The sequence below is a fragment of the Hymenobacter sp. UYCo722 genome (genome assembly GCF_040547115.1).
Lineage (GTDB): Bacteria > Bacteroidota > Bacteroidia > Cytophagales > Hymenobacteraceae > Hymenobacter.
Genome location: NZ_JBEPPC010000002.1, coordinates 171950 through 285741, shown reverse-complemented (window position 1 = coordinate 285741; position 113792 = coordinate 171950). Strand labels below are relative to the sequence as shown.

102 protein-coding genes and 2 tRNA genes (2 of these 104 running past the window's edge) are annotated in these 113792 nt (G+C 61.6%); 45 read left to right on the top strand and 59 right to left on the bottom strand.

Features of this window, described 5'->3' with window-relative positions; all coding sequences use genetic code 11:
* A protein-coding gene (locus ABIB44_RS07065) for a PorP/SprF family type IX secretion system membrane protein (RefSeq protein WP_354583930.1) crosses the window boundary here: on the bottom strand, window positions 1–709 show its 5' portion. It extends 299 nt beyond the left edge of the window; the window shows 709 of its 1008 coding nt (coding positions 1–709); the start codon lies at window positions 707–709; its stop codon lies off the left edge, out of view.
* A gap of 143 nt (window positions 710–852) precedes the next feature.
* Complete coding sequence (locus ABIB44_RS07060) at window positions 853–2034, bottom strand: OmpA family protein (RefSeq protein WP_354583929.1); 1182 nt, start codon at window positions 2032–2034, stop codon at window positions 853–855.
* A 373-nt stretch (window positions 2035–2407) separates the two neighbouring features.
* On the opposite strand from ABIB44_RS07060, the gene ABIB44_RS07055 reads away from it, so the two are divergent.
* The gene (locus ABIB44_RS07055) at window positions 2408–5440 is read left to right on the top strand and encodes an AsmA family protein (RefSeq protein ID WP_354583928.1); all 3033 of its coding nucleotides are present in this window, start codon (window positions 2408–2410) and stop codon (window positions 5438–5440) included.
* Window positions 5441–5541: 101 nt separating this feature from the next.
* Window positions 5542–6381: a DUF4382 domain-containing protein gene (locus ABIB44_RS07050; protein ID WP_354583927.1), complete on the top strand. Its 840-nt coding sequence runs from the start codon at window positions 5542–5544 to the stop codon at window positions 6379–6381.
* Window positions 6382–6631: 250 nt separating this feature from the next.
* On the opposite strand, the gene ABIB44_RS07045 is transcribed toward ABIB44_RS07050, so the two are convergent.
* The 6 genes from ABIB44_RS07045 to fumC form a co-directional block, all read right to left on the bottom strand.
* Window positions 6632–7159, bottom strand: coding sequence for a gluconokinase (locus ABIB44_RS07045; protein ID WP_354583926.1), 528 nt, complete (start codon window positions 7157–7159; stop codon window positions 6632–6634).
* Between the two features lie 35 nt (window positions 7160–7194).
* Entirely contained in the window at window positions 7195–7686 is a 492-nt protein-coding gene (locus ABIB44_RS07040) for a DinB family protein (RefSeq protein WP_354583925.1), read from the bottom strand.
* 93 nt (window positions 7687–7779) lie between these two features.
* Window positions 7780–8238, bottom strand: coding sequence for a DUF6970 domain-containing protein (locus ABIB44_RS07035; RefSeq protein ID WP_354583924.1), 459 nt, complete (start codon window positions 8236–8238; stop codon window positions 7780–7782).
* 87 nt (window positions 8239–8325) lie between these two features.
* The gene (locus ABIB44_RS07030) at window positions 8326–8733 is read right to left on the bottom strand and encodes a diacylglycerol kinase family protein (RefSeq protein ID WP_354583923.1); all 408 of its coding nucleotides are present in this window, start codon (window positions 8731–8733) and stop codon (window positions 8326–8328) included.
* Entirely contained in the window at window positions 8726–9319 is a 594-nt protein-coding gene (locus ABIB44_RS07025; RefSeq protein WP_354583922.1) for a GNAT family N-acetyltransferase, read from the bottom strand. Before ABIB44_RS07025 ends, ABIB44_RS07030 begins: the two co-directional genes overlap by 8 nt.
* A gap of 209 nt (window positions 9320–9528) precedes the next feature.
* Window positions 9529–10929, bottom strand: coding sequence for a class II fumarate hydratase (fumC, locus tag ABIB44_RS07020; RefSeq protein WP_354583921.1), 1401 nt, complete (start codon window positions 10927–10929; stop codon window positions 9529–9531).
* A 194-nt stretch (window positions 10930–11123) separates the two neighbouring features.
* Here fumC and ABIB44_RS07015 point away from each other — a divergent pair, with 194 nt between their 5' ends.
* The 6 genes from ABIB44_RS07015 (at window position 11124) to ABIB44_RS06990 (ending at window position 22726) form a co-directional block, all read left to right on the top strand.
* A complete protein-coding gene (locus ABIB44_RS07015) occupies window positions 11124–11498 on the top strand; it encodes a dodecin family protein (protein WP_354583920.1) in 375 nt (124 codons plus the stop codon).
* A gap of 182 nt (window positions 11499–11680) precedes the next feature.
* Entirely contained in the window at window positions 11681–13951 is a 2271-nt protein-coding gene (locus ABIB44_RS07010; protein WP_354583919.1) for a transferrin receptor-like dimerization domain-containing protein, read from the top strand.
* 146 nt (window positions 13952–14097) lie between these two features.
* Complete coding sequence (locus tag ABIB44_RS07005) at window positions 14098–16272, top strand: S9 family peptidase (RefSeq protein WP_354583918.1); 2175 nt, start codon at window positions 14098–14100, stop codon at window positions 16270–16272.
* A 174-nt stretch (window positions 16273–16446) separates the two neighbouring features.
* Window positions 16447–17529 carry a proline iminopeptidase-family hydrolase gene (locus ABIB44_RS07000; RefSeq protein ID WP_354583917.1) on the top strand — a complete coding sequence of 361 codons (1083 nt, stop codon included), beginning with the start codon at window positions 16447–16449 and terminating at the stop codon, window positions 17527–17529.
* 506 nt (window positions 17530–18035) lie between these two features.
* Window positions 18036–22448, top strand: a complete 4413-nt coding sequence (locus ABIB44_RS06995; RefSeq protein ID WP_354583916.1) for a DUF4394 domain-containing protein — start codon at window positions 18036–18038, stop codon at window positions 22446–22448.
* 89 nt (window positions 22449–22537) lie between these two features.
* A complete protein-coding gene (locus tag ABIB44_RS06990; RefSeq protein ID WP_354583915.1) occupies window positions 22538–22726 on the top strand; it encodes a variant GlyGly-CTERM sorting domain-containing protein in 189 nt (62 codons plus the stop codon).
* 244 nt (window positions 22727–22970) lie between these two features.
* Here the strand turns inward: ABIB44_RS06990 and ABIB44_RS06985 are convergent, their stop codons facing one another.
* Both ABIB44_RS06985 and ABIB44_RS06980 read right to left on the bottom strand, forming a co-directional pair.
* Window positions 22971–24194, bottom strand: a complete 1224-nt coding sequence (locus ABIB44_RS06985; RefSeq protein WP_354583914.1) for an energy transducer TonB — start codon at window positions 24192–24194, stop codon at window positions 22971–22973.
* Window positions 24181–24870 carry an RNA polymerase sigma factor gene (locus tag ABIB44_RS06980; RefSeq protein WP_354583913.1) on the bottom strand — a complete coding sequence of 230 codons (690 nt, stop codon included), beginning with the start codon at window positions 24868–24870 and terminating at the stop codon, window positions 24181–24183. The genes ABIB44_RS06985 and ABIB44_RS06980 overlap by 14 nt, the downstream gene beginning before the upstream one ends.
* Window positions 24871–25000: 130 nt before the next feature.
* Here ABIB44_RS06980 and ABIB44_RS06975 point away from each other — a divergent pair, with 130 nt between their 5' ends.
* A complete protein-coding gene (locus tag ABIB44_RS06975; protein WP_354583912.1) occupies window positions 25001–27031 on the top strand; it encodes a vWA domain-containing protein in 2031 nt (676 codons plus the stop codon).
* Window positions 27032–27234: 203 nt separating this feature from the next.
* Here ABIB44_RS06975 and ABIB44_RS06970 read toward each other — a convergent pair whose 3' ends face one another.
* Window positions 27235–28062 carry a porin family protein gene (locus tag ABIB44_RS06970; RefSeq protein ID WP_354583911.1) on the bottom strand — a complete coding sequence of 276 codons (828 nt, stop codon included), beginning with the start codon at window positions 28060–28062 and terminating at the stop codon, window positions 27235–27237.
* A gap of 135 nt (window positions 28063–28197) precedes the next feature.
* Between ABIB44_RS06970 and ABIB44_RS06965 the strand changes: the two genes are divergently transcribed.
* Window positions 28198–28866, top strand: coding sequence for a DUF4468 domain-containing protein (locus ABIB44_RS06965; protein ID WP_354583910.1), 669 nt, complete (start codon window positions 28198–28200; stop codon window positions 28864–28866).
* 185 nt (window positions 28867–29051) lie between these two features.
* On the opposite strand, the gene treF is transcribed toward ABIB44_RS06965, so the two are convergent.
* Window positions 29052–30686 carry an alpha,alpha-trehalase TreF gene (gene treF, locus ABIB44_RS06960; RefSeq protein WP_354583909.1) on the bottom strand — a complete coding sequence of 545 codons (1635 nt, stop codon included), beginning with the start codon at window positions 30684–30686 and terminating at the stop codon, window positions 29052–29054.
* 225 nt (window positions 30687–30911) lie between these two features.
* Between treF and ABIB44_RS06955 the strand changes: the two genes are divergently transcribed.
* The 6 genes from ABIB44_RS06955 to ABIB44_RS06930 all read left to right on the top strand — a co-directional run bounded on the left by ABIB44_RS06955 (window position 30912) and on the right by ABIB44_RS06930 (window position 37242).
* Window positions 30912–31319: a BlaI/MecI/CopY family transcriptional regulator gene (locus tag ABIB44_RS06955; RefSeq protein ID WP_354583908.1), complete on the top strand. Its 408-nt coding sequence runs from the start codon at window positions 30912–30914 to the stop codon at window positions 31317–31319.
* Complete coding sequence (locus tag ABIB44_RS06950; protein ID WP_354583907.1) at window positions 31297–32652, top strand: TonB family protein; 1356 nt, start codon at window positions 31297–31299, stop codon at window positions 32650–32652. Before ABIB44_RS06955 ends, ABIB44_RS06950 begins: the two co-directional genes overlap by 23 nt.
* 178 nt (window positions 32653–32830) lie before the next feature.
* Window positions 32831–33649 carry a class I SAM-dependent methyltransferase gene (locus tag ABIB44_RS06945; protein ID WP_354583906.1) on the top strand — a complete coding sequence of 273 codons (819 nt, stop codon included), beginning with the start codon at window positions 32831–32833 and terminating at the stop codon, window positions 33647–33649.
* 124 nt (window positions 33650–33773) lie between these two features.
* The gene (locus tag ABIB44_RS06940) at window positions 33774–34799 is read left to right on the top strand and encodes a hypothetical protein (protein ID WP_354583905.1); all 1026 of its coding nucleotides are present in this window, start codon (window positions 33774–33776) and stop codon (window positions 34797–34799) included.
* 197 nt (window positions 34800–34996) lie between these two features.
* Window positions 34997–36157 carry an acyl-CoA dehydrogenase gene (locus ABIB44_RS06935; protein WP_354583904.1) on the top strand — a complete coding sequence of 387 codons (1161 nt, stop codon included), beginning with the start codon at window positions 34997–34999 and terminating at the stop codon, window positions 36155–36157.
* A gap of 158 nt (window positions 36158–36315) precedes the next feature.
* Entirely contained in the window at window positions 36316–37242 is a 927-nt protein-coding gene (locus ABIB44_RS06930; protein ID WP_354583903.1) for a helix-turn-helix domain-containing protein, read from the top strand.
* Between the two features lie 91 nt (window positions 37243–37333).
* Here ABIB44_RS06930 and ABIB44_RS06925 read toward each other — a convergent pair whose 3' ends face one another.
* Window positions 37334–38125 (bottom strand): RodZ family helix-turn-helix domain-containing protein, encoded by a 792-nt coding sequence (locus tag ABIB44_RS06925; protein WP_354583902.1) that lies wholly within the window; start codon window positions 38123–38125, stop codon window positions 37334–37336.
* Between the two features lie 141 nt (window positions 38126–38266).
* Window positions 38267–38617, bottom strand: coding sequence for an eCIS core domain-containing protein (locus ABIB44_RS06920; protein ID WP_354583901.1), 351 nt, complete (start codon window positions 38615–38617; stop codon window positions 38267–38269).
* Window positions 38618–38951: 334 nt separating this feature from the next.
* Between ABIB44_RS06920 and ABIB44_RS06915 the strand changes: the two genes are divergently transcribed.
* From ABIB44_RS06915 to ABIB44_RS06900, 4 genes are all read left to right on the top strand, one after another.
* Entirely contained in the window at window positions 38952–39665 is a 714-nt protein-coding gene (locus ABIB44_RS06915) for a C40 family peptidase (protein WP_354583900.1), read from the top strand.
* Between the two features lie 215 nt (window positions 39666–39880).
* On the top strand, window positions 39881–41620 hold the full coding sequence (locus ABIB44_RS06910) for a DUF1800 domain-containing protein (RefSeq protein ID WP_354583899.1): 1740 nt from the start codon (window positions 39881–39883) through the stop codon (window positions 41618–41620).
* 87 nt (window positions 41621–41707) lie between these two features.
* Window positions 41708–43285 carry a DUF1501 domain-containing protein gene (locus ABIB44_RS06905; protein WP_354583898.1) on the top strand — a complete coding sequence of 526 codons (1578 nt, stop codon included), beginning with the start codon at window positions 41708–41710 and terminating at the stop codon, window positions 43283–43285.
* Window positions 43286–43469: 184 nt separating this feature from the next.
* The gene (locus tag ABIB44_RS06900) at window positions 43470–43709 is read left to right on the top strand and encodes a hypothetical protein (protein ID WP_354583897.1); all 240 of its coding nucleotides are present in this window, start codon (window positions 43470–43472) and stop codon (window positions 43707–43709) included.
* Between the two features lie 98 nt (window positions 43710–43807).
* Here ABIB44_RS06900 and ABIB44_RS06895 read toward each other — a convergent pair whose 3' ends face one another.
* The 5 genes from ABIB44_RS06895 to ABIB44_RS06875 form a co-directional block, all read right to left on the bottom strand.
* A complete protein-coding gene (locus tag ABIB44_RS06895) occupies window positions 43808–44938 on the bottom strand; it encodes an energy transducer TonB (RefSeq protein ID WP_354583896.1) in 1131 nt (376 codons plus the stop codon).
* 51 nt (window positions 44939–44989) lie between these two features.
* Window positions 44990–45349 (bottom strand): hypothetical protein, encoded by a 360-nt coding sequence (locus tag ABIB44_RS06890; protein ID WP_354583895.1) that lies wholly within the window; start codon window positions 45347–45349, stop codon window positions 44990–44992.
* 252 nt (window positions 45350–45601) lie between these two features.
* Entirely contained in the window at window positions 45602–46264 is a 663-nt protein-coding gene (locus ABIB44_RS06885; protein ID WP_354583894.1) for a TonB family protein, read from the bottom strand.
* Between the two features lie 216 nt (window positions 46265–46480).
* Window positions 46481–48934, bottom strand: a complete 2454-nt coding sequence (locus ABIB44_RS06880) for a penicillin acylase family protein (RefSeq protein ID WP_354583893.1) — start codon at window positions 48932–48934, stop codon at window positions 46481–46483.
* Between the two features lie 206 nt (window positions 48935–49140).
* Window positions 49141–49995 (bottom strand): septal ring lytic transglycosylase RlpA family protein, encoded by an 855-nt coding sequence (locus tag ABIB44_RS06875; protein WP_354583892.1) that lies wholly within the window; start codon window positions 49993–49995, stop codon window positions 49141–49143.
* Between the two features lie 517 nt (window positions 49996–50512).
* Between ABIB44_RS06875 and ABIB44_RS06870 the strand changes: the two genes are divergently transcribed.
* Complete coding sequence (locus tag ABIB44_RS06870) at window positions 50513–51436, top strand: DUF72 domain-containing protein (RefSeq protein ID WP_354583891.1); 924 nt, start codon at window positions 50513–50515, stop codon at window positions 51434–51436.
* 27 nt (window positions 51437–51463) lie between these two features.
* Here ABIB44_RS06870 and ABIB44_RS06865 read toward each other — a convergent pair whose 3' ends face one another.
* The 11 genes from ABIB44_RS06865 to ABIB44_RS06815 form a co-directional block, all read right to left on the bottom strand.
* Entirely contained in the window at window positions 51464–52036 is a 573-nt protein-coding gene (locus ABIB44_RS06865) for an arylesterase (protein WP_354583890.1), read from the bottom strand.
* 110 nt (window positions 52037–52146) lie between these two features.
* Window positions 52147–52449: a DUF4286 family protein gene (locus tag ABIB44_RS06860; RefSeq protein ID WP_354583889.1), complete on the bottom strand. Its 303-nt coding sequence runs from the start codon at window positions 52447–52449 to the stop codon at window positions 52147–52149.
* A 96-nt stretch (window positions 52450–52545) separates the two neighbouring features.
* Entirely contained in the window at window positions 52546–52992 is a 447-nt protein-coding gene (locus ABIB44_RS06855) for a DUF6526 family protein (RefSeq protein WP_354583888.1), read from the bottom strand.
* A gap of 113 nt (window positions 52993–53105) precedes the next feature.
* Window positions 53106–53507 carry a hypothetical protein gene (locus ABIB44_RS06850; RefSeq protein ID WP_354583887.1) on the bottom strand — a complete coding sequence of 134 codons (402 nt, stop codon included), beginning with the start codon at window positions 53505–53507 and terminating at the stop codon, window positions 53106–53108.
* A 115-nt stretch (window positions 53508–53622) separates the two neighbouring features.
* Entirely contained in the window at window positions 53623–54867 is a 1245-nt protein-coding gene (locus tag ABIB44_RS06845) for an MFS transporter (protein ID WP_354583886.1), read from the bottom strand.
* An 86-nt stretch (window positions 54868–54953) separates the two neighbouring features.
* Window positions 54954–55916, bottom strand: a complete 963-nt coding sequence (locus ABIB44_RS06840) for a cation diffusion facilitator family transporter (protein WP_354583885.1) — start codon at window positions 55914–55916, stop codon at window positions 54954–54956.
* A gap of 83 nt (window positions 55917–55999) precedes the next feature.
* Window positions 56000–56689, bottom strand: coding sequence for a ClpP family protease (locus ABIB44_RS06835; RefSeq protein WP_354583884.1), 690 nt, complete (start codon window positions 56687–56689; stop codon window positions 56000–56002).
* 95 nt (window positions 56690–56784) lie between these two features.
* On the bottom strand, window positions 56785–57039 hold the full coding sequence (locus ABIB44_RS06830; protein ID WP_354583883.1) for a hypothetical protein: 255 nt from the start codon (window positions 57037–57039) through the stop codon (window positions 56785–56787).
* 3 nt (window positions 57040–57042) lie between these two features.
* Window positions 57043–57630, bottom strand: coding sequence for an RNA polymerase sigma factor (locus tag ABIB44_RS06825; protein WP_354583882.1), 588 nt, complete (start codon window positions 57628–57630; stop codon window positions 57043–57045).
* Window positions 57631–57757: 127 nt separating this feature from the next.
* On the bottom strand, window positions 57758–60214 hold the full coding sequence (locus ABIB44_RS06820) for a TonB-dependent receptor (protein WP_354583881.1): 2457 nt from the start codon (window positions 60212–60214) through the stop codon (window positions 57758–57760).
* 116 nt (window positions 60215–60330) lie between these two features.
* Window positions 60331–60681, bottom strand: a complete 351-nt coding sequence (locus tag ABIB44_RS06815; RefSeq protein ID WP_354583880.1) for a hypothetical protein — start codon at window positions 60679–60681, stop codon at window positions 60331–60333.
* A gap of 176 nt (window positions 60682–60857) precedes the next feature.
* On the opposite strand from ABIB44_RS06815, the gene ABIB44_RS06810 reads away from it, so the two are divergent.
* From ABIB44_RS06810 to htpG, 3 genes are all read left to right on the top strand, one after another.
* Entirely contained in the window at window positions 60858–61349 is a 492-nt protein-coding gene (locus ABIB44_RS06810) for a hypothetical protein (RefSeq protein ID WP_354583879.1), read from the top strand.
* Between the two features lie 12 nt (window positions 61350–61361).
* On the top strand, window positions 61362–61808 hold the full coding sequence (locus ABIB44_RS06805) for a hypothetical protein (RefSeq protein ID WP_354583878.1): 447 nt from the start codon (window positions 61362–61364) through the stop codon (window positions 61806–61808).
* Window positions 61809–61937: 129 nt separating this feature from the next.
* Window positions 61938–63755 (top strand): molecular chaperone HtpG, encoded by a 1818-nt coding sequence (gene htpG, locus ABIB44_RS06800; RefSeq protein WP_354583877.1) that lies wholly within the window; start codon window positions 61938–61940, stop codon window positions 63753–63755.
* A gap of 141 nt (window positions 63756–63896) precedes the next feature.
* On the opposite strand, the gene ABIB44_RS06795 is transcribed toward htpG, so the two are convergent.
* On the bottom strand, window positions 63897–64964 hold the full coding sequence (locus ABIB44_RS06795) for a ligand-binding sensor domain-containing protein (RefSeq protein ID WP_354583876.1): 1068 nt from the start codon (window positions 64962–64964) through the stop codon (window positions 63897–63899).
* Between the two features lie 194 nt (window positions 64965–65158).
* Here ABIB44_RS06795 and ABIB44_RS06790 point away from each other — a divergent pair, with 194 nt between their 5' ends.
* Window positions 65159–67273 carry an alkaline phosphatase gene (locus tag ABIB44_RS06790; RefSeq protein ID WP_354583875.1) on the top strand — a complete coding sequence of 705 codons (2115 nt, stop codon included), beginning with the start codon at window positions 65159–65161 and terminating at the stop codon, window positions 67271–67273.
* A gap of 138 nt (window positions 67274–67411) precedes the next feature.
* Here ABIB44_RS06790 and ABIB44_RS06785 read toward each other — a convergent pair whose 3' ends face one another.
* Window positions 67412–68326 carry a class I SAM-dependent methyltransferase gene (locus tag ABIB44_RS06785; RefSeq protein WP_354583874.1) on the bottom strand — a complete coding sequence of 305 codons (915 nt, stop codon included), beginning with the start codon at window positions 68324–68326 and terminating at the stop codon, window positions 67412–67414.
* Window positions 68327–68441: 115 nt separating this feature from the next.
* Here ABIB44_RS06785 and ABIB44_RS06780 point away from each other — a divergent pair, with 115 nt between their 5' ends.
* Window positions 68442–69407 (top strand): YpdA family putative bacillithiol disulfide reductase, encoded by a 966-nt coding sequence (locus ABIB44_RS06780; RefSeq protein ID WP_354583873.1) that lies wholly within the window; start codon window positions 68442–68444, stop codon window positions 69405–69407.
* Between the two features lie 89 nt (window positions 69408–69496).
* Here ABIB44_RS06780 and ABIB44_RS06775 read toward each other — a convergent pair whose 3' ends face one another.
* Both ABIB44_RS06775 and ABIB44_RS06770 read right to left on the bottom strand, forming a co-directional pair.
* A complete protein-coding gene (locus ABIB44_RS06775; protein ID WP_354583872.1) occupies window positions 69497–70909 on the bottom strand; it encodes an SGNH/GDSL hydrolase family protein in 1413 nt (470 codons plus the stop codon).
* Between the two features lie 42 nt (window positions 70910–70951).
* Window positions 70952–72247: an OmpP1/FadL family transporter gene (locus ABIB44_RS06770; protein ID WP_354583871.1), complete on the bottom strand. Its 1296-nt coding sequence runs from the start codon at window positions 72245–72247 to the stop codon at window positions 70952–70954.
* Between the two features lie 150 nt (window positions 72248–72397).
* On the opposite strand from ABIB44_RS06770, the gene lptB reads away from it, so the two are divergent.
* The 3 genes from lptB to ABIB44_RS06755 all read left to right on the top strand — a co-directional run bounded on the left by lptB (window position 72398) and on the right by ABIB44_RS06755 (window position 75199).
* Window positions 72398–73129, top strand: coding sequence for an LPS export ABC transporter ATP-binding protein (gene lptB / locus ABIB44_RS06765; RefSeq protein ID WP_354583870.1), 732 nt, complete (start codon window positions 72398–72400; stop codon window positions 73127–73129).
* 125 nt (window positions 73130–73254) lie between these two features.
* A complete protein-coding gene (locus ABIB44_RS06760) occupies window positions 73255–74805 on the top strand; it encodes a GH3 auxin-responsive promoter family protein (protein WP_354583869.1) in 1551 nt (516 codons plus the stop codon).
* A gap of 154 nt (window positions 74806–74959) precedes the next feature.
* Window positions 74960–75199 (top strand): hypothetical protein, encoded by a 240-nt coding sequence (locus tag ABIB44_RS06755; RefSeq protein WP_354583868.1) that lies wholly within the window; start codon window positions 74960–74962, stop codon window positions 75197–75199.
* Between the two features lie 10 nt (window positions 75200–75209).
* Here the strand turns inward: ABIB44_RS06755 and ABIB44_RS06750 are convergent, their stop codons facing one another.
* Window positions 75210–75992 (bottom strand): TIGR00266 family protein, encoded by a 783-nt coding sequence (locus tag ABIB44_RS06750; protein WP_354583867.1) that lies wholly within the window; start codon window positions 75990–75992, stop codon window positions 75210–75212.
* 154 nt (window positions 75993–76146) lie between these two features.
* On the opposite strand from ABIB44_RS06750, the gene ABIB44_RS06745 reads away from it, so the two are divergent.
* The gene (locus ABIB44_RS06745) at window positions 76147–76755 is read left to right on the top strand and encodes a toxin-antitoxin system YwqK family antitoxin (protein ID WP_354583866.1); all 609 of its coding nucleotides are present in this window, start codon (window positions 76147–76149) and stop codon (window positions 76753–76755) included.
* Window positions 76756–76798: 43 nt separating this feature from the next.
* Here the strand turns inward: ABIB44_RS06745 and ABIB44_RS06740 are convergent, their stop codons facing one another.
* From ABIB44_RS06740 to ABIB44_RS06725, 4 genes are all read right to left on the bottom strand, one after another.
* Window positions 76799–77173: a hypothetical protein gene (locus tag ABIB44_RS06740; RefSeq protein WP_354583865.1), complete on the bottom strand. Its 375-nt coding sequence runs from the start codon at window positions 77171–77173 to the stop codon at window positions 76799–76801.
* A gap of 372 nt (window positions 77174–77545) precedes the next feature.
* The gene (gene gltX / locus ABIB44_RS06735) at window positions 77546–79096 is read right to left on the bottom strand and encodes a glutamate--tRNA ligase (protein WP_354583864.1); all 1551 of its coding nucleotides are present in this window, start codon (window positions 79094–79096) and stop codon (window positions 77546–77548) included.
* Between the two features lie 140 nt (window positions 79097–79236).
* Window positions 79237–79428, bottom strand: a complete 192-nt coding sequence (locus tag ABIB44_RS06730) for a hypothetical protein (RefSeq protein ID WP_354583863.1) — start codon at window positions 79426–79428, stop codon at window positions 79237–79239.
* Between the two features lie 60 nt (window positions 79429–79488).
* Entirely contained in the window at window positions 79489–79872 is a 384-nt protein-coding gene (locus tag ABIB44_RS06725; RefSeq protein WP_354583862.1) for a RidA family protein, read from the bottom strand.
* Window positions 79873–80122: 250 nt separating this feature from the next.
* Between ABIB44_RS06725 and ABIB44_RS06720 the strand changes: the two genes are divergently transcribed.
* Entirely contained in the window at window positions 80123–80617 is a 495-nt protein-coding gene (locus ABIB44_RS06720) for a 3-hydroxyacyl-CoA dehydrogenase family protein (RefSeq protein ID WP_354583861.1), read from the top strand.
* A gap of 36 nt (window positions 80618–80653) precedes the next feature.
* On the opposite strand, the gene ABIB44_RS06715 is transcribed toward ABIB44_RS06720, so the two are convergent.
* The 5 genes from ABIB44_RS06715 to ABIB44_RS06695 all read right to left on the bottom strand — a co-directional run bounded on the left by ABIB44_RS06715 (window position 80654) and on the right by ABIB44_RS06695 (window position 87995).
* Window positions 80654–82123 (bottom strand): DUF6056 family protein, encoded by a 1470-nt coding sequence (locus ABIB44_RS06715; protein WP_354583860.1) that lies wholly within the window; start codon window positions 82121–82123, stop codon window positions 80654–80656.
* 114 nt (window positions 82124–82237) lie between these two features.
* Complete coding sequence (locus ABIB44_RS06710; protein WP_354583859.1) at window positions 82238–83659, bottom strand: DUF6056 family protein; 1422 nt, start codon at window positions 83657–83659, stop codon at window positions 82238–82240.
* A 76-nt stretch (window positions 83660–83735) separates the two neighbouring features.
* Window positions 83736–85571 carry a glutamine--fructose-6-phosphate transaminase (isomerizing) gene (gene glmS / locus ABIB44_RS06705; protein ID WP_354583858.1) on the bottom strand — a complete coding sequence of 612 codons (1836 nt, stop codon included), beginning with the start codon at window positions 85569–85571 and terminating at the stop codon, window positions 83736–83738.
* Between the two features lie 71 nt (window positions 85572–85642).
* A complete protein-coding gene (locus ABIB44_RS06700) occupies window positions 85643–87199 on the bottom strand; it encodes a DUF4270 family protein (protein WP_354583857.1) in 1557 nt (518 codons plus the stop codon).
* Window positions 87183–87995 carry a glycogen/starch synthase gene (locus ABIB44_RS06695; RefSeq protein WP_354583856.1) on the bottom strand — a complete coding sequence of 271 codons (813 nt, stop codon included), beginning with the start codon at window positions 87993–87995 and terminating at the stop codon, window positions 87183–87185. Before ABIB44_RS06695 ends, ABIB44_RS06700 begins: the two co-directional genes overlap by 17 nt.
* A 120-nt stretch (window positions 87996–88115) precedes the next feature.
* Here ABIB44_RS06695 and panC point away from each other — a divergent pair, with 120 nt between their 5' ends.
* From panC to ABIB44_RS06675, 4 genes are all read left to right on the top strand, one after another.
* The gene (gene panC, locus ABIB44_RS06690; protein WP_354583855.1) at window positions 88116–88964 is read left to right on the top strand and encodes a pantoate--beta-alanine ligase; all 849 of its coding nucleotides are present in this window, start codon (window positions 88116–88118) and stop codon (window positions 88962–88964) included.
* Between the two features lie 74 nt (window positions 88965–89038).
* Complete coding sequence (locus ABIB44_RS06685) at window positions 89039–90088, top strand: lysylphosphatidylglycerol synthase transmembrane domain-containing protein (RefSeq protein ID WP_354583854.1); 1050 nt, start codon at window positions 89039–89041, stop codon at window positions 90086–90088.
* A gap of 78 nt (window positions 90089–90166) precedes the next feature.
* Window positions 90167–90649, top strand: coding sequence for a D-glycero-beta-D-manno-heptose 1-phosphate adenylyltransferase (rfaE2, locus tag ABIB44_RS06680; protein WP_354583853.1), 483 nt, complete (start codon window positions 90167–90169; stop codon window positions 90647–90649).
* Between the two features lie 91 nt (window positions 90650–90740).
* A complete protein-coding gene (locus tag ABIB44_RS06675; RefSeq protein WP_354583852.1) occupies window positions 90741–91409 on the top strand; it encodes a zinc metallopeptidase in 669 nt (222 codons plus the stop codon).
* Window positions 91410–91500: 91 nt separating this feature from the next.
* On the opposite strand, the gene ettA is transcribed toward ABIB44_RS06675, so the two are convergent.
* The gene (ettA, locus tag ABIB44_RS06670) at window positions 91501–93165 is read right to left on the bottom strand and encodes an energy-dependent translational throttle protein EttA (protein ID WP_354583851.1); all 1665 of its coding nucleotides are present in this window, start codon (window positions 93163–93165) and stop codon (window positions 91501–91503) included.
* A 290-nt stretch (window positions 93166–93455) separates the two neighbouring features.
* On the opposite strand from ettA, the gene ABIB44_RS06665 reads away from it, so the two are divergent.
* The 3 genes from ABIB44_RS06665 to ABIB44_RS06655 all read left to right on the top strand — a co-directional run bounded on the left by ABIB44_RS06665 (window position 93456) and on the right by ABIB44_RS06655 (window position 95897).
* Window positions 93456–94775 carry a DUF349 domain-containing protein gene (locus ABIB44_RS06665; RefSeq protein WP_354583850.1) on the top strand — a complete coding sequence of 440 codons (1320 nt, stop codon included), beginning with the start codon at window positions 93456–93458 and terminating at the stop codon, window positions 94773–94775.
* Window positions 94776–94876: 101 nt separating this feature from the next.
* The gene (locus tag ABIB44_RS06660) at window positions 94877–95098 is read left to right on the top strand and encodes a DUF2795 domain-containing protein (RefSeq protein ID WP_035561220.1); all 222 of its coding nucleotides are present in this window, start codon (window positions 94877–94879) and stop codon (window positions 95096–95098) included.
* Between the two features lie 46 nt (window positions 95099–95144).
* On the top strand, window positions 95145–95897 hold the full coding sequence (locus ABIB44_RS06655) for an ABC transporter ATP-binding protein (RefSeq protein WP_354583849.1): 753 nt from the start codon (window positions 95145–95147) through the stop codon (window positions 95895–95897).
* A 59-nt stretch (window positions 95898–95956) separates the two neighbouring features.
* On the opposite strand, the gene ABIB44_RS06650 is transcribed toward ABIB44_RS06655, so the two are convergent.
* The 3 genes from ABIB44_RS06650 to ABIB44_RS06640 form a co-directional block, all read right to left on the bottom strand.
* Entirely contained in the window at window positions 95957–97153 is a 1197-nt protein-coding gene (locus ABIB44_RS06650) for a lycopene cyclase family protein (RefSeq protein WP_354583848.1), read from the bottom strand.
* 156 nt (window positions 97154–97309) lie between these two features.
* Complete coding sequence (locus ABIB44_RS06645) at window positions 97310–98023, bottom strand: LOG family protein (protein ID WP_502916490.1); 714 nt, start codon at window positions 98021–98023, stop codon at window positions 97310–97312.
* 417 nt (window positions 98024–98440) lie between these two features.
* A complete protein-coding gene (locus ABIB44_RS06640) occupies window positions 98441–99670 on the bottom strand; it encodes a Glu/Leu/Phe/Val dehydrogenase dimerization domain-containing protein (RefSeq protein WP_354583847.1) in 1230 nt (409 codons plus the stop codon).
* A 278-nt stretch (window positions 99671–99948) separates the two neighbouring features.
* Between ABIB44_RS06640 and ABIB44_RS06635 the strand changes: the two genes are divergently transcribed.
* Window positions 99949–100269 (top strand): ArsR/SmtB family transcription factor, encoded by a 321-nt coding sequence (locus ABIB44_RS06635; RefSeq protein ID WP_345055034.1) that lies wholly within the window; start codon window positions 99949–99951, stop codon window positions 100267–100269.
* A gap of 75 nt (window positions 100270–100344) precedes the next feature.
* Here ABIB44_RS06635 and coaE read toward each other — a convergent pair whose 3' ends face one another.
* From coaE to ABIB44_RS06595, 8 genes are all read right to left on the bottom strand, one after another.
* On the bottom strand, window positions 100345–100938 hold the full coding sequence (gene coaE, locus ABIB44_RS06630; protein WP_354583846.1) for a dephospho-CoA kinase: 594 nt from the start codon (window positions 100936–100938) through the stop codon (window positions 100345–100347).
* A 28-nt stretch (window positions 100939–100966) separates the two neighbouring features.
* Window positions 100967–101641: a YbbR-like domain-containing protein gene (locus ABIB44_RS06625; RefSeq protein ID WP_354583845.1), complete on the bottom strand. Its 675-nt coding sequence runs from the start codon at window positions 101639–101641 to the stop codon at window positions 100967–100969.
* 3 nt (window positions 101642–101644) lie between these two features.
* Window positions 101645–101977: a preprotein translocase subunit YajC gene (gene yajC, locus ABIB44_RS06620; protein ID WP_354583844.1), complete on the bottom strand. Its 333-nt coding sequence runs from the start codon at window positions 101975–101977 to the stop codon at window positions 101645–101647.
* A gap of 18 nt (window positions 101978–101995) precedes the next feature.
* Window positions 101996–102508, bottom strand: coding sequence for a DUF1573 domain-containing protein (locus ABIB44_RS06615; protein ID WP_354583843.1), 513 nt, complete (start codon window positions 102506–102508; stop codon window positions 101996–101998).
* 131 nt (window positions 102509–102639) lie between these two features.
* Complete coding sequence (locus ABIB44_RS06610) at window positions 102640–103641, bottom strand: isocitrate/isopropylmalate dehydrogenase family protein (protein ID WP_354583842.1); 1002 nt, start codon at window positions 103639–103641, stop codon at window positions 102640–102642.
* Between the two features lie 124 nt (window positions 103642–103765).
* Entirely contained in the window at window positions 103766–104077 is a 312-nt protein-coding gene (locus ABIB44_RS06605) for a YtxH domain-containing protein (protein ID WP_354583841.1), read from the bottom strand.
* 143 nt (window positions 104078–104220) lie between these two features.
* Complete coding sequence (gene nusB / locus ABIB44_RS06600; protein WP_354583840.1) at window positions 104221–105417, bottom strand: transcription antitermination factor NusB; 1197 nt, start codon at window positions 105415–105417, stop codon at window positions 104221–104223.
* A 92-nt stretch (window positions 105418–105509) separates the two neighbouring features.
* The gene (locus ABIB44_RS06595) at window positions 105510–106601 is read right to left on the bottom strand and encodes a Glu/Leu/Phe/Val dehydrogenase dimerization domain-containing protein (protein WP_354583839.1); all 1092 of its coding nucleotides are present in this window, start codon (window positions 106599–106601) and stop codon (window positions 105510–105512) included.
* A 188-nt stretch (window positions 106602–106789) separates the two neighbouring features.
* Here ABIB44_RS06595 and ABIB44_RS06590 point away from each other — a divergent pair, with 188 nt between their 5' ends.
* On the top strand, window positions 106790–108574 hold the full coding sequence (locus ABIB44_RS06590) for an ABC transporter ATP-binding protein (RefSeq protein ID WP_354583838.1): 1785 nt from the start codon (window positions 106790–106792) through the stop codon (window positions 108572–108574).
* A 98-nt stretch (window positions 108575–108672) separates the two neighbouring features.
* Complete coding sequence (locus ABIB44_RS06585; protein WP_354583837.1) at window positions 108673–109068, top strand: VOC family protein; 396 nt, start codon at window positions 108673–108675, stop codon at window positions 109066–109068.
* Between the two features lie 65 nt (window positions 109069–109133).
* Here ABIB44_RS06585 and ABIB44_RS06580 read toward each other — a convergent pair whose 3' ends face one another.
* Complete coding sequence (locus ABIB44_RS06580; RefSeq protein WP_354583836.1) at window positions 109134–109613, bottom strand: T9SS type A sorting domain-containing protein; 480 nt, start codon at window positions 109611–109613, stop codon at window positions 109134–109136.
* A gap of 188 nt (window positions 109614–109801) precedes the next feature.
* On the opposite strand from ABIB44_RS06580, the gene ABIB44_RS06575 reads away from it, so the two are divergent.
* From ABIB44_RS06575 to ABIB44_RS06565, 3 genes are all read left to right on the top strand, one after another.
* A tRNA-Pro gene (locus ABIB44_RS06575) sits at window positions 109802–109875 on the top strand.
* 107 nt (window positions 109876–109982) lie between these two features.
* Window positions 109983–110056, top strand: a tRNA-Pro gene (locus ABIB44_RS06570).
* Between the two features lie 130 nt (window positions 110057–110186).
* Window positions 110187–110846 carry an outer membrane beta-barrel protein gene (locus ABIB44_RS06565; protein ID WP_354583835.1) on the top strand — a complete coding sequence of 220 codons (660 nt, stop codon included), beginning with the start codon at window positions 110187–110189 and terminating at the stop codon, window positions 110844–110846.
* Between the two features lie 85 nt (window positions 110847–110931).
* Here ABIB44_RS06565 and ABIB44_RS06560 read toward each other — a convergent pair whose 3' ends face one another.
* Complete coding sequence (locus ABIB44_RS06560) at window positions 110932–111450, bottom strand: hypothetical protein (protein ID WP_354583834.1); 519 nt, start codon at window positions 111448–111450, stop codon at window positions 110932–110934.
* Between the two features lie 92 nt (window positions 111451–111542).
* Window positions 111543–113318: an ABC transporter ATP-binding protein gene (locus tag ABIB44_RS06555; RefSeq protein WP_354583833.1), complete on the bottom strand. Its 1776-nt coding sequence runs from the start codon at window positions 113316–113318 to the stop codon at window positions 111543–111545.
* Window positions 113319–113448: 130 nt separating this feature from the next.
* Here ABIB44_RS06555 and ABIB44_RS06550 point away from each other — a divergent pair, with 130 nt between their 5' ends.
* A protein-coding gene (locus ABIB44_RS06550; protein ID WP_354583832.1) for a DUF5700 domain-containing putative Zn-dependent protease crosses the window boundary here: on the top strand, window positions 113449–113792 show its 5' end (the start). It continues 745 nt past the right edge of the window; the window shows 344 of its 1089 coding nt (coding positions 1–344); the start codon lies at window positions 113449–113451; its stop codon lies off the right edge, out of view.

Genomic DNA, 113792 nt, shown 5'->3' with positions numbered 1-113792 from the left:
TGGAGCCGCCCTGCTGGCTGAGCGCAGCCACGGGCGTATAGCTTAATTCGCGGGTAGCCAAGCCGGTACCGGGCTCGATGATAAAAAATTTGTAGCCGCCCGCTACGCTCAGCAGCATGGGCAGCTCGGCCTGCTGCCTGAAACCCAGGCTGGGCTGGTTGAGGTGCTGGCCGGCCACGCTAAGCCAGCCTCGGGCCGAATAGAGCACAACCCCGGTGCCCACGCTGAGATAGTTGGCGGGCGGAAAATCGAGGGCTTCGGCGCTGGGGCCGCGCACGCTGCCGTCTTCCGCAATCTGGTCGCCGAACACGAAATTGTCATATCCAACGCGCTGGCGGCCGTAGCTGGCGCGCAAGCCACCGCTCAGCGCCAATCCTTCGCGCAGGCGGGTATGGTAGGCGTAGAGGCCCCCGATTTCGAGCCGGGTGTAGCCCACCGCTCCGGTGCGGTCCTGGTTCACGAGCAGGCCAAAGGCGTGGTGCTGGCCGAAGGTGTTGGGGCGCAGGTCGGCGGCGAGCTGGGTGCTGACAAAGGAGCCGGCCAGCGTCGGGAATTGGTTGCGAAAGCTCAGCGTCACGCTGTAGTCATCGACCAAGCCCGTGAAGGCGGGGTTGGTGTGCAAACGAGTAGCGTAGGGCTGCGAAAAATAAACATCCTGCGCCCGCGCGGCCGGGGTACCAGTCCCGACCACCGCTAACAGCGCAGCCACGCGACCGGGCCGGCGCGTGCATGCTCGCAAAACAGAAAGCCAGAAATCAGCCATGAGAACCCGGGTAACGCTACTGCCGCGCCGATTAGTGCACGATGGAGCGAAGGTAGCAGCGGCTCGCCAAGCGAACTGCTAGGTGGGGGCTACTTCACCAGTACTTTCACACTGAGGCGGCGGTTCATGGCGCGGCCTTCTGCGGTGGTATTGGGGGCGATGCCGTAGCGGGGGCCGTAGCCCCGGGCATCGAGGCGGGCCGGGCTGATGCCCATTTCGACCAGGCTGGCCCAGGCAGTGCGGGCGCGGGCCTCGCTCAGCATTTTGTTCACCTTGTAGGTACCGGTGCTATCGGTGTAGCCGCCAATTTTGACGCGGGCCGTGGGGTAGGCGCGCAGCAGCGTAACGACGTTGCGCAGTTGGCTCATCGACTCGGGGGTGAGCGTAGCCTTTCCGGTCTCAAAAAACACGCGGTCGAAGTTGTACCAGCCACGGCTCAGGTCGAGGGTATCGACTTGCCTGGCGGGGTCGGAAAGGAAGCGGTGCAACAGGCTTTCGGTCGAATTGACACCAACGTTTGCGATGCTGGCTCCACCCGGCAATTTTAGCGTGGTCGGTGCGCCGGTATCGTAGAGGTAGTTGCCGCTCTTCGCATCGTAACGACCCGGCACAATAAAATCCTGGGCCGGTGGGGTGAGGCGGCGGGGCTGACTGCGGCTGCCCCCCGTGCGGTAAGGGCTACGGGCTGCAGCGGGCAGGGCCGGGGCAGAAACTGCGGCGATGGGAGCCGCGCTGGGCGTAGGAGCCGTGGCGGGCGAGGAAATAATTTGGGGTACCGGCTGGTACCGCCGGCTGCTGGTGATGGGGGCCTGCCCGCCGGGGGGCGTGTTGGCGGCAAATAGCACCGGGCCGCCCACCTCGCTCTCGGAGGCAAGGCGCTCGGCCGAGGCGCTGGCAGTGGCCGCAGTGCGGCCGGCGCGGCCTTTGTCGGCTGAGCCCAACCGGGACAGCGTCACGCTGAAGTTAGCCGTTTTGCCATTCTCTAGGAAAATGTTTTCCAGGGTTTGAGAACGGTAGCCGCCTTCGCCGATTTGCATCAGATAAGGGCCGCCAGCCGGCAGGTTGGCCACTACGAAGTGCCCCGAGGTATTGGAAGCTGCCGAGTAGCGCTTGCCCGATGGCACGTGAATGAGCGTAACTGCTGCCCCACCCAGCGCCTGTTGCGCCTCGGTCTGCACGTTGCCGGTGAGGCTGAGGGGCGCTATCTGGGCTTGGCCGGGTTGCCCGGCCAGAATAAGCAATGTGAGCAACAGGAAAAAAATGCGCTTCATGACGATAAGAGTGCAGAAAACAGGATGGCAGCCAGAGCCACAAGCTGGCCAGCCGAAGCTAAAGGCAGCCAAATCTAAATTCTAGTTACCTCAAATATAGCGCAAAATACTCATTGTGAAAATTCAATAAATTTTTGTGATTTATTGAATAGAAAGCATTGGTTTTTTTCTGGTCGAGCAGGGGGATAATCCGATGAAAAACGGGCTGGTACGGGCGTGAGGGCCCCTAAATGTATTGCTCGAGCAGGGGGCTTTGCAACGCAATAAGGATTTATGCAGTTCTATTGGGTGCGGGCCAAACTAGCGGTGGGAGCCCGGCGCGTCTTAGGCCGGGCCGCCTACTTTTACTTTCAAACTGATAAAAATCTGAATTATGCGGAAAATACTGTTGGGTGCGGCTGGGGTAATTGTGGTGCTGCTGCTGGCGGCCGTGGCGGCCCCTTTCCTGTTCAAGGACAAGCTGCGGGCCTTGGCTGACAAGCAGATTGCTCAGCGCGTGCGGGCCCAGGTGCTGTACAACCCGGCTGATATTGACGTGAGTATTCTGCACTCTTTCCCGGATTTGACGCTGGATATCAAGAACCTGCGGGTGATTGGACTCGACTCCTTCAGCCGCGATACGCTGGCCTACCTGCCCAACCTGCGCGTGGGACTCGATGTGATGACGGTGATTAAGGGCCAGGAAATCAAGATTAATACGGTGGAGCTGGAGCGGCCCGACATCAGCCTGCGCGTGCTGAAAAGCGGCCGCGCCAATTGGGACGTGGTGATTTCGGACTCGGCCGCCGCCGCCAAGGGCCAGGATACCAGCCAGGTGAGCCTCGCCATCAAGGGGTGGAAGGCGACCGACGGCCACCTGCGCTACGAAGACCTGACCCTGCCCTTTCGGATGGAGGCGCGCGGCGTGAACCATACCGGCAGCGGCGACTTCGCCCGTAACGTGTTCGACCTGACCTCGAAAACCACGGCCACCGACCTCGACATGAGCTACAACAACGTGGCCTACGTGACCGACAAGCAGCTCGACGCCGACGTAACCATGCAGATGGACCTCGACAAAAGCCGCTATACTTTCAAGGACAACAAATTTAAGCTCAACGACTTTCCGTTCAGCTTCGCCGGGGTTATCGGGCTGCCCAATGCCACGGATATTACGTACGATGTGACGTTTAAGGCGTTGGAAACGGACTTCAAAACCCTGCTCAGCCTGGTGCCGGGCGTGTTTACGGAGAAGTTTAAGAACATTGAAACCAGCGGTAAGGTGGCGTTTGACGGCTACGCCAAGGGCACGCAGACGGCCACGCAGCTGCCCGGCTACGGCGTGAACCTGACCGTAACCAACGGCCAGTTCAAATATCCCGAGCTGCCCCGCGCGGCCAAAAACATCAACCTGAAAATGCAGGTGAGCAACCCCACGGGCGTGACCAACGATGTGAAAGTCAACATCCCGCAGTTTCACCTCGACCTCGGCCCCGACCCCGTGGATGGCAGCATCGCCATCGATGGCCTGAACCCGATGAAGGTGAACGGCCGCCTGAAGGCCAACGTGAACCTGGCCGAAGCCCTGAAGGTGTACCCGGTGAAGGACCTGGCCATGCGCGGCCAGTTCTTTGTGGATGGCACGGCTAAGGGCACGTACTCGAAAACGCAGATGCCGGTGGTGAATGCGGCTATCCGGCTGGCCAACGGCTACGTGAAATCAGCCAAATTCCCGGCTCCGATTGAAAATATCAACCTGAGCGGTACCGTCGTGAACACCACCGGGCAGGTGAACGACACCCAGATAAACCTGCCGCAGTTTAAGATGGTGCTGGAAGGCGAGCCGCTGGAAGGCCGCCTGAGCGCGCACAACATCGACAAGCCGGTGTTCGATACCAACGTGCGCGGCACGGTGGACCTCACCAAAATCACGAAGATTTTCCCGTTGCAGGGCATGACCGTAACGGGCCGCGTGGCGGGCAACATTGCCGCCAAGGGCAACATGGCCGACGTGGAAGCCGGCCGCTACCAGAACGTGGTGGCCAGCGGCACCGTGAAGGCGACGAACGTGACGTACAAAAGCAAGGATTTGCCGCAAGGCGTGCGCATCAGCAGCGGTACCGCCACATTCAACAACAACCAGATTGCGCTGCAAAGCCTGAACGGCACGGCTGGCAGCTCCGATTTCGCGGCCTCGGGCACTGTCAGCAACTACTTGGGCTATTTGTTTACGCCGGGCCAGGCGCTGAAGGGCAACCTGACGGTAAACTCACGCAATTTCAACGTGAACGAATGGATGGTGGATGAGGTATCGGCTAAGCCCACGGCCACCGGTGGCAAGGCCCCGGCTAAGGCCAACGGGGTATTGCAGATTCCGAAATTCTTCGATTTGGTGGTGAACAGCCACGTCGATAACGTGACCTACGACAACCTAAAGCTGAGCAACGCGGCCGGGGTGGTGACGGTGAACGACCAAATGGCTACGCTCAAAAACCTCACGTTCAATACGCTGGGGGCCAGTTTCGGTACCACCGGCAGCTACAGTAGCAAGAACCTGGCGCACCCGAAATTCAACTTCGGGCTGAACATCAAGGATTTGAATTTTCAGAAGGCTTTTTCGGCGTTCAACACGATTAAGACGCTGGTGCCGCTGGCCAGCCAGGTAGAGGGCGTGTTCGGCACCACGTTCAACGTGAGCGGCGAGATGGGGCCGGACATGCTCCCGAACCTGGCTACGCTCACGGGCAAGGGCCTGTTCGACGTGGTGCGGGCGGCCATCGGGCAGTCGGACGCGCTGAGCAAGATTGCCAGCCTCACCACGCTGCCCGATTTGAAGAACTTTGTGGTGCTCAACAAAAAGATTCAGGCCAACCTGGTGAATGGCAACCTCGTGGTGCAACCCTTTGACCTGACCATTGGGGACATCAAGATGACGCTGGGCGGGCAGAACAGCCTGACTGGGGCGCTGGCCTACGTCACGGCCATCAACACACCCACCGGTAAGTTGGGCAACGCGCTTAACAGCCAGCTCACCAAGCTCACGGGCGTGCAGAACATTCAGGGTACCGACCGCGTGACGCTGGGCCTCGACATTGGCGGGACGGTGAGTGCGCCGATTGTGAGGCTGACCAGCGGCAGCATGAAGGCCCAAGGCCAGACCCTAGTGAAAAACGTGGCCAAGCAAAAGGCGCTCGACCTGCTGGGGGTGAAGCCCCGCACCATCAGCAAGGAAGACAGCATCCGCCGCGCTGGCCAGACGGCCGAAGAAGCCGCCCGCCAGGCTGAACTGGACAAAAAGCAGCAGCGCATCGATGCTGCCAATAAGGCCACAGAGCAGATAGCGAAAGGTATTGGCAGTTTGTTCGGCAAGCCAAAACCCAAACCCAAACCGGTAGAAAAGGCCCCGGCCGACACGACTAAGCCGTAGCGGGCGCGCAACTCTGGCAGCATTTTTGGAGTAAGCGCCCCAGCTACTAGGTTGGTAGCTAATAAGTTGCACCTATTCAATAATCGATTAGCTCCCACCGTATGAAAGTCACCCAATTGATGCCCTTGGCGGCCTTGGCCCTGCTGGGCTTGGCCAGCTGCTCGAAATCCGACGATGCTGCCAACACGTCCAAGCTCGAAGTGCGGCTGATGGATGCCCCCGGCGACTTCCAGCGCGTGGTGCTTGATGTGCGCCAGATTGAGGTGCACCTGAAGGAAGAAAAAGACCCGGACGGCTGGAAGATGCTGAACTTCAGCCCGCAGGCCATCAACGTGCTCGACTACGTGAATGGCCGCTCGGCCCTGCTAGTGAGCGATGATTTCGCCCCCGGCGACCTGAAGGAAATTCGCCTTATCCTCGGTCCCGACAGCTACGTGGTGGGCCGCGACGGCCAGCAGTACGACCTGAAAACGCCCAGCGGCCAGACGTCGGGCGTGAAGCTGAAGCTGGAAAAAGCCACGCTGAAGCAGCGCGAAACCTTTCAGCTGCTGCTCGATTTCGACGTGGCCAAGTCCATCGTGGAGCGCGGCAACTGGAAGCCCGGCAACGACAAAAAGGAGCGGTACCTGCTCAAGCCCGTTATTCGGGTAGTGGCCCAGGACCTGCGCGGCGGCATCAGCGGCACGGTGAGCCCGGCGGCGGCCCGGCCCCAGATTCTGGCCATCCGCAGCAGCATTCTCGGCCCCGACACGGTGAGCACCTCGGCCGATGTATCGGGCGCTTACCAGATTGGCGGCTTGCCGGCCGGCACCTACCGCGTCGAATATTTCCCTAGCACCACGGCCCCCACGGGCCAGCCGGCCTACCGCAACGTGGTCCGTACCGGCATCACGGTGACCAACGACCAGGTGACGTCGCTGGGTACTACCAGCCTCAACTAGCCTACGGACTAGCGCGAAATTTGTAGCCGATTAAAACGCAGCTGTTTAGGAAGTCGCCCAAAACAATCAGCCCGTCATGCTGAGCTTGTCGAAGCATCTCTACCGCGTCGTTGTATGGCCCTGACGACGCAGTAGAGATGCTTCGACAAGCTCAGCATGACGGGCTTCTGACTTCCTATGCAGCTTCAACATAAAAAAGGCTGCCCCGAGGGGCAGCCTTTTTTTATTGCCCGAAACGATAGGACTTGGGTTAAGCTGGCAGCTGCGCGGTGGGCTTGGTGCCAAAAGCCGCATCCTGCGCCTTGGCCGTCACAATCTGCTGCACCAGCTCCTCAGGCGTAGCCGTGATGGACAGGCGCAGCGCGTAGGCCGGGCGTTCCAGCGTAGCCAGCTGCGAGGCGAGCATATTGGCGTGCATGTAGTGGCCCTGGCGGCTGCCCATGCGCTCGAGTAGCAGCTCGCGCGGGCCATCGAGAAATACCCAGTGAATGGGGCTTTGCACGCCGGCCTGCAGCGTGGTGCGGTAGCTTTCCTTCAGGGCCGAGCAGGCCAGGACGGCCCCGCCGGTGGCTTCCCACTGGCCCAGCTTGGTGGCCAGGGTGGCCAGCCAGTCGCGCCGGTCGTCGTCGGTGAGGGGCGTGCCGTGGCTCATCTTTTCGATGTTGGCGGCCGGGTGGTAGTCGTCGCCATCGTAGTACGGCAGGCCCAGGCTCGGGGCCAGCTGCTCGCCCACCGTGCTCTTGCCGCTGCCCGAAACTCCCATGATGAGGTAAACCATGCGCGTAGCTGAAGTGGAAATGAAAAACCTGTGGTCTACAGCTGGGGCTCTACCTGCCCGCTCATTTCGCGGCAGTAGGTAATGAAGTCCGAGTTCACGGGTTCCAGGCCGCCTTCGCGCATGCGGGTAGCCACCTGGCCGCGGTGGTAGGTGGCGTGCGTCACGGCGTGGGTGAGCACGTCGCTCACCTGCGAGTCGAAGGCGTCGCCCTGCGAGTTGTTGTACTGAATGTGGCGGGTCAGCTCGGCTTCGTCGGTGGTTTCGCAAAGCTGCGCGAAGCGGGCCGAGGTTTGCTCGTGCCAGTGGTGCAGGCCGGCCAAATCGTGCTCCTGCCACACTTTCAGGGGGCTTTGCGTGCCGGTGAGGCGGGCAATCCAGATGGCCTGGGCATTGATGAGGTGGCTGAAAATGCGCAGCGCCGGCTGGGGCGCTTCCTTCCCAGCGGCCACCGACGAATCGAGGCGGCGCAACAGGGTTTCGTTGGCCCAGACGTTGAACGCGCCGAGCTTGGCAATGGTGTTAATCATAGGGAGTTATGAGTTAAAAATTAAAAGTTAAAAGTTGAGCGTCACGACTTGCCCGAACAACAACTCTTAACGCTCAACTTTTAACTTTTAACTCTATCGGGGGTCTTGCCAGACCACCTTTTCGTTGGATTTGGTTTTTTCGAAATCAGGGCACTTACCGTCGCCCTTGCCGGTGATACCGCCATCGGGCTGGCAGATGAGTTTGCCTTTGGTATCGAATACCTGCGAAAACTGGTCGCAGCACGGTGCCGACTGGTAGTACACCGTTTTGCCCTCGTACTGATAGCGCAGAATGCGGGTAATGGGGTTGCGCTTGCGCTCGGCCAGCACGGCCGCGATGCGCGCCTTCAGCCACGGTGGGCGGGCGGTGGTGTCGGATTCGGGCACGTAGCGGCTTACGGGGTCGACGGTATTGGCGCTGGTGGGAGCGGGCGTGTCGGTGCCCGATACGCTGCCGCTGGTTGGGGGCGTGGTGGGCGTCGTCACGCTCACCTGCTGGTGGGCGCAGGCCGAGGTGATGAGCAAAGCCGCAGCAAAGGAAAACAGGCGCATAGGTTTTGAGGAAAAAAAGTCCCGGCAAGCGGAAGTGTGGCTAAGCGTACGCCCCGCGCGGCCAATAGTTGAGGTGAGGATGCGAAATCAGCCCGGAAACAGGTGTGGGCCAAATACGAGTGCCCCCACCACCACGGCCCCGGCGGCGGCCAGCAGCACCGCCCCGGCCGCCACATCTTTGGCCTTGCCGGCCAGCGGGTGGAAGTCGGGCGAGGCCAAATCCGTCAGCGCTTCGATGGCCGTGTTCAGCAATTCGGCCGTCCAGACGCCAGCTACGGCCAGCGCCACCAGCGCCCATTCTAGGCGGCCGAGGCCGGAGTAAAACCCCAGGCCCAGCACCGCCACCGTGGCCAAGGTATGAAACCGCAGGTGCACTTCCGAGCGCAGCGCGCTCCACACGCCCCGCCCGGCGTGGCCGAAGCTGGCCACGCGCCGCCGCCACAGGCCGTCGGGCGGGCGCAGCTGGTTGGCAGGGCGTGAGGCTGGCTCAGCCACGGGCTTCGAATTCCTGGAATACCGACTGCCGCAGCCCCGACCAGTCGCTCCGGATGACGCTGAAAATTACCGTGTCGCGCCGGATGCCGCCCTGCGTGGGGCGGTGGCTCCGCAGCAAGCCTTCTTCGGTGGCACCCATGCGGGCCATGGCCGTGCGCGACTTGTGGTTGCGCGCGTCGGTTTCGAGCTCCACCCGTTCGTAGCTCAACGTATCGAAGGCGTAGCTGAGCAGCAGGTGCTTGCAGGCCCGGTTCAGGCCCGAACGCTGAAATTTGGTGCCCACCCAGGTGTAGCCGATGCTCAGGCGCTGGTCGGGCTCCAGCACGCTGTAGTAGCTGGTGCTGCCAGCCAGCTCGCCGGTTTCGCGGTCGATGATGACGAATGGGTAGCGCAGGCCCTGCTCACGGGCCTCCACCGCTTGGCGCAGGTAGGCGGCCAGGCTCACCGCATCGTCGGCCCGCGTGAGGGTGTATTGCCAAAGGTCGGCATCCATCGCCACGGCCTTCAGGGCCTCGAAATCGGTGAGTTCAAGCGGACGCAGCCGAACCCGGCTGTTTTCGAGAACGATGGGAGAGGAGAAGTCCATGTGAATCAGGTTTGTGATTGTTAGACTAAAGTCGTCTGTCATCCTGAGCATTCCGCGCCTCAAGCGGAGAAGAAGGACCTTATCACGTTAGCACGGAACGCAGTAATCGATTTTTCGCTGCAAATCGTTTAAGCGTGATAAGGTCCTTCTTCTCCGCTTGAGGCGCGGAATGCCCAGGATGACAGGCGGTTACCAAACGACAAAAGGCGCTACTTAATCTCGCCCACCATTTCCTCCGGCTTCATCCACTCATCGAACTCGGCGGCCGTCACGTAGCCGAGCTTGATGGCGGTTTCTTTCAGCGTCGAGCCGTTTTTGTGGGCCGTCTGGGCAATTTCGGCGGCCTTGTAGTAGCCGATGTGCGGGTTGAGGGCCGTTACGAGCATCAGCGACGAGTCGACGTGCTTCTTGATGTTGGGCAGGATGGCGGTGATGCCCACGGCGCACTTGTCGGTGAAGCTCACGCACACGTCGCCAATGAGGCGGGCCGAGTGCAGGAAGTTGTAAATCATCAGCGGCTTGAACACGTTCAGCTCGAAGTGGCCCATGGAGCCGCCCACCGTGATGGCAACGTCGTTGCCCATCACCTGGGCCGAAACCATCGTCATGGCTTCGCACTGCGTCGGGTTCACCTTACCGGGCATGATGCTGGAGCCGGGCTCGTTGTCCGGGATGTCGATTTCGCCGATGCCAGCGCGGGGGCCCGAGCTGAGCATCCGAATATCGTTGGCAATTTTCATTAGGCTCACGGCCACGGTTTTGAGCGCCCCGTGGGCTTCCACGATGGCATCGTGGGCGGCCAGGGCCTCAAACTTGTTTTCGGCCGTGACGAAGGGCAAGCCGGTGAGGTCGGCAATGTGCTTGGCCACGTTCTCGGAGTAGCCTTTGGGCGTGTTGATGCCCGTGCCCACGGCGGTGCCGCCCAGGGCCAGCTCGCTGAGGTGCGCCAGCGTGTTTTTGATGGCGCGCAGGCCGTGGTCGAGCTGCGACACGTAGCCCGAGAACTCCTGGCCCAGCGTGAGCGGCGTGGCATCCATGAAGTGGGTGCGGCCAATTTTCACGATGTGCATGAAGTCCTTCGACTTCGCTTTCAGCGCGTCGCGTAGCTTCTCGATGCCGGGAATGGTAGTTTCGACCAGGATTTTATAGGCCGCGATGTGCATGGCCGTCGGAAACGTGTCGTTCGAGCTCTGGCTCTTGTTCACGTCGTCGTTGGGGGCCAGGGCCTTCTTCTCGTCGGTTAGCTGGCCGCCGCTCAGCACATGGCCACGGTAGGCAATCACCTCATTTACATTCATATTGGACTGCGTACCCGAGCCGGTTTGCCAAACCACCAGCGGGAACGAATCGGCGAGCTTGCCGACCAGGATTTCATCGGCCACTTGGCCAATCAGCTCGGCTTTCTCGGCCGAAAGGATGCCGGCGTCGCGGTTGGTGAGGGCAGCCGCTTTCTTGAGGTAGGCGAAGGCAGCGATGATTTCCTTGGGCATCCGGTTGATGTCCTGAGCAATGGGGAAGTTCTCGATGCTGCGCTGGGTTTGGGCGCCCCAGTAGGCGGTAGCAGGCACCTGAACGGTGCCCATGGTGTCCTTTTCGGTGCGGAAAGCCATTGGGTGATTTGCTGATTTAGGGATGGGAGGATGTGCTGATGAAGGCTGAAGCGGTGCGCAAAAGTACGTCGCCGCCGAAGCGTGAATTTTATCGTACCCAGCGTAGCCGCTAAACGGCCTGGTACGTACAGGAAATCCGGTTTATTGCCAGTGGCAAATCAAGCCAGTACATCAACCCATCAGTTCATCACCCCATGTCCTCCATTAAGCAAGTCATTGAAATCCTGGCCTCGTCCGAAAAAAGCTTCGAAGATGCTCTGCAACGCGCCATCGCGGAAACCAGCAAGTCCATCCCTAATATCTCGGGCATCTACGTGAAAGACCAGAGCTGCAAGGTGCGCGACAACCGCATCGTGGAGTACCGCATCACGGCCAAGGTGAGCTTCGGCACACCAACCGAGGCGCTCGACCTGTCGGAAATCGACCGCACCTTCAACGAAGCGCCCCAGCCTGCCGGCAACGGCGCGCCCGATTACAGCGACGTGGATTTCCACGCTCAACCCGGGCTCGACGTGCAGCCCGGCGGCAGCGCCACCGAGCCGGAGAGCGGCGGTGGCTACAGCGGCTAGATTTGTTCAGGCTCATTCGCCCGGTTTGCGCCGCGCTGCTCCCAATGCGGGCGCGGCGCGGCGCTTATGCTTCGGGCCAGCGCAGAAACAGGGGCTGTTGGAAGTGTCTGATTCGGCCTACCTTGTGGGCGAATTTATCGGGGCTTGCTTTCGATGCCCACGCCCACTTTCTGCAGGAAACAATGATGGCAAAACGATACGCATTATTGCTGGCGGCGGGCCTGCTGGCCACTTCGGCCCACGCCCAAACTGCCCCGCCCGAAATTAAGCCATTGCTGGGTTTCGAGGCTGCCCACGCCGCCACCGAATACCAGCTCGAAACCAAGTTCGACGCCCAGCTAAAGGCCGACAACCTGCGCGAGTGGATGAAGCGCCTGGCCGCCCACCCGCACCACGTGGGCTCGCCCTACGACAAGGACAACGCCGACTTCATGGCCGGGTTGTTCAAAAGCTGGGGCTACGAAACCCGCATCGACGTGTCGTATGTGCTGTTTCCGACGCCCAAGCTGCGGGTACTGGAGTTGGTGGCCCCTACCAAATTCACGGCTGGCCTCACCGAAAAGCCGGTGGCCGAAGACGCCACCTCGGGCCAGACGGCCGAGCAGCTGCCCACCTACAACTGCTTCTCGCGCGACGGCGACGTGACGGCCGAGCTGGTGTTCGTGAACTACGGCATCCCCAAAGACTACGAGGAGCTAGAGCGCCGCGGCATCGATGTGAAGGGCAAAATCGTGATTGCCAAGTACGGCGGCTCGTGGCGCGGCATCAAGCCCAAGGTGGCCGCCGAGAAGGGTGCCATCGGCTGCCTGATTTATTCCGACCCCAAGGACGACGGCTACGCCCAGGGCGACGTGTACCCCAAAGGCCCCTTCAAGCCCGAAACCGGGGCCCAGCGCGGCTCGGTGCTCGACATGCCCACCTACCCCGGCGACCCGCTCACGCCCGGCTACGGCTCGACCAAAACCGCCAAGCGCCTCGACTATAAAACCGCGCCCACCATCACGCAAATCCCGGTATTGCCAATTTCGTACGGCGACGCCCAGCCGCTGCTAGCCGCCCTGGCTGGCCCTATGGCCCCCGCCGACTGGCGTGGGGCGCTGCCCATTCCGTACCACCTCGGGCCGGGGCCGGCCAAAGTGCATTTGCAGCTGGCTTTCAACTGGAAAACCGAGCCCGTCTACAACGTCATCGCCACCCTCAAAGGCAGCATCTTGCCCGACGAGTGGATACTGCGCGGCAACCACCACGACGCCTGGGTGAACGGGGCCAACGACCCCCTCAGCGGCATGGTGGCCGAGTTGGAAGAGGCCCGCGCCCTGGGCGAGTTGGTGAAAGCCGGCTGGCGGCCCAAGCGCACCATCATGTTTTGCGCCTGGGACGGCGAGGAGCCCGGCCTGCTGGGCTCGACGGAGTGGGCCGAAACCAACGCCAAGGCCATTCAGCAGCACGTGGTGGCGTATTTGAATACTGACAACAGCGACCGGGGCTTTCTGGGCGTGGCGGGCTCGCACACCCTGGAGAAGTTTTTCAACCAGGTGGGCCGCGACGTGATGGACCCCGAAAAAGCCGGCATGTCCATCATCGAGCGCCGCCGGGCGTATGATTTGGTGGAGGGCAGCCCCGACGCCCAGAAGGATGCCCGCGACCGGCCCGATTTGCGCATTGGGGCGCTGGGCGCGGGGTCCGATTATTCGCCCTACATCCAGCATCTGGGCATTCCGTCGATGAACGTGGGCTTTGGCGGCGAGGCGGCCGGCGGCGAGTACCACTCCATTTTCGACTCGTTCGACGACTTCACCCGGTTCAAGGACCCGGGCTTCGTCTACGGCGTGGCCCTGGCCCAAACCATGGGCCGCTGCACCATGCGCCTGGCCGATGCCGACGTGCTGCCCTTCGAGTTCCAGAACTTCTCGAATACCGTGGCCAAATACGGCTCCGAGGTGAAGCAGCTGGCCGAAACCATGCGCACCGACACCGACAAGCAAGCCAAGCTGCTGGCCGAAAAGCGCTTCGAGGCCGTGGCCGACCCCACCAAAACCCTGCTGCCGCCCAAGGCCCGCGAGGCCGTGCCCTACCTCAACTTCGCCCCGCTTGATAACGCCCTGCTGAAGCTGGAACAAAGCGCCCAGGCCTACGCCCAATCGCGCAAAGCCAACCCCACCCTGCCCGCCGCCCGCCAAAAGGAGCTCGACCAGCTCCTCTCCCAGGCCGAGCAGCAGCTGCTGAGCGCCGAGGGCCTGCCCCGCCGCCCCTGGTACCGCCACCAGATTTACGCCCCCGGCTTTTACACCGGCTACGGCGTGAAAACCCTGCCCGGCATTCGGGAGGCGGTGGAGGAGCGCAAGTGGGCCGAAGCTGAGGAACAGATAAAGCGCACCGCCGCCGCCGTGGAGCGGTTTTCGGCGCAGGTGAGCAGGGCGGCGGCTGTTGCCGCGCCGGGCCCGGCGCAGTAGCGGCCGCTGCCCACCTATGAACGTCATGCTGAGCGCAGCCGAAGCATCTCTACCGCAAGAGTAATCCAATTGGCTGCAACGAAGCGGTAGAGATGCTTCGACTGCGCTCAGCATGACGGCCTGTATTCAACATTCCATTTCGTAAAATGAAAAAAATTACCCTTTGCCTCTTCGGCTGCCTGCTGGCGCACGCTGCCAGCGCCCAGTCTGGAACGGAGCCGATTAAGGTGACTGATTTGCTGAAAATCAAGCAAATTGGCAGCATCACGCTCACCCGCGATGGGCGTCAGGCTGCTTTCACGGTGCTGGGCGTGGAGCCCGACGACAAGAACAAGGGCGACTACCGCAACGTGAGCCAGCTCTACCAAGTCGGCACCGAGCCGGGGGCGCAGCCGCGGCAGCTCACCACCGGCAAAGACGGCGCGGCACAACCCGCCTGGAGCCCCGACGGGCGGCAACTGGCCTTCGTGCGGACCGTGGACGAAAAGCCGCAGGTGTTTGTGCTGGCCCTGGGCGGGGGTGAGGCCCGGCAGCTGACCCACTACAAGCAGGGGGCCAGCGCCCCCAAATGGTCGCCCGACGGCCGGCAGGTGCTGTTCTCGTCGCCCATTCCACTGCGCGACCTGCTGAAGGATTCGCTGCTGAACGCCGCCAAAACGCTGCCGCGCTGGCCGTTTGAGAAGCCGGGTTTCGACAAAAACGACCAGCTGGCCGCCTCCACCGCCAAGGCCAATGCCGATGGCAGCCTGGCCGAAATCCGGGCCTACCTCGACAAGGACGAAACCGACAAGAAGGCCAAGGTGCTCACCAAGCTCAACTTCCAGGACGAGCGGGAGGTGTCGGCGGAGCAGACATTTACGCAGTTTTTCCTGATAAACGCCTTCGCCCCCGAGGCCAAGCCCGTAGCTCTCACCAACGGCTTCTACCGCTTCAACCAGGCCGATTTCACCCCCGATGGCCAGCACCTGCTGCTCTCGGCCGACATCGACTCGCTGCAAAACCCCGACCGGTCGCTGGAAAACGAAATCTACCTCGCCGACCGTGACGGCCGCCACCCGCGCCTGCTGCTGGGCCAGGACAACACCGAGTACACCAACCCTCGCGTGTCGCCCTCCGGCAAGTGGCTGGCGTTTCAGATGGCCCCCACCACGGGTGTGAACGTGCCCGTGCTGGCCGTGATGCCGCTCAACGGCACGGCCAAGGACATCATCACCCTGCCCTTCGACCGCAGCAAGGGCAACCTGACGTGGAGCGACGACAACCAGTACGTGTACTTCACGGCCCAGAGCAACGGCGGCGCGCCCCTGTACCGGGCCAACATCAAGACCCGGAAAGTGGAGCAGCTCTCAGCGGCCGACACCGGCGTGCTGAGCTTCGACGTGGCCAAAGGCAAGGTGGTGTATGCGCAAACGGGCATTCTCAACCCCTCCGAGCTGTTGGTGGGCGATGCCGGGCTGAAGCGCACGCAGGCTGTGGGCAGCTTTAACGATTGGGTGAAAACCCGGCGGCTGACCCGGCCCGAAAAGCACAGCTTTGTGAACGATAAGGGCCTGCCGGTGGAGTATTGGGTGATGAAACCCACCGCCTATCAGGCCGGCCGCAAGTACCCGGTGGTGCTCGAAATCCACGGCGGGCCGGCGGCCATGTGGGGGCCGGGCGAGGCCAGCATGTGGCACGAGTTCCAGTACTACGCCGCCCAGGGCTACGGCGTGGTGTATGGCAACCCGCGCGGCTCGGGCGGCTACGGCCAGGACTTTCTGCGCGGCAACGTGAACGACTGGGGCACCGGCCCGAGTAGCGACGTGCTCACGGCCCTCGACAAAACCGTGGCCGAAGGCTGGGCCGACCCCGCCAAGCTCACCATCACCGGGGGCTCCTACGCGGGCTACCTCGTGGCCTGGATTATCAGCCACGACCAGCGCTTCAAGGCCGCTTGCTCGCAGCGCGGCGTGTACGACCTAGCCACCTTTTTTGGCGAGGGTAACGCCTGGCGCCTCGTGCCCAACTACTTCGGCGGCTACCCCTGGGAGCCGGCCGTGAAGGCGGTGCTCACCCGCGAGTCGCCCATCAGCTACGTCGATAAAATCACCACGCCTTACATCCTGTTTCACGGCGAAAACGACCGGCGCACCGGCTTCGTGCAGGGCGAGATGATGTACCGCAGCCTTAAGGTGCTGGGCCGGCCTGTGGAGTACGTGCGCCACCCCGGCGGCACCCACGAGCTGACCCGCTCCGGCGACAACCGCCAGCGCATCGACCAGATGCTGCGCACCTACGAGTTTTTCGAGCGCTACATCAATACCCGAAATCAAGTTAATTGAAACCTAATTGAGCAGGCCGTCATGCTGAGCGCAGCCGAGGCATCTCGCGTGCCGCAGTAGCTCAATCGTTGCAACGAGGCGAGCGAGATGCCTCGGCTGCGCTCGGCATGAGGGCAGTAGCTAAGGTTCTAAAGCCGGTTTTCTTGACCTAACGCCCTTTTTATTCCAGTATTCATGAAAAACATTTTCCCCTTGCGTCTTACTGCCACCTTGCTGCTCGGCGCTTCGCTTCTGGCCGGCTGCAGCCAGCCCAACACCACCGCCGAAACGGCTGCTACGGTGCCTGCGGGCACGTTGGCCAGCTACTTCACCAACTCCGAAACCGGCGTGCAGGACGGCAACGTGCGCGTCGTTCCCATCACCACGCCCAAGGGCAAGTTCAACGTCTGGACCAAGCAGTACGGCAACAACCCCAAAATCAAGGTGCTGCTGCTGAACGGCGGGCCGGGCGCGACGCACGAGTATTTCGAGTGTTTCGAGAATTTCCTGCCCAAGGAAGGCATCGAATTCATCTACTACGACCAGCTGGGCTGCGGCAATTCCGACAACCCGAGGGACACCTCGATGTGGAGCCTGCCCCGCTACGTGGAGGAAGTGGAGCAGGTGCGCCAGGCGCTGCAGCTGGACAGCAGCAACTTCTTCCTGCTGGGCCACTCCTGGGGCGGCATCCTGGCCGCCGAGTACGCCTTCAAGTACCAGCAGCACCTCAAGGGCCTCATTATCTCGAACATGATGATGAGCTGCCCCGCCTACGGCAAGTACGCCGACGAGGTGCTGGCCAAGCAGATGAAGCCCGAAGTGCTGGCCGAAATCCGGAAAATTGAGGCCAACAAAGACTTCAGCAACCCGCGCTACATGGGCCTGCTCGAACCCAACTTCTACGCCGAGCACCTGTGCCGCATCGTGCCCAACCCCGAGCCCGTGACCCGCGCGCTGGGCAAAATCAATCAGTCGCTGTACGTGACCATGCAAGGGCCCAGCGAGTTCGGCATCTCGGGCAAGCTCACCACCTGGAACCGCGTGCCCGACCTGCCCCAGCTGCGCGTACCCGTGCTCAGCATCGGCGGCAAATACGACACCATGGACCCCGACCACATGCGCATGATTGCCACCAAGGTGCAAAAAGGCAACTCCCTCATCTGCCCCCAAGGCAGCCACATGAGCATGTACGACGACCAGCAGACCTACTTTAAAGGCCTGCTCACCTTCCTGAAAGCCGTGGATGCCGGCACCGTGAAGCCCGGGGCCGAGTTGTAGGGCCGGCTTGAATAAGCGCAGGGGCGGGACTTGCCCCCGCCCATCGTTGAACGACTCCATTGACCGGATGTTCAACGATGGGTGGGGGCAAGTCCCGCCCCTGCTGCGTGTTATTCCAGCGGTTCCGGCCGCGCTAACGGCCAGAATCACGGCCCATTCAGGGCCTGGCCGTTCTTTTCTGGCTTAGTCGAGCCCCTAAAGTGGCCAGAGCAGCGGGGAGGCGCAGCATGCTTTTGCCCAGCGGGTTCGAACGGGTTTGCGGCGCAAATGCCGGCCCCGGTTCTGGAGCACTCCGGGTGGCGGCGGTCCAGTCGGCGTGGGTGGTGGATGAATGCAACGGATTAAGGGCCATCCATTTTAATCAGATTTTAATCCAGAATCAGCAAACCAGTTCATGCAAAGCACACGTAGTAAAAGCAGTAAGCAGCTGGACTACTGATTCAAAAGCACGGAATTGGCCACAGTTGGTTGCGTTTTACTTTTTCACCCAATACCCTCCATTCCTTATGTCAACACCACTACATTCCGGGGCTGCTGCGGTTTCGCCCCGGCGGGGCCGCTCGGCCGGGTTACTGACGAGTGCGCTGCTGCTGCTAGCGCTTCTGCTGGGCGCGGCTGCTACCACCCACGCGCAGGCAATTTTCGGGCTTTCGGGCACCGAGCTAACATCCCTGAGCGCAGCGGCTCCATCGGCCCCCCCCACCCGGCAGGCCATTGTGGGCGTCACGGCTGGGCAGGTGTTGATGGGCCTCGATTTTCGCCCCGCTACCGGGGAGCTGTTTGCCCTGGGCTACGACCCCAGCACGGCCGGCCTCAATGCCCGGCTGTACGTGCTGAGCCAGAATACCAGCACCCCCACCGCCACGGCTACGCCCATCGGCAGCACGGCGCTACGCCTGGAGCTGGGTGGCCCGGCCGAGCGCATCGGGTTTGATTTTAACCCCACCGTAGACCGCCTGCGGGTGGTGAGCACCAACGATGCCGACTACCGCCTCAATCCCAACAACGGCGCCATTGTTCTGATGGATGGCACGCTGGCCTACGCCGGCACCGACCCCAACGCCGGGCAGAACCCGTTCGTGGGTACCGCAGCTTATACCAATTCCACGATTGGGGCAACCAGCACCACGCTCTATACTATTGATGAGCAGCGCTCCCTGCTGCTGACCCAGAACCCGCCCAACGCGGGCACGCTCAATACGGTAGCCACGCTGTCGGTTGCTACCAACGGGGCCGGCGTGAGCACCGACCTGGACATTACGACCACCGGGCCAAACGTCAATCAGGCTTTCCTGATTGTTAATACGCCCAGCGGCGGCAACTTTAGCGCCACGCTGTACCAGCTGAACCTGACGACCGGGGCCGCTATTCCGGTTGGCAACCAGACGGGTTCGGGCGTGGGCATCACCGACATTGCCATCAGCATCGACCGCACCGCTCCGGCCGCCAGCGGGCAGCTGCTGTACGCGGTGAGCGCCACCAGCACCCTGCTGAGCTTCTACTCGGGCACGCCCACCTTCATCAATTCGGCCACGCCCATCACGGGCCTCACGGCGGGCCAGACGCTGGTTGGTACCGATTTCCGCCCCAACAACGGCCAGCTTATCGGCCTGGGATATGATGCGACCACCGCCGGGGCCAACACGCAGGTGTATTTCATCGACCGCATGACGGCCGTGGCCACGGCCGCGGGCGCGGCCATCCGGCTGGAGCTGGGCGGCAGCACCGATAATATTGGTTTCGACTTCAACCCCACCGTGGACCGCCTGCGGGTGGTGAGCACCAACCGCAACGACTACCGCCTGAACCCCAACAACGGGGCGCTGGCCTTTATGGACGGCACGCTGACCTACGCCGCCACCGATGCCAACAGCGCCGCCACGCCGCGCGTGGGCACGGCCGCCTACACCAACAGCTACGCCGGCACCACCGGCACCGTGCTCTACGACATCGACGAGGCGCTGAGCAACCTCGTCACGCAAAGCCCCCCCAACGCGGGCACGCTCAACACCGTGGGCAGCACGGGCCTGGCCCTGAACACGAGCAATGCGCTGGTGGACTTGGATATCTATTTCGATAAAACGGCCCTTACCAACACCGCCTACCTGACGGCTAACCCCAACGGCCAGAATTTCAGCAACCTGTACACACTCAATCTGACGAGTGGCACGCCCACGCTGGTGGGGGCCATTGGCCAGGGTATTGCAGTGCGCGACGTGGCCGCCTTTATCGCGCCGCTCACGCAGCCGGCCCTCACGGGGCAGCTGGCCTACGGCGTGGCCGGCGGCAACCTGATTTCGTTCGACACCGGCAACCCCGGCAACATCCGCTCGGCGGTGAACGTGACCGGGCTGCAGGGCGCGCAGGTAGTAGCGGGGGCCGACTTCCGCCCCGCCAATGGCATGCTGTACGTGCTGGGTTACGATGCCGCCGCCCAGCAGGGCCAGATTTACACGATTAGCCTGACGACCGGCGCACTGACCAACGTGAGTGGGGCGCTGGCCCTGGCCCTGGGCGCGGATGCCAACGCCATTGGCTTCGATTTTAACCCCGCCGCCGACGCTATTCGCATCGTATCGGCGACCAACCAGGCCAACTTCCGCTACGCCCTGGCCAGCAGCACGCTCTTCACCGATACGCCGCTGACCAATCCCGCCGGCACCCCCATGATTGCGGGCGCGGCTTATGCCAACAACGACAACAACGCCAACACCGGCACCACGCTCTACGGCTACGACCAGGCCCGCAACGTGCTGCTACGCTCGACCAACGCCAACGGCGGCACCTACGTGGACCAGGGCGCTTCGGGCATCGCGGTAAATACCGCGCAGGGCGTTGATTTGGATATTTATTCCGACCTGACGGACCTCACCATGCCGGCCAACTCGGCCTTTCTGGCGGCGGCCGCTACGGGCACCACGGCCGACTTTCTGTACAGCATCAGCCTGACTTCCGGGGCGGCTTCGCCGATTGGCCGCATTGGCCAGGGCACCAACCTCGCGGGCTTCGCCATTTTCCTGATGCAGCCGCCGGTGATTACCGCCGGCGTTATTACCTGGACCGGGGCCGTGAGCACCGCCTGGGCAGTAGCGGGCAACTGGCTGCCGATGACGGTGCCCACGGCTACCGACGACGTGCTGATTCCGGACACCCCCAACGACCCGGTGGTGAGCGACCCGCGCCAGGTGAATAACCTGACGTTGGGCAGCGGCGCGACCCTGACCACGGCCGACATGAGCCTGCTGACGCTGAACGGCAACTTCTTCAACAACGGCGGCACCGTGCTGGGGGCCGGCAACGGCGAGGTGCGCTTTGCGGGCGCGGCCCTGCAAACCATCAGCGGCACGGCCACCCAGTTCCAGAACCTGACTACCGGCCCGGCGGGCGTGGCCCTGAACGCACCGACCAGCGTGCAACGGGTGCTGAGCCTGAACAACGGCACGCTGACCACCAATGCCAACCTGACCCTGCTCTCCAACGCTGCCGGCACGGCCGAAGTAGTAAACAACGGTGCGGGCACCGCCAGCGGCACGGTTACCGTGCAGCGCTACATCGACCCCACCCGCAACGCCGGCCTGGGCTACCGCCACTACTCGGCTCCCGTAACGGGCAGCACGGTGGCCGACCTGACCACGCCGGGCTTTACGCCCGTGGTTAACCCCGCCTACAACACCCAGGGCAACACCGTTACCCCCTTCCCGACGGTATTTGGCTACGACGAAAGTCGCGTGAACACCAGCGGCAACCCCTCGCCGCAGGATTTCGACAAGGGCTTCTTTTCGCCCAACACGCTGGGCGACGCCCTGGAAGTAACCCGCGGCTACACGGTGAACATTGCCTCCACGCAAACCGTGGACTTCACTGGCACGCTCAACAATGGCACCTACACGACCGGTAGCCTGAGCCGTGGCAGCCAGCAGGAGTCGGGCTTTCACCTGCGCGGCAACCCCTATCCCTCGCCCATCGACTGGGATTTTGTGGTCCGCAACAACGTGGACCCGACCGTGTACGTGTACCGCTCGTCGGGCCAGTACGCCGGCACCTACTCTACCTACACCGTGAACGGTACGGGCACCAACGGCGGCGAGCGCCAGATTCCGGTAGCCCAGGGCTTCTTCGTGCGGGCCGCCACGAACAATGCTGACCTGACTTTCAACAACACGGCCCGCATTACGGCCTACACCAACCCGGTGTTCCAGCGCGGCGCGATTACGGCTCCGCTCGTGCGCCTCGACCTGCGCAACGCCGCCGGGGCCGCCGATGAGGCCGTGGTCTACTTCGATGCCAATGCCACTACCGGCTTCGACCCGGCGCTCGACGCCTTTAAGCTGCTGGGCGGCTCGCCGCTGGCATTGGCCAGCACCGTAGGTACCAGCACCATCCTGGCCGTGAATGGCCTGCCGGCCCTCGCGACCGCCGACGTGACCGTGCCGCTGCGCGTGCAGGCTACTGCTGGTGCCAACACGCTACGCGCCACCGAGCTGCTGCGCCTGCCCGCCGGCACTTACGTCTACCTGCAGGATGCCCTCACCGGCACGGCTTTCGACCTAAGCCAGCCGGCTGGCTATGCTTTCACGGTAGGCAATGCCGCTTCGCTCACGGGCCGCTTCTCGCTGCTGATTACCCCGCAGCGCGTGCTGGGCACGGCCACGGCCACGGCCGCTTTGGCCCGCCAGGTAGCCTTGTACCCGAACCCGGCGAAATCCGCCACGTTCGTGGAGCTGCCCGCCACCCTGGGCCGCACGGCCGTAACGGCCTCGCTGGTCGATGCCCTGGGCCGCACCGTGCGGACGCAGGCGCTGCCCGCGCAAGGCGCGGCTGCTCATCAGCTTTCGCTGGTTGGCGTGGCCAATGGCATCTACACCCTGCAACTAGCCACCTCGGCTGGCCTGGTGGTGAAGAAGCTGGTGGTCGAATAATAGCCGACACGAAGCAGGGCCGCCCGTCCGGGACGGGCGGCCCCAAGCGGCTTTCTTTTTCAATGGTCTGACTCTTATTCCCCAATACAATGTTGAAAACCCTTCTCCTGGCTTCGGCCCTGCTGCTGGCCATCGGGGCCAAGGCCCAGGGCCCCGGCAGTGGCGGCCCCACCCCGGCCGCCCCCACGGCCATTCCGCTCGACGGCGGCGCTTCGTTGCTGCTGGCCGGTGGCCTCGCCTACGGCCTGCGCCGCCTGCGCCAACGCCGCAAAAAGTAACCGGCTCGCGGGCCGGCTCCAGTAAGCAAAGCACCCCTGCCGGCTAGTGGCAGGGGTGCTTTTTTATGGCAGCTACCCACACGCCCGCCGACGCGTGGCTACAGCCTTTTTCAAAGGATAGGGCCTCGTGGAGCCTGCTGCTACATCGAAGACGTGGAGCGGGTGCGCCAGGCCCCAAAGCTCCGTAAGGCTCTTGCCTACGCCGGCCGCCGGTACGCAAGCCCAGAACAACAACGGGTGTTCCTCAGAATGAAATCGTGATTTCCATGGGCAGGGCCGCGCGGCGGCCGCCGGCAATGCCCGGGCGCCAAACGGGGCCTTCGCACACTAGGCGCAGGGCTTCCTCGTCGTAGTCGGCGCGCATGCCGCGCACCACTTGCAGGTTGCTCAGCTTGCCGTCGGCCCCCACAATAAAGCGCAGGCGCACCGTGCCGTGCAGGGGCCGGGCCCCATCTTCGAGCTCGAACCGGGCCGCCTCGCGGTGCAGGTAATCGCGCAGGGCCGGCGTGCCCGCCACCGGGGCCGGCGCAATGGTCATGGCGGCCGGCATGGGCTTATCGCGCACCAGGGCGGTACTTTCGAAGGCTTTGGCCTTGCTGAAACGACTGACAATTATCTCCTTCTGGTCGGTGGCGCTGGAGTCGGCCATCACCGTGGCCTCCGCTGGCGCGATGGGTAGCGTGGCGGCAGCTTTCGAAGCGGGGGCTTCGGCGGCGGCTACGCTGGTTGCCGGCTCACTAGCTGAAGCTGTGCCCGCGCGGCCGGCGAGTTTCTTCGCTTCGGGAGCGGCAGGGGCGGCCTGAGTGGCAAAACCGTCGGTGGTTTCGGCAGCGTCGGTGGTCTTGTCGGCCAGGACGGGCGCAGCGGGCTGGGCCGGGCGGCGGAAAAGGCGGGAGTCCGCCGCCCGGTCGCGGGGCCGAACGGCAGCATAATCGGCCGGCTGGCCGGAAGTCGCTACCGGTGCCGCTACTGGCGCGGTTACGGCGGGGCGGGGCGGCGGGGTGGTTTGCGGCAGCTTCGCCGTGGCCACAGTGGCTGAGCTGGCCGGCTGGGGCCCAGCGGCGGGTACCGCCTTTACGGGCGGGGCCGTTACTACTTCGGTGGTCGGATGCTGCTGTTCCCAACTCCAGATACCACCCCCCACTGCCCCGAGCAGTGCTACGGCAGCGGCCAGGCGCGGCCACAGCGGCCGGCTGGCGGGCAGTAGCACGGGGGCAGGGGCATCGTCGGCCACGCGGGCCTGCAGGCGGGTGCGCAGCCCTGCCAGCGCCTGGTCGGTGGTGGCCGCGTCGCTCATCGCGAAGCCTTCCAGCAGCTCGGCGCAACGCTCACAGTCGAGAGTGTGGGCCTCGATGCGGTGCTCGTCGGCCGCGCTCAGGGTACCGGCCGCGTAGGCGCGCAGCTCAGCCGTGGCCGGATGGGGGCCGGGCGCGGACAGCGAAGCAAAGGGCGAATCAGCGGGCAGCATGCAGGGGCGGGGTGTCGGCAGTGGGCAGCGGAACGTGGGCAGCGGGTTTGGTTTTTTCGGGTGGCTCGAGCTGGCGGCGCAGCATGCGCTTGCCGTTTTGCAGGTGGCTGCGCACTAGGTTCAGGTCGAGGCCGGTTTGGTCGGCGATTTCGCGGTAGCTTTTCTTTTCGAGGTAAAACAGTTCGAGGCAGCGGCGCTGGGCCGGGGGCAGCTGGGCCAACGCCGCTTCTACGTTTTGCAGGCGCTGTTCGGCGTCTTCGGCTTCGTCGGCGGCCTCGGTCGCACTGGGCAGATGCCGGGCGGCGGCCAATTCCACATCGGCCGCGTCGGGAAAGCTGAGGATGAGCGGCCCGGCACTGGGGCCGGCGCGCTTGCGGGCCCGCAGCTGCATGAGGCAGTGGTTGCGGGCGGTGGTGTGCAGCCAGGCCGGGAAGTTGTCGGGGGCGTGAGTGCGCAGCACCTTCACCAGGTGCTCGAAAAGCTGCATGGCGGCATCCTGGGCGTCTTCGTCGGGCGGGGCCAGGTAGCGGCGGGCTACGGCAAAGGCCTCGGGCAGATAGCGGTCGTAAAGCTGGCCGAGGTCGGCTACGTCGCCGTGCGCGCGGTAGCGGGCCAGCAGCTCCTGGTCGGAGAGTGGCGCGGCAGCGGCGGATGGCGGCGAGCGGCGGAAGAACATGGCGGTGGGAAGTTAGGGCAATTTCGGGGGATGCGCGGACCGGGTTGCCGCACGTACTTTCCGGCCGCCGTGTGCAATCGGCCCGGGGCCCGCATCAAGTCAGCACGTTTCACCAAAAAAACCTGCTGCCATGAAAAACCTGCTGATGCTTCCGTTGCTGCTTGTTGTTGCATTGCTGGCCCCGCCGGAGGCTGCGCTCGCCCAAAAAAAGCCGAAAAATCGGGCGGCGTTCGCCATCCCCGAGCCCGCCGACACCACCCGGCTCCGCACCATTACGGGCGTAGTGCTCGATGGGCAGTTGAAGCAGGGCCTCCCCGGCGCCACGGTACTCGTGAAGGGCACTGTGCTGGGCGTGAGCACCGATGCCGGTGGCCGCTACTCGCTGCGGGTGCCCAACGCTGCCACGGCTACGCTCGTGTTTTCCAGCGTGGGCTATGTCACGCAGGAGCGCCGAATCGCGGGCAGCCGCATTATCAACCAGGCCCTGTTTGCGGATACGAAGGAACTGCGCGAAGTAGTCGTAACCGGCTACGACAGTAAAACCGGCAGCTCCTCGCCGCTGGCCGGGCCCTCGAAGCGCAAGATGAAAGCGGCTCAAGCCACGGCCGATGCGCGCTATGCCGCGCCGGCTACCGGGCTGTCGGGCCGCGTGGGGGGCTTGTTCATCAGCCCGGCGTACCCCACGGCCACCCTGCCCGCCCGCGCCGAAGCCGGGGCCGGCGACACCTACGCCCACGTTGCCGAAAATGCCTTTTTCGACGCGAAGAAAGACCCGCTCAGCACCTTTGCGCTCGACGTGGACAATGCCTCGTACAGCAACGTGCGCCGTTTCCTCAACGAAGGCCAGCTGCCCCCGCGCGACGCCGTGCGGGTGGAAGAAATGCTGAACTACTTCCGCTACGACTACGCCGCGCCGGCCGCCACCTCACCCGACCCGGTGCGCATTAGCACCGAGCTGGCCCGGTGCCCCTGGAACCCGGCCCACCAGCTGGCCCGCATCGGGGTGCAGGCCCGGCGCATCGAAACGGCCCAGCTGCCGCCCGCCAACCTCGTGTTTCTGGTCGACGTGTCGGGCTCGATGTTTTCGGATGATAAGCTGCCGCTGGTAAAAGCCGGCCTGAAACTGCTGGTGCGCCAGCTGCGGCCCCAGGACCACGTGGCCCTGGTGGCCTACGCCGGCGCGGCCGGTCTGGTGCTGCCGCCCACGCCCGGCAGCCAGCCCGAGCTGATTCTCGATGCGCTGGAACGGCTGCAATCGGGTGGCTCCACGGCGGGCGGCGCGGGCCTGCGGCTGGCTTACTCCACGGCCCGGCAAAGTTTCCAGAAGGAGGGCAACAACCGCGTGATTCTGGCCACCGACGGCGACTTCAACGTGGGCGAAAGCTCGGATGCGGCCATGGAGCAGCTCATCGTGGACCAGCGCGAGAGCGGCGTATTCCTCACGGTGCTGGGCTGCGGGCGCGGCAACCTGCGCGACAGCCGCATGGAGACCCTGGCCGACAAGGGCAACGGCAACTACGCCTACCTCGACAACCTCGACGAGGCCGGCCGGGTGCTGGTGGCGCAGTTCGGCGGCACACTCTTCACCGTGGCCAAGGACGTGAAATTGCAGGTTGAGTTCAACCCCGCCTGGGTGGCCAACTACCGCCTCTTGGGCTACGAAAACCGCCTGCTGGCCGCCGAGGACTTCAACAACGACCGCAAGGATGCCGGCGAGCTCGGCGCGGGCCACACCGTCACGGCCCTCTACGAAATAGTGCCCGTGGGCAGCGCCCAGCCGCTGGTTGATGGCCTGAAATACCAGCCCACCAAAGCCACCGCCGCTACCATGCAGCAGTTCCTTGCCAACGACGTGCTGACCGTGAAGCTGCGCTACAAAGAGCCGCAAAGCAACACCAGCAAGCTGCTGGCCCAGCCTTTGGTGGGCACCGCCACGTCCATTGAGCAGGCCTCGCCCGACTTCCGCTTTGCCGCCGCCGTGGCCCAGTTCGGCATGCTGCTGCGCCAGAGCGAGCAGCGCGGCACCGCCACCTGGACTGCCACCGAAAAGCTAGCCGACGGAGCCCGCGGCCCCGATGCCGACGGCTACCGCGCCGAGCTCGTGCGCCTCGTGCGCCTGGCCCAGGGCCTCAGCGGCAGCGGAGCCGTCGGCCAGCGGTAATTGCAGTGAACAGTTATCAGTGAGCGGTGAGCAGTAGGAATTTCATGTCTGAATATTAACTGTTCACTGATAACTGTTCACTAAAAAGAGGCCCCACCGTTGCAGCGGTGGGGCCTCTTCATTAATATATCTCGGATAGTGACGAATAAATAGGGGAACGAAAAATAGTGGAATAGAATGGCCGATAACCGACCGGATGATGATTAGAACGAGTAGCTCAGGCCCACTTTGGCCACGCGGTTGTAGGCCTGGAAGCGGTTGTTGGCATCGAGCGAAGCGAAGCCGTAGTCGTAGCCGGCGCTCAGGCCCAGGCCGTTTTCGAACTGGTAGCCCAAGCCGCCCACGGCGGCAAAGTCGACCTTGCGCAGCTGGTTCGATACATCGAAATCCTGCTTGTAGGCCGAGAAGCCGAGCACGCTGGCATCAACCCGCGCCTTGCCGCTGACCAGAAACGAGGCCTGCGGGCCGGCGTAGAGGTAGAAGCCCGGCGTGATGAACACCTTGGCCAGCACGGGCACATCGATGTAAGCCAGGCGGGCGGTGCCGGTCACGTTGGCGTTCAGGAAATCGAGGGCCGGGAAGGGCAGGGTACCTTTCAGCACCGCGCCTTTTTCGGCGTAGGTAATGCCGGGCTCGATGGCGAAGCCGGGGCCCAGCGGCAGCGTGGCAAATACGCCGGCATAAAAGCCCGGGCGCAGCTGCTTGCTTATGGCCTTATCGGGAGCGTAGCCGGCCAAGGTGGTGAAGCTCTGCACAGCATCGCCCCGCAGGTCGGCCACGTTCAGGCCGGCCCGAAAGCCGAAGTGCACGCCGCCGGTAGCCGGGCTGCTAGTCGACGACGATGACTGTGCGGGCTGGTTGGAGTAGCTGGGGGCGCGGCGGGTAGTTGCCGAACCCATGGGGCGGGGCGAGGGCGCGGCTTTGGGGTTGCCATAAGCATCGCGGGTACCCTGGGCCGAGGCCGGTGAGGAAGCAGCAGAAACGAACAGGCAAGCCACGGCCAGGCCGCCCGAAAGGCGTGAAATTTTCATAACCAGAATTGGTTGGATGGAGTGAAAGAATCCGGCCGGGGCAGTGCTGCGGACAGCACCGGGTGTTTGGCCGATGCAGGAATGTATTGCAAAACCGTGCCAGTTTTTTTGTGGCTGCCCGACGCATATTGCGCCATGAAAAACCTTCCCTTCCTGCTGGCCCTGGCGCTACTCGCCGGGGCGGCCCGGCCCGCGGCCGCCCAGTACAAATTAACCGTGCCATTGCTGCCCACCGATAGTCTCAGCCAGCGCATTCCCTTTCGGGGGGTGGTGGCCGTGCCCGGGGTATCGGCCGCCGAGCTGCAGGCTCGTGCCCGCGAGTGGGTGGCCCTCACGTTTGAGAATGTCCACCAGGTTATTAAGTTCGACGATGCCGTCCGTGGCGTGCTCATCGGTCGGGGCTACACCGAAACGTGGGTCGACCGGGTGCTGCACCCCAACGACATCTCCCGGCTGCTGAGCTTCGCCTTTCGCCTCGATTTCCGCGAGGGCCGCTACCGCTACGAGGTGTTCGAGCTGGGCCGCCCCGGCTCCCTAAGTCCGCATGGAAGCGACTTATCGGCCATCAGCTACCAGTTGAATGACCTCACGATGGCCTTGGGCAGCATGTCCACCGTAGCCGTGAGCCCGCGCCACACCCTGTTCACGCCCGATACCGACCCCGCCCACCGTGCCAAGAGCGAGAAACCCAACAGCAGCTTCAGCCAGGAGCGCGCCGCCTTCGCCGAAACCCTGCAGCGCACCGTGGGCCAACTGCTGGCGGGCCTGCAGCAGCACGTGGCGGCGGCCCCGCCGAAGTGGTAGGCCCGATGGGTTAGCAAGCGGGGGATTGTCCTTTTTTGCGGCGCGAGTGAAAATGCCAGTAGCAGGCTGCTTCAATCCTGCTGCGCAGCAGGCCGTAGTGTGGGTTTTATAGCCCGCTTCCCTATGTTGTCAGGGCCCTCCAACTGGGGCACGGGAGTGGGCCCAAAGTCCGCCCCCGACCTACCCTACCTCACTTCCTCCCGGTTCAGCAGCCGCAGCAGTACCCCGTTGGTCCAGCCGAAACCATCCTGCAAGGGGTATTCGCCGCCGCCGGCGGGGCGGTTCACGTTCAGCACGTCGTACTTCTCCAGCAGCTTACCGGTCTGGGTGAATACGCGGCGGTTCAGGCGCACCCAGCGGTGGGCTACGGTGTCGGCCAGCGGCTTTTGGCCGTAGCGGGTTAATCCTTCGATGGCCAGGTATTGCAGCGGGGCCCAGCCGTTGGGGGCATCCCACTGCTGGCCGGTGGTGGTGAGGGTCGTCACCAGCCCGCCGGGTTTCAGGAAGCTGCTTTGCAGGCCCGCACCCACCCGCTGGGCCTGCGCCGGCGTGGCCAGCCCAAACGCCAGCGGGAACACGCCCGCCAGCGTGCGCACCGCCGAGCGTTGGCGCTTGCGCCAGTTGTAGTCCTGGAACCAGCCGGCTCTCGCGTCCCAGCTCAGGGCCAGCAGGGCAGTTTTGCGCTGGGCGGCTTTGGCCGCGTAGCTGCGGGCCTGCGCCGCCTGGCCGGCTACGCGGGCGGCTTCGGCCAGCGTCATTTCCAAATCATAAAGCAGGCAATTCAAATCGACGGGCACCAAATCGGTGGTCTGAATGCTGCCCAAACCACCCCCGGCCCCAAACCAGCGGCTGCTGAAATCCCAGCCCGAGGCCGCCGCTGCCCGCACGTGGCGGTAGAACTGCGCCGGGGGCTGCTTGCTTTTTTTCGCGGCCGCCACGTCTTCGGCGAAAGACTCTTCGCGGGGCTGCTCGCTCTCGTCCCAGTAGCGGTTCAGCACGGCCCCGTTGGGCAGGCGCACGGCGCGGTGGGCGGCGGTGCCGGGTTTCAGGGTGGTGGCCCCGCGCATCCAATAGCGGTATTCGGCTTCGAGGGCGGGGCGGTAGCGCAGCAGCTCGGCGTTGCCGCGGTCGCGGGCCAGCAGCTGCACCATGCTGGCAAAAAACGGTGGCTGCGAGCGGGTAAGGTAGTAGGTGCGGTTGCCGTTGGGCACGAAGCCGAACCGGCCCAGCAGGTAGGCAAAATTATCGGTGATGTCGCGCAGCAGCTGGGTTTTATTGGCCTCGGCCAGCCCCAGCATCGTGAAGTACGAATCCCAGTAGTACACCTCCCGAAAGCGCCCGCCCGGCACCAGGTAGGGGTGCGGCAGCGGTACCAGCGACCGGAACGCGGCCAGCGAATCGGCAGAGTCGGGGGCTGGCGCGGCCGGCCGGGCCAGCACCGTCCAGAGCGTGTCGAGGTGGTGGCGCAGGCCGGCGGCCTGGTTGGTCTGGAAGGCCGTCGCGGTGCTGGCCGGTACTTCAAAGTGGGCTTCGACAAATACTTTCAGCCGAAAACCCGGCCGGTTTTTCTCGCGCCGCCAGGCGGCCAGAATGGTAGTGGGCGCTTGCCGGGGCGCGGCGTCCACGAAGGTCTTGTTGTCGGGGAAAACCCGGCCCAGCTGCACCGCTTCGAACAGGCCCGGAAAAAGCTGCCGGGGCGAGTGCGGTTGGGCAACTGCCGCCGGTTTTGGGGCGGGCAGGAGGGCGAGTACTGGTTTTGGGCTGGCCGGGGCCGCGGTTTCGGTTTGGGCCCAGGCCGGGCCCGCGCTCAGTGAAATCAACGAAGAGCAGAATAAAAGCTTCAGCATGAGCGCAGCGATGGCGTGAAAAGGCGTGCGGCGGTTTGCCCGTCCGCAACTGCCAACCTGCGCTGCTTACGTGCCCAGCGGGCCTTTCGCTTCATTTATTGGCAAAGCCAACCGTTATTATCGAAATCAACTAAGGAAATAGTTTGTAAACTAAAATATTAGTTATACGTTTGTGTTACCCTGAAACCTCCCGTACTTATGGACCCCGCTGCTTTCCCCGAACTTACCCGCGCCGAAGAACAGGTGATGCAGGTGCTCTGGCGCCTCGGCCCCGCCTTCGTGAAAGACGTGCTGGCCGAACTGCCCGCCCCGCAACCGGCCTACAACACGGTTTCCACCATCATTCGCATTCTCGAAACCAAAGGCTTTGTGGGCCACGATGCCTTCGGGCGCACCCACCGCTACCACGTGCTGGTGGCCCAGGACGACTACCGCCGCTTCTCGCTGCGCAAGCTGCTGGGCGGGCATTTCGGCAATTCGTTCGGCCGCCTCGTTTCGTTTTTCGCCAAAGAAGAAAACCTCGACGCCGCCCAGCTCGACGAGCTGCTGCGCCACGCCGCCCACCCCCAAACCCCCACCCCCGATGAACCAGCTCAGCCTGCTTAACTGGATGCTGCTCGGCACCGCCCTGCTGGGTGCGTGGTGGGCCTGCTACCGTCTGGCCCTGCGCCCGGAGCGCAGCTTCGCCTATAATCGCGCCTTTCTGGTGCTGGGCCCGCTGCTGGCCGCCGGCCTGCCGCTGCTGCCACTGGCCTGGCCCGCCGGCTGGTGGGGCCCCGGCCCGGCGGGCCTGCCGGGTGTGGTAGCGGTGCTGCTGCCGGCGGTGCAGGTGGGGGCACCCGGGGCGGCGGCCGAAGCTGCCGGCCCCGATTGGGCCTTCTGGCTGCTAGCCGTTTATGCAGCTGGTGCGGCCCTGGTGCTGCTACGGCTGGCCGCCGAGCTGGGCCGCCTGTGGTGGCAGGCGCGGGGGCTGCCCCGCACGGCTGCCGAAGGCTACACGCTGGTCGAAACTCACGGCCGGCTGCCCACCAGCTCCTTCGGCCGCGTCATTTTCTGGGATGAAACCCTGGACTTGAGTCCGGCCGAAGCCCGCCAGGTGCTGCGCCACGAGCTGGCCCACGTGCGCCAGCACCACACCGCCGACCGCCTGCTGCTGGAGCTGCTACGGGCCGCGCTCTGGTTCAACCCCTTCGTGCACCTGTGCGCCCGGGCCCTGGCCCTCACCCACGAGTACCTGGCCGATGCAGCGGCCCTGCACGACGCCCCCTTCCCAACTCCTTCCCTTTCCACTTCCTACTCCCAACTGCTGGCCCGGCAAGTGGCCAGCCGCCTCGGTTTCTCGGTTCCGCTTGCGCACTCCTTCTCCCACTCTCAAACCCTCAGTCGCATTGCCATGATTCAGAAAACCAAACCAATAAGCCGCTGGAAACAGTGGCTCGCGCTGCCCCTGCTGGGCGCGTGCTTATTTGTAGTTGCCTGTGAGAAAGCCGCGCCGCCGGTTGCGCCGGCCGTTTCAAGTGCCATTCAAAATTCGGTAGCGCCGCCCCTACCGCCTACCGTCATACCGCGCGACGGCAAAAAAGCACCTCTCGTTTTAAAGAAAGTTTATGTCTTTGTAGAAGAAATGCCCCACCTAGATGGTAGTACAAGCAACAGCGCTATTGTGGAAGCCATCCAGGCGCGGCTCGTGTACCCCAGTGTTGCAATCGCTGACCAGCGCACGGGCATGATTTTCGCTTCCTTCATCGTTACTGAGCATGGCGATGTGATAGGGGGGCGCATCTTGAAAGGGCTGAGTGCAGCTTACGATGAGGCCGTACTTGATGCCATTCGGAAAATGCCGAAAATGGTGCCGGGCAAGCAGGATGGCAAAGCTGTCGCGGTTTCATTTACTGTACCGGTATCATTTGCTATGTCTACCAATCCCGGCGGCGAGTAAGTCAGCACTAGTCAGTCATTAACAGTAACAAGAATATAGAGAAACTGCTCGAAAAGCTCCGGCCCGCGCTGGGGCCTTTCTGCGTTGTAAGCGTGAGCCGCGGCCGCCGGGCCTAACTTTCGGGAGCCAGAGCGGCTACTTTTGCCGCAGCCGGCGGCTATTACCTGACTGCTACCTAATGTCCCGCCTATCCGTCGCCCTGAGCGCCCTGCGCAGCTTAGCCCGTACGCCCTCGCTGCTCAACCACGTCATCGCCGGCGACGTGGCCGACTGGCAGCGCCGCGCCTTGGTCCACGCCGGCCGCCAGCTCACCGCGCAGGGCCTACCGCTGGTGCCGTTGTCCCATTTCCTGAGCCCAGATGATAACACGGTGCGCCCGTTTGCCTTCCGCGAGGGCGGCTCGCTACCCACCGATTTGCTGCTGCTGCGCGCCCTGGCCCGCCGCGTACCCGGCTGCCGCTACCTCGAAATCGGTACCTGGCGCGGCGAGAGCGCCGCCAACGTAGCCGAAGTAGCCGCCGAAGTCTGCACCTTGAACCTATCAGACGCCGAAATTCGCACTCTCGGCCTGCCCGAGCGCTACATCCAGCTCCACGGCTTTTTCTCGAAGCCGCTGCCCAACGTGCGCCACCTGCACGGCAACTCGGCCACCTACGACTTCGCCGCGCTTGGCGGGCCATTCGATGTGATTTTCATCGACGGCGACCACCGCTACGAGGCTGTGCGCATCGACACTGCCCGCGTGTTCGAGCACCTGGTTGGCCCCAACACCGTAGTGGTGTGGCACGATGCCAGCCGCCAGCCCGGCGAGCCCCGCTGGGAAGTGCTGGCTGGCCTGCTCGACGGGCTGCCCACCGCCGCGCCGGGCCAGTTGGTGCAGGTCGAAAACACGCTGTGCGCCCTGTACTCGCCCACGCCGCTGCCCACGCAGGCCCCCGACCCGCTGGCCGACCCCGCCACCTGGTTTGAAGTAACGCTGACGCCCGTGACCCGCTGAGCACCGGGGTAACCGGCCGCTACGGGACAGGATTTAACTGATTTTTAATTGGTCGCCTAGCTTCGCCCGCGCGGAAAGGCTTACCTTTGAGGCTACTATTGCCCGTTTTGTCCCCCCTACATCCGTGTTGTTAAAAGCTACTTCCGGCGCATTCGCCGCCACCCTGGGCTTGCTGGCCGTGCTGGCCTGCCCCGCTTGCAAAACCAGTCCTACCGAGGCCGAAAAAGGGGGTAATGCCACCGGCGACAGCGTTGCCGCCGCCCCCGCGCCCGTCGATACCGTCAAAATCAAGATGGCGGCCATGCGCCGCGACTCGCTCAAGGCCGACAGCATTGCCAAAAAAACCGGGCAGCTGCCGGGCGCTATTCTGCCGGGCCACCGCATTGTGGCCTTCTATGGCAACATCCGCTCGAAGGGCATGGGCATTCTGGGCCGCGAGCCCAAGGACCAGATGTTCCGTAAGTTTGAGGGCGTGATAAAGGAATGGCAGGCCGCCGACCCCAGCATTCCGGTGCAGCCGGCGTTGCACAACGTCACCATCACGGCCCAGGGCACGGCTGGCAAAGACGGCAAGTGGCGCCTGATGAACTCCAAATCCACCATCGAGGAGGTTATTTCCTGGGCCAAGGAGCACAAGTGCATTCTGTTTCTGGACGTGCAGCCCGGCCACAGCACCCTGCAGGCCGAACTGCCCAAGCTGGAGCCCTACCTCAAAGACCCCATCGTGCACCTCGGCATCGACCCCGAGTTTTCGCTGGCCACCATGCCCGGCGTGCGCCCCAACCAGCGCATCGGCACCCTCGATGCCAAGGATGTGAACTTTACCATTAACTTCCTAGCCCGCATCGTGAGCGAAAACCACCTGCCGCCCAAGGTGCTCACCGTGCACCGCTTCACCCGGAAGATGCTGAGCAATTACAAAAACATCAAGCTCGACCCCCGCGTGCAGGTCGTGATGCACATGGACGGCCACGGCGACCCCACCCTGAAAAAGGACTCGTACGATGCCTACATCAAGGCCGAGCCCGTGCAGTACACCGGCTTCAAGCTGTTCTATGAGTACGATGCCCGCCCCAAGCCCCATCACATCATGACGCCCAGCGAGGTTATCGCCCTCACGCCCTCGCCGCTGTACATTCAGTATCAGTAATCTGTCGGCTCCGGCCGCTCACTGCTGGCAACGCCCCGAACCCGCCCTGGTTCGGGGCGTTATTCGTTGCAGCCGGACGCAACCTCGTGGGTCCTGGGCTGTTATTGAAGCCCTGCGCCCGCCTACCAGGGCTTGCCTTGCCGGGCACGCGCCGGGCCGTACTTTTGCACTCCCACCCACCCATCTCGTTCCCTCTTATGCAAACCGCCACTTCCCCCAATATTTACGACCTCACCGAAGAGCAGCTCGCCGTGCGCGACGCCGCCCGCGACTTTGCCCAGAGCGAGCTTTGGGCCGGCGTGATTGAGCGCGACGAGCACCAAAAATTCCCCGCCGCGCAGGTGAAGAAAATGGGCGAGCTTGGCTTCATGGGCATGATGGTGAGCCCCGAGTACGGCGGCTCCGGCCTCGATACCGTGAGCTACGTGCTGGCTATGGAGGAAATCAGCAAGGTCGATGCTTCGTGTTCGGTGATTATGAGCGTGAACAACTCGCTCGTGTGCTGGGGCCTCGAGAAGTACGGCACCGAGGAGCAGAAGCAGAAATACCTGCCCCGCCTGTGCTCGGGCGAAATCATTGGGGCCTTCGCCCTGAGCGAGCCCGAAGCCGGCTCCGACGCCACCAGCCAGCGCACCACCGCCGAAGACATGGGCGACCATTACCTGCTGAACGGCACCAAGAACTGGATTACCAACGGCACCACCGCCTCGGTGTACCTCGTTATCGCCCAAACCCACCCCGAGAAGAAGTCGCGCGGCATCAACGTGCTCATCGTCGACAAGGACATGCCCGGCTTCATTCAGGGTCCCAAGGAGAACAAGCTCGGCATCCGGGGCTCCGACACCTGTTCGCTGATGTTCACGGACGTGCAGGTGCCCAAGGAAAACCGCATCGGCGACGACGGCTTCGGCTTTAAGTTCGCCATGCAGGTGCTGGCCGGTGGCCGCATCGGCATCGCCGCGCAGGCACTGGGCATCGCCTCGGGCGCGCTCGAGCTCAGCCTGAAGTACTCGAAGGAGCGCAAGGCTTTTGGCGTGCCGATTTCGCAGCACCAGGCCATCCAGTTTAAGCTGGCCGACATGGCCACCAACATCGACGCGGCCCGCCTGCTCTGCCTGCAATCGGCGGCCGATAAAGACAGCGGCCAGGACTACGCCAAATCGGGTGCGATGGCCAAGCTCTTCGCCTCCAAAGTGGCCATGGACTCGGCCGTCGAGGCCGTGCAGATTCACGGTGGCTACGGCTTCGTGAAGGAATACCACGTGGAGCGCTTCATGCGCGATGCCAAGATTACCCAGATTTACGAAGGCACTTCTGAGATTCAGAAAATTGTGATTTCTCGGGAATTGCTCAAATAAAGTCGGAATTGCCTAAAAAACAGATTCATTGCACTAAACCCAGCCGCTTTTCGGCTGGGTTTCTTGTTTTTGTGAATTTCAAGGTGTTATCTTGCACTGCGGTAGCCACCTAGTTACCCATTCCGCACCTCTCATCGGTCTTTTAGACCAGTTAAATTATGGAAGATTACAATAAAGTCATCGAGTCGCTGGGCGTTCGCTACATCAAGGCCAAAAACCTGGTGTTGCATCAGCCCTTCACCGTGCGCAATTCTTATGATGTTGGTAATAACCTGATTCTGCTGCACAAAGGCCACGTTACTTTTGGCGAAGAACAAATGGTGGTCGAAGAGGGCGAGATGCTGTTTATCCCCGGTGGCCGCCCCACCCGCGTGAGCTATGGCATTGACCATAAAAACCGTGTCATCACCAACGACGACCTGATTTCGAACAAGGATAAGTTCTTCCATTCCAACGACAGCCTCGACCTCATCGGCGACGCGCCCGAAAGCCACAGCTTCGTGAGCTTCGAGGCCAAGGTGTTCGACTCGGTGAACTTCTTCGCCTCGCTCGACGTGCCGGCTTTCCTCATCTCGGGGCAGTCCAAGCTGGCCAACCTCGTTATTAAAGTGGTGGAGGAGAGCATGCAGGACCTGCCGGGCCGCGAGCGTCTCATCAACATCTACACCGAGAACATCGTGGTGGAAGTGGTGCGCTACGTGCTGCGCAACAACATGTTTGTCGAGCAGTTGGCTACCAACAGCACCTACTTCAAGGACCCGCGCCTGATTGACCTGTTCAACTACATCAAGGAGAACCTCGGCGGCGACCTCTCCAACAAAGTCCTCTCCGGCGTAGCCAACGTGAGCGAGGACTACGTGGGCCAGTATTTCAAGATGCTGACCAACATCAACCCGCAGGACTACATCGAATACCAGCGCATGGAGCGCGCCGTGTTCCTGCTGCGCACCACCAAGAAAAGCATCCGCGACATCGGCAAAGAGGTGGGCTACAAGGACACGGCCTATTTCTGCCGCCGCTTCAAGATGATGTTCGGTATCCCGGCCGGCAAGATGCGCCGCCGCGAGTCGGCCATGAACATCTAGCGGGCAGCGGGCGCTAAATCCTCCCTCGTTCCAACGAAAAAGCCCCGTCTCAGCAATGAGACGGGGCTTTTTCGTGAATTGGCAGCTCGGATTACTCCATGCTGCGGTGGTCGGCATTCGATGACTGCGTGCCGTGGTCGGTGCGGGCCGAAGCGCCGCCGTAAGCAGCGCCGCTGTCGTCGCGGCCGCTACCCGAGTGGATACCCGTGTTGCCAGCCGAGCCGGCATTATCGCTGCTACTGCCGAAGCGGCTGCTGCTGTTGCCATAAGGCGAGCCGCTATCGGAGCGGCCACTGGTACCCGCGGCTGGGCGGCGACTGGTGCTGGCATCGGGGGCCTGGTAGCCGTAGCTCTTGCGGCCGTAGCTGCCGGCATCGCGCTGGCGGCCGTAGTTGTAGGCGCTGCTGTCCGCGCCATCCGACGACGAGGCCTTGCCCTTGCGGGTAGCCAGCCAGCCCAGGCCAGCGGCCAGGATAGCACCACCCACCACTTTTTGCGTAGTGCTGAGGCCGTTAATCCGGTCGACGGCACGGTTGCCGAGGTCTTTCAGCGACTGGGGCAACTGGTTCACACCATTGAGCATGCCGGAGTCCTCAATCCACTTTTTGCCGCTGTTCAGCGCGGTATCAAGCAGGGTGCCTTCCTGGTCGTTGGTTTGCTGGCCTTCGCCCTGGCGGTCGGTGCCGGCGTTGGGGGTAGTCTGCGACTGGGCGCTGGGCGTGGATGACCGGTCTTGCGAGGTAGGCGTAGCAGTCGAGTCCGCAGCGCTGGTTGAAGGAGCTGCCTTGCGTGGGGTTGCGGCAGCGGAATTATCGGCGTTGGTGTTGCGGCCGGCATTAGCCTGGTTTGGCTTGCTGGCGAACTGGTCTTTTTGGTTATCCATAATATTGGGTGGGAAAAGGAGATGAAAGGAATAAAACGCGGCCCCGCTGCCGAAGCTGGGTGGGGCGCAGGGTTTTATTCGTATTCGGACCCCGTGGGGTTGCCGAATGCGCGCTTTATTTTCCGGCCTGGGCGGTCAGTATCAGGGCTGTTGCGCGTGCCGGGGCAGCGGGCGCAGCACGTGGCTAGGGTCGGCGAGTACCACGCGGCGGGCCTCCTCGCGCGCTTCGGCCTCGAACTTATTATGGTAGTAGCCCACCCGGGCCGACTCGACCAGGTACTTCCACAGAAAGGGGAGCAGGCCGTGCTCGCGGTACTGGCGCAGGTGCACGGCCTCGTGGGCCACCCACTCGGCATCGGCCAGAAATTCTTCGCGGGTGGTGCCGCTCAGGTGCACCGTCTGGCCTACCACCATGGCCACGCGCGGGGCCTTGAGAACCAGCCGAGCAATGCGGGCAAGCGGGGAGTTAACGTGGGTGCGAAGATTTTGCATGCGAGTAAGATACGAAGGATTGCGCGCCGCGCATCTACGGCGTTACTGAAGGGATGGTTGGGGGTGATAAAGGTGATTTTCCTGTAATAAGTTATATATAACGAAGAATTTTTGAATTTTATGAAGCAAAAAGGGTGGCGGTCTGGATTATTAGCCCTAGTTTTACCCAGTGACTCGCACCGACGTCAATATGATTTCAGCGGGTTGCAATTGTTTTCCACTTCTTTACTCGGCTGAATTCAGCCTTGCCTATCGCCTAAGAAAGCTACTAGCCGGCTCTTCCACTTCACCAATCGGAACCCGGATTTTGCCCCCTATCCTCTAACGACGGACAATGAAAAACAGCCTCCTGTATTGCCTCGCCGCTGGTTCGCTAGCTCTCTCCTTCTTCTTTGAACGTCCGGCCGATGCTTCGGCTGCGTCCCGTGCCTCGGTGGCACCGGTCGCGGCCGAAGCATCGCTGCTTCCGGACCTGATGACGGAGCTGCCTGCTAACGACCCCGCGCTACCTGGCACCACGCCCGCTGCGGAAAAGCCCGCCCCCACGCCCGTTGAGCTGGCCGCCTCGCGCGACTCGCTCGCCTACCACTACTACGCCCAGACCCTGGGCCTGCACCTGTCCTTCGACGAGAACAAGGACCTGCTACGCACCGTAACCGACTGGATTGGCACCCCCTACAGCTACGGCAGCAGCTCGCACCGCGGCACCGATTGCTCGGGCTTCGTGAGCCGGGTGTTCCATGAGGTGTACGGCATCACGCTGCAACGCTCGTCGCGCTCCATGTTCGGCACCACGCAGCGCGTGGCCAAAGCCGAGATGCAGACCGGTGACCTCGTGTTTTTCCGCCGGGGCCACGGTCCCATCTACCACGTCGGCATCTACCTCAAGAACGGCAAGTTTGCCCACTCGGCCTGCAACGGCGGCGTAATGGTGAGCTCGCTGAACCAGCCGTATTACCAGCACAACTTCTACGCCGCTGGCCGGGTACCCGCCGTGGCCGCCGCCGCCGCCCGCGCCGCCGAGGCCCTGATGGCCCGCGCCGAGTAGCGACCGCATCTTTTTTGATTACGACAACGCCCAACCCTAACAGGTTGGGCGTTTTTTGTGTCGCTAATGCATTGGCCTCGTGCGGGCTTCATCGAAATAAAGACCTGCTTGTATTAAACTTGTAGGCAGGCAAGTCGTCTGACCTAAAAAATGGCGGTGAGGCCGGCAGCGGGCCGATTGCGCGGCACTCAGGATTTATTTAATGGCGTGTTTTTATGAACCGTAGACATTTCCTCGAACGAAATTCGGCTGTATTGGAGAAGCCGGTGTGGGCCGTAGCCGGCGCGGCCGCGCCAGTTGGCGCACCGCAGCAGCAGGACCCACCCGAAACCATCAGCCGCTACGCCAATAAGGTGCTGCCCAAGGGCCTGGCCCGCACTAGCAGCACGCTGGCACCCTACACCGGCACCTGGGGCTACGCGCAGGCGGCGCACCTGCTGCGCCGCAGCTTGTTCGGGCCCACCCGCACGGAGATTATGGCGGCCGCCGGTTCCAACCTCACGGCCGTACTCAATATGCTGCTGGTGCCGACTGCTGCACCAGCTCCGCCCGTGAGCGTGTCGGCCACCGACACGAGCGTGGCCGTTGGTCAGACTTGGACAAGCCAGGCATTCGACCAGAATTTTGAGGGCGTGCGGCGGGCCTCGTTGCGCGATTGGTGGCTGGGCCTACTGCTGAACCAGAACACGTCGCTGACGGAAAAAATGACGCTGTTCTGGCACAACCACTTCGTGGTGGAAATCAGCACCATCAACGATGCCCGCTTGGGCTATGAATATGTGCGCCTGCTGCGCCAGCATGCCCTGGGCAACGTGAAGCAGCTGGCCAAGGACGTGACCGTGACGCCCGCCATGCTGCGCTATCTCAATGGTAACCAGAGCACCGCCGGCGCGCCCAACGAAAACTATGGCCGCGAGCTGCTCGAGCTGTTCACGGTGGGCAAGGGGCCGCTCATCGGGCCGGGCAACTACACCAACTATACCGAAGCCGACGTGCAGGCCGCCGCCAAAGTCCTGACGGGCTGGCGCGACCAGGGTACCGTGCCGGTGGGCAGCTACTACACCGCGAGCCGCCACGATACCACGACAAAAGTGTTTTCAGCGGCTTTTGGGAATGCCCGCATTGCGCCCAATGGGGCTACCGAATACCAGGATTTGGTGAACCTGATTTTTCAGCAGGCCGAAACGGCGCGCTTCTTGGTGCGCAAGCTCTACCGCTGGTTCGTGTACTATCTGATTGACGCGCAGGTGGAAACGGATATTATTCAGCCGCTGTCCACCCTGCTGATTCAGAATAACTTCGATATCGTGCCGGTGCTGCGGGCGCTGCTGGGCTCGCAGCATTTTTTCGACGTGCTGAATATGGGCTGCCTCATCAAAAGCCCGCTCGATTTCACGGTGGGCCTGCTGCGGCAAATGGAAGTGGTGTTCCCCACGGCCGCCAGCAACCTGGTGGTGCAATATGGCATGTGGGACTACACCAATGGCCTGAGCTACGTGCAGCAGCAGACCCTGGGCGACCCGCCCAACGTGGCCGGCTGGGCCGCCTACTACCAGACGCCGCAGTTCCACGAGCTCTGGATAAACGCCGTGACGCTGCCCCGCCGCAACCAGGTCACGGACCTGTTTATCAGTACCGGCTACGCTCGCGGCGGCGTGAAAATCGTAATTGACCCGGTGGCCCTGGTCCAGTCATTGCCGGCCGTCACGGCCTCGGACTGCAACCTGCTCATCGATGAGTTTGTGCGGCTGATGGTACCCATTGGGCTTACGGCCAATCAGTTGGATTTCCTGAAAACTGCCTTGCTGCCCGGCCTGCCCGACTTCGAGTGGACCGTGGAGTGGCAAGCTTACCTGGCCGCGCCTACCAGCACCGCCAAGAAAGCAGCCGTGACGACCAAGCTGCAAGCCATGCTGCGCGCGCTAATGGGGCTGGCCGAATACCATCTTTCCTAAGCTGTTGGCTGGCAGCTACCAGCTGGTAGCTCGCGCAAACATCTATTCGTCAATTGCAAATGCTGGCTACTAGCTAACGGCTTAATTATGAAACGTCGCGAATTTATTCAGACCACGGCTGCGGCTTCCGTTGGCACTGCTTTTTTGAGTGGGCTGCCAGTTGGCGCTTATGGATATTCGGCCCAGCTGGCGGCCCTCACCAACGCCGCCACGCCTTCGGATAAGGTGTTGGTCATCATTCAGCTGCAGGGCGGTAATGACGGGTTGAACATGATTGTTCCGCTCGACCAGTATCCGGCCCTGATGGCGGCCCGCGCCAACATTGCCCTGCCTCAGAACCAGGTGCTGGGCCTGACGACGGCTACCGGTATCCATCCGGCCATGAGCTCGCTGCATAACATGTACCAGAACGGCAAGCTGGGCGTGGTGCAGAGCGTGGGCTACCCCAATCCCAACTTCTCGCACTTCCGGGCCACGGATATCTGGACGTCGGGCTCCGATTCGAATGTGACGTTGACTACGGGTTGGGCCGGGCGCTACCTCAACGGCGAGTATGCGGGGTTTCCCACCGGCTTCCCCAGCACCCAGAACCCCGACCCGCTGGCCATCAGCATCGGCTCGGTGGTGAGCAACTGCGTGCAGGGCCCGACGGTGAACATGGGCATGGCCATTGCCAGCACATCCTCTTTCTATCAGCTGCTCAGCGGCGGTGTCGATGCCGCGCCCAATACGCCGGCCGGGCACGAGCTCACCTTCATTCGCCAGGTGGTGAGCCAGACCCAGGTGTACACCACGGCCATTCAGGCGGCGGCCGCGCGGGCCCAGAACCTCTCGCCCCTGTACCCCGCCGCCGGCCAGAACGCGCTGGCCGACCAGCTCAAAATTGTGGCCCAGCTGGTGGCCGGTGGCTTGCAAACGCGCATTTACGTGTGCCAGCTCGGCGGCTTCGATACGCACACGCTGCAGGTGCCCGCCACGGGCAGCACCACCACTGGCACCCACGCCACCCTGCTGGGCAAAATTGCCGAAGCCGTAAGCGCTTTCCAGGACGACCTGCAGCGCCACAGCATTCAGGACCGGGTGGTGGGCATGACGTTCTCGGAGTTTGGGCGGCGTATTCGGGCCAATTCGGGCTACGGTACCGACCACGGCGCGGCGGCCCCGCTGCTGGTGTTCGGCTCGAAGGTGAACCCCATCGTGCACGGGCCCAACCCCACGCTGCCCGCCAGCGCCGGCGTGAACGACAATATTCCGATGCAGTTCGACTTCCGCAGCATCTACGCCAGCATTCTCAAAGACTGGTTCCAGGTAACGCCGGCCACGCTCACGCAGCTATTCGGCCAGAGCCTGCCCTACGTGCCGGTGCTGCGCCCGGGCACCGTTACGGCCACTACCAGCGCCGCCGAAGCCGCCGAATTCACCGTGTATCCCAATCCGGCTTCGCGCGAAGGCCGCACCACCGTGGCCTACGACTGCGCTGGCGGCCACGTGCAGGTGGTGTTGCTCGATACGCTGGGCCGCGAAGTGCGCCGCGCAGTAGACCGTATGCTGCCCGCCGGGGCGCAGCACTTGCCCATCGACCTGAGTGGCCTGGCCGCCGGGGCCTACTACTGCCAGGTGCGTGAGGCCCAGCGCACCGGCTCGCGGATTGTGGTGATTCAATAAGGGGTAATTGATTAGCAGCCAGCCGCTGCGCCGGCCACTTCCAACAGAATGGGCCGGCGCAGCGGCTGGATTTTTTTGCCCGAAATCAAAAAAGAGGCAGCCCGGCCGCAGGCTTTTCCGTACAGGCTTTGCGGGGCTACAGCCCGGCATTCTTTCACAACTCCTCCTCAAGCCCTCCCAGATTATGGAAGCTCAACTCGAACAAATCGAAAAAATTCTGCCCGAAGACCTGGCCCGCACTTTCGAAAGCGCCTACCACGTATTCCAAGGCAAAACCGAACACGTAGATGACCTGCTGAAACACGGTGGCGTGTTGCTGCGCAAGGCCTCCAACAAGTTCACGCCCACCCAAATGGTGATTGGGATTGCTGCCCTGGCCGCGGTGGCCGTGGTGCTAATCAGCCGCGCCAGCGACGATAACTAGGTTTCGGCCGAATCGACGCGGCTAACCGCGTCAGTCCAAAAAAAGCAGCTTACCCGATTTCGGGTAAGCTGCTTTTTTGTGGTGGGCTCGCTTGAGCTTCAACGGATATTGATGCTGACCGGCACCTTTAGCCGTACCGCCACCGCCTGTCCGCGCTGGCGGCCGGGCTCGAAGCGCGGCAGCCGCAGCACGGCGTCGAGGATGGCTTCGTCGGTGGCCGCGCCGAGGCTGCTGAGCAGGACCGGGCGCGTCACGCGGCCATCGGGTTCCACCACGAAACGCACTTGCGCCTTGCCGCTAACAACGTGCTCGGGATAGTGAATTAATTCCTGAATGGCCGTTTGAATGGATGCCTCGCTGCCATTGCCGGCCAAGGTGGGCATTTGCGCTGCCTGGTCGTACACCTGGGTTTCGGGCACGGGCGGGGCCAGGCCGGCCGGGGGCGAGCCTGGTCGGAACCACACGTGCAGTACTTGGTATTGAGCCACGGGCTGGTCGTCGTAGCCCAGAGCGGGCTGCCAGCGCGGGGAGTTGCGTACGAGGCGTAGCGCTTCGTCGTCGCAGCCGGGGCAGAGGGAGTTGACAATTTCGGTTGCTCCCGTGCGGCCGTCGGGCTTTACCACAGAACGCACCGACACGCGGCCCTGCAAATCGCGCTGCTGCACTTCGGCCGGCACGGTCTTTTGCAGCAGCCAGGCTTCCAGTGCCGTATCGCCGCCCGGGAAGCGCGCCGGCTGCGCCACCTCGCTGGCCGCAAACACGTGGCGCGGCGACAAAAACATGACCGGAATGGTAAGCAGCACCGCCACTGGCTGGCCCTGGTAGCGGCCGGGCAGCAGGCGCGGCATACGCTGCACGGCGGCCAGGGCGGCGGCATCGCAGGCGGGACTGAGCGACTGCGCCACGGCTGCCTTGCGCCCCACGCCGCTCACGCCCACCACCACGCGCACGAATACCCGGCCTTCCACGCGGCCCTCGCGTACGTCGGCGGGCAGCTGCAGCTGCTTCTGAATAGCTTTTATCAGGGCTACGTTGTCGCCGCCCTCGGGTAGGGCCGGCAGTTGGTCGACGTAGCTGAAAACCTGGCTGGTATCGGGGGCATACTGGCCGTAGCGCTGGGCGACGGCGGGGCGGCCAGCAGCCAGTAGCAGGCCGAACAATAAGTTGGGCAGCCACCATCGTCGCGGTAGGCGACGACGCGGCCGGAGCGGAATAGGGCGGATGTCCATGCCGCGAATTTACGGCCGGGGCTGAGCTGGTACTATCCGTGAGCCGCGGCCCTACGGGACGGGCGGGTTGATGGTGCCATCGCCGCCGCGCGCGGCGGTGCTGCCTTCTTCGGTGCCGGGGCGCGTGCTGGCTATGCGCAGCTTGCTTTGGTCTTCGTCGCTTTCCAGCTCCAGGTCGTCCTCATCTTCCTCCTGGTTTTCCGTCTGCTCGCCCGGCCCCACCAATAGCAGCGGGGCATGGAACGAAGCCGCTGCCGTTGTTGCCCAGCCCGGGGGCCGGAAACGGGGCCCGGCTGCTGCCGGGCAGGCATAAACTATCAGCGGTGAGCGGCTGATTGGTTCTGCGCCGTAAGCAGGCCAACTGACTAAGCAGCTGATGCCGGGCGCTGGCAAAACGGGGAATGGCTTCATCTTCTTGGTGAAATAAGAATGAACAATCTTCCACGAGGAGCCGTCGGGCAGAGGGGGCTGCTTGATGTTGTGAATATATGAAAATATTTACAAATAGTTTTAATAATGTTCGAAAATTGTTTGAGCAACATAAAATCGGGCGGGCAAAGCTGTCTGTCGGTTGCCAACCCAATACTGTGTTGTCTTACTCCTGCTTTTTCAGGGCCGCCACTTTTCCCGGCACGCAGCGGTGAGTGGGAAAAAGCAGGCGTTTCAGCGGATGCGCACGGACCGCCCGAATTCGACTGGTACCGTGAAGCTTACCGATACTGGACGGCCCAGCAGCTTGCCGCCAACGAAGCGCGGCAGGTGCTGCACGGCCGACAAGGCGGCGGTATTATAGTCGGTATTCACGCCTTTCACCACCTTAATGTCGCGTACCACGCCGCTCGGCCCCACGATAAATGAAACGAAAACCTTATCGACCTGCCGGCTGGCCAGGGCCGCTGCTGGCTGCACCACCGCCCGCTGCACGGCCCTGGTGATGGCCGCTAAGCCGCCGCCGCCCGGCAACTCGGGCATTTGCTGTACCAGCGTGTAAATCTGTTGGGTAGTGTCGGCCGCTAGTTCGGCAGTAGGGGCCGTTATCTGAAAGGTCACGGGCACGGTGAAGCGCACGGGTACCGGTTGGCCGGCTTGCCGGCCCGGAATGAACTGTGGCAGCTGTTGCACGGCATTCAGCACCGATTCATCGCAGCCCCCACCAATGCCTTTTACTACCTGCGCATCGCCAACTATGCCACTGGCGCTCACGGTAAAGCTCACGAATACCCGTCCGGTTATTCGTCGCTTCAACGCTTCCAGCGGATAGGTTACGCGGCTTTGAATAGCACTGACAATGGCTGAAGAGCCGCCGCCGCCGGGCAGCTGGGGCATTTGCTCGACGTAGGTATACACCTTTCCCTTAATACGAAGCGTGTCGTTGGCCGGAGTCGGCAACGGCGCCGTTTGGGCTAGTCCGGGCAGGGTGAAGACGAGACTTATGAGCCAGGCAAAGGCGTGAAGCAGCGGGCGAACTGCAAAAGGCAGAGGAGGTTTCTGAAAGACATGGAGAGGAAACCGAAAAGAGACGAGCGACTAAGGGCGCGCAAACTACTGCGCGCGCAGCGTCCAGGAGGCGCTCACCCGTGGGTTGGCTTCGTTCGCTGAGCGCAGAAATACCAGTTCGTCCAGCTGGCCCACGCGCCAGGTTTCGACCAGGTTGTTGTAGAACGGTGAGCCGGGGTTGCCGCTCTGGCCGCCGGGGTACACGCCGTAGGCCCGCACCCGCGGGCCCAGGGCCACCACCATGCGCCAGCTGGGGCCATTGCGCTCGGTGGTGGCATTCACGATGGCGCTGCCGCCGCCGCAGTCCAGGTCCATCTCGCCGAATCCGGGCAGCTGGAGCAGGTGCAGCACGTCGGTACTTTTCTGGGCGGCCCAGCGCCACTTGGACGAGAGCGGGCCGAACTTGCGGGTGAGCGAGTCGGTGGCGAAGCGCAGGCTTTGCCGGGCCAGCTCGGACAGGGTTTCGTGGGCGGGGGTGCGGCGGTCGTCAATCCAGGGCGAACTAGGTTCGTTTAGAATCAGCGTGTTGGTGCGGTCGCGGCTGGGGTAGCGCAGCGCCGGGCCGTTGGGCACGAGCGGAAAGTCATCGTCCCAGAGCCGCGTCACCAAGTTGGCGTACCAAAGGTTGAAAATGGTGGGGCCCATCGCATCGGCGGTGTACTGGTAGGGCCAGCGTCGCAGTTCGGCCAGCACGCTGCCCTCGGGCGAAGTGGCGGCGGGCGGCGTGGCTCCCAGGGCCGGGTCGCTCACCAGAGCCAGCATTCGGGGCAGCATCAGCTGAGCATTCAGGTCGAGCACGTCGTTTTGCAAGCGGCGCAGGCTGTCGGGCGTCACCCGCGTCATGGCGGCCAGGCGCTGGTTGATGCGGTGGCCGCGCTCGTAGCTGGCGTAGTTCCAGTTGAGGTAATAGGGGTAGTCGGGGCCGGCCGAAAACTGGTTGGCCGAACTCACGAAGCCCCGGGCCGGGTTTTTCACGTGCGGGTTCTGGGCCTGCGGAATCCAGCCCTGCCAGTCGTAGGCCGGGTCGGTGCCGTCGAGAATGAACTTGCCCTGGTCGCGCCATTTCAGCGGAAAGCGGCCATTGGGCCAGATGGCAATGTCCTTTTCATTGTCGGCAAAAATAAAGTTCTGGGCCGGCGAGCCGTAGGTAGCCAGCGCGGCGGTGTAGTCGGCATAGGTGCGGGCGTGGTTCAGGCGCACGAAGGTGCCGACTTCGTTGGCCCCGTCGTGGGCCGTCCAGCGCATGGCGTGGCCGATGGGAGTTTGCGGGAGGAAAGGTTTTTCATCCTTGTCGTATACCACCGGGCCGTGGTGGGTGTAGAGCACGGTATCGAGCCGGTCGGGCTGCCCGCGCACCCGGATGCGCTCCACCACGCGGCGCACGGGCTTCCAATGGCCATCGTGCCAGTATTCGCGCTTCGCGCTATCCCTGAACTTTAGCTGGTAGAAGTCGAGTACGTCGGCGGCCACGTTGGTTACGCCCCAGGCCACGTTCTCATTGAAGCCGATGATGACGGCCGGCGCGCCCGGAATGGTCACGCCGTACACGTTCAGGCCCGGCGCGCTCAACTGAATCTGGTACCAGATGCTGGGCAGGTTAAGCTGCAGGTGCGGGTCGTTGGCCAGCAGCGGGTAGCCCGAGGCCGACTTCAGGCCGCTGACCGCGAAGTTGTTGGAGCCCAGGTCGGCATCGGGCTCGGTGCGCAGCTGCTGCGTAGCGTAAGCGGCCTCAAACGATTTGGGCATAGCCGGCGCGGTCAGAGGCTTGAAATCGAGCGGCGTGCCCACCGGTACAATCGGGTCTTCGCGGGTCGGGTAGTCCGGGAACAGGTCCTTCACCACCGCCGGGCCGTACTGCCGCATAATGTTGCTCATGCGCAAATCATCGGTGCGCCCGCTCAAATCCCAAGCCATGTACTTAAGCAGCAAGGCGCATTTCAGGGGTAGCCAAGGCTCGGGCCGGTAGTCGAGCAGCTTGTACTCGAAGGGCAGCGTGGCGGGCGTGAGCTGGTTGATATAGGCGTTGACCCCGGCGGAGTACGACTCCAGGACGGTACGCGTTGCAGGGTCGGCCATCATTACTTTCAGCGAGTTGGCCGCGCCGAAGGGCAGGCCCATGCGCCGGAAAAACCGGTCGGTTTCGAGCCGGGCCGGGCCCACAATCTCGCTCAGGCGGCCGGCGGCCACGTGGGTCTGAAACTCCATCTGCCAAAGGCGGTCGCGGGCCGTGAGGTAGCCTTGGGCGAAGTACAGGTCGGCGTCGTTCTGGGCGAATACGTGGGGTACGCGGTGGTCGTCGTAGCGCACCGTTACGGGCTGGCGCAGGCCGGGCAGGGCCAGCGTCTGGCGGTCGGGGAAGTCGCCGGGCCGCTCGCCGTTTTGCCAAAAGCCCCGGTAAGGGCTCAGCAGCTTGCCAAAGGGCGGCAGGTCGCCGTGCTTGGTATTGAGCATCCACACGAGCGTGACGCACGCGGCCAGAGCCAGCAGGGCTTTCAGCATAAGTAGTAGTGAGTATTCAGTAGTGAGACTTTAGCTGGAGCCAATGAAAATGCCGCGCCCGCCCGGAGTAGCAAGTAACGACAATAGCGTCGATTGCTTCTCCGGGCGGGCACGGCGGATTTCAGTCGGCAACTGTTGCCAAAACAGGAAGCAGCCAACCAAAAGAATCTAACTACTCAATACGAAATACACACTACTAAAAAAACTTACCGCAGCGCCACTTCGCGCACCAGCCCGCCGATGCCCCACAGCAGCAGCTGCTGGCGCACGGCTTCGGCCTCGGGGCGCTCGCCGAAGTTGCCCACGAGCACGCGGCTGCGCTGGCGGCCATCGACCAAATCCTGGGTGATGGTGACGGCGACCCCGGGCAGGTGCGCTTTGATGCGGGCCTGCACGGCCTCGGCATTGATGGCCTCGACGAACGAGCCGGCCTGAATGAGGAAACCAGCCGGGCAATCTACCGATTCGGCGATGTCGACTACTTCGGCGGTCGTGACGGGCGCGGCGGCTACGAGCGCTGCTTCGGGGCGGGCGGTACCTACTTTGTATGTCGTGTAGGCGGCGTCGGGGTTGGGGTCGGCGTCGTAGAGGGCGGCCAGGTTGGCGGGCGTAGTGGCCGGGCCGAGCGGGGTTTCGCTGGCTACTACTTCGGCTACCACGGTGGCGGCCCCGCAATCGACGATGCCCAGCGGGTGGGCGGCGGCTTCCGACAAATCAAGAATGCGCTGGTGGCGGAACGGGCCCCGGTCGGAAACCCGCACGATGACTGATTTGCCGTTCTTCACGTTGGTTACCCGCAGGCGAGTGCCAAAGGGCAGGGTTTTGTGGGCGCAGGTGTAAGCGTGGCGATTGTAGCGCTCGCCGCTGCTCGTGCGCTTGCCCTGGAAGTAGCTGCCGTACCAGGAAGCGCGGCCGCGCAGCACGGTGGTGGTGCTGCTGGCGGTGGGGTCCGAGTGGTTGGTACGCGGCACGCGGGCGAGGGCCGGCGTGCCCACAAAACCCAGCAGCAAAAAAAGGCAGCTGGTAAGGGCAGTTACTACAGAGCGTCGAACTAAAATCATGCGAATTTGCAGATGGTGAGCAGGACAAACATAGGCCCACCCACCAAGCAATGCTAAAAAGCAGCCGCACGCTGCTAACGGAATCGGGCATATAATTATCTTTTTCCCATAAAACTTGTATTTAATTAATCTAAGATGCGCCTGCAAAACGGGCCGTGAGGCAACCCAAACTATATTTTGCCCAACCAGCTCCCAACCCTTGCGTCGGTGCTGAAATTAGATTATGCGACGGGTGTAAAATTTGGGCTTCGGCCCTACGACTACCTTTGAAACCGGGTTGCACAGGTCCGGGTTTTTTCGTAAGCGGCTGGCTGGCACCTTGTTTATTTCGGCCCTCGAATTCCGGGCCAGGCGTGCTGGGTTGGTGGCGCGGCCGGGGCGGGCTTTGCTCGGGGCTTCCCGCACCGCGCGCTAGCCCCCTGAACTCCCTTTTCTCCCGCGAGCAATTCCTCGTGAAAGCGGAGTGGTGGCGGCGCGGACTCCGAAATCGCTCCAACATCGAGCTTACCTTTGCCCCATGGATTTTGGCCGTTTGCCCGACCTGCGCTTCGTTGATTTTGGCCTGCCGCCCGACCATCCCGAAACGGCCCGCGTGCTGGCCCGGGCCCGGCCTACGCAGCCCGCGCCGGCCCGCCTGCACGTGGGCTGCCCCATCTGGACGAATAAGGAGTGGCTGGGCTCTTACTTTCCGCTTGGTATTAAGGAACCGGAATACCTGCGCTACTACGCGCAGCAGTTCAACAGCATCGAGCTGAATACCACCCACTACCGCATTCCCGACGCCACCACAGTGCGGCGCTGGCGCGAGGCCGTGGGGCCGGAATCGGGCTTTAAGTTCTGCCCCAAGCTGCCGCGCAGCATCAGCCACGAGCGGGAGCTGTTTCAGGCCGATGACCTGGTGGTGACCACGGCGCGGGCGTTCGAAGGGCTGGGCGACAACTTGGGCTGGGCCTTTTTGCAGCTGCCGCCGCACTTCGGCCCCGAGCACCTGCCGCGCCTGGAGCGCTTCCTGCTCGACTTTCCCGAAACCGTGCCCTTGGCCGTGGAACTGCGCCACCCGCGCTGGTTTGCCGATGCCGGGCTGGCCGATGCCGTGTTCGCCACCCTCGAAGCCCTGAACAAAACGCTGGTGATAACCGACGTAGCCGGCCGGCGCGACGTGCTGCCCCTGCGCCTGACGACGCCCACGGCCTTCATCCGCTTCAATGGCCACGGCCTGCACAGCACCGACTACCAGCGGGCCGATGCCTGGGCCGAGCGCATCGCGGCCTGGGTGGCCCAGGGCGTGCACGAGGTCTACTTCTTCATTCACCAGAAAGATGTGCGCCACGCGCCCATTTTCACGCAATACTTGCTCGAGAAGCTGAAGGGACTCACGGGCATTGCCGTAGCGCCGCCGCGCATTATTCCGCAGCCGGTCCAGGGTAATTTGTTCGGATAGGCCGTAGCGCGCCGCCAAGGCCGCGTACTACAGCAGCGGCTCCAGCACCTGCCACACGTTGTTGGCCAGAATCTGCTGGCCGGCGGCATTGGGGTGCACGCCATCGGGCAGGTTCAGCTCGCGGCGGCCCAGTACGCCCTGCAACAAAAAGGGAATGAAAGGCAGCGCGTTTTTATCGGCCAGGGTGCGGAACAGGGCTTTGAATTCGGTGGCGTAGTGGGCGAGCCGGTGGCCGCCGAGCGGGCCGAGGTCGAAGGGGAATTCCAGGCCGGCCAGTACGAGCTGCGCGGCGGGGTGCTGGCGCTGCACCGCATCGATGATGAACTGCAGGTTTTGGGTGGTTTCGCGCACCGGAATGCCGCGAATGCCGTCGTTGGCCCCGAGGGCCAGCACAAATACGTCGACTGGGTGGCGGGCCAGCACGGTAGCCAAGCGCTGGCGACCGCCGGCGCTGGTTTCGCCGCTCACTCCGTAGTTGTAGGCTTTATAAGGAAGCGGCTGCCCATCGAGGCGCTGCTGCAAAAGGCTGGGGAAACTGTGGGCAGCCGGCAGGCCGTGGCCGGCGGTGAGGCTGTCGCCGAAGAAGATAATGTTTTTCATGAAGTGCTGTTTCAACAGCACGGCGGCCGTTTTCGTGCCTGGTCGGCTGGTGCAAAAAAGAACGTCAGGCGATGCGTAGCGCTGCCTGACGTTCTTTTCGTGCGAGTGGGCTACTCCACCACCTCCAGCAGGGTGCGGAACGAGACGTACTTACCGGCAAAATGCTTTTCCATGTCGGCCCGCAAAGCCGGCGCGCAAATGGCTTGGTATTCATCCAGCTGGGCTTGGCTGATGCAGTAATACTGAGCGGCGTAGGTCATGCCGCCTTCCTCCTCATTCAGCAGGCGCAGCAGCTGGCTTTTGAGGAAAAAGCCGGTCGCCATTACCTCCGGAATGTGGGTGGTGCGCATGTAGTCCAGCCATTCGGCGGCTACGGCGGGTTCGATGCTGGTCGTAACGTTGTAGAGAATCATATTTCGGTGAGATAGTGAATTGGTGAGATGATGAGTTCAGGCCAAGGCAAGCGGAGTAAATAACCCGCCATTTCGCCAACTCACCGCTTCACCTGCTCAGACGCGCATCGAGTCGAACTGAAAGTCGGTAATACGGACCTGAATGTCTTTGGGGCTAAGATTTTCGGTGGCGGCGGCCTCGGCCAGGGCGGGTAGCTCGGCATCGCCGGCCAGGCGCAGGCTCAGAATCTGGGCCAGGCTAAGCTGCTTTTCGAGGGGGGCGAAGCGCTGGCCGCTCACCTCGAAGTAGCGTTGGCGCACTTCGAGCCGGCAAATGCGGTCCTGCAATTGCAGGGCGTAGTGCTGGCGCAGCATCAGCAGCACACCGAAGCCGATGACGGCCAGGGCCGCCACGCTGAACCAGAGCCGGGCTATTTGGTCGTCGTCGCCGGCAACTTTGGTGTAGCGCAATACGGTGTAGCCCGCCATGAGCAAGGCCAGTGGCAGCAGCACAAAATGGTGCCACGGGTAGTACATGGGGGTATTTTTGGTGGGCGTAGCCATGCGGGGGAATTGGTTTGGTGTGCGAAAGTAGGTGGCCGGACCGAAAGCCGGGCAATAAAAAAACTCCGGCCGACGCCGGAGTTTTTCTGAAATAGGACGGAGTAACCGTCTGGTTATTTCATTTCCTTGGCGCGTTTCTTCTCGGCCCGGGCGGCGTCGCGGGCGGCGCGTTCCTGCTTTTTGGCTTCTTTGGCGGCATTGCGCTGCTCCTTAAGCTGGGCCTTTTGCGCTTTTTCCTGGCTGCGCTGCTCGCGGAGCTGCTTTTTCAGGTCGCTTTTCTGATTGGCGGTTTCCTTGATTTGGTTTTTGCTGTCGCGCACGGCCTGGTCGCTGGCATTAGATTGCTGCTTCTGGGCGTCGTAGGTGGCTTTGGCATCGGTGGCGCGCTGGGCCTGCTGCTCGGGGGTGAGCGCCGGCACCATGCTGGGGTCGGTGGTGGGCGGCGGCGTGGTCTGGGCTTGTGCGGAAAGGGCCGAAAAGGCCAGAACGGCCATCAGGCCGAATATTTTTTTCATGGGAAAGGGCACGGCTGCCCGGTTAAGTACGGGCCGTGTACGCCGGGCCTTCGGCAAGGTTTGCGGCAAGCCTGTCCAGAGAATAACCGAGGTGGAAAAAACGGCTCCGTAGCGGTTATTCCTCCACGTAGTCCAGGTCTTTGCCGTAGCTTTCGGGTAGGGTGCTCACGGCCCAGAAGGCCACCAGCAGCGAAAGCGCCCCGAGCACCGCCGCGCCCAACACAATGCTGCCCAGCGCCCCGCTCAGGTACTTGAAGGCCGGCACCAGGCCCACTACCGCGCCCCGGGCGAAGTTGGGGGCGGTAGTGGCTACCGTGGCGCGTAGGTTGGTGCCAAACTGCTCGGCGGCCACCGTCACAAACAAGGCCCAGAAGCCCACCGACACGCCCAGTACAAAGCACACCGTGTAAAAAGTAGTGGGCGAAGCGCCCTGCACACCAAACAGATAAACGCCGACCAGCACCGTGCAAAGCGCCAGAAACACCTGCAACGCCTTGTTGCGCGAATGCCACAGCTGGCTGAGCGCCCCGCTAATGAAGTCGCCAAACACCAGCCCGAAGTAGCACCAGAACACCGCCAGCCCGGCCGTGACCTCGCCCGTGAGGCCCAGGGCCTTGCCAAACTCCGGAGCCAGCGTGATAAGAATGCCCACCACAAACCACAGCGGCACCCCAATCAGGAGCACGCGCAGGTACTTACTCAGCCGGGCCGGATTGGTGAACAGGCTGAGGAAGTTGCCGCGCGCCACGTCGGCCCGCGCCTGCACCTGCCGGAACATGCCCGACTCGAACACGCTCACGCGCAGCACCAGCAGGGCCAGGCCCAGCCCGCCACCCACAAAATAGGCATTGCGCCAGCCGAAGCGGGTGCCCACCCAGTAGCCCAGCAAAGCCCCACTCACGCCAATGGTGGCCACTATCATGGTGCCGTAGCCGCGCTTTTCGGTGGGCAGGCTCTCGCTCACGAGGGTGATGCCCGCGCCCAGCTCGCCGGCCAGTCCGATGCCGGCAATCAGCCGCAGCCAGGCGTACTGGTCGATGGTTTGCACGAAGCCGTTGGCGATGTTGGCCAGCGAATACAGCAAAATGGAGCCGAAAAGCACCGACAGCCGCCCCTTTTTATCGCCCAGAATGCCCCACAAAATACCCCCGACGAGCATACCCGCCATCTGAGTGTTAATCAGGAACAGCCCCTTATTGGTCATTTCCGGCGTGCCGGGAACAATGCCCAGGTCCCGGAGACTCTCGACGCGCACGATGCTGAACAGAATCAGGTCATAAATATCGACGAAGTAACCCAGTGCCGCCACGATGACGGCCGCGGTGAGAACGGTGTTTTTAGTAGACAGGGAAGCTTGCATCTAATAGTTGTCGGTTGTTTTTACTGGTTGTGCGTTTCGACCTTATTGCCGTGGCAAGCTAACAACTGACAACCAACAACCGGCAACTAAGCCACCGAAGCCGGTATTTCGCATTGGCCGTGGCAGCCGCCGGGCAGCGCTCCATCCTCCACCTGCACGGTGCAGTGGCGGATGTTGAACTGGGTTTCGAGCCCTTTGGTGAGGGTGCCCAGCCAGGCGGCATCGGCCCCGCCGGGGCGGATGAGGTGGGCCATAAGGGCGGCATCGTGGCCGGCGCTGCTCAGGCTCCAGATGTGCAGGTCGTGCACGGACTCGACGGCGGGCTGGGCCAGCAGGTAAGCGCGCACGGCCTCGGGGTCGATGCCGTCGGGCACGGCTTGCAGGCCCAGGCGCAGGCTGTCGCGCAGCAGCCCCCACGAGCTGAAGGCAATGATGCCCAGAATGATGAAGCTGATAGCCGGGTCGAGCCAGGCCCAGCCGGTGAGCAGCACCAGGCCGCCGCCGGCTACCACGCCCGCGCTCACCAGGGCATCCGTGAGCATGTGCAGGTAGGCCCCGCGCACGTTCACGTCGCCCTTCTGGCCGCTGCGGAAGAGCAGGGCCGTCACGCCATTTACCACGATGCCGATGCCGGCCAGCAGCATTACCCAGCGGCCGTTCACCGGCTCGGGGTGGCGCAGGTGGTCGATGGTTTCCCACAAAATGAAGCCCAGCGCGGCGTAGAGCAGGGCTGTGTTCAGCAGCGCGGCCTGAATGGTGGCCCCCCGGTAGCCAAACGTGTAGCGGCGAGTGGCCGGCCGCCCGGCCAGCCAGGCCGCGCCCCAGGCCAGGGCCAGGCTCAGCACGTCGCTCAGGTTGTGGCCGGCATCGGAGAGCAGGGCAGCCGAATTGGCCCACAGGCCACCGGCCGTTTCGGCGATGACGAACAGCACGTTGAGGATGATGCCAACGGCGAAGGCCGTGCTGAAGCCGCCGCCGGGTGGCGGGGCGGCGTGCTGGTGGCCGGCGTGCGAGTGGCCGGGGGCAGAATGGTCGTGGTCGTGGGGCATGAGGCGGAAAAGCGTTGGCGCTACGTGAAGAACGTGTAAGCCGGCGCTTTGGGTGCGTGCGGGCCCGCCCGTGAACGGATGGCCTAGCGCGTCAGCACTTCGTCAATCAGGCCGTAGGTCTGGGCTTCGTCGGCGCGCAGCCAGTAGTCGCGGTCCGAGTCGGCGTGAATTTGCTCGTAGGTTTTGCCGGTGCGCTCGGCGTAGATGCCATAAAGCTCCCCGCGAATTTTGACCACCTCGCGGGCCGTAATTTCAATGTCGGCCGACGGCCCCTGCACGCCACCCGACGGCTGATGAATCATGATGCGGGCGTGGGGCAGGGCCGCGCGTTTGCCAATGGCCCCGCCGCACAGCAGAAATGCGCCCATGCTGGCCGCCAGCCCCGTGCAGATGGTGGCCACGTCGGGCCGCACGTACTGCATGGTGTCGTACATGCCAAAGCCGGCATACACCGAGCCCCCCGGCGAGTTGATGTAGAGCAGGATATCCTTGCGCGAATCGGCCGATTCCAGAAACAGCAGCTGGGCGTTGATGATGTTGGCAATGTTGTCGTCGACGGCCTGGCCCAGGAAAATAATTCGGTTCATCATCAGACGCGAAAACACGTCTATTTCGCGGAAATTCTGCGGCCGCTCCTCAATAACGGAGCGGGTCATGTTGGTGACGAGTGGCCGGGCCAACCCCTCGGCGTGGCGCAGGTACTGGTCAACGGTCAGGCCGTTGAGGCCCCGGCCGTGCACGGCAAACTTGCGGAATTCGGCTTGATTGAGCATAAGTGTATGGGATTGGAAAAAGGCATGGCGCGGCCAGCCGCGCCCGAAAGCAGGGGAAGAAGGCCCGTAAAGGAGGAATCGGAGGTGTTGCGTCGCTACCCCGGCCAGAGGCGGCGGAGCCAGCCGAACGGTCCCGTATATAATCGGGCATGAATCGCGCGCAGCTCGTGTCGCAGCTGCTGGCGGCCCGCCGCGCGCAAGCCGTGGTAAAGTTGCTGCTGGGCGGCGGCATCGGCGGCCAGCTCGCCGTCGAGGAGCTGGCGCAGGTACCAGTCGGCGGCCGGTAATGCGGCCGGGCCGTTCAGAAGCTGTTGCTCGATGAGAAGCAGGCGTTCGAGGGCGGGGCGCATGGCTTAATATTCAATGGTTTCGGTCTGCAAGGCGGCGCGCACCGACGCGCGCAGCCGCTCGAGGCACTTAAATTTCTGCACCGTGGCCGAGCGCACCGAGCGGTAGCCCTGGGCGGCGGCAATCTGGGCCAGCGGCTGCTGGAAGTAATAGAAGCTCAGCAACACGGTGCGGCACTTCGCCCCCAGCCGCTCCACGTAATCGAGCACCGCGAAGGCCGGCTCGGGAAAGGTGTCCGGTTCTGCGGCGGCCAGCGGCGCGGCGTCATCAGGCAGGGTTTCGGCGGGCAGGCGGGCGCGGCGGCGCAGCTCCTGCTGCCAGCGGTGGCGGGCAATGCTCACCAGGTAAGTGCTGGCCGAGGCCGTGAGAACCAGGGTGCCGCTTACTGCCTGCTCATAAAAAACCACCAGCGTGTCCTGAAACACATCCTGCGCATCCTGAACCGCGCCGCCCTGCCGCTGCACCAGCCGTCGCACCGCCGGGAAAGCCTGGCGGTACAGCTGGGTTAGGGCGCGTTCGCGGTCGGCCAGCAGCGCCTGGCGCAGGGCGTGGGCGGGCGGCAACGTCTTCGGAAGGGGGAGGGGAGTTGTCATCGGAGCAGGCATGTACCAATTAATCCATTTCTGGCGCAATTATCACCGGCTAGCACTAAAAAAGCCGCCCACCCTCCTCAAAAGGAAGGTGGGCGGCTTATCAACGGCACCCCAACCGGCGGCGCTGCTACTTAAAGCTGAGCGGCACTACCAGCCGCACGCTCACGTTGCGGCCCTGGTTGAACACGCCGGTGCGGCCGTTGGCCACGTTGTAGTCGGCGTATTTCAGGCGGCTGAGGTGGCTCTGGTAGCCCACGTCGAACAGGTTGTTGGCCGTGAGGTAGACCGAGCATAAGGTGCGGCCGGTAGCCGACGCCACGTCGGTGCCCACGCCGGCATTGATGAGCGTGTAGCCCGGCGTGGCCGTTTCGGTGCCGAAAGCCGAGAAGAACCGGTCCTGGGCAAAGGTGCGCTCCAGCTGCAGGCGGGCATAGGGGTTGGTGATGCGCTTACCGGAGCGGCGGAAATTGGCCCGCAGCTCCGACTGCAGCCGGTCGCCGGGGATGAAAGGCAGGTACTGCTCCTCGGCCGGCACGTTCAGCTGGCGGGCACGCACCATCGAGAACGAATTTTCGAAGTGCAGCCAGTCGAGCGGGTGGGGGTGGAAATCGAGGCTCACCTCGCCGCCGTAAAGGCGGGCCTGGCCCTGCTCGTACTTATAGGCCAGGGTGCCATTCCGCAGCGAGTCGGCCCCGCCGGCCGCCAGCAGCCGCCGCGTAAAAATGTAGTTACTGATGCTGTTGGTGAAGGCATCGACGCCGAAGCGCACGTGGTCGCTCACGTAGCTCACGCCGGCATCGAGCTGCAGGCTGGTTTCGGCGGCCAGGTTGTCGTTGCCGATTTCGTAGCGAATGGTGCCCTCGTGCTTGCCGTTCGAGCCCAGCTCGGCAATATTGGGGGCCCGGAAACCGCGCGACAGGTTGGCCTTCACCGTCAGCTTCTCGTTCAAATTATACGCCGCCCCCAGGCTGCCGCTGTAGTTGCGGAAGGTGCTCTGGAAGCCCGGGAATTTGGTGTCGGCCGTGGGGTCTTGGCTGGGCCGCTGGTCGCCGTCGAGCCGCAGCCGGTCGGCCGCAATCTGCCGCACATCGTACCGCAGCCCACCGCTAATGTCGAGCGCGCCGATGGTCTTTTTGGCCACCCCAAACACTCCGGCTTCGTTCACGCGGTAGGCCGGAATCAGGAATTCGACGCCCAGGTTGCGATTTTGCTGATGCAGGCCGCTGCTGCCCACGGTCAGGTTCCAGCCGTTGCGCTCGGGCAGGAAGTAGCGCAGCGAGTAGTCCACGGTGCGCAGCTGGAAGTAGAGCGAGGTTTCGGCCGGGTCGAGCAGGTTGCCGTACTCGCGGCGCAGGTTCTGCTGGTAGCTCACTTGCAGGCCCAGCCGGCCGCCGCCGCCCAGAATGAAGCTGTTGTCGGTGCCGATGCGTAGGTGGTTCACCTGCTGCTGGGGCACGGCCAGGCCGTAGCCGCGCAGGTCGGCATCGGTCACGGGCACGGTGGTGGTGGCAGGGGTGCCGTCGGGGTAGCGCCCGAGGAACACCTCCCGGACGAAGCGGCCGCTCACCGTGTCGCGGGCACCCTCCGTCAGCCCCAGGCGCTGGTTGAAGCTGCTGAAGGTGAGGTGTGAGTAGCCCCAGCTTTTGTTCAGGCCCACGTAGCCATTCGCATCCCACTCGTTAAAGCCCGAGTTATACACCCGGCCGTCGTAGCGGTTTCGGTAGTCGCCGGCCATCTTGCGGGTGCCGCGCGCCAGCCAGTTCAGCCCGTTCAGGTTGCCCGCATTCTCGAAGGAATAGGCTTGCAGATGGTTATTAGTCTGATAGTTGGTAATGGCCGAGCCTTTAATGCGTCCCTCGGCAATGGGGTCGGGGGCCACGAAGTTGATGACGCCGGCCATGGCATCGGACCCGTACAGCAGCGAGCCCGGGCCCTTAATAATCTCGGCCCGGTCCACGCTGAACTCGTCAATTTCGATGCCGTGCTCGTCGCCCCACTGCTGGCCTTCCTGCCGGGCCCCGTTGTTCAGCGTCACCACGCGGTTGTAGCCCAGCCCGCGCACCACGGGCTTGCTGATGGCCGCGCCGGTCGTAATCTGGGCCACGCCCGGCGTATGGGCAATGGCATCCACCAGGTTCGAGCCCGCCGTCTGGTTCAGGCGAATATGGTCGACTACGGCCGTGGGTACCGGCGAGCGCCGCAGCTGCGTGGCCTGCGACACGCCCGTTACCACCACCTGCCCGATTTCGGTGGCCGCCACCGTCAGCTTAAACTCCAGCGGCTGGCCGCTGCCCGTGTCCACGGTCTGCGTCACGGTGTTGTAGCCCAGCGAGCGCACCTGCACCGTGAAACGCCCGCGCGGCAGGTTGGCAAAGCTGAACGAGCCGTCGGGCCCGGTGGCCGTGCCCTGCTTCAAATCATCGAATAAGATGGTGGAACCCGGCAAAGCCTCGCCCGTGGCGGCATCTGCCACGCGGCCGGTGAGTGGCGGTGCGGCCACCCGCCCGCGCGGGGCCGTAGGGGCCTGCTGCGCCGAAATAGCGGCCGGCCCGGCTGCTAGCCCCACGCAAATAAGTGCGCGCAAAAAAGTTGAAAACATGCGAATATGTTAAAAACAGCCCGGCCCGCGAGCCGGCCCACAGAGGCCCGGTCGCGGGAGAAGCCGCGTATTACCAAAAAGAAAAAAGAACGCGCCGGCAGCTAGGCGCGGGCGGGCGGCCCCCGCAGGGAGCGCGCAAAAAGCACTTCACCAGCTGCCGGCCGCACGGGCGGAAGGGCTGTCGCCTTCGCGTAGCGCGGGGCCACCCGGGGGCGGGGCATTGCCACGGGCCCGGCGGCCTGATAGGCCACGTCGTAAAACTGCTCGACCGGGCAGTGCTGGTGCTGCACGCTGAGCAGCGCCTTGCCCGTGTGCCGGAAGGCGGTGGCCTGCGCCGGCTCAGCGGTGGTGTGCTCGTGGCGGTGCAGCGCCAGTACCCACGCCTCAGGCAGCAGCGTGCGCACGAGGCACAGCAGCAACAGCCAGGCTAAAAGGAGACGGGGTGTTTGCACAATGCAAAGATGCAGCTAAAAATGGGCTTGCACAAAATGAAGTCGAAAAGTACGGAGATTCAGCTGCACGAAGTAAAAAAATAACTTTAACCAAGAAATGGTCATCCGAAAAACTGCTGTTTTTCGTTAGTGCATTGTATCTTTCCCGCTTAGTAGCAGCTCCAGTTAATTTTCTTGTGATAATAACGTCAATTCCAGATTTCTCCCTACAATACGACGAGGAATTGAGCTTGCTGCGCGTGGAATGGGCTGCCGGCGACGATGCCCGCAACCTTCGGGCCAGTGCGCTTGAGCTGTTGCGTCTCGACCAGGAACTGGGCATGCAGAACCTGCTGCTGAACATGAATACCTTTCCGGACATTTCGGTGTACGACCAGGTCTGGCTCGGCGCCAACTGGATGCCCGGCATTGTGAAGCTGCCCCTGGAACGGGTGGTGCTCATCAACAACCGTCAACGCGTCCACAATCAACTGGCTATCGAATCGATGCTGGCGCTCGCGCGGGTTTTCATCAAGTTCGACATTCAGTTTTTCCCAAACGTCGGCTCGGGCATGCAATGGATTAGCGATTTCTCGCCCCGGCTGCCCGAAGTGCTGGCCGAGTGGGATGCCGTGCACGCGCCCGGGCCGGAATCGGGGGCGAAAGCTATGCGGTCCGACCGGTTCTAGCTTGCCAGAACCGTGATATTTCCGCTTCAGCACCACTTTCAGGTGCAGCACGACCCCGAGCTACGCCTGATGCGCTTTCAGTGGGTGGGGGCACACACGGCGCAGCTGCTGCGCGCCGGCATGCGCTACTGCCGCGATTTAGTAGAGGACCTGCACCCGCATTACGTGTTGGTCGATTTCGACGGGATGCCGCCCGTGGAGATGCGCGACGAGCTGTGGATGTCGGTGCACTGGTTTCCGCGCGTGTCGCGCCGGCCTTTGCGCGGCGTGGCCGTCATCTATAGCCCCGCGCAGCTGCATAATCAGATGGCCGTCGAGGCGATGCTCTGGTTCGGAAAGCGGTTCATGCACTACCAGCTGCAGATATTCGAAGATGCGCTCTCGGCCTACGACTGGTTCACCGGCGGCGACGCCGCTGCCGGCCGGCGCTTAGTGGCCGAGTGGGACGAGGCGAAGTAGCGCCGCCCGCCCGCTGTCAATCTGACAGCGCCCCGCCCCTTGGAACACGGTTTGAAGGACCCGGTGGCCGGGACCCGCGCTTGTGGGTCCGGCCATTCCGTCCGTATTCAACCGTTTCCATTTTATATCATGCAAGAAACCGGCTCCATCTCCATCCACACCGAGAACATCTTCCCGATTATCAAGAAGTTCTTGTATTCCGACCACGAGATTTTCCTGCGGGAACTGGTCAGCAATGCCGTCGATGCCACCCAAAAGCTCAAGAGTCTGGCCCAGCTGGGTGAGTACGCCGGCGAGCTCGGCGAGCTGAAAGTGCGCGTGACCGTAGACAAGGAAACCCGCAAAATCACGGTTTCGGACCACGGCCTGGGCATGACCGGCGAAGAAATCAAGAAGTACATCAACCAGATTGCCTTCTCTGGTGCCACCGAGTTCGTGGAGCAGTACAAGGAGAAAGACGCCGCGACGAAGGACCAGATTATCGGGCAGTTCGGCCTGGGCTTCTACTCGGCCTTTATGGTAGCCACGGAGGTCGAAATATTTTCGCAGAGCTACCAGGAAGGCACCGAAGCCGCCCACTGGACCTGCGATGGCAGCACTTCCTTCACCCTCGAAAGCACCGAGAAAGCCGAGCGCGGCACCGACGTGGTGCTGCACGTAGCCGAAGACTCGGACGAGTTTCTGGAGGAGGCCCGCCTGCGCACCATCCTCACCAAGTACTGCAAGTTCCTGCCCATCCCGATTGAGTTCGAGGGCCAGCTCATCAACGACACCAACCCCATCTGGACCAAGCAGCCCAGCGAGCTGACCGACGAGGACTACAAGAAATTCTACCAGGAGCTGTACCCCATGAGCATGGATGAGCCCCTGTTCTGGATTCACCTGAACGTGGATTACCCCTTCAACCTGACGGGTATCCTCTACTTCCCGAAGGTGAAGGACGAGCTGCAGTTCTCGCGCAACAAGATTCAGCTGTACTCGCGCCAGGTGTTCATCACCGACGAGGTGAAGGACGTGGTGCCGGAGTTCCTGATGCTGCTGCACGGCGTGATTGACTCGCCTGATATCCCGCTGAACGTGTCGCGCAGCTTTCTGCAGGCCGACGCGGCGGTGCGCAAAATCAATACCTACATCACCAAGAAGGTGGCTGACAAGCTGAGCAGCTTGTTCAAGCAGGACCGGCCCGGCTACGAGGAGAAGTGGGGCGACATCGGCATGTTCGTGAAGTACGGCATGCTGAGCGACGAGAAGTTCTACGACAAGGGCAAAGACTTCGTACTGCTGAAGAACGTGGCCGGCAAGCTGTTCACCATCAGCGAGTATACCGAGCATATTCAGGCCAACCAACAGGACAAGGACGGCAACACCGTGGTGCTCTACACCAACGATGCCGAGCAGCAGCACGGCTTCGTGGCCGCCGCCCAGGAGCGCGGCTACGACGTGCTGAATTTCGACCACATCCTCGACCCGCACTTCATCGGCCAGCTGGAGCAGAAGCTGGAAAAAACCAGCTTCAAGCGCGTCGATGCCGACACCGTAAGCAAGCTCATCGAGAAGGAAGGCACCACCGAAAGCGTGCTGACCGAGGACGACACAAAGCAGCTGGAAACCACCTTCACCACGGCCATTGCCAACCCGGCCATGCACGTGAAAGTGGCCGCCCTTAGCCCGCAGGATGCCCCGGTGGTCATCACCCAGAACGAGTTCATGCGCCGCATGAAGGACATGCAGCGCACCGGCGGCGGTGGCGGTATGCAGATGTTCGGGGCTTTCCCCGAGTCGTACGACGTGACCGTGAACGCCAACCACCCGCTCGTGAGCAAAGTGCTGGCCGACGGCGGCGAGAAGCTCGCCAAGCAAGCCTTCGACCTGGCCCTGCTGGCCCAGGGCCTGCTGAAAGGCGAAGCCCTGACGGCATTCGTGAAGCGCAGCACCGAGCTGCTGTAAAAACGGGTGCCGCGAAATTTTATTTCGCCCCGCGTTCAACGAAAATGCCCAACGTCAGCGCGACGTTGGGCATTTTCTGTTACGGCCAACCGGGAGGGTGGGTAAGGCGCGAACGCGCGGCGGAGCTTCGCGGTACGCGGTTTAGCGCTGCGCAGTGGCACCGCTGGCTGCGGTTGCAGCTTGCGCCAGCCGATGAAATTCCTTCGTCGTGAGCACCGTGACGCCTACTTCACTTACCAGCCACAGCCGTTGCTGCTGGTCTACTGCCAGCAGCACGGGATTGCCCGTGCCGGGGGGCAGCGCCAAGGGGCGAAGTAGTCGTTTGGGTTCCACTTTATCGGTAGCCGGGGCAAAGCCGGCTAGTTTGTCGGCGGGCTCGTTGGGCAGCAGGAGCAGGCCCTGGGCGGTGGCAAACAGGCGGCCCGCGCCGGCCACGGCCGCCACGCCCGTTACCTCATTGCCGGGCCGGCCAATGAACTTGACGGTGGGCAACTCTTCCTCGGCCGCGCCGCGCCGGCCGCCGCCCTCGAACACGCAGATGGCATCCGACATCACTACCCAGAGGTTGCCGGCGTTGTCGGGCAGCAGCTTTTCCACGATGTTGTCGGGGATTTCGCGGTTGGCCACGCTTTCCTCGTTGTAGCGCGTCCACTCACCACCCTGCTTGCGGCTGAGGCCGATGCTGGTGGCAATCCAGACGGAGCTGTCGGCCGTGGCTACGCCGCCGTTGATGGCCGGCGTGCGCAGCTCCTGAACAAAGGCATTGTTGGCCCAGCGGAATGCCCCCTGGCCATTCGCCCCCACCCACACAGCCCCCCTGGCATCGCGGAAAACGGCCGTGATGCTGGGGGCGGCGTCGGTGCCGGGCAAGCGGAGCGGGTGCATTTTGAAGGAGGCCGTGTTCAGCCGCAGTAGGCCCGCCTGGGTGCCCAGCCAGAGGGCGGTATCGGCCAGTGCGGCGCACTGAATAGCGCTGGCTACTTGCGTTTTGCGCACAAATGCCGCGCCTTCGAGCCGAAATACGCTGTGGGCCGTGACGAGGAAGGTGACTTTGCCGGCGTGCAGCAGGGCCACCGGCTTTTCGTGGCCGGCCACGGCGTAGTGCGGGCGCGGCCGGGCTTGCGCGCCGCTAAAAAAGGCCAGTAGTAACAAGCTCAGCAGGGCCGGGCGCAAGCCGGGAAAGGACCGATTCGGGTGAGGAAAAAGCATGAGCGGACGGGCATGGCAAGGGGTGCCGCAAAGGTAGCGGGGTCGACTTAAGCAGCTGGTTATATAATCGTTATCAAACGGTGTTTTGGATTTTCATTCTTAATAAAGGATTGATGCGGCCGTAACGCCAGCCTCACGGCTGCGGTGGAATTTTGCGGCCGGAAACTACTTACCTCACCTTTTTTCACGGTTTTATGAAAGCGAAAGTTTTACTCGGCAGCGGCTTGGTGCTGGCGGCGCTGGCAGGGCAGGAGGCCCGTGCGCAGGCTGCCAACAACAACGTCATCATCTACATCGGCGACGGCTTCGGGCTGGCTCCCAAAACGGCGGCGCGCATGGCTATGGGCCAGGGGAATACGGGCAAGCGCTTTGCTTCCGATGCCGGCTTCCAGGTGCTGAACCTTGACAAGCTGAAGTACAACGCCACCGTAACTACCCACTCGCTCAACTCCTGGATTACGGATTCGGCCCCCGGCGCGTCGGTGTACGCCTGCGGCAAGCAGGGTAAGCAGGACAACGAGGTGATTTCGCTGAACCCCGCCACCGGCGCGTCCATCGAAACCATCCTGGAGGCGGCCAAGAAGCAGGGCTATGCCGTGGGCCTCGTGAGCACGGCCCGCATCACGCACGCCACGCCGGCTGCTTTCGCCAGCCATATCTGGTACCGCGACCTGGAGGACTACATTTCGGCCCAGTACATTGCCTCGACCCAACCCCAGTACGAAGCCATTTTCAACAGCAGCCCCACGGCCTCGTACCGCTACACGGCGGCCCGCGACTGGGTGCTGCCCACGCCCAAAGTAGGCGTGGAGCTCGATGTCATCCTGGGTGGTGGGGCCCGGCACTTCATGCCCCGCTCCCGCACGGCCGGCGTCACTAGCACCTACGAAACCATTGTGGACCGCAACGGCGCGGCCATTATCGACCCGGCTACCGGCGTGGCCGCGACGCTGAAAGGCAACCGGGCCGACGACGTAGACCTCGTGAGCTACGCCGTGACCCAGCGCAACTACGGCTACGTGAACAGCCGCGATGCCCTCAACAACATCAACTTGAGTCAGTATGGCGTGGGTGGCAAAAAGCTGCTGGGCCTGTTCCACTCCTCGCACGTCAACTTCGAGCAGGACCGCCAGACCAACGCCGCCTGGGAGCCTTCGCTGGCTGAGATGACCCACATTGCCATCGAAGTGCTGAAGGCCAAAAGCAACGGCAAAGGTTTCTTTCTGATGGTAGAAGCCGGCCGCATCGACCACCTGGAGCACGCCAATGCCGGCGGCATCACGGTGGTGGCCAACCCGGCCGGCGGCAACCAGTACACCGTCGACGCGGACAAGCCGGCCTACGCCCTGGGTGGCGAATCGAACTACGTGGCCACGCCCACCACGCCCCGCACCACCAATGTGTATGCTTCCGACTACATGATTAAGGAGGTAATGGCCTTCGATTACGCCGTGGCCGAGGGCCGCGCCTTGCTCGCCACCCCTTCCACGACTGGCAAAACGTTGATTTTTAGCACCTCCGACCACGAGTGCGGCGGCTTTGCCGTCACGGGCCTGCACGACGAAGCCGATGCCCAGGCCAACGGCACCAAAATCCGGACCTATTCGGGCCAAATTACCAAGTCAGTGCCGGCCGAAGTCGGCTACGCCACCCCCACCAACCTGGTGCGCGGCGACGGCGGCGTAGGCGGCTGGTTCCCGGACTACGTGATGAACAGCTTCCAGGGCAAAGACTACCCGCAGCCGGCTTCGGCTACCGGCAAGCGCATTGTGGTCGCCTACGGCTCGAACCCGCTCACCAACGGCAACGGCACCCGCGCCAGCACCGGCGTGGGCAGCAACCAGGGTGCCACGCCCGGCAACCACACCCCGCAGGACATCTGGGTGGGGGCCGAGGACAATGCCAACAGCGCCGACCCCACCTTCGGGGCGCAAGGTATTGCCGGCCAGGGCCTGCTCGACAACACATCGATTACCCCACTCATGGCCCGTTTCCTGGGCATCAATGCCACGCCATTCACGCTGCGTGCCGCGCCTGGCACTTCGCCAGCCACGCCGGGCCTGGAGCTGAGCCCCGTGCCGTTCAGCGGTTCGTTCGCGGTGGCGTTTACGCTGCCCACGCCCGGTGCGGTCACCGTCGAGCTGTTCGACGAGGTGGGCCGCCGCGTGCAAACCGTGCTCACGAATAAAGATTACGCCTCCGGTGCACACTCCGTGGCTGTGGATGGCAGCCGCCTGCGCGCCGGCCTCTACATCGCCACCGTCACGGTGAACGGCCAGGTGGTGAGCAAGCGCACGATTAAGCTGTAGCAGCAGAATACAGGCCGAAATGCCGTAATACTGAGAACGTCATGCTGCGCTTGCCGGAGCATTTCTACCGCGCAATAGTAATTCGTTACTTACGCGGTAGAGATGTTTCGGCAAGCGCAGCATGACGTTTTTTTTGGCCTACTTCACATTGCGCGCCACCACGAACATGCGGTCGCCGAAGCGTCCGGTTAGCTTGTTTAGGTAGTACGTGGGGTACTGGCCGGCCAGCTTGCTCACCTTTTCCACCACGCTGCCGCCCAGGCGAATGTTCTTGGGCGGCTTCACCGGGTTCAGCAGTTCCACCACTTCAAAGCCTTGCTGTTTCAGCATTTTGGTAATGGTGGCCGGCGTAAATTCGAACAAGTGGTAGGGCGGAATGTCCATCTTGCGTTCCTTGCCCAGCGCGCCGTAGGCCGCGAAGCCCAGGCGCACGGTGGGCAGGTTGAGGGTGGCCGGCAGGGCCAGCACCAGCAGCCCGCCCGGCTCCAGAATGCGGTGAAACTTGGCCAGCGTGGCGGCGGGAGAAAGCAGGTGCTCCAGTACGTCGCCCATGTAGGCGAGGTCGAACTGGTTTTCGCGGAAGTCCTCGGTGGTTTCAATATTGCCCGTGACGACGGGCAGGTGCAGCTCGCGGCGGGCAAAGTCGGCGGCGTGCTCCGATATTTCTAGGCCGTGGGCTTCCCAGCCCAGCGCTTCCAGGCTTTTGAGGGTGTAGCCGGGGCCGCAGCCCACGTCGAGGTAGCGAAACCGGCGGCCGGGGTACTTGGCCAGGATGTAGTTGGTAAACTTGTCGGGCCGAACCTGGTTTAAAGCAGCCTGCTTCTGGCCATCTTCGATGAACACGACTTCCTGTTGGGTCCGGTCGTAGTTGGGGCGCTCGGTGAAATAGTCTTTGCCGTAGAGCCTTTCCAGCTGCGCGGGCGTGGGCTGGGGGTCGAGAAACATCAGGTCACAGGCGCGGCACCGGGTGCCTTGCAGCCGCTGGCCCTCAAATTCGTAATAGAAAGGCAGCTTCTTAAAATCGGTGCTGCCGCACAGGTCGCAGGTACGCATGGCGCAAAGGTAGGGGCGCACATTTGCGTCTCAGCATCCGGCCCGGTTGGCTGCGAGAGAAGCTATAGCCACTAACTGTTCAACGACGCGACGCGAATACGCGTTTTTACATCATATGCTCGACGTTCTCATCATCGGAGCCGGCCCCGTGGGCCTGGCCTGCGCCCTCGAAACCCAGCGCCGAGGCCTTAAAGTGGCCATCATCGAAAAGGGTGCGCTGGTCAATTCCCTGGTGGGCTACCCCACCAACATGGAGTTTTTCTCCACGCCCGAGCTGCTCGAAATCGGCGGCTACCCCTTTCCCACGGCCCACTACAAGCCCCTGCGCGAAGATGCCCTCGACTACTACCAGCGCGTGGCCCGCGACGAAAAACTGGACATCCGCCTGCACGAAAAAGTGCTGAGCCTGAGCGGCGAGCAGGGCAATTTCATCATCAGCACCAACAAAGGCGAAATCCCGACCCGCAACGTGGTCGTGGCCACTGGCTTCTACGACCTGCCCAACCCGCTGGGCGTGCCCGGCGAAGACCTGTCCCACGTCAGCCACTATTACAAGGAGCCCTACCAGCACGTTATGCAAAACGTGGTGGTTATCGGGGCCAAGAATTCCTCGGCCAAAGCCGCCCTGCAGATGACCCGTGCTGGGGCTAAGGTCACGCTGCTCGTGCGCGGCGCTGCCATCAGCGACTCCGTGAAATACTGGATTCGCCCCGACCTCGTCAACCGCATTGCCGAGGGCCGCATCACGGCGCACTTCAACACCACCATCACGACCATCACGCCCGAGGCTGTAGAAGTACTCACGCCCGAAGGCCCGCTCACGATTCCCACCGATTTCGTGTACGCCCTCACCGGCTACCACCCCGATGAAGCCCTGCTCGGCCGCCTCGGCGTGGAGCCCGACCCAGCCGACGAGGCCCGCGCCCCGCTCTTCGACCCCGCCACCCACCAAACTACCCGGCCCGGCCTGTTTGTGGCCGGCACCGTGTGCGGCGGCCGCGCCACCAGTCGTTGGTTCATTGAGAACGGCCGGCACCATGCCCAGCTTATCGCGGCGCACTTGGCTGGAGTGACCGTCTGAACCGGAATCTTATTCACCAAAAAGCCCCTTCTCCAGCTGGAAAAGGGGCTTCTCAGAAACTTTTCGCCTATGGGCGAGGAGCCGGATTATTAGGGGAAAACCACGCCGCGGTAGCTATTCGCGTTCACCCCCGTGAAGGTGCTGCCATACTTGGCGTTGATGGCTTTCAGTATCTCGTTGGCAATTACGGCGTAGCCACGTGGCGTGGGGTGCACTCCGTCGAGGCTGAATAGGTTACCCGAGAGGTAGCCGGCCGTGTTGTTGGCGGCGTTCACCACGTAGCCACCACTGGCTACCGAGCGGAAAAACAAGTTGGCATCGAATACCGCCAGATTACGGGCGTTGGCGGCCGTAATCAGGGCGTTGTTGAAGCCGGCGGTTGCATTAGCAACTAAAACCTGCTCCGCGTCATCGAGCACGAAGGAACTAGGGATGGGGTTAGTAGCCGAACCAAAGACCGTCGTCGTGTCGATGCCGTAGCCCACTAGGTAAGCGCTAAGATTGGCTTTCGGCACAAAGGAGCGCCAAGGTGCACCCGTAGGCCGTCCAAACAGGCCCAGGAAGGCCGAAGAGGTAAGTGTGAACAGTTGGCGTCCGCCGCTTGCATCGCGGATATCCGCCGTGGCAATGGGCTTGCGATTGGTCGAAGCAGCGTTGCCCGGAGCCGCTCCCGTCAGCGCAACCAAGCCTGGTACGTTATTAGCCACCAGCGTGGCCTTGAAGCTCGGGCCCACCGTGGTGAAGAACGGAATGCCGGTAACATCCGGGATGGTAGCTACTACGCCCTTGGCCCCATTAACCGTCAGCGCGTCCAGCACCAGGCCGGCGTTGGTGGTGAAGGTGGCAACCGAAGTGAGGGAGTTGGTGGCCACTGTTGAAGCACCGCCCGAAGTGGCGTAGCCCAGCACGTCGTTGTTGCCCAGCCATTCGGTAAAGAACGTCGGCTTGATAGAAGCTACCGTCGCCTGCACGCGCTGCAAATAGGTTTGCAGCGGCGTCGCGTCTGGCGTGATGCGCTCGAAGTAGGGGTTGCCCTGCACGCTGCCGTAGCCGGGCGTATTGATATCCGCCATGCGGATGCCGGGCACGCCGAGGTTGTTTACCGGGTCGGTGAACTTGGTGTAGAGCGGGGCGGTAGCACTGCCGCCGCGTATGGCCAGGTTCGTGGTTACGTTGGCCGTGATGGGCGAGCCCGTAGCCGTGAAGCCAGCCAGGCGCAGGTAGCCCGCGCCATTGCTCTGGGCCTCGGTGAAGAGGGGCTGCACAAAATTGCCGCCCCCCGCCTTGGCAAACTGGCCCGCCAGGATGCTGGGGTAGGAGTTCAGCTGGCCCTCGCGGTAGAGGCCACCATCGGCATAGCCGGCCGTGAGCGAGTTGCCCACGGCGATGTAGCTGGAAACGTCGGCCGAACCGGCCGAGGCCGTTGGGGCTTCAATTTCGGGCTGGCAGCCCGCCAGGCCCAGGCCCAGCAGCGCGAGTGCCGGCGCGGTGCGTTTAATCATCAGATTCATATCAGAAGGAGTCTAAAGTCGGGTGGGGAGGGATTAGAACTTGTAGTGCAGGCCGATGCCGGGCACGTAAACCTGGGTTTTGTAGGTGCCGGCGATGCGGTCGGTGGTACCGTTGTCAAGCAGCTGAGACTGCGTCTGGGTGCGCTTGAGGAAGTCCTCGAACAAGAAGGAAGCATCTAGGCCGAGGTGCTCGGTTACCTGGTAGCTCAAACCAGCCGTCAGAATCACGCGGTCGGCATCGGGGGTTTCGGGACCTACGTAGCCGTCTTTCACGGCCGTGAAGTCGTAGCTGGTGCCGGCCCGCACGGTCAGCTTATCGCTCACCTTGTACTGGCCGCCCAGGCGGAAAGCCAGCGCGTCCTGGTAGTAGCGCTTCGAGGAACTGGTGCTGGCCCCGCCCACCAGGCCGTCGGTGGTGCCGTTGCCATTGTTGCCGCTGAAGGCAAAGTCGAGCGAGCGGTAGGCGCTCCAGAACGTGAGTGACGCGTCCAGGCCAATGGTCAGCTTGTCGGTCGGCATGATGCCCACGCCCACGCTGGCCACAGCTGGCAGCGGCAGGCTAGCCGAAAACTTGTTGGCCGTGAAGCTGCGGTTGATAATACCCGCGCTGGCACCGCCGGGCAGGCCCGAGTAGGTTACGTCGCCATTCTCCACTTCGGCGTTGATGCGCGAGCGGTAGCTGATGCCTGCGCTCAGCTTGTCGGTGGGCTTAAAGAAAACGCCCACGTTGTAGCCGAACTTGGTTTTGGCTTTGCCATCGAGGGTGATGTGGCCCGGGCCGGTAGGCAGCGGAATGTCCTTCTGCAGGTTCACATTGCCGTAGGCCAGAATCATCAGGCCGGCCCCTACGCTCAGCGTCGGGGTGATGGCGAACGAGGCCGTGGGCTGCACGTAAACGGACTGCAGCGTGATTTCGGTGAGGGCGTAACGGCCATCCCAGTTATCGTTGTATTTCAGGGTGCTGCCGTAGGGCGTGTACACGGCAATGCCGGCCTTGAACTTGCCTTCCTTGGGGCCGAAGCCGGCGTAGAAGTTAAAAGGCGTCACCACTTTGTGGTCGATGCCGGTTACGCCGCCGCCGTACGGGCTGCTGTAGCTCACGCGGGCAATGGCCCCATTGAAGCCCAGCTGCACGCCGTTTTCGCGCACCATGGCCAGCGCACCGGGGTTGTAGAACATGGCAGCCTGGTCGAGCGACAAGCCTACGCCTACTCCGCCCATGCCGATGTTCTTTTGCCCGCCCAGGTTCACCTGGAAGCCGCTGGCGGACGCCGCCGACGCGCTGACCAGCAGCGTGCCCCCCGCGAGGAGTAGTGTTTTTACCGTCATAATTAAAAAAGAGTGGTGGTGGGTTTAGTTGTGCCCCTAAAAGTAGCGGAAAAATTCAAGTCAACTACTCGGCGTGCCGAATAAATGCGCATCCGATTGCGTTTGCTTCGGCGTAGGGCTGCCTCCGGCCCACCCCTTACCTTTACCCGCATGATTCTTCGCGCCGACCATCTTGTTAAAAAATACAAAGCCCGCACCGTCGTCAACGACATGTCGGTAACGGTGGGGCAGGGCGAAATTGTGGGCCTGCTCGGGCCCAACGGGGCCGGCAAAACAACCTGCTTCTATATGATGGTGGGCATGGTGAAGCCCAATAGCGGCCGTATCTACCTGGATGATACTGAAATCACGACCATGCCCATCTACCAGCGGGCGCGGTTGGGCGTGGGCTACCTGGCCCAGGAGGCCAGCGTGTTCCGCGACCTGAGCGTGGAAGAAAATATCATGGCCGTGCTCGAGATGACGAGTATGAAAAAGGAAGCCCGCCTGGCCAAGGTCGAAGAGCTGCTCGATGAATTCAGCCTGGGCCACGTGCGCAAAAACCTGGGTAAAGTGCTGAGCGGCGGCGAGCGCCGCCGCACCGAAATTGCCCGCGCCCTGGCCGTCGACCCCAAATTCGTGCTTCTCGATGAGCCATTTGCCGGCGTCGACCCCATCGCCACCGAGGAAATTCAGGGCATCGTGGCCAAGCTCAAGCACCGGGGTATCGGCGTGCTCATCACCGACCACGACGTGAACTCCACGCTCAGCATCGTTGACCGGGCCTACCTGCTCTTCGAAGGCAAGCTGCTGAAAGCCGGCACCGCCGAGGAGCTGGCCGGCGACGAAACCGTGCGCCGCGTGTACCTGGGCAAGAATTTCGAGCTCAAGCGCAATGTGTAGATTAATTAAAAATTGAGAATTAAAAATTAAAAATAGGATGGTTGCGAGTGGTCAAAGGCCAGCTTTACGAATGCTCATTTCGCATGGTTTTTAATTTCTAATTCTCAATTTTTAATTCAAAAAATATGCTCGACCAGCTCATTGCCCGCGCCGTTCAGCTCGGCAGCCTGCCCCGGCTGGCGCGCATTCGGGCGCAGCCGCACGAGGCCCAGGCGCGGCTACTGCGGGAGCTGCTGGCGCGGGCGCGGCACACCGAATGGGGCCGCCGCTACGGCTACGGCGAGCCGCTGAGCGCGGCCGATTTTGCCCGGCGCGTGCCCATCAGCACCTACGAGCAACTATACCCCGAGCTGGAAAAGGTGCTGCGTGGCCACCCCGACGTTCTCTGGCCCGGGCGGCCCCAGTGGTTTGCCAAAAGCAGCGGTACCACCAACGCCCGCAGCAAGTTCATCCCCGTCACGAAGGAGGCCCTGCACCACGGCCACTACCGCGCTGGCCGCGACATGCTGGCCCTCAGCACCCACCTCTACCCGCAGGAGCGGCTGCTGGCCGGTAAAACCCTTTCGCTGGGCGGCGCGCTCGGCCCTAACCCCTTCCGGCCGCCGGAGCCAGCCGCCCGGGTGGGCGACGTGTCGGCCGTCATCATGGCGCAGCTGCCGGGCTGGGCCGAGGGGCTGCGTACGCCCCCGCTACGCCTGGCGCTGCTCGATGAGTGGGAGGAAAAAATCGAGCGAATTGCCCACCACGTGCTGCGCCAGGATGTGCGCGTGCTGGCTGGCGTACCTACCTGGATGGTGGTGCTGCTACGCCGTGTAGTTGCCCTGGCCGGAGCCGACCATATCCTGCAGGTATGGCCGCAGCTGCGGCTGTTTTTGCACGGGGCGGTGGCTTTCGGACCTTACCGCGAGCTGTTCGGGCAGCTCATCCCGGATGCGCGGATGCGCTACCTCGAAATCTACAACGCTTCGGAGGGCTATTTTGCCCTGCAGGATGAGCCCGGGAGCGAAGACCTGCTGCTGCTGCTCGACCACGGCATCTATTACGAGTTTCTGCCCGCCGACCAATGGGCCGTGCCCGCGCCGCAGGCTGTGCCCCTGGCCGAGGTGGAGCTCGGCCGGCCCTACGCGCTGGTTATCAGTACCAATGCCGGGCTGTGGCGCTACCTGGTGGGCGACACCGTGCGTTTCACCTCACTGGCCCCCTACCGGGTGCGCATCACGGGGCGTACCAAACACTTTCTCAATGCGTTCGGCGAAGAAGTGGTGATTGAAAATGCGGAGGCTGCCGTGGCCGCTGCCTGCCACGCTACCCACGCGGCGGTGCGCGATTTCACGGCCGCGCCGGTGTGGTTCGCCGCCGATGACGCGGCCTCGCACGGGGGCCACGAGTGGGCCGTGGAATTCGTGGGCAATGCCGCCCCCGACCTGGCCCGGTTTGGGGCGGTGCTCGATGCCACACTGGCCGAACTCAACTCAGACTACGCGGCCAAGCGCCACCGGGGGTTGGCCCTGGCCGCGCCGCGCTTGCACGCGGTGCCAGCCGGCACGTTCGAGGCCTGGCTGGCCCGGCAGGGCAAGCTGGGCGGGCAGCACAAGGTGCCACGCCTGCTCAACTCGCGCGAGGTGTTGGAGGCCGTGCTGCAAATGGCCGCCGCGCGCGGGGCGCACAATCGATAGCACAGTTCAATACCGGCCGTTTGACGACTGCAATGGCGCATTGAACCAGTTATTTGCGCCACCGATAGATTTATTATAAACAATAGAATCTGGATAAGTAATATTACCGTAATAATTACTGCCTTCTTCTTGCATCCCACCCGCCCTGCATTCCATGTCTTCGATTACTGAAGTTTCGGCCAGCCAAAAATCAGCTTACCAACGGCCTTACAAAACCCGCGGCCAGCGCCGTGAAATAGCCCGCCGCAAGCACGACGAAAATACCGACCAGAAATTTCTGGTTCGGGTGGCAGTAGCAGCGGGCTTGCTGCTGTTGTTGGCTGTAGGAATAGCAGTTAGAAGCTGGGCCGACCGCGATACCGAGGTAGCGGCCACAGTGGAGTCGCCGCGATAAACAGGCCGGGCTACTCGTCGAGCATGCCGCCCAGTAGGCCGCCGAGCACGCCGCCGCTTTCTTTCTGAGCATTGCCACCCGAGGAGGCCAGCGCCTGAATAAGCTTTTTGACGGGCATTGATTGCAGCCACACGCGGCCAGTGCCGCGCAGCGTGGCTAGTAGCAACCCCTCGCCCCCGAATATCATGGATTTGAGGCCACCGGCCCGGGCCACGCTGAAATCAATGCCTGGCTCGAAAGCCACCACGCAGCCGGTGTCCACGCGCAGCAGCTCGTTGTTGAGGCGCTTTTCGATGATGGTACCGCCGGCGTGCACAAAGGCCTTGCCGTCGCCGGTGAGCTTTTGCAGGATAAACCCCTCGCCGCCGAAAAAGCCGGCTCCGAATTTCTGGTTGAAGTGCAGACTGATTTTGGTGCCTCGCGCGGCGGCCAGAAAGCCGTCCTTCTGCACAATGAGGCCCTGGGGCATTTCGCGCAGGTCGACCGCGATGATGGTGCCCGGGTAGGGGGCCGAGAAGGCCACCTTGCTTTTACCGAAGCTGCCCCGGTGCGTGAAGTGCGTGAGAAACAGCGACTCGCCGGTGATGAGCCGGGTGCCGGCCGAAAACAGCTTGCCCATGAACCCCTGGTTGGGCTCGGAGCCGTCGCCCATCTTGGTTTCGAAGGCAATGGCTTCTTCCATGTACACCATGGCCCCGGCCTCGGCAATCACGGTTTCGTTGGGGTCGAGCTCAATTTCGAGCACCTGAATATCGGCACCCAGAATGCGGTAGTCAACGTCGTGCGAGTTCATAGCAATGGCTGGTGAAGGAGTTGGTGCGGCCAAAGATATAGGCATGCAGCTATTTTTTGGAGCTGAGGAAGTGGCCGATACAATATTTTAGGGTAGATGCGTTGGAAAGAAGACTTTCAACTAACTTTATAGTTCAAATCTACTTCTTTTGCTTATGCGTGCTTCTCAACGCCTGTTACTGCTTGGGTTCAGTATGTTACTGGGAAGTTGCGCGGGCTCGCGCTTCGCCACCACTCCGCCCGCCTGGGCCTTTTGGAAGAGCAACCGATTCGACCGGCACGGCCTTGAAACCGGCCGCTGGCGCACCTACTACGACGATGGCCACCGCCAGCCCTACACGGCCGGGCACTACCGCCACGGACGGCCCGTGAAAATGTTTCAATACTACGACTCCACGGGCAAACTCGACCGTACCGAAGCGTACAGCCAGGACGGCTACTGCGAAGTGTGCTACTGGCACGCCGGCGGGCAACTGGCCCGGCGTGGCCCCGCCCAATGGGTAACCGGGCGCGGCAAGTCCCCGCGCTTTTACTGGTACGGCACCTGGACGAGCTACGAGCCCAACGGCCAGATTGCAGCCGTGCAAACCTACGTTGATGGCAACATCACCCGGGCCGAAACCTATGAAAAAGGCCAGCTCACGCAAGTAGAGCTGTTTGAGCGCGATAAACGCAGCCGCGTCGAAACCTATTCCAACGGCCAGCTTATCAAAGTAGAATCCTTCGAGAAGGGGTTGCGGGTGGGTACAACGAGTACGCTGTGAGTTAATGGTCAATGGTTAACGGTGAGTGGTTAACCATTAAAACCTACTCATCGGCTGGCAGCTCGCTGCGGGTTTCGGCGGCTTCCTTTTCGGGGTCGTCGGGACTTTTTTTCCGCTTGGCCTCGCGGCTGGTGCGCTTGATGAAATCCTCGTCGGATTCCTCCACTTCCTGGTGGCCATCTTCGATGGGAAAATCGTCGTCCTCGGTTTTTTCGCCGAACTGGCCGGCGCGGTCCACTAGCTTTTTGTCGCGCACGTGGCGGCCTAAAAACTGGTTTATCTGCTCAATACTGTAGTTGGAAGTGATTTCACCGAGCGGGTTCACCCCAATCTCGAAGCCTTCGAGCTCTTTGTGCACGCGGGCTTTTTTGGCGGGGTCGAGGGCAGTTTTTTTGGGTTTGACTGGTTTCTTGGCCATGATAGGAGGGAGCAGAAGCAAAGGAATACTGCATTACTGTACGCGAAACTGCCCCGGCGGGTGGCAGCTCAGCCCGGCCAGGCCCAAAAAAAGAGGCTGGCCACCGGCCAGCTCCCTTCCAGGGTAAGCAGCACAGCGCTTGTTCCAGCGTGAGGCGCTGGGCTAGTGGGCCGTGATGCAGCGCGTACACGCCGATAGGCAGGCGCGATAGCTGAAGTTTGGAGGAATTATCTGACTGATTACCAATAGTATGTAAAAGACGGGGGTATTAATGTAAACAGAGGAAAGCAAATGGTGCGACAAGTCGGCCTACAAAAAAGCCCGGCCGCCTGCGAACAGACGGCCGGGCTTCAGCCGGATTCTTGGTGGCGGCTAAGCTGCTACAGGGATATTAGCCACAGCCGTGTGTAACCGCTGGGCCACTTCGGGCACGCCCAGGATGGCGAGCGTTTCGAACAGGTCGGGGCCGGCGGCCCCGCCGGTCACGGCCGTGCGCAGGGCTTGCAGCACCTGGCCCGGCTTGAGGCCCTGGGCTGCCATCGTGTCGTTGAACAAGGTTTTCAGGCCTTCGGCCGAAACTTCGGTGGCGGTGGGCAGACTGGTGGCGTAGGCCGTGAGGGCGGCGGCCACCGGAGCATTCCACTTCTTGCTTACCACGGTTTCGTCGTACTCGGTCGGGGCCTGGAAGAAGTACTTGGCCTCCTGCCAGAAGTCGTTGGGGAAGGAAACCCGCTCCTTCATCACGCCCACAATCTGCTCGGCTTTGGCCTGGTCGCAGGCAATGCCGTGCTCGGCCAGGGCGCTCAGCAGGTAGGGGGCCAGCTCGGCGTTGGACTTGGCGCGCAGGTAGTGCTCGTTGAACCACTTCACCTTGTTCTGGTCGAACTTGGCCGGCGACTTGCTCACCCGCTCAATGGAAAAAGCCTGAATCAGCTCGTCCATCGAGAAAATCTCCTGCTGCGTGCCGGGGTTCCAGCCCAGGAAGGCCAGGAAGTTCACCAGCGCCTCGGGCAGGTAGCCTTCTTCGCGGTAGCCCTTGCTGATGGTGGGCTCGCCGGTTTCGGCATCGGTGCCGTGCCACTCCAGCGGAAACACCGGGAAGCCCAGGCGGTCGCCGTCGCGCTTGCTTAGCTTGCCGGTGCCGTCGGGTTTCAGCAGCAGGGGCAGGTGGGCAAACTGCGGCATGGTGCTTTCCCAGCCCAGGTAGCGGTACAGCAGCACGTGCAGCGGCGCGCTCGGCAGCCACTCCTCACCCCGGATGACGTGCGAAATCTCCATCAGGTGGTCGTCCACGATGTTGGCGAGGTGGTAGGTCGGCATGCCGTCCGACTTCATCAGCACCTTATCGTCCACGGCGCTCGAATGCACCACCACCCAGCCGCGAATCATATCCTGAAAGCGGATTTCTTCCTTGCGGGGCACCTTAAGGCGAATAACGTATTGCGCGCCACCGTCGAGCAGGGCCTTCACTTCGTCCTCGGGTAGAGTGAGGGAGTTGCGCATTTGAGCGCGGGTGATGCTGTTGTACTGCGGGTTGGGCACCTTGGCGGCCTGGAGGCGGGCGCGCATAGCGTCGAGCTCCTCGGCCGTATCGAAGGCGTAGTAGGCGTGGCCGGCGGCAATGAGCTGGTCGGCGTACTGCTTGTACATGGGTTTGCGCTCGCTCTGCTTGTAGGGGCCGTGGGGGCCGCCCACGCCCTGGCCTTCATCAATCACGATGCCGCACCAGGCCAGCGCTTCCAAAATGTACTGCTCGGCCCCGGGCACGAAGCGGTTCTGGTCGGTATCCTCGATGCGGAGCAGCATTTTGCCGCCCAGCTTGCGGGCCAACAGGTAATTATACAGGGCCGTGCGCACGCCGCCAATGTGCAGCGGGCCGGTGGGCGAGGGGGCGAAACGCACCCGGACTTCTCTTTCAGTCATAACGGAAAAAAGCGCGCCCCGGAGTTCGGAACGCGCTGCAAAGGTCGGGGTCATTTAATAATTATCATTTAACATTTAACAGCCGTTTTAGCGGACCGGATTTGCGACCGTCGAACAGCTGTTAAGTGTTAAATGAAAAACTAGTCCCGGTTCTTGAAGCCCAGCCACAGCGCCAGGCCCAGCAGCGTGATGCCGCCGCGAATAATCCAGGCCCCTGTCGGCCCCCAGTTATCAATCCATTTCAGGAAGACGTAGTGCACGTTGGGGTTAATCAGCGGCAGCACCAGCGAAATAAGCCCAATGATGAGCAAGCCGAGTCCAAGTTCTTTCATGCGTGGGGTTGGATTTGTGGTTGGAGGTAAAACACTCCCAACGCCCGCGTCACCCGGATATTATGCGCCCACGGCGATGCAGGAAATCTCCACCTGCACATCGCGCGGCAGGCGGGCCACTTCCACCGTTTCGCGAGCCGGGGCCGTGGCCTCGTCGAAGTAGGAACCATACACCTGATTGATGGTGGCGAAATCGCCGAGGTCCTTTACGAAGATGCTGCACTTCACCACGTCGGCCAGCGTGAGGCCGGCGGCGGCGAGAATGGCCGTTAGGTTCTTCAGCACCTGGTGCGTCTGGGCCGTGATGTCGCCGGGCACGAGCTGCCCGGCCGCGTCAAAGGGAATCTGACCCGATACGTACACGGTGTTGCCTGCCTTCACGGCTTGCGAGTAGGGGCCAATGGGGGCCGGAGCCTGGTCGGTAAGAATAATCTGGTGGGCCATATGCGGAGTAGGTTAGGGTATCTTTGGCCCTAAAGTAACTACCGAAAATATGCACATTCTGGTTATTGATGGCCACCACGTAGAAGCGGAATTCCGCGCGAAGTTCGGGCCGGCGCACGAGTACAGTTTCTGGAGCTTCAATCACCCAGAGACAGCCGCAGCGTGGGAAGCAGAGGAACGACGGGTCAAGCAATTGGTGAAAGTAGCTGATGTGGTTTTTGCATTCGGCGAAAATTTATTAGGAGAAGCATTGGAGCATCGGGACTCAGATGTTCCCTACTTCAGAGAAACATCGGCTGCTCCAGCGGTTCAAATCAGCGAAAAATTCAAGCCTTTTTTTGGCTTCTGCGGCCTACCCACGCTCCTCAACCGCCGCCTGCTAGAAGTAAGCCTCTGTGATGAAGCCGACCGCGCGAAGCTGGCCGAAACCTGCGCCGCCCTCGGCACCGACTACCGCGTGGTGGCCGACCGCGTGGGCCTAGTTACGCCCCGCGTCATCTGCCAGATTATCAACGAAGCCTGCTTCACCGTGCAGGAAGGCACGGCCACTATGCAGGACATCGACCTCGGCATGAGGCTGGGCACCAATTACCCGCACGGCCCCTTTGCCTGGGCCAATGCCATCGGCGTAGACCGGGTATACGCCGTGCTCGAAGCCCTGTGGCAGGATACCCACGATGAGCGCTACAAAGTGTGCCCGCTGCTCAAGCGCCAGGCGCTACGCGGCAAGCCGTTCGCGGTTTGAACTAGAGCCAGCGGTTACCGGGCCTTTGTGATACGTTTATAGCTGCTCGGCCAAATAACGGCGGTATTGGCGGAGGGTAATCGGATTAGTAACCTCCCCAATATCGAAACTGATGAGTAGTTCTGGGCGGTGCTGCAGGGGAGCAATTGCCGCCCCTGGGTCGGGCACCGTGAGGGTGCGATAGCGGGCACGCTGCTCGGCATCGTAGCCGGCCGCATCGCCGCTCAGCCACTGCCGGTAAGCGCGCAGCACGTTGTTGCTGCCCTGCCCAACCATGGTCGCACGGGTCTGCACGTTGTAGTCGGCGAAAAAAAACAGCACCAGTAGAGTCATCCACAGCGAAGCCACTGGATTTATCACCAAGCCCCTCAGTACCGGGCTGGCCTGCTCACGGACGGCTTGGCGACAGCACCACGTCAGTAATAAGCCGAACCAACTAATTACAAAAACTAGGTAAAGCACGGCGCGGGCTCGTAGAGGCAACCCCGTTCCACTGGCGTAGTATGCCGGGCAACTAGCCGCTACCAGCAAGCCGCCAAGCGCAATGGCCAGCAAGCCGGCCGGAACCTTAGCCAGCTCGCGTACCACTAGCAATTCCTGCTGCTTCCCAAAGCGATACAGCGCAGGTAGCAATAGGGCCGAAACCGCCAGCAATACCGGATTGCTAAGCCAGGTAAAAAGCAGATACCCGGTAGCGCTAGCCGAATAAGCGAGGGTTTTTACCACCCCAAAAGATTCTCCCATGCTGCTCATGCGCACAAAATTGCCGGGTGCCAGAAAGGATGCCGCGCCGCCAGCTACAGCTAGCACAGCCAGCGAGGCCACGATGCGTCCTCGTCCCAGCCACCAGCTTAAACCAGTCGCCAACAGCAGCATCAGCACAAAAGGTAATGCCAGGGGTTCCGGCGTGCCTGCTACTGCCACCGTTAGCAGAGCAACCAGCAAAAGCCTGAGGCGCGTTTTCCGGCCAGCCATATGCCGGGCCTCGGCATAGCGTACGAACGCTGCCAGCCAAGCCACCAGCAGCCACGCCGCGGCAATGTAAGTGTAGGCGCCCGTGAACCAGTAAAGTCCTTCGGCCAGGCCAGGCGCATAGGCCAGCCACAGACTCAGCATTATACCGGCCATCAGCCAGGCGCTTTTCGCCGGCAGGTGCAACATGGCCCCCAGGCTGTAGCGAAGGACCAGCAGAGTGCCGAAAATAAAAGTCAGGGTCACCCACCACCAGTTGGCCGCCCAGTGGCCGTAGCGTAGCGGGTTGGTCAGCGCCAGCAGTACCGTGGTGGTATAGCGACCCGTGTGAGAGAAGTAGAAAAACTTTTGGGCCTGCCAGAACCCCAGCTCCCGGACCTGACCCGCATCCAGAATATCATCCAGCGTGGGATGATTATAACAGGCCAGCACCACAAACGGTAACACGCTGAGCACCATCAATGCCCCGGCCAGCCACTGTTGGCCACGGACCAGGAGTAAGTGTCGGCCCCATGTTATCAATCGATTCATCATACTGAAAGCAGTAACCGGCCTCAGCTCAATGCTGGTGTCGGGTGGCAAGTTGGTGAAGGTATTATGGGGTTGATTGAGGAGCCGACCGAATTATTTCCGGGCGGAGAATAGCCTTTATTGTACCCAAACCGCCTTTTTGTGGAAATAACGCGCCAGAAGCTTATTGCACCAATGGTTTGGGTTGTTACCGATATCATAGAGAAATATGGAATTTGGTGCTGTCGGAAGCGATTGCAGTGCAACCGAATCGGCGGCGGTGGTTTGCAGCAACGAGTAGCGCCTTCTCACGGCAATATCATAGCGTTGCGCATCACCACTTATTAAGTCGCGGTATGCCTGACCTACAGTGCTGTAGCTGCGGCCGATGGCTTCACCCCGTAGCCGACCATTGCCATCGGAAAGCAGTGCTAGCGCAAGCAATGCAAATAGCACTGCTGGTGATACTCTTGGAAGCGCCCAACCCTGTCGTTGAGCAAATTGTATCAGCCCTATAATACTAAGTAAGCCCGTGACTATGAAGTAAGCATAAAGTATATTCCGGACTCGTAGTAGCGGCGGGCAATGAAGAACAACGTAGCCAAAAATATAACAACCTGTCAGGCCAACAATTAGCAAAATAGGCCATAAAAAAGGCAGTCGTACAAGCCGCGCAACCGGCCCGTTACCGGCCGCTACTTTTCCAAGCAATGGCAAGGCCAAGGCAAGCAGTGGCCAAAATGCGGGAAAGGCCGTCCAATTCAGCAGCGTGTACGCGGTGGCTATTAGCGCATGGCCACTATCCCAGGCCAAATGCCACTCGTGGGGGGAGGTGTGCAGGCGATTGAAATTGCCAGGAGCTAGTAGCATGATAGTAGCGCCTGTTACTGCCGTCAGCGCTACCCCCCAGTATGACCGTCTGGCTTTGGGAAAAGCAAGCAGCAGCCCAGCCACGAGTAACAGACTTAACCCAGCACTAAATTCAGAAAACCCTGGAAACAATGCCGCCGCCACCATTAGTCCAACGAACAATACCCGTTGCTGTATTGAGCCTGGTGGCGCGGCTGCGTGCCCACAACCCATTGCAAATCCACCAAAGCCTACTACTATGGGAAGCAAATAGGTATAGCTGCTAAGTGCCCAGTAGAACCCCTCGGCTGGACTAGGAAATAGAATCAATAGCGCTATTACCAGTCCGCTGCCCATTGCTCCCTTTGCGGCTAATCGTAGTCGGCTACCGACTGTGAGTCCCCAAGCCAAGGCGTAGCAGCTGCCTACTAAGCTCAATATCAAGCCTGCAACTGTATAATGATAAAGTTGCATTCCACCAAACCGCAATGGATATGCACCATTGGCAAATAGGAAGGCGTAACGTCCCGACCAGTTCTGATAATTATAAATAAAATACGAAGCGAAGCTACTGTGTCTCAACTCCAAAACCGCAGCATAGTCATCATAATAAGGATGACTGTAGGCTGCCAGCGCCAGAAAAGGCAGCAATACCAGTGCTGCTACGCAATGTATTGCTATTCTTTGACTGCTGTACTTCCTAGTGTCCATAAAAAATGAGGCAGGGCCACGTTACCGTTTGCCCTGCCTCTGAATGTATTAAACAATTAGTCCGGAAGGTCGGACTTTATTCCACCGTTACCGACTTGGCCAGGTTACGGGGCTGGTCCACGTTGCAGCCGCGCAACACGGCAATATGGTAGCTCAGCAACTGAAGCGGCACTACCGACACGAGGGGCATCAGCAGGTCACTTGTGTGAGGTACTTCAATTACGTATTCGGCCATGGCCGGAATCACGGTGTCGCCTTCGCTCACGATGGCAATGATGCGGCCCTTGCGGGCTTTCACTTCCTGAATATTGCTCACCACTTTTTCGTACGAGCTGTCGCGGGTGGCAATTACCACCATCGGCATGTTCTCGTCAATCAGAGCGATGGGGCCGTGCTTCATCTCTGCGGCGGGATATCCCTCGGCGTGAATGTAGCTGATTTCCTTGAGCTTGAGGGCACCTTCCAGGGCCACCGGGAAGTTGTAGCCGCGGCCCAGGTACAGGAAGTTGGTCGCATCCTTAAACTCCGCGGCAATTTCCTGAATCTGTGCATCCAGCAGCAGGGCCTTCTCTACTTTCGATGGAATTGTCTCCAGCTCCACCATTAGCTCGCGCAACTTGGTGTCGGTGATGGTGCCGCGCTTCTGGCCCATAATCATGGCCAGCAAGGTCAGCACCGTTACCTGGGCCGTGAAGGCTTTGGTGGAAGCTACCCCAATTTCGGGGCCGGCGTGGGTATAAGCACCCGCGTCGGTAGCCCGGGCAATGCTGCTGCCCACCACGTTGCACACGCCGAAGATGGTTGCGCCCTTGCTCTTAGCCAACTCAATAGCGGCCAGCGTATCGGCCGTCTCGCCGCTCTGCGAAATAGCAATTACAATATCGCGCTCCGTGATAATCGGGTTGCGGTAGCGGAACTCCGAAGCGTACTCCACTTCCACCGGAATACGGGCCAAGTCCTCAATCAGGTACTCAGCTACCAGGCCGGCGTGCCACGACGTGCCGCAGGCCACGATGATGATGCGCTGGGCATTGATGAATTTCTGCTCGTAGGCCCGGATGCCACCCATGTTCAAATGGCCAGCTTCGAGTTCCAGGCGGCCGCGCATCGAATCGAGAATCGAGCGGGGCTGCTCAAAAATCTCTTTAAGCATAAAGTGCGGGTAGCCGCCTTTTTCGATAGAGTCAAGCTCCATCTCTAGCTTCTGGATGTAGGGCGTCTGGCTCACATCCTCACGGCTGCGAATTTCCATCTGTCCATCGCGAATCACCACAATTTCGTAGTCGTTCACATACACCACTTCGTTGGTGTATTCGATGATGGGCGTGGCATCGGAGGCAATAAAGAACTCACCGTCGCCGATGCCAATCACCATCGGCGAGCCCTTGCGGGCAGCGATGAGCTGGTTCGGAGCATCTTTGCTAAGCACCACGATGGCGTAGGCACCCACCACTTCGTGCAGGGCCAGGCGCACCGCCTCTTCCAGCGAGCAACTGTTTTGCGTCTGAATTTCCTCAATTAGGTTCACGAAAACTTCCGTGTCCGTGTCGGAATGAAACACGTGGCCCTGCTGCTGCAAGTGCGTTTTCAGCGCCGCGTAGTTCTCGATAATGCCGTTGTGAATAATCGCAATGCGCTCCGAAGTAGAATAGTGCGGGTGGGCATTCTCATCGTTGGGCTCGCCGTGGGTGGCCCAACGGGTGTGGCCCATGCCTACGTTAGCGTGCGTGTTTTTATCGGCAATAAAAGCTTCGAGGTCGCTCACTTTGCCCTTCTTTTTATAAACGGTCAGGTCGCCGTTGAGCAGGGCCACGCCGGCCGAGTCGTAGCCGCGATATTCGAGGCGATGTAGGCCTTTAAGGATAATAGGGCAGGCCTCACGATGGCCCAGATAAGCAACAATGCCGCACATGGCAGGAAAAAATTAGAAGGTTAGAATAGAAAGTAGCTTGCCAGCGCAACAACCGGCCGGTTAAGTGGCGCTTAGCGCTTCGAGTAGTACACCCGCAGCTTGATATTGGCCGCGTCCAGTACGGCTCGGTTCAGGCTGAGCGTGTTGTATAAACGCAGGCCAGACGCTGGAGTTACCGCGTAGCTGTCGGCCAGCAGGACCAGCGAGGCCGGATTGCCGCTAAGCTGGTTGTTCAGGTAGGCTTGCAGGTAGCTGGTGATGGGCAGCGTGTAGTACGTCTGCGCCGCCGAAATGGCGGTGAGGTAACCTACGGCCGGTGCCCCGGCCCCCGTCTGGGGGCTGCCATCGGTCTGCACTATCCGGTCGGTCGGCAGAAAATTTGCGATGCGCTGCATCACCGTGTTTGCGGAGTTAACCTCTACCGCGTATAGTTGCGAAGGCAGGGGAAACAACACTGAGCTATACGGTTTCACGGGCACGCGCAGCTCGGCCCGGTTAATGGTGAGGCCGCCGGCAGCAGCAGCCTTTGTCAGGACATCCAGACTCGTAAAGGTTACGCGGGTGCCGAGGCCAGTGCCTTCCTGGGCATAGCTCGTGCCACTGAGCAAGGTATTGGGTACGAAGCCGGCGCTATTGTTTAGCGAAGCCAGGGCAGCGGGCAGGTCGGGGTTAATCTGGGTGTAGTAGCGCGGGTCGCTGCTACCCGAAAGTCCGCCACTGCTAAATGCCGGCCCGAAATAGGCCGAATACGAGCGTTTGAGCGTGTCGAGCTGCAGTGGGTGATTAGTGCGCGTTGCCCAAGCCGAGGTGCTGTGGAAGTACAGCACCATTCTCGCCACATTGGGGCGGCCGAAGCTCACGATGCTGCTGTTGTAGCTAGCACTAGGAGCGATGGCCAGGCCTTTCAGCTTGGAATCGAGCTGCGGCTGGCCAAAACCAGGCACGCGCAGCTGAGTGAATAAGTCGTTGGCCAGTGTTAACGGCAGGACCGGCTGCGAGCCATTGGCTACGCGGCGCTGTATTACGAGGCGCACGGTTTGGTCGGGCACGATGGTCGTGACGGCCGGGATGTTGGGCGTTACTGAGGTATCGGCTGCCTTCAACACCTGCACCCGGGTACGGTCGAGGCGGCTGCTCACATTCTGAGCCAGGGCTGGCAGCACCGGTTCCGACGAATTGGCGGTGTACACCTGCCGCTCGTCAAGCGAAGTGGCCAGCGGAAACACATCGAACCGGGCCGGCGTGCTGCTGCTGCCATACACACGGTCAAAGCCCATGATTATCACCGTCGAATCGAGGGTGGGCGGCCCGCTGAAGTACTTGGCATCAGTAAATTTCGAGGGCAGCGAGTCGGCCACGCTCACGTCTACCACGTTGAAAAACGCCCGGGCGGTCGTGTTGCCAACCACGTTGTCGGCGAGGCGGCCAATAAGGAAATGGTCGGTTTTTAGGGTTTTTACCGAATCCAGCCGCACGGTGCCGCTGGTTACGTCAAAGTCCTGATATTGCGTATTGGTCGTGGCCGTATCGGGCAGGTCCACGTTGAGAGCGGTGCCGGTGTCGCAGCTGGTCAGGGCCAGGGCGGTAAGGGCAGCCAGGGGAGCGCAACGGCTAGTTAGCCAATTCATTATACAGGGCTAGGTAAGAAGAGTGCAGGTTTTCATCGGTAGCTACCTGGCTAAGCTTGTTGTGGAGGGCGTATTCGTGAAACAGGCCGTTCATGTTTTCCGAAAAATCTTCGTCGGAGCGCACCACGGTGTCCGCATACTCCATGCCCATTTTCACGAAACCGCTGAAATCAGCCGTTTTTAGCGAGGCCATCATCTCATCATCGATGTCAAGCATCTTGGCTTTCTCCAAAATGTTGCCTTCGAATTTGTCCATGAACTCGTTGTTGTAAATCGAGAACACCGACTTGGCATCCTTGAACACCGGGTCTTTCTTATAGGTGGTTTTCAGGTAGAGCGGAATCAGGCCGGTCATCCAGTCGGAGCAGTGCACGATGTTAGGCGACCAGCCCAGCTTCTTCACCGTCTCGAGTACGCCCTTGCAAAAGAAAATGGCGCGCTCGTCGTTATCGGCGTAAAATTTATCGTTCTTGTCGACCAGGGCCGACTTGCGGTGGAAGTAGTCCTCGTTGTCGATGAAATACACCTGCAACTTGGCCGTCGGAATCGAGGCGACCTTGATGACCAGCGGCTTCTCGTCGTCGCCCACCGCGATGTTGATGCCGGACAGGCGCACGACCTCGTGGAGGCGGTTTTTGCGCTCGTTGATGATGCCAAAACGCGGTACGAAAATGCGAATCTCGCAGCCCATCTCCTGCATGCTGGCTGGCAGCCGCCGCAGCATTTCTGCCACTTTCGTGGTCTGCAGAAATGGGTCAATTTCGGTGGCCGCGTAGAGGATTCTTAGCTTCGACATACAGGTTTTTTTGAAGAGGATGGAACAAGGCCATACTATGGGTGCACAAAATTACACAATTTTGAGCGGAATTTCAATATCCCATCGCCTGACGCCCTTTCCAGGGTCCTACTTCTTCTAATGCAGATACTCACTACCGCCGCCGGGTTGCAAGCCCACACCGAAAGCGCCCGCCAGGCTGGCCGGCGCATTGGGCTGGTGCCCACTATGGGTGCGCTCCACGCCGGCCATCTCCAGTTGGTGCAGGCCGCCCGCGCCGAGTGCGACGAGGTGATTACCACCATTTTCGTGAATCCGACGCAGTTCAATAGCGCCGAGGATTTCCGCCTCTATCCCCGCGTGCCCGAGGCCGATGCCGCCCTGCTGGCCCCCGCCGGCTGTACGGCCCTGTTCGCGCCTTCGGTGGCGGAGATGTACCCCCGGCCCACTGTGCTGCGCTTCGATTTTGGCGACTTGGAGCGGGTGATGGAAGGCGCGCACCGGCCCGGCCATTTCAACGGTGTGGCCACGGTGGTAAGCAAACTATTCCACCTGGCCCGGCCGCACCGGGCTTATTTTGGGCAGAAGGACTGGCAGCAGGTGGCCGTGGTGCGCCAGCTGGTGGCCGACTTGTCGTTCGACCTGGAAGTGGTGGCCCGGCCCACCATTCGGGAGGCCGACGGGCTGGCCATGTCGTCGCGCAACCGCCGGCTCGATGCCGCTGCCCGCGCCGCCGCGCCGCTGCTCTACCGCGTGCTGACGGCCGCCGCCGGGCAGGTGCGGCTGGGCGTGTTGCCGCCGCAGGTGCAGGCCGAAGCCGAGGCGGCTTTGGCCGCCGAGCCGCTACTCACGCCTGAATACTTTGCCGTGGCCGATGCCCAAACCCTGCAGCCACTGGCTGGCTACGTGCCCGGCCGGCCGGTAGTGCTGTGCTTGGCCGCTCACCTGGGCGGTGTGCGGCTGATTGATAATGTGGTGGTAGAGGCGTAAGCACGCGGAGGCACCAACCACCCGGCTTCGACTGCGAGCTTACCTTTGCTCAATAACTACTACCGGCTACCCTATTGAAGACGTTTCTGAATATTCTCAAATACGGGCTGCTGCTGAGCATCTCGGGGGCTCTGATGTGGTACGCCATGCGCGGCCTGAAATGGGATGCTATTGGGCACGCCATCCGCACGGCCAATTATGCCTGGCTGGCGCTCACGCTGGGGCTGTCGGTGCTGGGTTACTTCAGCCGGGCCTACCGCTGGCGGATGCAACTGGAGGCTTCGCAGACGCCGGCCCCGTTCTGGGCCGTGTACCACGCCATGATGGTAGGCAACCTGGCCAATATTGTGCTGCCGCGCATGGGCGAGGTGATTCGCTGCTCGGTGCTGCGGCGCACCAGCGGCGTGCCGGTGCAGGTAGCCATCGGCACGGTAGTAACCGAGCGCGTGATTGATGTGCTGGTGCTGCTGGGCCTGCTGAGCAGCGTGCTATTGCTCGATTTTACTACCTTTTGGGGGTTTGTGACCCAGAACGTGCTGGGTGGGCGCTACGATGCGCTGGCCCGCAACCGGACACCCCTGCTCGTTGCGGCTCTCATTGCGGTGCTGCTGCTGGTGGTGGCGGGTGTGGCCCTATTTCGCAACCTGGAGCGGCTGCGGCAGAATGCGTTTTTCAACAAGGGAGTAGTGTTCGTGAAGGGCCTGCTGGCGGGCGTGTTCAGTGTGCTGAAGTTAAAGAAGAAAGGCCTTTTTCTGCTGCACACGCTTTTCACTTGGTCAGTGTATTACCTGATGGATTACCTGGCTTTCTTCTGCTTCCCCGAAACCTACGGCCTGGATATGAAGGCTGGCCTGGCGGTGCTCACCTTTGGGGCGTTTGGCATGGCCGCGCCAGTGGCCGGCGGCATCGGGCCCTTCCACGTGATGGTGCAGGGTATTCTCTTGGTGTACGGCATCAGCAAGGAGGCCGGTATTGCCTATGCGCTGGTGGTGCACGGGGCCCAAACGCTGCTGGTGGTGGCAATGGGGGCCATCAGCTTCGTGGCCGTGGCCGCCGCCGATAAAGGCACCGTCGCCGCCGAAGCCGAAGCCCTGGCGCACGAGCCGCTTACAACCGAGTTATGAGTTAAGAGTTAAAATGGATGCGGGCCAGCCCTTTCGCTTATCCACAACTCTTAACTTTTAACTCTTAACTCCCTTTTCATGTGGACGAAAGATAAAATCCTCACCCGCGAGCAGCTGCCGGCCATTGTAGCGGCCTGGCGCGCGCAGGGCCGCAAGGTGGTGTTCACCAACGGCTGCTTCGATTTGCTGCACCTCGGCCACGTCGATTACCTGGAGCAGGCCCGGCACCTGGGCGACGCGCTGGTGGTGGGCCTGAATACCGATGCCTCGGTGGGCGGCCTGAAGCCCGGCCGGCCCATTCAGGATGAGCACGCCCGGGCGCGCATTCTGGCCTCCCTGGCGTTTGTAGATGCGGTGGTGCTCTTTGGCGAGCCCACGCCGCTGGCTCTCATCGAGCTGGTGCAGCCCGACGTGCTGGTAAAGGGCGACGATTACGCCGTGAGTGGAATTGTGGGCCACGAACTGGTGTTGAATCGGGGTGGGCAGGTGCGTACAGTGCCGCTGGTGCCGGGCTACAGCACCTCCCGCATCGTCGAAAAAATTATGCGTGCTGAGCAATAGGATGGGAGCTGTGGCGTGATGGCGTCGCAAACTCCAATCCGGGTGCTCTCAACGCAGACCTTCTAACTTCATAACTCTAAGTCAATCAACCATGTACTTCCTCCTAATCCTGCTCATGCTAGGCAGCTGGCTTATTCAATGGCGGCTGCGCAGCAAGTTCAAACAGTATTCGCAAGTGGGCTTGAGCTCGGGCCTGAGCGGGGCCGAAATCGCCAAGAAAATGCTGGATGACCACGGCATCTACGATGTGCGCATCATCAGCACCACCGGCCAGCTCACCGATAACTACAACCCTACCGATAAAACCGTGAACCTGAGCGAAGGCGTTTATGCCGAGCGCAGTGCGGCGGCGGCCGCCATCGCTGCCCACGAGTGCGGCCATGCCGTGCAGCACGCCACGGCGTACTCCATGCTGAAATTTCGTTCGGCCCTAGTGCCTGCGCTGAGCTCCGTGTCGCGCTTCATGCCCTGGATACTGATTGCGGGCATTTTGATGCTGCGCACCAGCATTATTCCCTTGGGCGTGGGCATTGGCCTGTTTTCCCTCACCACGCTGTTTTCGTTCATCACCCTGCCGGTCGAATTCGATGCCTCGCGTCGGGCCCTTGCTTGGATGGACCAGCGTGGCGTGGTAACCGTGCAGGAGCACGCCATGGCCAAAGATGCCCTGTGGTGGGCGGCCATGACCTACGTGGTCGCCGCGCTGGCGTCGCTGGCTACGCTGCTCTACTACGTGAGCATTTTCATGCGCCGCAGATAAAGTCCAGCCAGTTGCGAAAAAAAAGGGCCGCCATCCTGACTTTCAGGATGGCGGCCTTTTTCATTGGCTCAAAAGCATTAGCCGAGAGCCGCTACCCCAGCTTCTTGTACCGCACGCGCTTCGGCTCCACGTCGCCCAGGCGCTTGCGCTTGGCTTCCTCGTAGTCCGAGAAGTTGCCCTCGAACCACACCACTTCCGAGTCGCCCTCGAAGGCTAGGATGTGGGTGGCCAGCCGGTCCAGAAACCAGCGGTCGTGGCTGATGATGACGGCGCAGCCGGCAAAGTTCTCCAGCGCGTCTTCCAGCGCCCGGATGGCGTTCACGTCCAGGTCGTTGGTCGGCTCATCAAGCAGCAGCAGGTTGGCACCCTGCTTCAGGGTCATGGCCAGGTGTACGCGGTTCTTCTCGCCGCCCGAGAGGGTGCCCACCTTCTTTTCCTGGTCGCCGCCGCCGAAGTTGAACTTGCTCACGTAGGCGCGGGAGTTTACTGGCCGTCCGGCCAGCAGCATGGTTTCGGTGCCCCCCGTGATGGTGTCAAACACCGATTTGCTGCCGTCGAGCGTGTCGTGCTGCTGGTCGATGTAGGCCGTAAGCACCGTGGGACCCACCTCGAACGAGCCCGCGTCGGGCTGCATCTGGTCGGTTATCATCCGGAATAGCGTGGTTTTGCCCGCGCCGTTGGGTCCGATGATGCCCACGATGCCGCCCTGGGGCAGCGCGAAGCTCAGGTTCTCGAACAGCAGCTTGTCGCCGAAGGCTTTCGTGATGCCCTCGGCCTCGATAACCTGCGCACCGAGGCGCGGGCCGTCCGGAATGAACAGTTCCAGCTTCTGCTCCTTGTCTTTGGCCTCCTCGCTGGCCAGCTTGTCGTAGTTGGCCATCCGGGCCTTTCCCTTGGCCTGGCGGGCTTTGGGCGACATCCGGACCCAGTCCAGCTCGCGCTGCAGGGTTTTGGCGCGCTTGCTTTCCGAGTTTTCTTCCTTGGCCATGCGGTCGGTTTTCTGCTCCAGCCAGCTGCTGTAGTTGCCCTTCCACGGAATGCCCGAGCCGCGGTCGAGCTCCAGAATCCAGCCGGCCACGTTGTCGAGGAAGTACCGGTCGTGGGTCACGGCAATCACGGTGCCTTTGTATTGCTGCAAATGCTGTTCCAGCCAAAATACGCTTTCGGCATCCAGGTGGTTGGTGGGCTCGTCAAGCAGCAGCACGTCGGGCTCCTGCAACAGCAGGCGGCACAGCGCCACGCGGCGCTTCTCGCCGCCCGATAGGTTGCCGATAAGGGCTTCTTCGGGCGGGGTGCGCAGGGCATCCATGGCGCGCTCCAGCTTGGTGTCGAGGTTCCAGGCATCGAGCTGGTCGAGGCGTTCCTGCACCTTGCCCTGGCGGTCGAGCAGCTTGTCGAAATCGGCGTCTTCAGCCCCGAAGGCTTCGTTGATTTCGTCGTATTCCTTCAGCAACGCCACGGTTTCGGCCGCGCCTTCTTCCACGACCTCGCGCACGGTTTTGGTGGGGTCGAGCTGGGGCTCCTGCTCGAGGTAGCCCACCGAGTAGCCCGGCGAGAACACCACCTCGCCCTGAAACTGCTTATCGACGCCGGCAATGATTTTCAGCAAGCTCGACTTGCCCGAGCCATTGAGACCAAGCACGCCGATTTTGGCCCCGTAGAAAAACGAGAGGTAGATGTTTTTGAGAACTTGCTTCTGGGGCGGGTAAATCTTGCTTACCCCGGCCATGCTGAAGATAATGGTCTGGTCGCTCATGGGAAAAAAGAGGTTGCTGAAGGAGGATAAATGCCACTGCCGGCCTGCCTGGCCGTTGTGAAGCGCAAAGAACGGCAAACCCGGCGGCACAAGCTAACCGCGCCAGGGGCGGGGCCACCGCTAAAAATCTGCACATTCACATATGTGCGCAGGGTGTCACCCCATCGTCGCCTTTTTACCGTAAACTTGTAATTCCTTCCTGTCTTCCACGTTCCGGCCCCGGTACCGCTTACCCCCAACCTACTTTCTCCCATTTCCCACACGCTTCCTACCCACGAGTTTATCATTTTATGGAATCAACCGACCACCTGCTGGCCGACGCCCAGCGTTTCGGCTACGTGGAAGCCGATGGCGTTTGGCTGCGCCCCGTGCTCGCCCAGCCCGCCCGTCAGATTGGCCTGGTGAAGGACACCGCCGAAGCTGCCCTTTTGTACTTCGCTCAGCGCTTCGGCCTGCTACACACCAAAGTCGATAACACGCTGGCCGCTATGGCCACCAGCGACAACAAAGGCTCTTTTTTGATGAAAGTGCTCCACCTCAAGGAGCAGCTTAGGAGTTACGAAGGCCTCGGCGATTTCGAGGCATTGCACCGCCAGCTCGTAGCCGCCGAGCAGGCCATGGCGGTGACCGTGGCTCAGAACCGCGAAAAAAACCTGGCTACCAAGCTCGGCTTCATCTTGGAAGCCGAGGCGCTGCGCGATAGTATCGAGTGGGTGTCGGCCAGCGAAAAGGTAAAGGACCTGCGCCAGGGCTGGCTCAAAACCGGTCCCATCGACAAGGCTCGCGCCGAGGAATTGGAAAGCCGCTTCCAGAACGCCATTCAGGTGTTTTTTGACCGGCGCAAGGCGTTTCAGTCCGACAAAAAGGCGATGGCCAACCGGGTGCAGTCCCGCTACCTCGACCTTATTCAGCAGGCCGAAAACCTGAAAAATTCCGAGCAGTTCGAAACCGTGTCGCGCCAGCTCAAGCAGCTGCAGCTGGCCTGGCGGGAAGTGAACGGCTCGCTGCCCAAAAAGCAGGCCTCCGAGCTCTGGACGCGATTCCGGGCCGCCAACAACCACTTTTTCGAGCGCCTCAAGGTCCACATCGCTTCGCAGCAGGCCGCCGGTGCGCCCGGAGCCCCGGCCCCCGCCGAGGTGCTGCTGGCCCGCAAGCGCGCCCTGGCCGAGCGCGCCGAGGCCCTGATGAGCGTACCCCCGCAGGAAGCCATTAACCACGCCAAGGCGTTGCAGGCCGAATGGAAGCAGGTAGGTACCGTGCGCGGCGAGGAGTCGGACCGTATCTGGCAGCGCTTCATGGTGGCCTGCGACAAGATTTTCGAGCTCAGTGCGCTGGATTATCACCTGCGTAAGCGCACCGATGGCGCTCCCATGCCCACCGACCCCGCCGAACGTGCCCGCTTCCGGGCCACCACGTTGCGGTCGCTGCTCAGCGATGACAACCAAGAGCTGGCTACCCTGCGCGACAACCTCGCCAACCTTAGCCCCAGCCCGGCCAACGATGCCTTCCGCCTGATGCTGCAAACCAAAGTGCGCTCATTCGAGCGAAAGATTCGCACTAAAAACGACCTGATTGCCTTGTTTACCCAGCAAGCGCAGGCCGCCGGTTGAACCTTGGCCCGCATTATGCGTTGTCGGAAACAGCGTACCCCCCGGTTGGTATCTTAGCCGGAAAACCTTACCTTCGCCAACCTTTTTTATCCCTTCGCAATATGTACTGGACACTCGAACTGGCATCTTACCTGGAAGATGCTCCCTGGCCCGCCACCAAAGACGAACTGATTGACTTCTCTATCCGCTCGGGTGCGCCCATGGAAGTGGTGGAAAACCTGCAAGCCCTGGAAGACGATGGCCAGCCCTACGAAAACATCGAGGAAGTGTGGCCCGACTATCCGACCAAGGAGGACTTCATGTTCAACGAGGACGAGTATTAATGGTGCTTAGTGCCTGGTGCTTGGTGCCTGGCTTCTCCTGTTGGTAATGAGCCGAGCACCGAGCACCAAGCACCAGGCACTAAAGATTGAGAATCTGGTTGCGGGCTACCCCGGTAGGGTGTTAGTCCGCAACCTTTTTTTGTGCCTGCCGGAACCAGCTTTCGTGGCCATTGTGGGCCACAACGGGGCGGGTAAAACCACTTTGTTTCGGGTACTCACCGGGCAATTGCCCTATCAGGGCAGCGTACAGCTGCACGGCCAGCAGGTGCGCACGCTGCGCCGCGCCGCCACCGCCGGCTTGCTGGGCTACCTGCCCCAGCGCGGCAGCCTGGGCTTCGCCATTGCCGTGCGCGAGCTGGTGGTGATGGGCCGCTACCGCCACCACGGCCTGCTGAGTGCCTATGCGGCGGCCGACTACGCGCTGGCCGACGCCGCGCTGGCCCGCGTGGGCATGGCCCACCTGGCCGCCCGCGATTTCACCCAGCTTTCGGGCGGTGAGCAGCAGCTGGTGTGGCTGGCCCAGCTCAGCCTGCAGGATGCCCAGCTGTACCTGCTTGATGAGCCCACCCAGCAGCTCGACCCCTACTACCGCCGCCAGGTTTTCAACTTAGTGCATGGCTGGGCAACGCGGGAAAACAAAACCGTGCTGTGCAGTACCCACGACCTCGACAACCTCACCGAGCTCACCGGCTACCTGCTGAACCTCTCGGAGCCCACGCCGCAGCTGCGCCCGCTCTCGCCCGAAACCGTGCGCGAAGCCCGCGGCTGGCTGGAGCAGGCACCTGAACGCTTCGCTTAAGGAAGAATCAAGAATAAGGAATGAAAAATTAGGAAATGGCCGGGTAGGTTAAAAATTACTTATTGCCGCTGCCCCGGCCGACCCCGCAATACCTGCCCGATAGAGCGCATAAAAGGCCCCGGGGCGACTGAATTCATTACCCGCAGGTTGTCGGCCCACGAGGTTTGCTCATCGAGGAAGCGGAAAATGCGCTCTACCGGATTGCGTTCGAAGAGCTGCCGGAAAATGTCGCGGGTACTTTCGCCCCGCCGCTGCATAATATCAAGCAACAGGGTGTCGAAGAGCTTGAATTGCCATTTATCGCCCGTCGTATCGGCGGGTGGGTGGCCGGTGGTAGCCAGTGCCGCCACCAGCCGCGCCGAGTGCTGCTGAATACGCTTGAAAGCGTAGCCCGTGCTGGGCTTGGCCCGCCCGCCCCGCGTGCCCAGGTTGACGATGTGCTGGCCCACGCGGGCCGGCAGCGGGTGGTCCGTCATCGGTATCGCGCCCACTTCCTCAGCCGTGATGCGGTAGCTTTTCAGCCCGAGCGTATTGTTCAGGTATTCCCGGATAGCGGCTTCGTATTCCGCTTTCGGTAGCACCGTTTCCGAAAACAACGTGTATTCAACCAAGGCTTTGCGTGCCGTAAAAGGCAGCACGTAGATGAACCGCGCCTCGTGCTGCTGCTCGCCGCGAAAGTCCATGAATTCCACCGTAGTCGGGTCGAATACGTCGGCTTCGGTTTCGATTTCCCAGCCCACGAAGTGCTGTAACAGGTAGCGGTGTTTGTCGGGTTGCCGCAGCTGCGTCAGGTTCGGTGGGCGGCTGTCGAAGGCGTAGCGAGCCGTGAATTCACCAGCGGAAGTGACAGCGCGGGTACCAATTCGCTTCGTGTTTTTTAAGTTAGTCACCTGCGCCTGCACCAAGGTGAATTGAGGATTTTCGGCCAGCGCCTGGTGCACAAAGCGGTAGTAATCGAGCCCGTTGATGGTTTTGTAGCGGTAGCGGCCCAGGTCAATCACCCGCTCGAAGCCGGGACTGCGGAAGGCGATTTTGCGCCATTCATGTGCCACGATGCCATCAAACACGCCGGGCTCATCGGCCCAAACCGACCAGGTGCGGTCGTTCTGCGTCTTGGCTTCGGGTTCGATGAGCAACACCTTTTTATCTGCCAGCCGGGGTTCCTGTGCGATGTGGTACGCCAGGCTCAGGCCCGCCGCGCCGCCGCCCACTATAAGGTAGTCGTACTCCAGAACAGCGGCAGCAGCTAATGACATAACAGAAAAACCAGCCCGAACAATGGCTAACGCACGAAGCTAGCCACAAAAAAAGCCGCTCCCGAAGAAGCGGCTTTTACCGACAATGGTTTTATTAATCGGAAGCATCATCCACAAAATCCGGGTCGCCCGCTAAAATCCGAGCTAATCCGGGGTTTAGAAGTTCGGCGACAGCAGGTACTTGTGATAGAAGTCGTCGATGATTTTCACCGCCTCGCTGGCGTCGTCCACAATCTGCACCAGGTTCAGGTCTTCGGCCGAGATGTTGTGCTCTTCGGTCAGCATCACGTCCTTAATCCACTCGAAAAGACCGTTCCAGTAGGCCGAGCCTACCAGCACGATGGGGAAGCGGCTGATTTTTTTGGTCTGAATCAAGGTCATGGCCTCAAACAGCTCGTCGAGGGTGCCGAAACCACCGGGCATGCCCACGAAGGCCTGCGCGTATTTCACAAACATCACCTTCCGCACGAAGAAGTAATCGAAATCGATGCACTTGTCCTGGTCGATGTAGATGTTGTGGGTCTGCTCGAAGGGCAGCTCAATGTTGAGGCCCACCGACTTGCCCCCCTCGGCGCGTGCCCCCTTGTTGCCGGCTTCCATGATGCCGGGGCCGCCGCCCGTAATCACGCCGTAGCCGTGGCGCACCAGCTTGGCCGCGATTTCCTCCGCCAACTTGTAATACGGGTTGTCGGGCTTGGTGCGGGCCGAGCCGAAAATGCTCACGCAAGGGCCGATTTTGGACATCTTCTCGAAGCCCTCCACAAACTCGGCCATCACCTTGAAAATCTGCCAGGAGTCGGCGATTTTAATCTCGTTCCAGTCCTTGTCCACGAAGGCTTTGCGCAGGCGCTGCTCGTCTTCGAGGGCCATGGCAGTTTCGCCGTTGGTGCTCTGGCGCATCTCCGTGATGGAGGTGAGCTTGTCGTCGTTCACGTTGGGCTGCTTGATGGTTTTGCCGCTGCCGGCATTCAGCATGTCATCAGCAACTTTGGTGCTGCTGGTTTTGGATGTTTTAATTGTAGCCATATGATTCAAAAGGGAATTCCTGCAAAAGCAAAATCGCCCCGAAAACGGGGCGACCAAAAGTAGGGCATCAAAGTTATCGAATTGTTACCGAATAAAGATGCTGTCGTTGGAAAGTTGTTAGAATGGAGTCATGCCGTCATGCGGAGCGCAGCCGAAGCATCTCGCGTGCTATGCCTAATCATCTTTAACGATTGGTTGACTACTGCACGCAAGATGCTTCGGCTGCGCTCCGGATGACGTACTTTTCTCCAGCCTTCAACCCTACACCAGCTGCCGTAGCGCCATCTCGAACGAGCGTTGTGCGATGCCCGTGGGCTGCGCGTTCTCGGCGTGGGTGCGCTCCAGGGCCGCGCCGATGATGCGCGAGGTATCGGCGAAAATGGCCTGGTCGGTGATTTCAGCGCCGGTTTCCATCAGGTAGGCGAATACGCGGGCCATGCCGCAGTTGGCGATGAAATCGGGGATGACGGCGGTGCGCTCGTCGGCAAATACGCCGGTGGGGCCGAAGAAAATCTCGGGGTCGGCAAACGGCACGTTGGCCCCGCAGCTGATAACCTTGAGACCGCCGGCCAGCAGCTGCTCCACCTGCCCGCGCGTAACGAGCCGCGAGGCCGCCGCCGGAATGAAAATATCGGCCCCGATGGACCACACTTGCTCGTTCACCTCCTCAAACGACAGCAGGTTGTCGCCCGCCAGCGCATTGCCCTGCCGCGCCAGCAGCAGCGCCCGAATTTCCTCCAGCCCCAGCCCGTCGGTGCTCAGCAGGCCGCCGGCCCGGTCGATGATGCCGACAATGCGCACGCCCTGCCCGGCCAGGTAGTAAGCCGCCGCCGCCCCCACGTTGCCCCAACCCTGGATAATGGCGCGCTGCCCGCGCAGCTCGGTGCCGGGCCACAGGCGGTAGTAGTGGCGCACGGCCTCGGCCACGCCGTAGCCGGTAATGAGGTCGGCCACAGTGTACTTGCGGGCCAGGTTGGGCGAGAAAGTGGCATCCTCCACCACCTTAATCACGCCCTGGCGCAGCTGGCCCAGCTTCTGAATTTTTTGGGGCTCGGTGGCGCGGTAGTGGCCATTCACCACGCCTTCCTGCGGGTGCCAGAGTCCATATTCTTCGGTGATGGCGATGACTTCGTGAATCTCATCCACGTTCAGGTCGCCGCCGGTGCCGTAGTAGTTTTTCAGCAGCGGAAACACGGCGCGGTACCAGCGCTCGAGCACGCCGCGCTTGCGCGGGTCCTGCGGGTCGAAGTTGATGCCCGACTTGGCCCCGCCAATGGCCGGCCCCGACACCGTGAACTTCACTTCCATGGTTTTGGCCAGGCTTTCTACCTCCCGCTTATCCAGCCCTTTGCGCATGCGAGTGCCGCCGCCAGCCGCCCCACCCCGCAGCGAATTGATGACGACCCAGCCTTCGGCTTCGGTTTCGGCATCTTTCCATTCGAAGACAATTTCGGGGCGCTTATTCTCAAATTTGGCGAGCAGGTCGAGCATTAGGGGGGCAAATGGGTGGGAAAGAGGCCAGTTGGCCGGTCGGTAAAGGTAGCCAAGCGCCCGCACGTAGCCGGAGAAGCAGAAAATACCAGCAGCCTACTTCATTAATAAATGAAATAAGGTAAATATTTAGGTATCTTATGAATAATAAACCCACTTACCCATATTTTGCGTATTCGTTCGGAACTACCGAGAATTGCCAAACGTCTAGCAGCAGTAGCTTCAAAGTATTGTACTTATCTGCATTTCCATTTTACTTTTCACTCTTTATTGATTTCATGAAACCATTGCATTCGCGTGTAGAAGCGCAACAGTTGGACCGTGCCGCGGCTATGCTCAAGGTTCTTTCGCACCCCAAAAGACTCGCCATTGTAGATTTATTGGGGAAGACCAAAGGCAAAGACAGCCAGATGTCGGTAACCGATATTTACCAGGCGCTGGACTTGCCGCAGGCCATTGCTTCGCAGCACCTTATCACCCTGAAAGACCGCGGCGTACTGAAATCGAGCAAAATTGGCACTAAGATTTACTACTCGCTGGCCGTACCGCAGCTGATGAAGGTTATCGACACCCTCGAAGATTACTCGGGCCGAATCTAAGCGGCTTTCCTTTCCGTTCTGCCAGATGAAGGCTGCCCCGCAAGAGGCAGCCTTTCTTTTTGCCCTGGGGTTGTGCTACGCTAGAAAACGGGCGTGCAGGGCCAGCACCTGTGGTAGCAGGGGCTGCACGTCGTCGTTTACAAGAACGTAATCGGCGCGCTGCATTTTTTCCTCCTCGCTTAGCTGCTTGGCCATGATGGCCGCTACGTCGGTGGCCGAGCGTTGCGGGTCGCGCCGGAGCACGCGGGCCGTGCGTACCGCCAAGGGCGCAAACACGGTAATCATGCGGTCGAGCTGCTTATAGGAACCCGCTTCGAACAGCAAAGCCGCTTCCTTCAGCACATAGGCGTGGCCGGCCTGCTGCTGCGCGGTGGCCCAGCGCTCAAAATCAGTGCCCACGTGCGGGTGCACCAGGGCATTTAGCTGGGCCAGCCGGGCCGGATTGTTGAACACGGTGCCCGCCAGCACGGGCCGGTTGAGCCGACCAGCTGCGTCGTAGGTGTCGGCCCCGAAAGCCGCCAACAGTTCACTACGCAAGGCTTCGTCGTGTTCCATCACCCAGCGGGCGCGGGTGTCGGCATCGTATACGGGTACGCCCAGCGCGTGAAATAAGCGGCCGGCAATGCTCTTGCCCGAGCCGATACCGCCGGTAATGCCAATGCGTAACATGGAGAAGAGAAAAAAAGGACAAGAATACTTAGCGCCGACTAATTCGCGCCTGCACCGAGCGCACCGAGGCCCGAATGCGGGCCGGAGCCACAATAGGAACCTCCGTTACGTCGGCATCGTCGCGCAGCAGGCGCACCGGGTAGGGATTGGGTAACGCCTGTAATAAGCTGGAAGGCCCACGAAAAGTGACGAAGGCCGGTTTAAACGTAGCCCGGTAACGCCGGGCCGAGTCGGCTGGCAGGACCAGCGGCAGGCGGCGCGACGCAATGCGGTCGAAGGTCAGGCGCAGGGTGTCGCCCGACCATTCATTTACCTGCACGCCTTCGAGGGCATTTTGCAGGCCGCGCCGCCACGACTCGTTGGGCAGATAGCGGGTGCCGGGGTAGGGCACCGGGCGCAGGTCGGCCGGGTGAGTGCCCCAGCCCAGGTTGGCCCGCAGCAGCCGCCAGCCCTGGCCCGTGACGGTTACGCCCACTCGGGCCGGCAGCGGCCGCAACGGTACGTAATGGGCCGAGTCGTAGTGCCAGGCCAACGGAAAATCCAGCCGACTGGTGTACGTTTTGTTCAGGGCATTCATCTGCCAGAACAGGCCCGCTGCCAGCAGGCAGGCCGTAATGGCTCGGTAAAAGCTGGGCTCCTGGCCCGCGAAGGGCCGCACAAACCAGCGCAGCAGCGTGCCGGCCCGGGTCAGCAGCCCGCTCATTGCTTACGAGGCGATGGTATCGCCGCCGGTGCCCGCCGCCGCCTTAGTGCCCACCTCGCGGGCAATGGCCGAGCGGTCGAAGCGCAGCTTGGTGCCCCGGTCCACTTCCACCACCACGGTTTCGTCGGTGAGCTCCACAATCAGCCCGTGCAGGCCGCCAATGGTAACGATGCGCGAACCCTTGGCCAGCGACTGGCGGAAGTTCTTGGCATCAGCCGTCCGCTTTTGCTGCGGCCGAATCATGAAGAAATAAAATACGCCTGCGGCAACCAGCAGGAAAAGTGGCTGGGCGTAGTCGGCGCCGCCGGCAGCTTGCAGCAAAAGGGTCAGAAACATGGTTCGAAAGTAAAAGGCTTACAGAGGTTTGTCGGTGGTGGCGCTGGTTAGCACGTTGCCTTTGATGGCGATGGTGGTAATGCTGGGTTGCGTGTTGGCCCGCACTGCCACCTGCTTGTTGATGATGCCCTGCTTGCCGCGGCTGTCGAACTGCACTTCCATGGTGCCCTGCGCGCCGGGGGCCACGGGTCCCTTGGTCCAACTGGGAGTGGTGCAGCCGCAGGAGGCCGTCGCATCATCAATCAGCAGCGGCGACTTGCCGGTGTTGGTGAAGGTGAACGTGTGGCGCACCTTGGTATCGGGTTTGATGTCGCCAAAATCGAACTCAGCCTCGGCAAATTTCATCACCGGGGCATTGGGATTGGGCGCTTCGTTGTCGCTCACCACGTTGGGGTTGTCCACGGTGGGGTTGGCGGTATCGTTGGTAACGGTGGCCCCGGCGTTCATGCCTTCGGCCCCGGCTTCGGCAGCTTTATCGCGGTTGCAGGCGGCCAATGATAAGGCGGCGGCCAGAATCAGGTAGTGTTTCATGAGTTAAATGATTGTTGGATAATCCGTCATCCGGAGCTTGCGAAGGACCTTCTCGCATTAGAACAAATTGTTCGGCGGTAATAAGGTCCTTCGCAAGCTCCGGATGACGGATGATACACAACCGTATAAAATTACAGCTTATCGATAATGCTTTGCGCAAACTGGCTGGTGCTGGCTTTGCCGCCGAGGTCGCCGGTGCACGCTTCCTGGTTCATCAGCGTTGCTTCCAGGGCTTTGTCAATCTGCTCGGCTTTGGCATGCTCGCCGAGGTGGTGCAGCATCATAATGGCCGAGCGGAGCAGGGCCGTGGGGTTGGCTTTGCCCTGGCCGGCAATGTCGGGGGCCGAGCCGTGCACGGCTTCAAAGATGGCCATGTTGTCGCCGATGTTGGCTCCGGCCACCACGCCCAGGCCGCCCACCAGGCCGGCACAGAGGTCGGACAGCAGGTCGCCGAACAGGTTGGTGGTCACAATCACGTCGAACTGCTCGGGCTTGGTCACGAGCTGCATGCACATGTTATCGATGATTTTATCCTCGAACACAATCTGCGGAAACTCGGTGCTGGCTTCTTTGCAGGCGTTGAGCATCAGCGTGCCGGCCATTTTGATGATGTTGGCCTTGTGGGCCAGCGTCACCTTTTTGCGGCCGTGCTTGGCGGCGTAAGCAAAAGCCGCGCGGCAGATTTTGCGCGAGCCTTCCACCGTCACGCGGGCAATGGAATCGGCGATGCCGAGGCGCTCGTCCCACACTTCGAGGCCCGAATACAGGCCCTCGGTGTTTTCGCGGAACAGCACCAAGTCGATGCCCTCGTAGCGGGTATGAATGCCGGCCGTGGTTTTGCTGGGCCGCACGTTCTGGTAGAGGTCGTACTTCTGGCGCAGCGTTACGTTGATGCTGCGGAAGCCTTTGCCCACGGGCGTCGTAATCGGGCCTTTTAACGCTACCTTATTCTTCTCCAGCGACTTGAGTAGGGTGGTCGGAATCAATTCGCCCGATTGGTCAAACGTAGTCTGGCCGGCGTTCTGTTCTTCCCACTGAATGGGCACCTGGGCGGCGGCAAAAATATCGGTTACCGCTTTCGTGATTTCGGGACCTATACCATCGCCGGGAATAAGGGTTACTACGTGCATCATACTAGTAATAAATGACTGAATGAGAAAGCAAAGAACGGAATGAGTGAATGAGCGAAGACTGAATTTTCATCGGTCGTTCACTCATTCACTCATCCCGTCAGTTACTTAGGCACCCGTAAAAAAATTAAACACCCTTGCGGGAATTGATTTGATTGATGAGCTGGTCAACATCCCCGAGCAGCTGCTCGGCTTTCGTTTTGGCATCGGAAATAACCCGCTGGCCTTCGCTTTTAGCGGAGGACTGGCCCGCGCCTTCGCGGCTGGTTACAAGGCTGTCGGTGAGGTCGGCGAGTACCGAGCGGTACTTTTCGAGCTGGTAGCTGAGCCAGGAGCGGGTTTCGGTACCGGGTTCGGGGGCATAAAGCAAGCCAAGGGCCGCGCCGGTGAGGGCGCCGCCCGCGAAGCACAGGATGCCGGTGGTGGTTTTGCTGGCCATGAGTCGGGGGATTGAAAAGGTGAGCGTAAGGGTCGGAAGGTTCAACGGTTGATGAGCCGGTGATGTTTTAAGCGGCACGGGCTTTTGCTTGTTCAGCGCGGGGGCAACCAGCCAACGCTGGCGCAAGCTAAAGCCGGCGCTACTTACTGGTTGTCGAGCAGGCCACGGCCCGATTTGCGAATGTCGCCGCTGGCGGCCAAATCCGTGGCCAGCTTGTCCAGAATACCGTTAACAAATTGTTTGCTTTTGGGTGTGCTGTAGAGCTTGCTGATTTCAATGTACTCGTTGATAGTGACTTTCACCGGAATGCCGCGGAACAGCTGCATCTCGGTGAGGGCCATTTTCAGGATGATTTTATCGAGCAGGGCTACGCGCTCCACGTCCCAGTTCTGCACCGAGCCGGCGATGAGCTTCTCCATCTTGTCATCCTCGATGAGCGTCTGCTTGTAGAGGGTTTCGGCGAATTCGCGGTCGTCGGTCCAGTTGGCCGAGAGGTTCATGAGCTCCTGCGTGGGCTCGGCGGCGAAGGGCAGCATTTTCAGCGTCTTCAGCACCAGGTTGCGCACGATGGGCCGGTTTTCCTCCCAGTTCAGGTCATCCGACTCCAACTGGCGCGGCAGGGATTCCCCTTTGAATACGAAGTCCTTGTAGAGGTGACGCAGGATTTCGAGGTCCGTGTCGTAGTCCATCTCGGGCTGGTCGATGTCCTTACCAGTCAGGTAAGCGCGCACGGTTTCGTCGGCCTTCATCTCAGTCCAGGCAGCGCGCAGGGCTTCGAGCTCTTCGGTGCCTTCCCAAGCCAGCTTGCGCCGGATGGTCTGGCTTTGTAGCTGCTCGTTGGCCATTAGTTTGGCAATGGCCTTACTGCGGTGCAAGCGCGTAGCGTCCTGGGCATCTTCGCGCGGGCCGAGGCGGCGGCGCTCCTCGCGGCTCTGCTCCTCCTCAATCACGGCGAGCAGGGCAACGGGCAGGTTCAGCAGGTGCAGGTATTGGTCGTGAATGCTTTCGGCCCCCACCAGCAGCTGCCCACCGTAGAACTCGCCGTCCTTCTTCACCTGGTTCTGGAAAGAGTTGATGGCGTCGGTCACCGCTTTATCCACGGCTTTATCGTCCGTTTTTTCGGGCATCGTTCCGGTGCGGTACCAGTCGCGCAACTGGGCTTCGCCCATTTTGCGCTGGCCTTCCAGCTGGCGACGGTCTGGAGCCTCCTTGGCCGTCAGGTCGGGCTCGAAAGCAGCCGCGATGCGGTCCTGCGCCAGCATTAAATCAGCCCCTACCGCCTGGTGGTAGGAGTAGAGCGACTGCATGACTTTGATACGAAGGAGGCGGCGGTTGAGCATAGTTTTTTGGTGCTTGGTTGCTGGTGCTTGGTGCTTAGTCTGTTGGGGCTAAAAAAACCATGCACCAACAACCAAGCACCAAACACCAAAAATTAATAGGTCGATTTCACCCGGCCCACGCTGGCGATGCGCTCCTTGGCCTGCTTGATGGCAGCGGCCTGCGGGTGCGTGCCTTCCTCGTCGGCCTTGGCCAACACCTGGAGGGTGAAATCGTAAATCTTTTCGGTTTGGGTGAGGGCTCCCTGGCGGCTGCCGCCGGTTACTTCGGAGTACACGTTGATAAGACCGCCGGCATTAATGAGGAAGTCGGGGGCGTACACGATGCCGCGGCGCACCAGCTCGGGGCCGTGCTGGTTCTCGTTTTTGAGCTGGTTGTTGGCGCAGCCGGCCACCACGCGGGCCTTCAGGCGCGGAATGGTGTCGTCGTTGAGCGTAGCCCCCAGAGCACAAGGCGAGTAAATGTCCATTTCCTGGTCGTAAATCTCGTCCAAGCCCACGGCGGTGGCCCCGAAGCGGCTGGCCGCATCCAGGGCGCGGTCTTCGTAGTAATCGGTTACGATGAGCTTCGCGCCCTCTTTCTGGAGGTGCTCCAGCAGGTAGGTGCCCACGTGGCCCGTGCCCTGCACGCCGATGCGCTTGCCAGCCAGGCTCTCCGAGCCAAAGGCCTTTTTAGCGGCGGCTTTCATACCCATGTACACGCCGTAGGCCGTTACCGGCGAAGGGTCGCCGGAGCCGCCCATGCTCTCGGGCAGGCCAGCTACGTGCTTGGTTTCCATGTGGATGTACTCCATGTCCTTGGTGGTCATGTTCACATCCTCGGCCGTGATGTACTTGCCGTTCAGGTTCTTCACGAAGCGGCCAAACTTGCGCAGCAGGGCCTCGGTCTTCATGGTTGCGGCGTCGCCGATGATGACGGCCTTGCCGCCGCCTAGGTTCAGGCCCGAGATGGCGGCCTTGTAAGTCATGCCGCGCGAAAGGCGCAGCACGTCGTTCAGGGCTTCGGCATCGGAGGCGTAGTGCCACATGCGCGTGCCGCCGAGGGCGGGCCCGAGCACGGTGTTGTGAATGCCGATGATGGCTTTCAGGCCGGTTTCGTGGTCGTGGCAATACACGACTTGCTCGTGCTGGTGCTCGGCAATCTGGCCGAAAATCGACTCGGGGGCGACAATTTGGGTTTCAATCATGGGAAATGAATTGAAGGTTGGTGGGAATTGGGGGATGGATGGTTGAGAACAGTACGGCGTAACTTTGTTGGATTGTATACGCAATAGCAGCACGACGTTCTTTTTGGTGCTGTTTTGCAAAACCCTTGTTCTTTCAGGCCGCAAAAGTACCGCTATTTTCCCGAACCAGCCTCTTTCAACTCTTGCCCGTGCGCGCCCTCAACGCCGTTAACCCCTTCATTTTCCGCTACAAGTGGCATTTCCTCGCCGGGGTGCTGTTTGTGGCGCTGAGCACGCTGCTGGCCATTTTCCCGGCCCAGTTGGTGCGCTACGCCTTCGATTTGGTGAACGAGGGCATCGACCTTTACCACCTCTACGCCGGCACGCAGGCTCAGAGCGGCGTGTACCAATTGTTTGGCCGCAACGTGCTGTTCTACGGCATGCTCATCATCGGGCTGGCCCTGCTGCGCGGCATCTTCCTGTTCTTCATGCGCCAGACGCTGATTGTGATGTCGCGCCACATCGAAAACGACCAGAAGAACCAGATTTACCAGCACTATCAGTCGTTACCGCTCAGCTTCTACCGCCGCCACAGCACCGGCGATTTAATGTCGCGCATTTCGGAAGACGTGAGCCGGGTGCGGATGTACCTCGGGCCGGCCATCATGTACTTTTTGCAGCTAGTGCTGCTGTTTCTGCTCATCGTGCCGCTCATGCTCATGGTGAACGTGAAGCTGACGCTCTACACGCTGCTGCCACTGCCGGTGCTGTCGGTCAGCATCTTTTACGTCAATAATTTGATTGAGCGAAAGTCCGACGAAATTCAGCGGGCGCTGTCGGGCATGACGACCTTCGTGCAGGAAGCTTTCTCGGGTATCCGGGTATTGAAATCCTTCGTACGGGAGCAGGATTCGCACGCGCAGTTCTCCGCCGCCAGCAACGAGTATAAAGAAAAGTCGCTGAGTCTGAACTTCGTGAACTCACTGTTCTTCCCACTCATCCTGTTTCTGGTCGGTCTGAGCACCCTCATCACGGTGTGGGTGGGTGGTCAGGAAGTCATTCGCGGTACCATCACGACGGGCACCATCGCCGAGTTCCTGATTTACGTGAATCTGCTCACCTGGCCGGTCACGGCGCTGGGCTGGACGTCGTCGCTGGTGCAGCGGGCGGAAGCTTCGCAGGTTCGCATCAACGAGTTTCTGGACCAGAAAACCGACATTGTATCGCGCCAGAACGTGCAGCGCGAGCTGGAAGGCGATATCGTGTTCGAAAACGTGTCCTTCACCTACCCCGACACCGGAATTCAGGCCCTCAAAAATGTGAGCTTCCGCGTGAAGCCGGGCCAGACGCTGGCCGTTATCGGCAACACCGGCTCGGGCAAAAGCACGGTAGCGGCCCTGCTCTGCCGCCTATACGATGTGACGGCCGGCGACATCAAAATCGATGGCACCGACGTGCGCGACTACTCGCTGCGCGCCCTGCGCGGCCAGATTGGCTACGTGCCGCAGGATGTGTTCCTGTTCTCCGACACCATCCGCAACAACATCAATTTTGGCCTCGATGAGCCCGATGAAGCCCGCATGCTGCAAGCCTCCCGCGATGCCGACGTGTACGAGAACATCCGCGCCTTCCCCGAAGGCTTCGATACCAAAGTGGGCGAGCGCGGCATCACCCTCTCGGGCGGCCAGAAGCAGCGCGTGAGCATGGCCCGCGCCTTGGTAAAGGAGCCCAAAATCCTGATTCTGGACGACTCGCTTTCGGCCGTTGACACCAAGACCGAGAATGCCATTCTTGGCAGCCTGCAGCGTATTATGGCGGCGCGCACCAGCCTCATCATCTCGCACCGCGTGAGCTCGGTGAAGCTGGCCGATGAAATTTTGGTGCTCGACGACGGCGTGATTGTGCAGCACGGCACTCACGATGCCCTGATGGCCGAAACGACCGGCCTCTACCGGCTGCTCTACGACCGCCAGCTGCAAACCGAAGAAGTGTAGACGAGGGGAGGTGGTGAAAGGGTACTGCTGCCTTTCTGCCCGCCCCATACCTGTTGAGCCTAAAATAACCCCCCCTCCCCATTTCGATAGCCCACCAAGTGAACCAGCGTCTCGCCCACGTTACCCTGCTCGTGCGGGCATACGAAGAAGCCATTGCTTTCTACACCAACGTGCTGGGCTTCCGCCTGGCCTCGGACCTGGACCTGGGTAGTGGTAAGCGCTGGGTAGTTATAGCGCCACCTGGCCCCGCCGGTTGCAGCCTGCTGCTGGCCGAAGCCACAACCGCCGAAGAAATGCGCGGCGTGGGCAACCAGGGCGGGGGCCGCGTCTGGCTATTTCTCCACACCGACGATTTCTGGCGCGACTACCCGGTGCTGCAAAGCCAGGGCCTGCACTTCCTAGAAACACCGCGCTCCGAAGTGTATGGCCACGTGGCCGTATTCGAGGACCTGTATGGCAATAAATGGGACCTGCTGGAGCCGCTGGGTGAATAGCCAGCCATAAAAAAAAGGCCCGGTACGCTTAGCGCACCGGGCCTTCGAATTGAATGCAGCGCAGGTTACTGCCCAATCATGACGCGGCGCATACCGGTTTTTTCGTAGGCCGTGCAGCGCACGAGGTAGGCCCCGGCCGGCAGTTGGCCCACGTTGAGGATGGCCGGGGTCTGGCCATTCATCATGGTGTAGGTGAGGACCGGGCGACCGCCGCCGTCGGATACTTCGATGCGGGTGGGGCCGGGATTATCGGTCTTAACGGTGAGCTTGCCGCCTACGGCTTCGGCTTTCACCTTGATAGCGTTGGGGTTGGCCGCCGGCGTTTCGGGCGCGGGAGCAATTTTGGAGGTGCTAGCCGTGACGGGCGCGGCGACAACCGGCGCGGGGGCTACCGTGCCATTAGGCAAAATGGCTTCTTCTTTAGCGGGGGCAGTAGGAGCAGCAGCAGCAGCAGCGGGAGCCGGGGTTGCCGGAGCCGGGGTTTGGGCGTGCGCAGCTATCGAAGCTAAGGCGCTGGCCACTACAAGTAGTAATATCTTTTTCATAACTTGGATACGAATGGGAACGGGTAATATTGCTTGCGTAAAGCTAAGCAATTCTGGGGCCGCTTATGGCAGATTAGTCCCTTTGGCCGTTTCTGAGAGCCATAAATTCGGAGGACTATTAAAACTTTATTTGCCCCTGGCTTGCACCAGACGCAAATAAAGCCTTACCTTTGTCGCTCCAATACCAACGGGGTGTAGCGTAGCCTGGTATCGCGCCAGCATGGGGTGCTGGAGGTCGTAGGTTCGAATCCTGCCACTCCGACGGAAGAGCAGCCGCTCTCTCAAAAGCCTTCGAACTCTCGGGTTCGAAGGCTTTTTTCGGCCGCTACTATTGGAAACAGAAAACCAGTTGTCCCATCGGCTGGCTTTCGGGGTGTAGCGCAGCCCGGTAGCGCGCGTCGTTCGGGACGACGAGGCCGTAGGTTCGAATCCTGCCACCCCGACCCGAAAATAAAAAGACCCTTTCTGGCAACGGAAAGGGTCTTTTTTTGCTCATCCCCATACGGCAACGCGACTCAATTGCGTTGCGGAGTCTTCTATCATTTTAACCCCATTTTTTCTTCCTTCTTTTCCATGAAAACCAACCTTCTATTGCTTGCTTTGCTGGGTGGCACCGCTACGGCAGCGCACGCCCAAACGGCTATTCCGGCGGGTACCGTGTCGCTTGGGGGCAACGTGGGCTACTACCGGCACACGCAGGCTCAGCAGATATCAATTGGCCAAACCGGTGAGTCGGTAAGCAGCCAGTTCCAGCTTGCACCCTCCGTGGGCTATTTTGTGGCCGACAACCTCGCCGTTGGCTTAAACCTGAGCTATACCGCTACTAAAAATACGTACACCAGCCCCTTTTCGAACAACCTCTCGAACCTTACTCCTAGTATAACTTTCCGGAGCGGGGCCTACGTGCAATACTACAAAATGCTGACTGACCAGTTTGGGCTGGTCGGTACCTTTGGGGCCGGTTATCAGTATAACCGCACCACCAACATTTATGGGCCGGCTGGGAATATGAGCGCTGCCGAAAACAAGCAACAGGGTTACTACGCCAGCCTGACGCCGGGCATCGTTTACTTCCCTATTCCAAAGCTGGGTATCAGCGCCACCGTGGGCAACCTGGCTTATAGCCGGCTGAAGGAAACGCCCAATTCCAACGAGCGGATTACCACCGATTTCGGGGCCAGCTTCGGGCTGAGCCAGCTGCAGTTCGGCGGCACTTGGTACTTCGGCCGCTAAGGCAGAATACTTATAACCAGCAAAAAGCCTTCCGCCCCTACTGGATGGGAGGCTTTTTTGTGCGCTGTAATGCCGGTAGCTGGCCTTATTTCACTCCCACCCAAACCTCCGATTCCTCGTCGGCCCCGAAGCGTTCGAGGTAGAAGTCGCCGCGCTGCGTCAGTTTCTGGTTTTTTACGGCTTCGAAGGCGGCGGGGTATAGTTTGTTGGGGGCCATTAGGTAGCTCACGCCGCGCAGGCGGGCGGCCAACACACGCTGCCCGGCCGGCACCACGCGGTAGCGGAAGCCGGCGGGCAGCGGCTGCGTGGTATCGGCCAGGCTGAGGCCGATGAAGGCGCGAATAGTGTCGTGGGCCGTTTCGGGGTCGTTGAGGTAGAGGTTAGTCAGGTCGCCGTGCAGACGGGTCTGGGCATCCTTGGCCTGGCGGAAGAGGTTGCCGAACGCATCGCCGGTAACCTTGCCGTGGAAGGGCTGCCCGGCCAGGTACAGCGGCGCAGTAGTAGTTTCGAGGGTGACTTTTGGCTCCTTGGTGCCGCCAAGGTAGGCGTAGGTGCCGGCCGCGAGGAGGGTGAGCAGAATGATGCCGAGAAAGAGGTAACGCATTTTAGTGATTGATGGTGAGAGGTAAATGGTTAATTGAAAGGGTGGAAAGCGCAGCGAATTTTCACGCTACGACATTAACCACTCACCATTAATCATTCACCACTAACTACGTATTGCATGCGGTAGAGCTGGGCGTAGTAGCCACCCTCGAGGCGCAGTAGTTCTTCGTGGGTGCCGGTTTCCTTGATTTCGCCCTTGTCCAGCACAATAATTTTATCGGCTTTCTGGATGGTGCTCAGGCGGTGGGCGATGACGAGCGAGGTGCGGCCCTGCATCAGCTTTTCGATGGCTTCCTGAATCAGTTCCTCGGTTTCGGAATCGACGGAGGACGTGGCCTCGTCGAGCACGATGATATGGGGCTGGTACACCATAGCCCGCACGAAGCTGATGAGCTGGCGCTGGCCCACCGACAGCGTGGCCCCGCGCTCCATCACGGGGTAGCCGAGGCCTTCGGGCAGGCGTTCGATGAAGCGGCGGGCCCCCACGAGGTCGGCCGCTTCCCAAATTTGCGCGTCGGTGATGGCTTGGTTACCGAGCGTGATGTTGTCGCGGATGCTGCCGGCGAACAGGAACACATCCTGGAGCACCACGCCAATCTGGCGGCGCAGTAGGCTCAGGTCGTAGTCGCGCAGGTCGCGGCCGTCGATGAGGATACTGCCTTCCTGAATGTCGTAGAAACGGCTGAGCAGATTGATAATGCTGGTTTTACCCGCACCGGTAGCGCCCACAAAGGCGATGGTCTGGCCGGGCTTCACGTGGAAGCTGATGTCCTTGAGCACCCAATCGGGCTCGTTGTAGGCGAAGCGCACGTGCCGGAATTCCACGTCGCCCTTCAGCTCGGCGGGGGCAAAGGTGCCGGTGGTGGCAATAATGTCCTGGTTGTCGAGCAGCTTGAGCAGCCGTTCGGTGCTTACCAGGCCCAACTGCAGGGTGTTAAACCGGTCGGCAATCTGGCGGATGGGGCGAAAGAACAGCGCGTTGTACATGATGAAGGCGATGAGGGCACCCTTCGAAATCGAGCCCTCAATCTGGCCCTGCGCCGCGTACCACACCAGTAGGCCCACCCCCACGGCTCCCAGCACCTCGGCCACCGGAAAATAAATGCTGTAGTAGAGCACCGAGCGGATATTGGCGTCGGTATGCCGCTTATTGATGGCTTCGAACTTGCGGTACTCGCGCTCCTCGTTGTTGAAAATCTGGACCACGTTCATGCCCGTCAGGTGCTCCTGCACGAAGGAGTTGAGTTGGGCGACGGCCGTACGCACATCCTGAAACGAGCCCTTGATTTTCTCCTTAAACACGTAGGTCGAGAAGAGCAGCGGCGGAATCACGGACAGGCTGATGAGGGTAAGCCGCCAGTCGATGTAAAACATGAAGGCCATGATGAAGAGCAGCTGCAGAATATCGCCCACCATCGCCGCCAAACCCTCGCTGAATACGTCGGACAGCGTTTCGACGTCAGAAATATTGCGCGTGACGAGCACGCCGATGGGCGTCTGGTCGAAGAACTTGAGCTTGAGGCTGAGCAGGTGCTGATAGAGGTCGGTGCGGATGTCGCGCACAATGTACTGGCCCAACCAGCCGCCGTAATACGTCTGCAGATAGCTCACGCCGGCGTGGGCCACCAGTAGCACCAGCAGCAGCAGAAACATGGTGTTCAGGCTCTTCATGTCGCCCTGCTCGATGCTGACATCGACCATGCGCTGAATGAGAAATGGCCGTAGCGTGCCCAGCACGGCCGTGGCCACAGTGAGCACAATCAGGCCGATGAATACGCGCCGGTAGGGGCGCACGTAGCCCAGCAGGCGGCGCAGCACGGCCCAGTCGAAGACCTGGCCGGTTTTGGTGGCGGAAGTGGTGGGGTCCATAAGTAGGGGCAAAGGTCGGTAAGAACAAGCAGTGGCGAGCGGTGTTCGCGACCGGCTCGCCGGCCGCGGGTTGCTTTTTCGGATGCAAGCCCCATCTTTAGGGCCTACTCCACCTTCTTTCCACTTTTTTATGCTGCTGTTTCTACGCCGCCTGGGCTTTGGTCTGGGCTTGCTGCTGGTTACTGCCTTCGCGGGCCGTGCCCAATCCATCAACGTCGATGCCGTGACGCGGTACTGGGAAATAACCGACGGCCTGCGGCAGAATAAGCCTCTCACCGACCAGGTGTGGCTGGATTTTCTGGAAATTCCCGGCAATAAGCTGTACGTGCGGGGTATCTATTCGGCCGCCGATTTGGTGTTTTACCGCAAAGTCATGGAAGTCGTGTACATGCCGCGCTACGATTCGCTGCGCCGGGCCAAGCTGGATGCCCAGGTGTGGTACTACTTGGTGGTGAACGATTACAAAGAGCGCGA

Coding starts and splice junctions, on each gene's coding strand:
- gltX (WP_354583864.1), bottom strand. CDS start 79,096: ATGACTGAAAGAGAAGTCCGGGTGCGTTTCGCCCCCTCGCCCACCGGC.
- ABIB44_RS06615 (WP_354583843.1), bottom strand. CDS start 102,508: ATGAAACACTACCTGATTCTGGCCGCCGCCTTATCATTGGCCGCCTGC.
- coaE (WP_354583846.1), bottom strand. CDS start 100,938: ATGTTACGCATTGGCATTACCGGCGGTATCGGCTCGGGCAAGAGCATT.
- ABIB44_RS07010 (WP_354583919.1), top strand. CDS start 11,681: ATGATGGCAAAACGATACGCATTATTGCTGGCGGCGGGCCTGCTGGCC.
- ABIB44_RS06605 (WP_354583841.1), bottom strand. CDS start 104,077: ATGGCCAGCAAAACCACCACCGGCATCCTGTGCTTCGCGGGCGGCGCC.
- ABIB44_RS06825 (WP_354583882.1), bottom strand. CDS start 57,630: ATGACAACTCCCCTCCCCCTTCCGAAGACGTTGCCGCCCGCCCACGCC.
- ABIB44_RS07050 (WP_354583927.1), top strand. CDS start 5,542: ATGAAAGTCACCCAATTGATGCCCTTGGCGGCCTTGGCCCTGCTGGGC.
- ABIB44_RS06675 (WP_354583852.1), top strand. CDS start 90,741: ATGTACTTCCTCCTAATCCTGCTCATGCTAGGCAGCTGGCTTATTCAA.
- ABIB44_RS06955 (WP_354583908.1), top strand. CDS start 30,912: ATGGACCCCGCTGCTTTCCCCGAACTTACCCGCGCCGAAGAACAGGTG.
- ABIB44_RS06890 (WP_354583895.1), bottom strand. CDS start 45,349: ATGAAGCCATTCCCCGTTTTGCCAGCGCCCGGCATCAGCTGCTTAGTC.
- ABIB44_RS06655 (WP_354583849.1), top strand. CDS start 95,145: ATGAGCCGAGCACCGAGCACCAAGCACCAGGCACTAAAGATTGAGAAT.
- panC (WP_354583855.1), top strand. CDS start 88,116: ATGCAGATACTCACTACCGCCGCCGGGTTGCAAGCCCACACCGAAAGC.
- ABIB44_RS07055 (WP_354583928.1), top strand. CDS start 2,408: ATGCGGAAAATACTGTTGGGTGCGGCTGGGGTAATTGTGGTGCTGCTG.
- ABIB44_RS06710 (WP_354583859.1), bottom strand. CDS start 83,659: ATGGACACTAGGAAGTACAGCAGTCAAAGAATAGCAATACATTGCGTA.
- ABIB44_RS06665 (WP_354583850.1), top strand. CDS start 93,456: ATGGAATCAACCGACCACCTGCTGGCCGACGCCCAGCGTTTCGGCTAC.
- ABIB44_RS06700 (WP_354583857.1), bottom strand. CDS start 87,199: ATGAATTGGCTAACTAGCCGTTGCGCTCCCCTGGCTGCCCTTACCGCC.
- ABIB44_RS06595 (WP_354583839.1), bottom strand. CDS start 106,601: ATGATTGAAACCCAAATTGTCGCCCCCGAGTCGATTTTCGGCCAGATT.
- ABIB44_RS06555 (WP_354583833.1), bottom strand. CDS start 113,318: ATGGACCCCACCACTTCCGCCACCAAAACCGGCCAGGTCTTCGACTGG.
- ABIB44_RS07000 (WP_354583917.1), top strand. CDS start 16,447: ATGAAAAACATTTTCCCCTTGCGTCTTACTGCCACCTTGCTGCTCGGC.
- ABIB44_RS06850 (WP_354583887.1), bottom strand. CDS start 53,507: ATGAAAAAAATATTCGGCCTGATGGCCGTTCTGGCCTTTTCGGCCCTT.
- nusB (WP_354583840.1), bottom strand. CDS start 105,417: ATGCTCAACCGCCGCCTCCTTCGTATCAAAGTCATGCAGTCGCTCTAC.
- ABIB44_RS06975 (WP_354583912.1), top strand. CDS start 25,001: ATGAAAAACCTGCTGATGCTTCCGTTGCTGCTTGTTGTTGCATTGCTG.
- ABIB44_RS06610 (WP_354583842.1), bottom strand. CDS start 103,641: ATGATGCACGTAGTAACCCTTATTCCCGGCGATGGTATAGGTCCCGAA.
- ABIB44_RS06580 (WP_354583836.1), bottom strand. CDS start 109,613: ATGAAAAAGATATTACTACTTGTAGTGGCCAGCGCCTTAGCTTCGATA.
- ABIB44_RS07040 (WP_354583925.1), bottom strand. CDS start 7,686: ATGATTAACACCATTGCCAAGCTCGGCGCGTTCAACGTCTGGGCCAAC.
- ABIB44_RS06635 (WP_345055034.1), top strand. CDS start 99,949: ATGAAACCATTGCATTCGCGTGTAGAAGCGCAACAGTTGGACCGTGCC.
- ABIB44_RS06990 (WP_354583915.1), top strand. CDS start 22,538: ATGTTGAAAACCCTTCTCCTGGCTTCGGCCCTGCTGCTGGCCATCGGG.
- ABIB44_RS06995 (WP_354583916.1), top strand. CDS start 18,036: ATGTCAACACCACTACATTCCGGGGCTGCTGCGGTTTCGCCCCGGCGG.
- ABIB44_RS06945 (WP_354583906.1), top strand. CDS start 32,831: ATGTCCCGCCTATCCGTCGCCCTGAGCGCCCTGCGCAGCTTAGCCCGT.
- ABIB44_RS06775 (WP_354583872.1), bottom strand. CDS start 70,909: ATGATTAAACGCACCGCGCCGGCACTCGCGCTGCTGGGCCTGGGCCTG.
- fumC (WP_354583921.1), bottom strand. CDS start 10,929: ATGGCTTTCCGCACCGAAAAGGACACCATGGGCACCGTTCAGGTGCCT.
- ABIB44_RS06875 (WP_354583892.1), bottom strand. CDS start 49,995: ATGATTTTAGTTCGACGCTCTGTAGTAACTGCCCTTACCAGCTGCCTT.
- ABIB44_RS06560 (WP_354583834.1), bottom strand. CDS start 111,450: ATGCGTTACCTCTTTCTCGGCATCATTCTGCTCACCCTCCTCGCGGCC.
- ABIB44_RS06745 (WP_354583866.1), top strand. CDS start 76,147: ATGCGTGCTTCTCAACGCCTGTTACTGCTTGGGTTCAGTATGTTACTG.
- glmS (WP_354583858.1), bottom strand. CDS start 85,571: ATGTGCGGCATTGTTGCTTATCTGGGCCATCGTGAGGCCTGCCCTATT.
- ABIB44_RS06950 (WP_354583907.1), top strand. CDS start 31,297: ATGAACCAGCTCAGCCTGCTTAACTGGATGCTGCTCGGCACCGCCCTG.
- ABIB44_RS06780 (WP_354583873.1), top strand. CDS start 68,442: ATGCTCGACGTTCTCATCATCGGAGCCGGCCCCGTGGGCCTGGCCTGC.
- ABIB44_RS07015 (WP_354583920.1), top strand. CDS start 11,124: ATGTCCTCCATTAAGCAAGTCATTGAAATCCTGGCCTCGTCCGAAAAA.
- ABIB44_RS07025 (WP_354583922.1), bottom strand. CDS start 9,319: ATGGACTTCTCCTCTCCCATCGTTCTCGAAAACAGCCGGGTTCGGCTG.
- yajC (WP_354583844.1), bottom strand. CDS start 101,977: ATGTTTCTGACCCTTTTGCTGCAAGCTGCCGGCGGCGCCGACTACGCC.
- ABIB44_RS07035 (WP_354583924.1), bottom strand. CDS start 8,238: ATGCGCCTGTTTTCCTTTGCTGCGGCTTTGCTCATCACCTCGGCCTGC.
- ABIB44_RS06565 (WP_354583835.1), top strand. CDS start 110,187: ATGAAAACCAACCTTCTATTGCTTGCTTTGCTGGGTGGCACCGCTACG.
- ABIB44_RS06865 (WP_354583890.1), bottom strand. CDS start 52,036: ATGAAAAACATTATCTTCTTCGGCGACAGCCTCACCGCCGGCCACGGC.
- ABIB44_RS06870 (WP_354583891.1), top strand. CDS start 50,513: ATGGATTTTGGCCGTTTGCCCGACCTGCGCTTCGTTGATTTTGGCCTG.
- ABIB44_RS06830 (WP_354583883.1), bottom strand. CDS start 57,039: ATGCGCCCCGCCCTCGAACGCCTGCTTCTCATCGAGCAACAGCTTCTG.
- ABIB44_RS06885 (WP_354583894.1), bottom strand. CDS start 46,264: ATGCCCCAGCTGCCCGGCGGCGGCGGCTCTTCAGCCATTGTCAGTGCT.
- ABIB44_RS06900 (WP_354583897.1), top strand. CDS start 43,470: ATGGAAGCTCAACTCGAACAAATCGAAAAAATTCTGCCCGAAGACCTG.
- ABIB44_RS06845 (WP_354583886.1), bottom strand. CDS start 54,867: ATGCAAGCTTCCCTGTCTACTAAAAACACCGTTCTCACCGCGGCCGTC.
- ABIB44_RS06730 (WP_354583863.1), bottom strand. CDS start 79,428: ATGAAAGAACTTGGACTCGGCTTGCTCATCATTGGGCTTATTTCGCTG.
- rfaE2 (WP_354583853.1), top strand. CDS start 90,167: ATGTGGACGAAAGATAAAATCCTCACCCGCGAGCAGCTGCCGGCCATT.
- lptB (WP_354583870.1), top strand. CDS start 72,398: ATGATTCTTCGCGCCGACCATCTTGTTAAAAAATACAAAGCCCGCACC.
- ABIB44_RS06860 (WP_354583889.1), bottom strand. CDS start 52,449: ATGATTCTCTACAACGTTACGACCAGCATCGAACCCGCCGTAGCCGCC.
- ABIB44_RS06985 (WP_354583914.1), bottom strand. CDS start 24,194: ATGCTGCCCGCTGATTCGCCCTTTGCTTCGCTGTCCGCGCCCGGCCCC.
- ABIB44_RS06925 (WP_354583902.1), bottom strand. CDS start 38,125: ATGGATAACCAAAAAGACCAGTTCGCCAGCAAGCCAAACCAGGCTAAT.
- ABIB44_RS06930 (WP_354583903.1), top strand. CDS start 36,316: ATGGAAGATTACAATAAAGTCATCGAGTCGCTGGGCGTTCGCTACATC.
- ABIB44_RS06905 (WP_354583898.1), top strand. CDS start 41,708: ATGAAACGTCGCGAATTTATTCAGACCACGGCTGCGGCTTCCGTTGGC.
- ABIB44_RS06935 (WP_354583904.1), top strand. CDS start 34,997: ATGCAAACCGCCACTTCCCCCAATATTTACGACCTCACCGAAGAGCAG.
- ABIB44_RS06840 (WP_354583885.1), bottom strand. CDS start 55,916: ATGCCCCACGACCACGACCATTCTGCCCCCGGCCACTCGCACGCCGGC.
- ABIB44_RS06650 (WP_354583848.1), bottom strand. CDS start 97,153: ATGTCATTAGCTGCTGCCGCTGTTCTGGAGTACGACTACCTTATAGTG.
- ABIB44_RS07060 (WP_354583929.1), bottom strand. CDS start 2,034: ATGAAGCGCATTTTTTTCCTGTTGCTCACATTGCTTATTCTGGCCGGG.
- ABIB44_RS06880 (WP_354583893.1), bottom strand. CDS start 48,934: ATGCTGAAAGCCCTGCTGGCTCTGGCCGCGTGCGTCACGCTCGTGTGG.
- htpG (WP_354583877.1), top strand. CDS start 61,938: ATGCAAGAAACCGGCTCCATCTCCATCCACACCGAGAACATCTTCCCG.
- ABIB44_RS07005 (WP_354583918.1), top strand. CDS start 14,098: ATGAAAAAAATTACCCTTTGCCTCTTCGGCTGCCTGCTGGCGCACGCT.
- ABIB44_RS06795 (WP_354583876.1), bottom strand. CDS start 64,964: ATGCTTTTTCCTCACCCGAATCGGTCCTTTCCCGGCTTGCGCCCGGCC.
- ABIB44_RS06910 (WP_354583899.1), top strand. CDS start 39,881: ATGAACCGTAGACATTTCCTCGAACGAAATTCGGCTGTATTGGAGAAG.
- ABIB44_RS06980 (WP_354583913.1), bottom strand. CDS start 24,870: ATGTTCTTCCGCCGCTCGCCGCCATCCGCCGCTGCCGCGCCACTCTCC.
- ABIB44_RS06755 (WP_354583868.1), top strand. CDS start 74,960: ATGTCTTCGATTACTGAAGTTTCGGCCAGCCAAAAATCAGCTTACCAA.
- ABIB44_RS06660 (WP_035561220.1), top strand. CDS start 94,877: ATGTACTGGACACTCGAACTGGCATCTTACCTGGAAGATGCTCCCTGG.
- ABIB44_RS06920 (WP_354583901.1), bottom strand. CDS start 38,617: ATGCAAAATCTTCGCACCCACGTTAACTCCCCGCTTGCCCGCATTGCT.
- ABIB44_RS06645 (WP_502916490.1), bottom strand. CDS start 98,023: ATGGCCCTCGAAGACGAGCAGCGCCTGCGCAAAGCCTTCGTGGACAAG.
- ABIB44_RS06725 (WP_354583862.1), bottom strand. CDS start 79,872: ATGGCCCACCAGATTATTCTTACCGACCAGGCTCCGGCCCCCATTGGC.
- ABIB44_RS07045 (WP_354583926.1), bottom strand. CDS start 7,159: ATGGTTTACCTCATCATGGGAGTTTCGGGCAGCGGCAAGAGCACGGTG.
- ABIB44_RS06790 (WP_354583875.1), top strand. CDS start 65,159: ATGAAAGCGAAAGTTTTACTCGGCAGCGGCTTGGTGCTGGCGGCGCTG.
- ABIB44_RS06965 (WP_354583910.1), top strand. CDS start 28,198: ATGAAAAACCTTCCCTTCCTGCTGGCCCTGGCGCTACTCGCCGGGGCG.
- ABIB44_RS06895 (WP_354583896.1), bottom strand. CDS start 44,938: ATGGACATCCGCCCTATTCCGCTCCGGCCGCGTCGTCGCCTACCGCGA.
- ABIB44_RS06760 (WP_354583869.1), top strand. CDS start 73,255: ATGCTCGACCAGCTCATTGCCCGCGCCGTTCAGCTCGGCAGCCTGCCC.
- ABIB44_RS06640 (WP_354583847.1), bottom strand. CDS start 99,670: ATGCTCGACCTGCTCGCCAAATTTGAGAATAAGCGCCCCGAAATTGTC.
- ABIB44_RS06835 (WP_354583884.1), bottom strand. CDS start 56,689: ATGCTCAATCAAGCCGAATTCCGCAAGTTTGCCGTGCACGGCCGGGGC.
- ABIB44_RS06695 (WP_354583856.1), bottom strand. CDS start 87,995: ATGTCGAAGCTAAGAATCCTCTACGCGGCCACCGAAATTGACCCATTT.
- ABIB44_RS06970 (WP_354583911.1), bottom strand. CDS start 28,062: ATGAAAATTTCACGCCTTTCGGGCGGCCTGGCCGTGGCTTGCCTGTTC.
- ABIB44_RS06915 (WP_354583900.1), top strand. CDS start 38,952: ATGAAAAACAGCCTCCTGTATTGCCTCGCCGCTGGTTCGCTAGCTCTC.
- ABIB44_RS06715 (WP_354583860.1), bottom strand. CDS start 82,123: ATGATGAATCGATTGATAACATGGGGCCGACACTTACTCCTGGTCCGT.
- ABIB44_RS06770 (WP_354583871.1), bottom strand. CDS start 72,247: ATGACGGTAAAAACACTACTCCTCGCGGGGGGCACGCTGCTGGTCAGC.
- ABIB44_RS06740 (WP_354583865.1), bottom strand. CDS start 77,173: ATGGCCAAGAAACCAGTCAAACCCAAAAAAACTGCCCTCGACCCCGCC.
- ABIB44_RS06785 (WP_354583874.1), bottom strand. CDS start 68,326: ATGCGTACCTGCGACCTGTGCGGCAGCACCGATTTTAAGAAGCTGCCT.
- ABIB44_RS06625 (WP_354583845.1), bottom strand. CDS start 101,641: ATGAGCGGGCTGCTGACCCGGGCCGGCACGCTGCTGCGCTGGTTTGTG.
- ABIB44_RS06750 (WP_354583867.1), bottom strand. CDS start 75,992: ATGAACTCGCACGACGTTGACTACCGCATTCTGGGTGCCGATATTCAG.
- ettA (WP_354583851.1), bottom strand. CDS start 93,165: ATGAGCGACCAGACCATTATCTTCAGCATGGCCGGGGTAAGCAAGATT.
- ABIB44_RS06855 (WP_354583888.1), bottom strand. CDS start 52,992: ATGGCTACGCCCACCAAAAATACCCCCATGTACTACCCGTGGCACCAT.